The sequence below is a fragment of the Polaromonas sp. CG_9.7 genome (genome assembly GCF_015752205.1).
Taxonomy (GTDB): domain Bacteria; phylum Pseudomonadota; class Gammaproteobacteria; order Burkholderiales; family Burkholderiaceae_C; genus Polaromonas.
The window spans coordinates 1-111601 of sequence record NZ_JADOVG010000008.1 but is presented as its reverse complement, the minus strand read 5'-3'; the positions used below and the strand labels follow the sequence as shown (position 1 = coordinate 111601).

Genomic DNA, 111601 nt, shown 5'->3' with positions numbered 1-111601 from the left:
CGACTGAAAAAGCCGGCAGCATTCCGCGGGTGATGAAGCCCGCTGACACCAGAAAATTCGCTTCCGACCAGTACCAGGTGTATGAACGCCTGGGCCGCGAACTCCAGATTGAATTGAAATAAAAGGCCGATACATGAACACCGCTTCCCGCAACCGTGGCTGTGATGCCCTGATCCAGTCGCTCAAGACAGCCGGCGTGCGCCGAATCTTCACGCTTTCGGGCAACCACATCATGCCGATTTACGACGCCGCGTTCAATTCGGGAATCGAGCTCATCCACACGCGCCACGAAGCCAGCGCCGTGCACATGGCCGATGCCTATGCGCGCATCACCGGCGAGGTGGGCGTGGCGCTGGTCACCGGAGGCCCCGGCCATGGCAATGCGGTGTCTGCGCTGTACACCGCGCAGATGGCCGAATCGCCGGTCGTTTTGCTGTCTGGCCATGCGCCGAACAACCAGCATGGACTGGGCGCTTTTCAGGAAATGCGCCAGGCCGAGATGGCGGTGCCGGTGACAAAGGCCGCCTGGACATGCGCCGGGCCGGACCAGCTCGCCGGCGACATTGCCAGGGCGATCCGTATTGCGCGATCGGGCAGGCCCGGGCCGGTGAACCTGAACCTGCCCACGGACGCGCTCGATGACCTGGCCGAGGCACCGGCGCTGGTGGCCGATGCCTTCGAGCCCGAAACCATGGCGTTGGACTGGGCCACCGCCAGCGACCTGATGCAGCGCCTGTCCCAAGCCAAGCGTCCCATGATCCTTGCCGGCCCGGCCTGCATGACCCGCCCGGGCCGCGCGATGCTGGCTGCACTGGAAGCGGCCAGCGGTGTGCCGGTGATCGGCATGGAAAGCCCACGCGGCATCGCCGATGCCAGCCTGGGTGCTTTTGCACAGATGCTGGCGCAGGCCGACTGCGTGCTGCTGGTCGGAAAAAGGGTGGACTTCACGCTTAAATTCGGCAAGGCTCCGGCCTTGTCGGCACAAACCATCGTGCATCAGGTGGATGCCGAACCGGCCGAAATCGAACGCACACGCAACGCGCTCGGCGAGCGTCTGCACGTCACAGCGCTGGCCGATGCTTTCTCGTCGCTGTCGGCATTGACGCAGGCGGCTTCCAGCGGCGCCCCGTACGCATGGCTCGCCGACGTGCGCGGGGCGGTCGCCTACCGTCCGCCTGAATGGGACAGCGTGACATCGGAACTGACCGGCAAGCTTCATCCCGTGCAAATGCTCAGGCCGCTGCAAGCGCTGCTCGACAGCCATCCCGAATCGGTGCTGGTGTGCGATGGCGGTGAAATAGGACAGTGGGCGATGGCTTGCCTGAACGCGCCGCACCGGGTCAACAACGGCGTGGCGGGCTCGATCGGCTCGGGTCTTGCGTATGCCCTGGCCGCGCGTTGCGCGCAGCCGCAAGCGCCGGTGGTGGCGGTGATGGGGGACGGCACGGTCGGATTTCATATCGCTGAATACGACACGGCCATGCGCTACGGACTGCCTTTTGTGTCGGTGGTTGGCAACGATGCGCGCTGGAATGCCGAATACCAGATCCAGTTGCGCGACTACGGTGCGGACCGGCTGGTGGGCTGCGAGCTTCGTCCGATGCGCTATGACGCTGTCGTGCAGGCATTCGGCGGTCATGGCGAACTGGTGACCGAGCCGCAGGCGATGGCGTCGGCTGTACAGCGTGCCCAGGCCAGCGGCCTGCCGGCCTGCCTGAACGTGATGATCGAGGGAGTGCCTGCGCCGCAGATCAAGTATTGAAGGGGCCATGTGTGTCAAGCAATGGCGTTTTACCCCGACAGCAGCAGGTTTGTGCGCCTGTGTTGTGATGCCCTCAGACGGCTGGCTGCAGCGACAATGCTGGCGCTCACGGCGCCCGCCTGCCAACGCAAGGCCGTGAGCGCGTGACCGACCTGCCCTGGCTTACGCTGCTGAGCGCCGCGCTGATCGTGACGGTTGCGTACACCGTGTACGGCCTGACCGGATTCGGCGCGGCGATCATTGCCATTCCGCTGCTGGCGCATTTCTTTCCCTTGCGCTTTGCCGTGCCGATGATGCTGGTGTTTGATCTTTTTGCCGGCTTGTTGCTGGGCCTGAAGAACCGCAAATACCTGGACCGAGGCGAATTGCTGCGCTTGCTGCCTTTTTTGCTGATCGGCATGGTGGTGGGTGTGACCTTGCTGGTACGGGTGAGCGAACGCTGGCTGCTGATGGTGCTGGGCATCTTTGTGCTCACTTACGCCAGCTGGAGCCTGCTGCGCAAGGCGGTGACTGCACCCATTTCGTCCCGGTGGGCCGTGCCCGCCGGAATGGTGGGTGGCGCGTTCACGGCGCTGTATGGCACGGGCGGGCCGGTTTACATGATCTACCTGGCGCGGCGCCTGCCCGACAAAACCGTGATGCGCGCGACCATTGGCGTGCTGATCTTCGGCACCGCCCTGATCCGGCTGGTGCTTTTCACCGGAAGCGGGTTTTACCGTCAGGACGGACTGCTGCCGCTGGCGTTTGCGTTGCTGCCGTGTGCGATTCTGGGTTATCTGGCGGGCAGCCATCTGCATGCGCGCATGCCTGCGGAACGCGTCATTCAGGCGGTGTGGGTGCTGTTGATCGCCGGCAGTACCAGCCTGCTGTGGCGCGGCCTGACCATGCCATGAGATCGGGATTTGCCGGGATGGAATATTTTGCAGCGGCTGAATGCCCGCTGGCTTCAACCCTGTTTGCCTGATGTCGCCGGCCCGGTGGACTGGCGCACCACCAGCGCCACGTCGATTTTGGTACTGCGCTGGACCGACTCTCCGCGTATTGCGGCCACCAGACGGTCGGCCGCTGTGCTCCACATGGCTTGCGTGGGAACCCGCACGGTGGTCAGTGCGGGCTGCAGGTGCCGCGCCATCTCCAGGTCATCAAAACCCACGATGGACAGGTCGTGCGGCACCTGCAAGCCCAGGCTGGCCGCTTCCAGCATGGCGCCAAAGGCCAGCACGTCGTTGCCGCAGATCACCGCCGTGGGTGCTGGCTGGTGCGCCATCAGCTGGCGCAGCCCGTCTCGTGCATCGGCCAGCGCGTAGGCTCGTTCCACCAGGCGCCCGGCTGGCAAATCCAGCCCGGCCGCCTGCAATGACCGACGCACGCCTTCGACCCGCTGCAATGCACGGTCATTGTCGAGCGTCACGCCGGCCAGCATGGCGATGTGGCGATGACCCAGATCGATCAGGTATTGCGTTGCCTGGGCCATGGCGGCAACATTGTCAAAGCCGACACTGATATGTTGGTTGTCCGGTGCATGGACCATCACATGGACACAGGGCAGGCTGCGTTGATCCATGAAGCGCAGCAGGTCGGGATGCTGGCTGAATCCGCACAGCACCAGCGCATCAGCCCCCCGGGTAACCAGGTTGATGGCCTGGCGCATTTCACTGGTTTTGTCATAACCGCTGGTGGCAATCAATAACTGGATGTCCGACTGCGCCAGGCGGCGCTGGAGCGAATCAATCGCAGTGGCAAAGATGGCATTGTCCACGGTCGGAAACACGGCGCCGACCGTGCCGGAACGCCGCAGCATCAGCGCACGCGCACCGGCATGTGGCACATAGCCCAGCTGTGCCACAGCTGCAGTGACTTTCTTTCGCAAGGATTCGCTAACCGACTCGGGCCGGTTCAGGACGCGTGACACCGTCGCGGTCGATACGCTTGCCAGGCGGGCGACATCGTCAATGGTGGGGTGGCTATTTTCAGGCGTAGTCATAGGATTTAAATGTACGCGCTTACAGCTTTAATTTGACTTGTCAGTGACCGGGTTTACTCTAATAAATGAACGGTCACACCTTATTGACAGCCAATGGTCGAGCGTCGAATAATGAAAGCGCTTACAAATCAATTCTGGAGAGTTTGGTGACATCTGCGAAAACCGTTCAGCCCTTGGCCGCCAGCCCTTCCATTGAGAAGGGCCCCCTACTTTTTTCGTGGAGCCGAGGGTTGTTGCGTGTACTGCTGACCCTGGGCATTCTGGTTTTGATTTGGTGGGGACTGACCGATGGCTCGGGCCTGATTTCTCGCATGCGGTTTCCAGCCCCGGCTGAAACCCTGGCCGCCTGGAAACAGATTGTGTTCGAGGGCTATAGCAGTGCACGCTGGCACGAGCATGTGCTGCGCAGCGTGCGGCTCGTCACGATGGGTTTTGTGGTGGCATCTACCCTGGGCGTGGTGCTGGGGCTGGCTATGGGCGCCAGCCGCACGGTGGAGGCGCTGGCCAACCCGGCTTTCCTGTTTTTGCGCCCGATTCCGCCACTGGCCTGGATTCCGCTGGCCATCGTGTGGCTTGGATTGGGCGATGCCGCAAAGGTGATGGTGATTTTCGTGGCCGCCTTTGTGCCTTCGGTTATCAACACTTTCAGCGGCGTGCGCCAGATTGAGCGTCCGCTGCTGGAGGCCAGTGCCATGCTGAATATCACCGGTTGGCGCTACTGGAAAGAGGTGCTGATTCCCGGGGCGATGCCCAGCATTTTCACCGGGCTGCGACTGTCATTGCAGGCGTCGTGGACGACTCTGGTGGCGGCTGAACTGGTGGGTGCCATCGCGGGACTGGGGCAAATCCTGAACCAGGGCGCGCAGGACATTTACCCGCCCATGATCCTGGTCGGAATGATGAGCGTGGCCCTGACCGGCTGGCTGATGACGCTGGGCCTGGGCTGGCTGGAGAAAAAAGTGATGCCATGGAGGAACACGTAAATGCTGCAATCCCCTTTGCCCGCAGGCCGCTTCTGGGCCCTGAGTCTGGCGGGCGCCACCGGATTTTTCTTGCTCTGGTCCGCCATGGCCTTGTCGGGATTGGTGCCGCGCACTTTTTTGCCCGCGCCGTGGGAAATCTTCTCGCGCCTGATCGAGTTGACGCATGAGCCGTTTGCGGGCTACACGCTGCAAATGCATCTGCTGTCCAGCCTGAAACGATTTGCCATGGGTTTCATTCTGGCGGTGTGTGTCGGCATCCCGCTGGGATTGCTGATGGCCTGGTTTCGCTGGGTGGACAAGATTGTCGGGCCTTTGTTTGAAGCTGTGCGATTTGTCGCGCCGATTGCCTGGGTGCCTTTTGCCGCACTGTGGTTTGGCACCGGCATTGGCGGGCCAATCCTGATCATTTTCATGGGGGCACTGCCGCCGGTACTGATCAACACCTACCGCGGCGCCAAATATGTGGACCGCAAATACATCGAAGCTTCCAGCATGCTGGGCGCAGGACCCTGGCGCGGCATCACGCAGGTAATGCTTCCTGCAGCCGTTCCATCCATTGTGTCTGGCCTGCGCATCTCTGCCGGTCTAGCCTGGCAATCGCTGGTGGGTGCGGAACTGATTGTGGCGTCCAGCGGGGTCGGTTACCTGATGGTCAAGGGGCAGGCTGGCTTGTCTACCGCCACGGTGATGAGCGGCATGATCGCCATCGGCCTGGTGGGACTGGTCATTGATGTGCTGCTGCAGCGTCTGCAGAAGACGATTGAAACCCGTCGTGGACTGTAAACACGGCCTTAAAAAACTTTAGCCCAGGAAACCTATGGCCATCATTCATTTCAACAACGTGGAGCGCACCTTTCACCAGGGCAACCAGGACTTTGTTGCGCTCAAGGGCGTCAACCTGGAGGTCGGCGACCGCGAGTTTGTCGCCATCGTCGGGCCGTCGGGCTGCGGTAAAACTACTTGCATGCGCATGGCGGCAGGACTTGAACACCCCACGGGCGGCCATGTGATGGTGGACAACGAAGTGGTCACTCGCCCCGGTCCAGACCGTGCGGTGGTGTTCCAGCAATTTGCGCTTTTCCCCTGGAAAACCGTCTGGGACAACATCGAGTTCGGTTTGCATTCGCTGGGTATCGCGGCGCCCGAAAGGAAAAAACGCATCGAGCAATACATCGATCTGATGGGATTGAAGGGCTACGAAAAGGCTTTTCCGCATCAGCTCTCGGGTGGCATGCAGCAGCGGGTGGCGATTGCCCGAGCCTATGTGCTGGACCCCAAGGTGTTGCTGATGGATGAGCCCTTTGGCGCGCTTGATGCCCAGACGCGCGTGGTGATGCAGGAAGAACTGGTACGCCTGGCACGCAAGCATCCGCGCACCGTGCTGTTTATCACCCATGCGGTGGAAGAGGCGGTTTACCTGGCCGACCGCGTCGTGGTGATGTCGCGCCGGCCGGGCACGATCCGGGAAATCATCGACATCAAATCCATTCGTGAAGCCGAGGGTTGGGACGCCCTGCCGCGCATTGAGGACGTCATGGACCAGCCCACTTTTGTTCACCTTCGCACCCAGATATGGAAATTGCTCCGCGACCAGCATGAAGCGGCAATCCATTGATACCGGCACCGGATTTTTGTACTTATAACTTCAGGAGATTCCCATGAAAACTTTTTTGCGCAACACCTTGCTGGGCACCCTTGTCGCCAGCGCCACGCTGTGCGCCCAAGCGCAGGCACCACTCACCGAAATCAAGGTCAGCTACCAGCCGGCGTTGTACTGGTCCTTGCCGTTTTTTGTTGCCGCAGAGAAGAACTGGTGGGCTGAAGTGGGGCTCAAGCCGGTGTTCAGCATCTTCCCGGCCGGTGTACCGCAGATGGCTGCTGCTGCGGCCAAGTCATGGGATGTGGGCGGAACAGGTTCTGTGCCGGCTGTGCTGGGCCACATGCGCTTCGGCATTAAAACCATTGGCCTGACCAATGACGAATCGGACGCCAACACCCTGATGGTCAGCAAGGAAATGGCCGATCAGTTCTCCAAGAATCCGGCATTGATCAAAGGCCAGACGATTTTGCTCACCAGCAATTCAACCGGAGATTTTGCCGTTCAGGCGTGCCTGAAAAAGTACGGGCTGACCAAGCAGGACGTGATGATCAAGAACATGGGCCAGTCCGAAATCATCTCGGCGCTGGCTTCGGGCGGCGCCAACCTGGCCGGACTCTGGGCGCCCAACACCTATTCGGTGGAAGAAAAGGCTGGCGCTGTACAACTTTGCTCGGGCAAGGATGGCGGCGCCATTGTGCCGGGTGCGCTGGTGGCACGCAGTGAGTACGCCGAGCAGAATCCCGAGGAAGTTGCGAAATTTCTCGCCGTTTACCTGCGCGCCTGGTCGTGGATGAATGCCAACCGGCCAGAAGCGTTGGTCATGATGCGCAAATTCTATGAACAGGGCGGCGTCAATGTCTCCGACGCTTCGCTGCAAAAAGAGTTTGCCAAGCGACCGACCTTCAGCCTGGAGCAGCAGCTTGCCCATATGGACCGCAGCCGGGGTACGTCCGACATGGACAGCTGGTTTGGGCAAATTGCCACCTTCATGCGCGGCACCGGCGCGATCAACACCACACCGCCGGGCACTGACTACATCACCGATGTCTATATGAAGCGTGTCAACACAAACCCCAAATTGCGCGAGTTTGCCAACCGCAGCCAGTAAGTCACCCAAAGCACCTTCATGCGTGTCATGGAGGTGCTTTTTAAAGCCTGAATTTGTAAGCGCTTTCAAATGAGGTTGACGGCGTTTTTGTTTGATTGAATTTTTATTGACCGCCCTAAGGAGATTGAAATGACTGTGACCTACCTGAAAAAAGCCGACAAGACGCCGGAAACAGAAACAGCCAGTGCCCAGCAAGTTGTAACCACCATGCTTGGCGAGATTGGTGTCAACGGCGAGTCGGCGGTGCGCGCCTATGCCAAAAAGCTCGACCAGTGGGAGGGCGAGATCGTGGTGAGCCGCGCCGAAATCGAGCGGCGCAGCGCCGAGGTGCCTGACCAGGTGCGGCGGGACATTGATTTTGCGATCAAGCAGGTGAGCGACTTTGCGCTGGCGCAGCGCCGTTCGCTGAATGAATTTTCGGTGGGTCTGCATCCGGGCGTGACCGCCGGGCAACGGGTATTGCCGGTCAATGTGGCCGGTTGTTACGCGCCTGCCGGGCGTTATGCGCACATCGCCTCTGCCTATATGGGCGTGGCCACGGCCAAGGCGGCAGGGGTGAAAACCATCATCGCCTGCTCGGGGCCGTTTCGTGGGGGTCCGATGCATCCGTACCTGTTGTACGCCTTCGACCGGGCCGGTGCCGATGTCATCATGACGCTGGGCGGCGTGCAGGCCATCGCCACGATGGCCTATGGCCTTTTCACGGGTCAGCCTGCAGATGTCATTGTCGGACCCGGTAACAAATTCGTTGCCGAAGCCAAACGCACCCTGTTTGGCAAGGTCGGCATCGACGTGTTCGCCGGTCCGTCAGAGGTCGGCGTCATTGCAGACGACAGCGCTGACGCGGCCATCGTTGCCAGTGACCTGGTCGGCCAGGCCGAACATGGCCATGAGTCACCGGCCTGGCTGTTCACCACTTCCCGGGCACTGGCCGAGCAGGTGATGCAACGGGTGCCCGAGTTGATTGACAAACTGCCGCCTACAGCGCGTGACGCCGCCGGCAGCGCCTGGCGCGATTACGGCGAAGTGATCTTGTGCGACACCCGCGAGGAGGTGGCAGAAGTGTCAGACCGATACGCCAGCGAACACCTGGAAGTGCATGCCCGCGATCTTGACTGGTGGCTGGACAACCTGACCTCCTACGGCTCGCTGTTCCTTGGCGAGGAAACCACGGTGGCCTTTGGTGACAAGGCCAGCGGCCCCAACCATGTGCTGCCGACCAAGGGCGCGGCGCGCTACTCAGGCGGCCTGTCTGTTCACAAGTTCATGAAAACCCTGACGTGGCAGCGCATGACACGCGAGGGCGCCCGCAACATTGGCGAAGTCACTGCGCGCATTTCACGCCTGGAAGGCATGGAGGCCCATGCCCGAACGGCGGACGACCGGCTGGCCAAATACTTTCCCGGTACTGCGTTCGACCTGGGCGAGCCGGTGTCGGTATGAGCATTGCGCAACTGTTCGACCTGTCGGGCCGGCGGGCGCTAATAACGGGCGGCAATTCCGGCATCGGCGAAGCCATGGCCCGTGCGCTGGGACTGGCGGGCGCGCAGGTGCTGCTGGTGGCGCGCCGCCAGCCTGAACTCGACGCTGCCGCCGCACGCCTGCGGGCCGAAGGAATCACTGCCACCACCCTGGCGGCGGATCTGGCCGATGCCGCCGCGCTCCAGGAGGTTGCGGTTGCAGCCGAATCGTTGCTGGGCGGCGTTGACATCCTCGTCAACGCCGCCGGCATCAACCTGCGTCAGCCTTTTCTGGAAGTCACTCCAGAAAGCTGGGCAATACAGCTGGCGCTGCATCTTTCCGCACCGTTTTTTCTGACGCAGGCGCTGGCGCCCGGCATGAAGGACCGCCGCTGGGGCCGCGTTATCAATATCGCTTCGCTTCAAAGCTGGCGTGCTTTTGCCAACAGCGCGCCGTATGGCGCCGGCAAGGGCGGCGTGGTGCAGCTGACACGCGCCATCGCCCAGGCATGGTCGCCGCACGGCATCACCTGCAATGCCATCGGTCCGGGATTTTTTCCGACTGCGCTGACGGCCGCTGTGTTTGACAACCCGGAGCTGGCTGAGCGTAATGCCGCGCAAACCTGTATCGGGCGCAACGGAGAACTGACCGACCTGCATGGCGCAACCGTGTTTTTGGCCAGTGAGGCCAGCGCCTATATCACCGGGCAGACGCTGATGGTCGATGGCGGCTTCACTGCGCGTTGAAAAACTGAAATAGGAGTTATTTGATGAAAGCGCTGGTCTACACCCAACCCAATGAACTGCAACTGCAGGAACTCCCACGACCCGAACTGGCCGATGGTGAAGTGGTGCTCAAAATTGATGCGGTCGGCATCTGTGGCTCCGACATGCATGCGTGGCATGGCCACGACCCCCGGCGCAAACCGGGACTGGTGCTGGGCCACGAGTTTGTCGGCACGGTGGTTGAATCGGCGGCAGTTGGTTTTAAGCCAGGCACGCGATTTACCGGCAATCCGCTGATTACCTGTGGTGTCTGCGACTACTGCGTGCAGGGCCGCAACAACCTGTGTTCCAACCGCACCATGGTGGGCATGACCCGGCCCGGTGCTTATGCCGAGTACATGAGCATTCCGGCCGCCTCCCTCATCGCCATGCCGCAAGACATGTCCGATGTGGCAGCTGCGTTGACCGAACCAGCGGCCACGGCCTGGCACGCCGTCAACCTGTCGCTGCGCGTGCTGCCGCGACCGGTGCATGAATGCCGCGTGCTGGTGATCGGCGGCGGCGCCATCGGCATGCTGGCCGCCTTGCTGCTCAAGCACCTGGGCGTCGTCCGGCTTACCCTGAGCGAGCCCAATTCCCTGCGGCGTGAGGCTGTGCAAACCCATGTCGGCTGTGAAACCCTGGACCCGCGCCAACAGACACCCGCTGAAAATCAGTACGACTATGTGCTCGACGCGGTGGGCGCCAAGGTGACGCGCCAGCAGGCCTTTGTCGCCATCCGGCCCGGTGGCGTGGTCATGCATGTGGGCCTGCAGGACTGGGCCAGCGAAATCGACATGCGCAAGCTGACATTGTCTGAAATCACGCTGCTGGGCACCTACACCTACACCACCGCCGACTTGCGCGCCACGGTGACCGCCCTGCATGCGGGCGTGTTCGGAGACCTCGCCTGGGTTGAGGAACGGCCCATGGCGCAGGGGCAGCGCACCTTTCAGGACCTTGATGAAGGCCGCACTGCATCGGCCAAGATCGTTTTGCGACCCTGAGAGGCAACGGCCGCCCCTGGCTGTCCGGGGGACTGCACCAAGCTACTTGCCGGCTGCAGGCCACTGCGCCTTCAATTCGGCGCAGTAGTCGGTTTCGGGCAATGCCGGCGTCGGCCAGACGCCGTCAAAAGCGTCAAGCCTGTCGGTGGCCGCACCATCGCCCGCGCGCAGTTGCAGTGATTTGGCCTTCACGTCGGCCCGCAGGTGTTGCGGCACGCCCAGGGCGCGGTCGGCATGGCCGTTGCCGGTCAGCAGCACCACGGTTTTGCCAGGCAGCAGCAACTGGTGAAGGGTAGCGGCCATGGTGATGTCCTTGGCAATCTGGATGCGCGTCATCGGCGTGATCTGGCTCTCGGGCAGCAAGTTGCAGTGGCCGAGACGGATGGCTTGCTGCTGCGCCTTCAGCGCCGGGCCGGGAAGCTGTCCATCCAGCTTGCTGTCATTCATGCTGGACGGCATCTGGTCGCGCGGCAGGTTGGCGCCAAGCACCGGCACGCCTGCGCGCACCGCGGTCATCACCGCAGGCCCGTAGGCGCTCCACGGCCAGGACTTGTCGTCCCATTTCAATGCCCTGCGCGCCTGCTCTTCGGTCGAACTCGGTTTGAGCTTCGCGGTGCTGACACCGACCTCGGACATTTCCAGCGCCACGGCGGCCAGCAGACCGCGGCTCGCCAGGCTGGAGACGATTTGCTGCTCAATTTCATGGTGTGCCGGCGCATCATGCTGCTCGCCGACGATCAGCACATCGGCGGGCAGCAAGGCCTCCAGCCGGGTCGCTGTCTGGGCAGCCGCACGGCTGCCGGTCTGTTCAAGGATGGGCAGTTCGGGTCGACCGGCACAACCCGCTGTCATCAACGCGGAGGAAGCGGCCAGAAGTACGGCGAAATGGACGGGTGTAAAGAGTCTGGAAGTAAGCAGCATGGCCGAATACTAAAGCCTTGACTGGTGCGCTGCTGCGCGGTTGGCATCTGGCGGTCTTTTTGTCCGGGACCGTCACGGACTTCACGGTGCTCTCGCTGCGGATGGACTCACCCAGTGGTCAGTGCAGGGAAACCGGCGTGTTTGCCAGGCCGCTGTAGCCTTCCAGCGTGTCCTCAACCTCTTCTTGCGTGGGCGTTTGCTTTTCCCAACCGCTCAGGCGCTGCTGGAACATCTCTGCCCAGGAACCGTCTAGGTAAACCTGCTTGCCGGAGCGCTTGTCCACGATTTCATAGCCGTGGCGGGCCAGTTGGGGCACGGCCGGCCGGGGTGCCGAGTCTTCGGGCGCATTCGCGTGAATCTGTACCACCACAAATGATTCCGAGTCGTAAAGCAGTTGCATTGAAATATCCTTTGTCCGCAGATGGCCACGATTGCCGCAACTTCAAGAGGGCGCGGTAGGGCAAGGCTCTCAGGGACGGGTCAGATCGCTCAGTTCCTGATCGACAAAATCGCCGTTCGCCTGGGTGATCCTGCTGCGCACCGGCAGGTAGTCCAGCGCCGGTGCAAACCAGATTTCAACCTTCTGGTCGTAGTCGCGCCGGGGCTGGCGTGACAGCTTGACGGTCGCCGTTTCACCGAAAGGCAGCGCGAGCAATTCCGGGCCTTCGACCACAAAGGTCCAGTTGTCCGCAGCGCGCGGCCCGACGGTGAGGGTTGAAATGGTCGAGCCTGCCGGAAAGCCCGACGGGTTGCCCGCCAGCATGCCGCCAAGCTGCAAGAACACGCTGACCCGGTCCTGTGCGCCCTGGACCCACGGCACCGTGGGCGTGTTGGCGCTGAAGCTGATCTGGCCCTTGTCGGGCTCGAAATGGGCCGCCACCTCGGTGCGCGACTTGTCGGAAAAGCGCGTGGGCGCCAGCCCTTGGGCGCTGATCTGGCCGGTGCTGCTTAGGGTGCGCGAGCCGATGAACAATGCCTTGACGGTCATGCGCGCGTTGTAGCTGCCGCCGGCGTTTTCCCAGAGCAGTTCGCCTTGCGCATGGTAGGTCAGGCCCTTGGCGCTGCCGGTCATGCGGTAGTCAAGCCGGGCGCTGGTCGCCAGCGCCATGGCGGTGACCGGCGTCTGGGTGGCTGGTGGCGGCGGCGGTGGCGGTGGCAGTGGCGGTGGCAGTGGCAGTGGCGGTGATGGCGCTGCCGCGTCACTGTCGGGCGGCGTCGGGGTGGCTGCCGTGGCGCTGCTGGCGGGACCTTCGCGTGCGGGTGCGGCTTCTGGCAACTCAGTGGATGGGGCAGCGCCTTGCGTCTCTGGCGGGGTTGGCGCTTCATCGACGCTGGCCGGAAGCGGGTCACGTGATGCTATTGAATCAATAGCTGATTGCGTATACTGGTCCTGCGCAAGAGGCATTTTTTTCTTGAAAATCGGCTTTTTGACAGACGTGACGATTGGTTTGGGTGGCGTGGGCGCAGGAGGCGTGGCCTGGACGGGGGGCGGACTGGCGGCCGCTGGCGGCAGGGCAATGCTGCGGGTGGTCATCACCGCCACGCTGCGGGACGTCGGCTCTTGCGACGGTCCGAAGCGGGACGGCCGGGTTTGCAGCACCAGCGCATGGGCAGCCAGCACCCCGGCGGCCAGCAGGCCCAAGGTGCGCCAGGGCGGCGCTGCATGGCGCGGCACAATCTGGTCTGTTGCCGGTATGTCGGAAGTCAGCCTGTCAGGACACATCACCCGACCATTCATTTATTCTGGAAATCATGAAACTCGCTACCTACAAGGACGCCTCGCGCGACGGCCAGCTGGTCGTGGTGTCGCGCGACCTGTCAACCGCTCATTATGCGACCGGCATCGCCAACCGGCTCCAGCAGGTGCTGGACGACTGGCGCTTCATGGCGCCGCAACTGCAGGACCTGTATGAACTGCTGAACAGCGGGAAGGCGCGGCATGCGTTTGCGTTTGATCCGGCGCGCTGCATGGCGCCACTGCCGCGCGCCTACCAGTGGGTCAGCGGCCCGGCGTACGCCAGCCATATCGAACGCTTGGGAGGCCTGCCGGCGGCCGATCTGCCCGCGGGGCTGTACGCCGAGCCGCTGCTGCGCCAGGGCCGCAGCGACGGCTTCATCGGTCCGCGCGATGACGTGGTGCTGGCCAGCGAAGCGGGTGGCATCGACTTTGAAGCGCAACTGGCCGTCATCACCGGGGACGTGCCGATGGGCGCCAGCCCCGAACAGGCGCTGGCCGGCATTCGCCTGCTGATGCTGGGCAGTGACATCTGCCTGCGCAGCCTGGGCGTGCTGCAGGGTCGGCCCATGACTGCCTTTGGCCCGGTGGCCGTCACGCCTGACGAGGCCGGCGACGCCTGGCGCCAGGGGCGGCTCGGCCTGGGCCTGCAAACCACCTGGAACGGCCGCAAGGTCGGCCTGTGCGACGCCGGCGAGGGCATGACGTTTCATTTCGGCCAATTGTTGTCGCACCTGTGCAAAACGCGGCCGGTGAGCGCCGGAAGCATCGTCGGCGCCGGCCCGGTCAGCCACGCGGATTGGCGACAGGGCTACAACTGCATCGCCGAAAAGCGCGCCGTTGAAACAGCCGACACCGGCCAGCCCACCACCCGTTTCATGCAGTTCGGCGACACCCTGCGCATTGAGGTCAAGGGCAAAAACGGGCAGTCGCTGTTCGGCGCGATCGAGCAGGAAATCACGCCGCCGGCTTGACGTGTTGCGAGCCTAAATGCCAGCCCGAGCGCAGGCCGGCACGCGCCTCAAGCCGCGTAAAGCGTGTCCAGCGACCGCAGGCCCTTGATCTCGATCGGATTGCCGCACAGGTCGCAAAAAAACATCGTCCACTGCTCGCCCGGCTGGCCTTCAAAGCGCACCTGCGGCGCCAGCAAGAACGTCGTGCCTGCCGCCTGCAGACGCCCGGCCAGCGCCTGCCAGTCGGGCAGCGCCAGCACCACGCCAAAGTGCGGCATGGGAACCAGGTGCTCGCCGACATGGCCGGTGCTTGCGGTTTTGAAAGGCGCGCCCAGGTGCAGCGACAACTGGTGGCCGAAGAAGTCAAAGTCCACCCAGGTGGCGGTTGATCGACCCTCCGCGCAGCCCAGCACGTCGCCATAAAAGCGGCGCGCCTCGTCCAGGTCGGTGACATTGAAGGCAAGGTGAAACAGGCTTTTCATGGCCCAAGCTTAGCAGCCAGGCCCATCACCATGAATCACGGCGCTGAGGATGGCGCTCTCGTCGGGCACGACCTCAAGAATGGCTTGAAACGCTATCAAACCAGAAGCGCATCAAGAAGAGCTCATCAGCAATAAAAAACGATTTTGGCTTTAAGTTTCGCAGTGCCGCCGACGCCACGCCAACGGCAGGGAATTTCCAACAAACGCATCCAAAAAACCGGTTGACGAGATGTTCCCACGCTGCACAATCAGGTCGTGTGCCGGGGTTCCCTTTCCCTTTGCGCCCACAGGGCTGCCGGAGCCTGACCTGACAAACGCAACACTGCAATAACCGCCAAGGAGACACTTCAATGAGCAATGCAAACACCCCGCCCTTTCCCGACTTTGGCAAATTGGTCCCAGGCTTTGATTTTCTGCAAAACCTGACCAAGCAAGCTGCCGGCAGCACGACGCAGGCCATGCCGCAGTTGCCCAACCTTGGGAACTGGATTGCACCCACGCTCAATGTCGAGGAACTGGACAAGCGCGTGCAGGAACTGAAGGCGGTGCAATTCTGGCTCGACCAGAATGCGGCAGCGCTCAAGGCCACCATCCAGGCGCTGGAACTGCAAAAAATGACGCTGGCCACCCTCAAGGGCATGAACTTCAACATGGGGGAGGTGGCCAATGCCTTCAAGCTCAAGGTCGGCGACAGCCCGCTGGCCGGCACGCCGCGCACGGCCGACAAACCCAAGGGCTTTGCCGGGCTTGAGATTCCCCCTTCAGCCTTTCAGGCCAGCAAGGAAAAAGCAGACACCGGCCCGGACGCCAGCGCAAAATCCCCGGACTCCGCGCCCGAGTCCAGCGACGCGCCAGCGACCGGCATGGCTGACCCGATGCAGTGGTGGGGCGCGTTGACCCAGCAGTTCCAGGCCATTGCCGCCGAGGCCATGAAGGAAGTGGCCAAGACCACCGCCATCGATCCGACCAAAAATATGGCCGCTGACATGGCCAAGGACTCGTTCAAAACCGCTGCCGACATGGCCAAGAACATGGCCGAGACCGCGACCAAGACCATGGCTGGCGGCTGGCCCAAGGCTGGCGCTGTGAAACAAACAGCCGCAGCGCCCGCAAGGAAAACGGCCGCGAAAACCGGCGCGGGCAAGTCAGCTGCCGTCAAGTCACCAGCAGCCAAAGCAGCGCCCAAAGCCAAAGCCAAGGCGCCGGCACGCAAGACGACGCGCTGACGTGTCCCGGCTGAACGTCGGCAGGGGGCAGCGGCCTTGGTTCTTGCGCACATCAAGCCCTGCCGGGGAACCCTGCTTTCGGCAGGGTTGCGCCTGATGTGCCACATTCAGATCAGAATTCACTTTTAACGGCTAACGGCGTTCCTGCTTTATGAAACTTTTCCCCTACGGCCACGCCACTCATCCGCAATGGAACATGGCGGCCGCCCTGGTGCTCGCGCAACTGCGTGGCTACCTGGCGCTACCAGCCTATGCTTCCTCGCCGACATTGGCGCTGCTCTACATCACTGACCACTATGCGGGCCAGGCTCAGGAAATCCTTGACCATCTGAGCGCCGAACTTCCCTTCATCACCGACTGGAGTGGCACCGTGGGCGTCGGCATTGCGTCGAACAACGTCGAATATTTCGATGAACCGGCCATGGCCGTGATGCTGTGCGAACTGCCACACGACCACTACCGCGTGTTTTCCGGCGTGTCACCGCTGCCGTCAGCGAATTCGGGTGTTTTCACCGCGCACACTGCGCTGGTGCATGCCGATGCGGCCACGCCCGACGTGGCCGAACTGATTGCCGAGATGGCCGAGCGCACCGAAAGCGGCTATGTGTTCGGCGGCCTGGCATCGAGCCGGAGCCGCACGGTGCAGTTTGCGCTCAGCGGCCATGGCAACCTGAAAGGCCAAGGCGCGGCTTGCGGCGTGTTCAGTGGCGGTTTGAGCGGCGTGGCGTTTGCGCGTGACGCATCGGGCAGCATGGGCCTGATGTCACGCGTGACCCAGGGTTGCCGGCCGGTGTCAAACACCTATCAAATCACCGCCTGCGATGCCAACGTCGTGATCGAACTTGATGGCCGGCCGGCGCTTGAAGTGCTGCTGGCTGACCTGGGCGTGTCGCTGGAGCAACCCCGCGAGGCGCTGGCCAAGGTCCGCACCACGCTGGTCGGCCTGAGCCATGACGTGGACTTGCCGAACGATGTCACCCGGCAGCGTTCGGGCCAGTTTGGCGCCGAGGTCGTGGTGCGCCACCTCATCGGGCTCGACCCGACGCGCAAGGGCATCGCGATTGCCGATGTGGCCAGCGTCGGCATGAAGCTGGCTTTTTGCGAACGCAATGCCGAGGCCGCGCGCGCTGACCTGGTGCGCATCTGCGCCGAAATCCGCGAAGAACTGGAGCCCGAAGAACTGACACTGGAAGTGGCGACGGCGCTGAACCTGCCCGAGGCCCAGTCGGCACCACACCCGGCCCGGCGCATTGCCGGCGCCATCTATGTCAGCTGTTCGGGCCGTGGCGGGCCGCATTTCGGCGCGCCCAGCGCCGAGCTTCAAATCGTGCGGCGCGCTCTGGGCGACGTACCGCTGGTCGGCTTCTTTGCCGGCGGCGAGATCGCCCGCAACCACCTGTATGGTTATACCGGCGTGCTGACGGTGTTCACGGCCGCGGGATAAGCCCCGGTGCAGTTTCCTCGGCGCATCGGCAAAGCGCATGCGCCATGGCCTGTATTTCAAAGGAAGGGATGGCCAAGCCATGCTTGCCGCGCTTTGCCAGCGTAAAAAACAAGGCAGAATTCCGCTCAACCACGCGTTGTGCAGACCGGGCCGACTTGCCCCATGGTCAGGCCTGACCAATGCCAATTTTCTGAAGATCCCCAAACCAAGGCCCCGACATGCGCGTTGACCCCGCCCTCACGGCGATGCCGGCCGCACCGGCGGTGCCGGTCTGCGCCCGCGAAGCGCGCCCGAACCAGTTCGCCCTGTTACGCCAGCGCCGCTTTGCGCCGTTTTTCTGGACCCAGTTCTCGGGCGCGGCAAACGACAACTTGTTCAAGTTCGCCTTCACCGTGATGGTCACCTACCAGTTGAGCGTCGGCTGGCTGCCGCCTTCGCTGGCCGGGCTGGTGATTGGTGCGCTCTTCATCCTGCCTTTTTTGCTGTTCTCGGCGACCAGCGGCCAGCTGACCGACAAGTTTGAAAAAACCCGCATCATGCGCTTCGTCAAAAATCTCGAAGTGGTGATCATGGCCATTGCCGCCGCAGGCTTCATGAGCGACAACATGCGTGTTCAGGTGCCGTTGCTGCTGGGCTGTACGTTTCTGATGGGGCTGCATTCGACGCTGTTCGGCCCGGTCAAGTTCGCCTATTTGCCGCAAGTGTTAGCCGAGCGCGAACTGACTGGCGGCAACGGCATGGTCGAGATGGGAACATTTGTCGCCATCCTGCTCGGCAACCTCGCCGGCGGGCTGCTGGTGGCGCTGCCGGGTGTCGGGCCTCACTATGTCGCTGTGTCGTGCGTGGTGCTGGCGCTGGCGGGCCGGGCGGTGGCGCAGTTCATCCCGAAGGCGCCGGCGACCGATCCGGGCTTGAGAATCAACTGGAACCCGGTGACGGAAACCTGGCGCAACCTCACGCTGGCACACGGCAACATCGTGGTCTTTCGCTCCATGCTGGGCATCAGCTGGATGTGGTTTTTCGGCGCGGTGTTTTTGAGCCAGTTCCCGAGCCTGGCCAAGGAAGTGCTGCATGGCGACGAGCATGTGGCGTCGCTCCTGCTGGTGGTGTTTTCCATCGGCATCGCCACCGGTTCGCTGCTGTGCGAGGTGCTGAGCCGCCGCCATGTCGAAATCGGCCTGGTGCCGCTCGGGGCCATCGGCATGAGCGTGTTCGCGGTGGACTTTTACTTTGCCACGCGCGGCTTGCCGCCATCAAGCCTCATGGGCTTGGGCGCGTTCATCACCCAGCCGGCGCACTGGCGCGTGATGGCCGACCTGGCACTGCTCAGCCTGTTTGCCGGCCTGTACAGCGTGCCGATGTATGCGCTGATCCAACTGCGCAGCCAGCCGACGCACCGCGCGCGCATCATTGCCGCCAACAATATCTTGAATGCGCTGTTCATGATCGTGAGCGCCGTGCTGGCCGGCGCGCTGCTCAATGCAAATTTCAGCATTCCGCAGATTTTCCTGTTCACCGGTCTGGCCAATGCGCTGGTGGCGTTCTACATCTTCATGCTGGTGCCCGAGTATTTGCTGCGTTTTTTAGCGTTCATGGTGTCGCGCTGCATTTACCGCTTCAAGATCAGCGGCGACGAGAACCTGCCGGCGCGCGGCGCGGCTGTGCTGGTCTGCAACCATGTCAGTTTCATTGACCCGGTGCTGCTGATGGCCGCCAGTTCGCGGCCGGTTTACTTTCTGATGGATCACCAGATTTTCCGGCTGCGCTTGCTAGGCTGGCTGTTCCGGCTGGCCAAGGCCATTCCGGTGGCGCCGCATGCCCAAGACCCCGACGCTTACGAGGCCGCGTTTGAAGCGGCAGCGCAGGTGCTGCGCAATGGCGATTTGCTGGCGATTTTCCCCGAAGGCGGTCTGACACCGGATGGCGAACTCCAGCCGTTCAAGGGTGGCATCATGAAGATCCTGGAAAACGCCGGGCGCGACGGCCTGCGGGTGCCCGTGGTCCCGATGGCCTTGACAAACCTGTGGGGTTCCTTTTTCAGTCGGGCCGAGCGGGTTAACGGCCAGCAGGTGGCGGTGGCGCGGCCTTTTCGGCGCGGCCTGTTCAGCCGCGTCGGGCTGAACGTGGCGCCAGCCTTGGCGAGCGCCGAGGTCCAGCCTGACGTGTTGCGTGTGCGGGTGGCGGCGCTGATGAAGGCTTGAAAATACCGTTGCAGGCGACCCATCAATTTTGAAGGGGAACTCAGGCGTTTGCGACAGCCGGTCAAGGGCAAGCACCAAACCGCCACCGTGCTTTAAATTCCCAATTCTGTGAAGGCCCTTTGGATGGACCGCAGCGGTTCGGGCAATTGGCCGTCGCTCCCATTCCTTGATCAGAAGCCCAGGAAAGAAAAGCACCATGACCCCGGTTAGCCACCAGCGCTTGCATTGGACGACGTAATGGCCCTTGAGCAGCCAGCACAACCCTTCGATCCGGTTGCCTGAGGCCATCGCCTGGCGCGCGAAAGTTACCTTGAATTGCGCCACCAGCCGCAACAGGGAACGGCTTTGCCGAGCGCTCAAGCAGCCCGAAAGCGCGCGCGCCTGCATGCGTTGCATGAAAGGCTGCATGACCGTCGTTTGCTGGCTTGCCGTAAGACAGCCCTCGGTTTCAAGACGATAGGCGACCAAGGGCGTTCGCGCCAGGGCGATGGGCGAATGCTCGCCCAAGCGAAACCACAAGTCCAGGTCTTCGCCACACGACTCACCCACCGGAAAACAGGGCTGCATTTTTTGCAGCTGCGCAGTGTTGACGGTCACCGCACTGGTAAAAAAAGCAAGGGCCCGTCATCAACCGGCTGGGTCAATCGGTGATGAGTTCCACATCGGGGCAGTTTTTTATGGCTGGCCAGCACGGCGGCCATGAGCCCTCGGCATGCGCCAAGGGCACGAAGTCGAGAGCACCGACTCGACTGTGGTGATGATGCAAGGGGCCTTGTTGTAAAGCGGAAGGATGACTGAAGATTTCACGACGGCCCCTGAAGAAATACAGCAGCACTCTTCTTTAAATGTTGCCTGATTTACGAGTTGAATTGACTAACTTCTTATCAATTGTGTTGATTAACAATTTCATGAACAGTAGGTCAAATGGCCCATGCGGGGCAATTTCCAAATAAAAAAGGTGAGTTTGACCACAGCATAAAAAACGCAACTTATGTCTTTATATAGCGTAATCGAAGGAGGCTTTAAATTCAAAAAGGCAGTCAGTCGGGTGCTTAAGCAGCTCTCCAATCAATACCGCAAAGTCATCTGAGACAGCCATAAATCGATTTCGCATCGTATCGTTTCAAACGTTATTCATTATTAATTTTGTATTTGAACTTGATTGGATATTGTGCGAGGGAATCCAGCGCCTACGAATCGGTTTGTGTGAACGGCATGACTCCAGGCTGATAAAAGGCAGCTTGTGTGCCAAGGCAACGCGACGATACTTTTAATCCGTCTCTGCTTACGCCAGGCACTGGCTGAACGCTTGAATCAGGCTGCTACATGATCGATAGTTAAAAATGCATGCTGAGAAAGCGCAAAAGCCTGGTTTCATCATAAATTTCGTATTCGCTCAGATCCTTCCAGCCTATTCATATTCTTTTTTGTCATGGCGGACATGGTCCCGGAACCAGGCAACAGAGGAGGCAGGAAACAACAGTGTTTTCTGTGATTGAGCATCAACCTGAAAAGCGACCTTGGTTGCTGGCAAATTTCACGGCTCGATTAGGTGACCTAAAACGGAGTTTCCCATGAGCAAGACGCTGCGATTGGCCGAAAAATGGAGGCAGCGCGGCCTGTGGGGGGCGCTGGTTTTCGCCAGCACGGCGCTGCGCAACAGCATCAAGGCCGCATACGTTGCCCATGGTGACGCCGACGATTCGCTGGAGCAGGCGCTGAATGCCGACTGGCGCCGGGTGGAGTTGCGTTCGTTTTTTTGTACTGGCTCGCGCTTACGCTGAGGCTGCTGGAGGTGGCCGACTGTCTGTTCGCCAAAAAAGCGCCAGAGCACCAGGTGGCCGTTCGTCTGGGCTTCATTTCCTTTGCGCCGTTTGCCTTTTCTGTCGAACTGGTGCCTTAGCTGCCGAGCTAAGGCGGTTATGTGCGCTATATGGTCGGCCGGCAGGCCATCGTTGCGGCATCGGCCTGTTCGACCACTGCGGTGTCTGCTCAACCCGCAAGAGCGCATTTGCAAAGTTCTGCCATGCCAGCGGCGCCAGTGGCTAGCAGCGCGAAGCTGCACCACCAGAAGCAGGCCCGGTGGCGGCGACGGGTAGCGCAAGGTTTTAACGGCAATGCAAGAGCCGGTCAGAGAATTTTTGCGCTGTTTGCGAAAATTTTGTCATTTCCAGCAACGAAAGCCGCCACCCCTTTGGGGCGCCGTACCCTGGGTCAAAAATCCTGGACTTCCGCCTTCGTGGAAATGACGGCAAGTTTTCCGGTCAGGGTGAAACCGCTCTGACGCCCATCCTGCAGGCGGTCAGGAAAAAGGTCTTGTCTGCTTGAAATCAAGCATCGCAATGGCCGCTGCCAAATTGCAAGTACCTCGTTCAATCTTTTCACAGGTCAGTCTGGCATAGCCCAGAAGATTGCAGCGCGTCAATCGGGTGTTGGCCATAACGGGAATTCACCGTCATCGTCATCTTCGTTGATCCATGCATTGCGGCGCTGTGCCCACTGCAACAGTGGTGATCTGCGATATTCATGGTCCTGCAGTCCAACTTGAATCGGCTTTCAGCAGGTGCGGCTTTGCATGCTGTGCCGATTTTCTTTCCAAATGACTGCACAAGTAAAATGACATAAAAGGAGAAATGCATGGTTGACCTGACCAGGGCCCCGGACGGCTTGCCTGCTCCAACAGACGATGGTGCTGCCCACCATTTGATTGGAATGCGTTTGCCGCCCGGACTTTCCTTAGCGGCCACCAATGGCAAGCCCATTGACTTTGCGCCTTACAAAGATTTTTTGGTGATCTATTGCTACCCGATGACGGGGCAGCCCGATGTTCCGTTGCCGGATGGTTGGGATCAAATTCCAGGTGCAAGAGGCTGCACTCCGCAAAGCTGTTCGTTCAGGGATCACTATCAAGAATTAAAGGCTCTCAAGGCAGACGTGCTGGGCTTGAGTGTCCAAACCACTGAGTACCAAAAGGAAATGGCGCAAAGGTTGCATCTGCCGTTTCCCGTGGTCAGCGATGTGAATTTGGAGTTTCAGAAAGCCTTGAGTCTGCCTACTTTTGTTGCGGCTGGAATGACTTTGCTCAAACGGTTAACCATCATCGCCAAAAATGGCAATATCGTTGCCGTTCACTACCCGATTTTCCCAAGTGACAGTGATCCCGCCTGGGTGATTGAATATCTAGAGAACCATCAACGTTAAAGCGTGGAGGCCGGCTTCTGCTCAAACTGAACCCTCCCGGGTTTGGGCAAGCTGCAGCCGTCCTGGCTGCATGCAGCTAATTTTAAGAAAAACAGCTCCTTTCGCAGGTGACGGCTGTACATGCAGCTACAAAATAGACAGCGAATCGCGTCTAGACGGGCCGGCCGAAGAAGGGATAGGCCGGGTCGTTGTAGCCGGGGCTGGACGAGTGGCCGGGCACCACCAGCGAATTGACCAGGGCCTCATCGTCCGCGTCCAGCACCAGGTCCAGCGCGCCGTACACGTCTTCCAGGTGCGCTAAAGTGCGCGGGCCGACGATGACCGCGCTGATGAGGGGATTTGCCAGCACCCAGGCGGCGGCGAATTGGCCGGCGACCAGGCCTTTGGCTTCACAGTGCACCTTGATCTGCTGGGCTATGACCAGCGACTCCTCGCGGAACTCGGTTTCCATAATGCGCTTGTCGCCGCTGCCCGCACGTGTGCCTTCGGCGGGCGGCTGGCCGGGCGGGTATTTGCCGGTCAGCACGCCGCGCGCCAGCGGGCTGTAGGGCACCACGCCCAGTCCGTAATGGCCGCAGGCCGGCAGGATTTCCACTTCCGGCGCCCGGTTGAGCAAGTTGTAATACGGCTGGCAGACGACGGGCGGCGGCACGCCGGCTTTCTCGCACAGGCGAAACACTTCGGCAATGCGCCAGCCGCGAAAGTTCGACAGGCCAAAACTGCGGATCTTGCCCGCACTGATCAGGTCGCCGAGCGCGCGGACCGCTTCGTCCAGGTTCTCGTCATGGAAGTCGCGGTGCAAATAAAGAATGTCGAGGTAATCGGTTTGCAGCCGCGCCAGGATGGCGTCAGTTTCCTGAATCAGCCAGCGGCGCGAATAGTGGCTTTCATTTGGCGCAGCGCTCACCGCATTGCCCAGCTTGCTGGCCAACACCCAGTGGTCGCGCTGGCCCTTGAGCCACTGGCCGACCTCGCGTTCCGACTGGCCGTGGTTGTAGACATCGGCGGTGTCGATGAAGTTGATGCCGTGCGCTTTGGCCGATGCCATGATGTTCGCTGCTTCTTCAACCGGGGTTTGCTGGCCAAACATCATCGTGCCCAGGCACAGGGCGGACACCTTCAGGTTGCTTGTTCCAAGGCGGCGGTAATGCATGGCTGGACTCCTTGAGTAGGGAAACAGATGTGGTGATGAACGGTGATAGTTGCAGCTGCAAAGCCTCAGGGCAGCGGCTCGACCAGATATTCCTTGGCGTACCAATAGGTTTCGGGCGTCTTCAGGGCCGCCATGAAACCGTCGTTTTCGTCCTGGCGCGAACGCAAATCCCAGCGCTCGTCAATGATGCGGCAGGCGGTGCAAGGCTTTTGCCCGATGCGCCGCTGCACCAGCACGTAGCGGCTGTTCTTGAACAGCCCTTCGACATCGGCGTAATCGACCGGCTGGGCGGCGAAATACTCGACGATTTTCGCCCCGGGAATGATGAATTCGTAGCGCTCGAAATTGCCGTTGAAATTGCTCGGCACCTGTACTGCCTGGCCCTGCAGGCGCGCGTTGGTTTCAGGCTTGAAACGGCCCAGTTCGCCATTGAACGGATTTGTCACCCAGGCCAGCGCAAACAGCACGCTGAAGGCCGACAGTGCGACCAGCGGGCGGCTCCAGGCCTTCTTGAAAATGCCTGCCAGACAGGCCAGCGTCGCGCCTGACACGAACACCCAGAACAGCGGCGAGTAAATCCATGGGTCTTGCGTTGCCTGCACCGCGCCGTAGCCGATCAGGCCCATCGCCAGCAGGCCGATCATGCAGACCGCCAGCGTCAGGCTGAACCAGATGCGGCCGATGCGGTGCCAGTACAGCGCCATCACCACGGCCAGCGCAGGCATGGCGGGAATCAGGTAACGCGTCGAGCGCTGGGTCGGCAGCATGAACACCAGCGCCAGCGCCAGCAGCCAGAGCCACATGATTTTTTCAGCATCGCTGATGGTTTGCGCTGTGCCCCGGCGTTGCCGGTAGCTGCGCCAAGCGGCAACAAAGCAGCCGATCGACAGCGGCAACAGGAACAGGGCGTTGGAGAAATAGCCGGTCAGGATCACCAGAATCCCTCCGCCGCCGAAAGCGCTCTTGAAGTAGCCCTTGGAGGCGTTCATCTTGCCGGCGTTCTCGCCGACGACAAACTCACGCCACACTTCGCCTGGCAACGGGTCGAGGGCAAACCACAGGCCGAAAATGCCCAGCCCGAGTGTGCAAATCACCGCCACCTTGACGCCGTCGCTGACGATGCCGGCCCGGAAAATATGCCAAGGCATGACACGCGCGCCCACCGCCTGGTAGCACAGCGCCAATCCAAAACCGACCGGCACCACCATCACGAAGGACTTGTACAGGCAGCCGATACCGACCGCGATGCCGGCAATCAGCGGAAATTTCCAGCTTGACGCCAGCAGGCTGGCGGGCGACCAGGCCAGGGCAAAGAAAACGCCGAACAGCCAGAAGGTTTCGGGCGCGCTGGTCAGGTAGGGCCTGCCGTAGCGGTAGGTGGTGAAGAGCGACAGGTAAACGAGTGCGGCAATGGCGCCCATGGTCAACGCGTGGCGGCTTCGCTGCACGGCTGTGACAGCCGTGCTGGCAGCGTTTGCATCCGGCACATTCTGGGCGTTGCGAACCGTCTTCCAGGTCAGCAGCGCCACCATCAGCGTGATGCCCCAGGTGTAGGCGATGCTGGGCAGGCGCAGGTTGAGCAGCGTCCAGTTGTCACCCCAGCCGCCGGCAACCATGGCCTGCCAGAACAGCAATGGCGGTTTGGTGTTGCGCATGAAGTCCCACGCGCTTTGCAGCGGCAGCCAGTGGCCACTGGCGGCGGTCAGGCGCGCGATGTTGGCATAGACCAGTTCGTCGCCGTTGCGCGGAATATGGTCGCCGCCCAGCCCGAACAGGTAGGCCAGCGCCACCAGCAGCGCCAGGCCGATCCACACCCGGTGGACCGGAAAACCCGGGCGTTCTGCGGGTGCTTGCGTTGTGTCAGGGCTTGTCATGGACTTCAATGTGGTGCGTGGACTTGCGTTGCCGGCGAAACGTCAGTTTGTCGTTGGCAACAAAATTGACCACGCTGGCCAGCACGATGGCAATTACGTTGGCAAACAGGTAATGCAGGTGCTGCGCCAGCCATTTGGTCAGCAGCGACTGGATGAGAATGGACAGGGCCGCGGCCATCACGTACTTGGCGAACAGCCGCAGTGCCGGCTGTGACGTGTTGCGCGTCCGGTCACGCCAGGTCAGGCGGCGGTTCCAGTAAAAATTGCTGACCGTGGCAACGGTGATGGCCAGCGCAATCGAGTAATTCAGCCGTGTGTGAAAGTCGTCAATGCCGTTCAGGAAATGCTCCTGCGCCAAATAGAGCACGACGATGTTGATGACCGTGCCGCTGCCACCGACCAGGCCGAACTTGATGAAGCGCCAGCGCAGCATCAGCTGGAAACGCGGCGGCAGCAGGCTGACCAGCATTTCGGCGAAGGTTCTGAGTCGTGACATCGGGTTTTGCCAGTCAAGGGGCCGCCAGGCATTCGCGTGCCTTGGCCAGCACGGCGGCGGGTGCTATCACCTTCAGGCACTGGTTGTCGCCATCGCAGTAGGACGTGCGGTGGTTATAAGCGGTCAGGCAGGGCGAGCATGGCCACTGGCTGTAAAAGGAGTAACAGCGAGGCGTGAGCGGGGCGTAAAGGCCTGGCGTTTCGGGGCCAAACAGCATCAGCGTCCAGATCGGCGTCAGCGCGGTGAACTGGCCCGGGCCGCCGTCGTTGGTGACCAGCAGCCGCGCCACATGGAACAGCGCCAGCAATTCGGAAATTGAGCGCGTGTAGCCGGTCAGGTCGATGATGGCGCCCCCACGTTCGTTCACTTCGTGTAACTCTCTGCCCCCCGAGGGGGCCGTTGCGCCTGCGGTCTGGCGAAGCCAGTCCCGCGGCCCTTGCTGGAATGGGGAGTGCGCTAGATCATTCCCTTCGCCACCCATATCGGCTGTGGCTCGAACTTGGGCCACCAGCTGCCGGGCAAGTTCCTGGTCGTCTTTCAGGCCAATCACTGCCACGGCGCAGCCGTCGGCCACCAGGCCTTCGCACAGTGCGGTGTACGACGCCAGCGGCCAGGCGCGAATCGGCAAGATGCCGCCGCCCGGATAGACCAGCACCAGCGGCTTGCCGGCAATCGCCGGGAAATCCTGCGCCAGCCGGGTTTGAATGCCCTGGACCAGCGCGCCATCGAGCTGCACATGGGGCGGCGGCCTGGGGCTGGCCACGACGGCCAGTTTGGACTTGGGCACGGCGGTTGAGTCAACCGCCCGTGCCAGCGTCAGGAACTGCGCGCTGATGTGGTGATACGGGTTGTAGGGCACCGGCCGGTTGATGTGCGAACCCCGGTACAGACCTTCTTGCGTATGGCGGTGAAACCCCACCCGCACGGCCGCGCCGCTGGCATACGACAGCAGGCTGCTGATGCGCGAAAACAGTTCGCAGTCAATCGCCACATCGACATTGGCGCGGCGCAATGCCTTGATGGCTTGCCACAGGCTGGACAGCAATGACGTCAATGAACGGTCATCGACCGTGTGCACGTTCGCCGGGTCCATCACCTGCATCAGGTCGAGAATCTCGCGGTTCTTGGCGAACAGCAGCGCATGCAGCGGCGCGTCAGGGTAGCGCGCCTTCAGCCGCGCAAACATGTCGTTGGCCAGCACCAGACTGCCCATTTCCGACAGCAAAATCACCACGATGGCGCGCGGCGGCTGGTCTGTGGCCGGTGCCGGCATGAAGCGGCGCTTCAGCGCATCCACGCCAGACACTGCCGCGCACAGCGGAATGCCGGCCCAGCGGTCAATGAATCGCTGCAGGTCGATGTTCACGATTCAGACCCCGCGCTGCCGGTCGGCCTTGAACTGCCGCACGAACTCGCCAAAGCGCCCGGCGTCCAGCGCGTCGCGCACTTCCTGCATCAGGTTCAGGTAGTAATGCAGGTTGTGGATGCTCGACAGCATAGGGCCGAGCATTTCGCCGCACCGGTCCAGGTGGTGCATGTAGGCGCGGGAAAATCCGCCCGACGTGGTGCCGTCAGGCATCGTTTTGCCCTTGCAGGTGTAGCAACTGCAGGTGCTGTCCACCGGCGCTTCTTCGTTTTTGTAGCGCGCGTTGCGGATTTTCAGGTCGCCAAACCGCGTGAACATGTGGCCGTTGCGCGCATTGCGCGTCGGCATCACGCAGTCGAACATGTCAACGCCAGCGGCCACGCCGTCGACCAGGTCTTCCGGCGTGCCGACGCCCATCAGGTAGCGCGGCTTGTCCGCTGGCAGGCGATGCGGGGTGTGCGCCATGATGCGCAGCATTTCTTCCTTGGGCTCGCCGACGCTGACGCCGCCCACTGCATAACCGGGAAAGTCCATCTCGACCAGCGCATCGAGCGACTCCTGGCGCAGGTTCTCGAACATGCCGCCCTGCACGATGCCAAACAATGCGTTCGGGTTTTCAAGCTTGTCGAATTCAGCCTCGCAGCGCCTGGCCCAGCGCCGGCTCAGTTCCATCGAACTGCGCGCTTCGCTTTCGGTGGTGATGTGGCCCTTGGTGTCGTACGGCGTGCATTCGTCGAACTGCATCACGATGTCGCTGTTGAGCAGCGTCTGGATCTGCATCGAGATTTCGGGTGTCAGGAACAGCTTGTCGCCGTTGACCGGGGAAGCAAACTTCACGCCTTCTTCCGAAATCTTGCGCATTTCGCCCAGCGACCAGACCTGGAAACCGCCGCTGTCGGTCAGGATGGGCTTGTGCCAGTTCTCGAACTTGTGCAGCCCGCCGAACTGCTTGACGACATCGAGCCCCGGACGCATCCAGAGGTGAAAGGTGTTGCCCAGGATGATCTGCGCGCCCATCTCAATCAGCGACTGTGGCATCACGCCCTTGACGGTGCCGTAGGTGCCGACGGGCATGAAGATTGGGGTCTGCACCACGCCGTGGTTCAGGGTCAGGGTGCCGCGCCGGGCATGGCCTTCGGTGGTGAGGAGTTCGAACTGAAGCATTGGATAGATAAAAAAAGTTAAAGCGCCGTGGCCGTCAAGGCTGGTCCTTGGCAAAAAATTTCACGCCCGGTAGCCCCTTAAAGTGCGCTTCCTGGGTCCAGAACTGGGCGCCACGAGTTTGCGCCGTGGCATAGATTAGGCTGTCGGCCATCGGCAGCCCATTGGCAGCGGCATTGAGCGCCAGGTTCAAGGTTATATCCACCACCTGGCCTTCGCGCATCAGCGCTGCGGCCTGGTTCGCATGCGCCAGGCCAAACTCGCGCAATGCGACCTTGTATACCTCATAAATGGTGATGACCGGAACGACGAGCGCGGTCGTGTTGCCGATGACCTCGGCATAAAGTTCGGCGCGGGGTGAATTGCTGAAATATTCCAGCCAGCACGACGAATCGAGAACGACCGGCGCAACCCGTGCCGCTTTGTTGACCGCCATGCGGCTCAGAACCGCTCGGGTTCGGTGGGCACGTCGGTGCTGGACAGGCCAGACAGCAGGCCCCGGCAGTCCGAGGCCGACTTGACCGGCACCAGTTGGATCACACCATTAACCTCGAACACGCTCATGCGGGTGCCGGGCTTGATGCCGCCGGCTTCACGGATTTCACGCGGAATGACAACTTGGTACTTGGGCGAGACAATGACGGTCTGGTTTTGCATATCGATGATTTTATCGTACAACGGACAAGGAGTCGATATCGTAGGTGTTGCAGGGAGTACGCTCCAGCAGCATGGCGTCGCCATAGCTGAAGAAGCGGTAGCGCTGTTCGATTGCATGCCGGTACAGCCCCATGATGTGTTCATAACCCGAAAACGCGCTGACCAGCATCATCAAGGTGCTTTTGGGCAGGTGGAAGTTGGTCAGCAGCACATCGACGACCTGGAACTCGAAACCCGGCGTGATGAAGATATTGGTGTCGTCGCAATCCGGGCCGAACCTGGCGGCGGATTCGAGCGCCCGCACCGTCGTCGTGCCCACCGCCACCACGCGTCCGCCACGCGCCTTGCAGGCGGCAATCGCCTCGTGCGTAGCCTGCGGCACCTCGAAGCGTTCGAAGTGCATGACGTGGTCCGCGATCTGCTCGGCCTTGACCGGCTGGAAGGTACCCGCACCGACATGCAGCGTGACGCTGGCGCGGGCAATGCCGCGCGCCTCCAGCTTTTCCAGCATGGCCTCATCGAAATGCAGCGCAGCGGTCGGCGCGGCCACGGCGCCAGGGTTTTTGGCAAAGACGGTCTGGTAACGCTGCTCGTCATCCGCCGAATCGGTGTGGGTGATGTAGGGCGGCAGCGGCACATGACCGAATTGCGCCATCAGCGCATACGGGTCGCTGCTGAACCGCAAACGGTACAGCGGCCCGTGCGCCTCGGGCCAGCGGCCCAGCAGCGTCGCGGTGAAGCCGCCATCCATCTGCAGCACCGCGCCGGGCAGGGGCTTTTTGCTGACCTTCATGTGCGCCGCCACCTCATGGCCGGCGTCAGAATGGGGCGAGAGCACCCGCTCGATCAGCAGTTCCAGCTTGCCGCCACTGGCCTTTTGTCCGAACAGCCGCGCCTTGACCACCTTGGTGTCGTTGAACACCAGCAGGTCGCCAGGCAGCAGCAACCCGGGCAGGTCGGCAAAGCGGCGGTCGGCGACAGTGCCGCCCCGGCCGTCGAGCAGGCGCGACGCGCTGCGCTCGGCAGCCGGGTGCTGGGCAATTAATTCGTCGGGGAGTGTGAAATCAAAGTCACTGAGGCTGAAATTCTTCTTCATGGAGGCACAATTGTCCCATGACGCAACCGGCTGCTCCCGCCCCTGAAAAGGCCCCGAAAACCGCTGTGCTTGCGGCCGCTGCGGCGGGCCGGCCTGCCGCCAAAGTGCAAGCCAAGTCGCCAGCGCAAAAAGCCCTGGACAAGCTCGGCCTGCGCCGCGACATCGACCTGGCCCTGCACCTGCCGCTGCGCTACGAGGACGAAACCCGCATCGTGCGACTTGTGGATGCCCGTGACGGCGAAGTGGTGCAGTTTGAAGGCGAGGTCGTGCACAGCGAAATATTGATCCGCTCGCGTCGGCAGTTGCTGGTCACGGTCGATGACGGCAGCGACACCTGCGTGCTGCGCTTTCTCAATTTTTATCCATCGCACCAGAAAACGCTCAGCGTAGGCGCCCGGGTGCGGGTGCGGGGCGAGCTGCGTGGCGGCTTTCTGGGCCGCGAGATGATGCATCCGCACTTCAAGCTGGCCGGTGGCGAACTGCCGGGTGCGCTGACACCCGTGTACCCGACCTCGGCCGGGTTGCCGCAGGTGTATTTGCGCAAGGCGGTGCTCGGCGGGCTGGCGCGTGCCGACCTGCAGGAAACGATTCCCACGGAGTTTTTAAGTAAAAACATGCCTTTGCGCTTGTCCAGCCTGCGTGAGGCGCTACAGTTTTTGCATCATCCCACGCCGGATGCGGCGCTGCAGACGCTGGAAGACCGCAGCCATCCGGCCTGGCAGCGGCTGAAGGCCGAGGAACTGCTGGCGCAGCAAATCTCCCAGTTGCAGGCCCGGCGCGTGCGGGCTGCCATGCGCGCGCCAGCCCTGAATGGCTTGGCGATGCGCGGCACCCACTGCACGCTGCAGGCGCAGTTGCTGGAACGCCTGCCGTTTCGCCTGACCGGCGCGCAGCAGCGGGTCGGCCTGGAGATCGAGGCCGACCTCAAAAAGCGCATTCCCATGCATCGCCTGCTGCAGGGCGACGTGGGTTCGGGCAAGACCGTGGTGGCGGCGCTCGCGGCGGCCCGCTGCATCGACGCCGGCTGGCAGTGCGCGCTGATGGCGCCGACCGAAATCCTGGCCGAGCAGCATTTCAGCAAGCTCATCAGCTGGCTCGAACCCTTGGGCATCACCATCGCCCGGCTCAGCGGCAGCCAAAAACCCAAGGAGCGCCGGCAGATGCTGGCGCTGATTGAAAGCGGCGCGGCCGGGCTGGTTGTCGGCACCCATGCGGTGATTCAGGACAAGGTGGTGTTCAAGAACCTGGCGCTGGCCATCATCGATGAGCAGCACCGCTTTGGTGTGGCCCAGCGCCTCGCCCTGCGCAGCAAGATGTCGGGCGGCGGGCAAGAGCCGCACCTGTTGATGATGACCGCCACGCCGATTCCACGCACGCTGGCGATGAGTTACTACGCCGACCTCGACGTGTCCACGCTCGACGAGCTGCCGCCCGGCCGCACGCCCATCGTCACCAAGGTGGTCAACGAGGCCCGGCGTGACGAGGTCGTGGCGCGCATCCAGGCGCAGATTGCCGAAGGCCGGCAAATCTACTGGGTCTGTCCGCTGATCGAGGAAAGCGAGTCGATGGACCTGGTCAACGCCACGCAGACGCATGCGGCGCTCAGCGAGGCGCTGCCCGATGTGCTGGTCGGGCTGCTGCATTCGCGCATGCCGCCGGCCGAAAAAAAGGCCGTGATGAGCCTGTTCACCGACGGCGTGATGGCAGTACTGGTCAGCACCACGGTGATCGAGGTCGGCGTCGATGTGCCGAATGCGTCGCTGATGGTGATCGAGCATGCCGAGCGTTTTGGCCTGTCGCAATTGCACCAGTTGCGCGGCCGGGTCGGGCGCGGCGCGGCCGCGTCGGCCTGCGTGCTGCTGTATTCGACCGGCGACGCGCCGCGGCTGGGCGAGGTGGCGCGGGCGCGGCTCAAGGCAATGGTCGAAACCGGTGACGGCTTTGAAATTGCCCGGCGCGACCTGGAAATTCGCGGGCCGGGCGAGTTCCTGGGGGCGCGCCAGTCGGGGGCCGCGATGCTGCGGTTTGCCGATCTGGAAACCGATGCCCTGCTGCTGGCCTGGGCGCGGGAGGTGGCGCCGCTGATGCTGAACCAGCATCCAGATCTGGCCGAGCGGCATGTGCTGCGCTGGCTGGGGGGGAAGGCTGAGTTTTTGAAGGCTTGAGCACTGGGCGCAGCGCGACAAGCGGCACGGGTGTCGATTCTTGAGAACCCATGCAAAAGGGTGTCAATTGACCGGTATTGAACAAGCGCTCAGCCGCCGCTACCATGCCTGCATGAAAACCCTTTTGCGCCTGTTCGCTTCGCTGCACGCCCTGATGGCCTTGCTGTTCATTGGCGCATCACTGGTGCTGATTGCCATTGCTGCAAATTCCGGCTGGCATGCCTTGGCCGGCGGCCTGGACGTTGCGGCGGCGCAGGGCATCATCGAGTCAATCGGGCTGATTGCCGTGGCTGTGGTGGCGCTGCAGATTGCCCAGACCATCGTCGAGGAAGAAGTCATCCGAGAAACCAAGGTCAGCACGCCGACGCGGGTGCGGCGCTATTTGTCGCGGTTTCTGGTGGTCATCGTGGTGGCCATGGCGGTCGAAGGGCTGGTGGCAACCTTCAAGGCCTTGCATGATGACCTGTCGCAACTTCCCTATGCCGCAAGCATACTGGTCTCGGTGGCGTTATTGCTTGCCGGCTGGGGCGTGTTCATCCAGTTCAACCGTTCCGCCGAGGAGCTGGAGCCGGAGGCGATGAAGGAAGCCAAAAGCGAGGACAAAAAGCTCGAATAATCCTTGCGGCCCGGGCAGAAGGCTGAAGGTCTTGCTGCTGGCGCCGAGGCCGGCCGTCAACAGGCTGGCAAGTGCTATTTTTTAGATAGCTGCCAGCGCATGATGCACGTGCGGTGGACGGTTATTTGGCTTGAAAACCAGGGGGTCCGATGTTTTTCAGCGCTTGAGTCGCGCCACACGGATGCTTTTTTTTTGCGCAGGCCCGACGATGAAAGCAGCACAATAGCCCCATGACGCTGACCGAACTCAAATACATCGTGGCCGTGGCCCGTGAAAAGCATTTCGGCCGGGGCGCCGAGGCCTGCCATGTCTCGCAGCCCACGCTCAGCGTGGCAATCAAGAAGCTGGAAGAAGAACTCCAGGTCAAGCTGTTCGAGCGCAGTGCCAACGAGATCACCGTGACGCCGCTGGGCGAGGAAATCGTGCGCCAGGCGCAAAGCGTGCTGGAGCAGGCCGACAGCATCCGCGAGATCGCCCGGCGCGGCAAGGACCCGCTGGCCGGTAGCCTGCGCCTGGGCGTTATCTACACCATCGGCCCCTACCTGCTGCCCGACCTGGTGAGCCAGATCATCGAAAAAACGCCCCAGATGCCTTTGATGCTGCAGGAAAACTTCACCGTCAAGCTGCTGGAAGAACTGCGCACCGGCGAGATCGACTGCGCCATATTGGCCGAGCCGTTTCCCGACACCAACCTGGCGATTGCGCCGCTCTACGACGAACCGTTCATGGCCGCCGTGCCGAGCAGCCACGCGCTGGCCGCGCGCAGCAGCGTGACCGCCGAGGAGCTGAAGAAGCAAACCCTGCTGCTGCTGGGCACCGGCCACTGCTTTCGCGACCATGTGCTGGAGGTGTGTCCCGAGTTCGCGCGCTTTTCCAGCAGCGCCGAGGGCATCAGCAAGAGCTTTGAAGGCTCGTCGCTGGAAACCATCAAGCACATGGTGGCTGCCGGTATGGGCATCACGCTGGTGCCGCGCCTGGGCGTGCCCAAGGCGGCGCTGGCGCTCAGCGGGCAGGACACGTCGGCTGAGCAGCCTTCGTACATTCGCTACCTGCCGTTCGAAGGCCATGTGCCGACGCGGCGCGTGGTGCTCGCCTGGCGCCGCAGTTTTACCCGCTACGAAGCCATTGCCGCGCTGCGCAACGCAATTTATGCGTGCGAACTGCCGGGCGTCATCCGCCTGTCCTGAAAGGGTGCGCATGCGCACGACCTATTGCGCGCATAGACCTTGACTGTTGCAAAGTTAATGTCGATTGCGTATGGTTATCCATCTCCCGTTGACTTCTAAAGGAAAAAAATCATGGCCAAATCTCCCGCAAAAACCATTGTCAGTGCATCTGTTCGAGGCGCGCCGGCCATCAGTATCGGCATCAGCGACAAGGACCGCGCTGCGATTGCGCAGGGCCTGAGCCGCTTGCTGGCGGACACCTACACGCTGTACCTGACGACGCACAATTTCCACTGGAACGTGACCGGGCCGATGTTCAACACGCTGCACACCATGTTCATGACGCAGTACACCGAGCTGTGGAACGCGGTGGACCCGGTGGCAGAACGCATCCGCTCGCTGGGTCATCCGGCGCCGGGCTCGTACGCCCAGTTCAGCAAGCTGGCCACGGTGCCCGACGCGCCCGTCACGCCGCCCAAGGCGCTGGAAATGGTGCGCATTCTGGTGCAAGGCCACGAAGCGGTAGCCCGCACGGCACGCGAGTTGTTTCCCATGGCCGACAAGGCCAGCGACGAGCCAACCGCCGACCTGCTGACCCAGCGCATGACGGTGCATGAGCAAACCGCGTGGATGCTGCGTTCGCTGCTTGAGGAATAACCCGAAACATGAGAGCTGATCGGCACGCCGACGCGCCGCCCCAAGCCAGTACAGCTCCCGCAGCGGGTGCCAGGGCTCCCTCCCCACGCCAGCAGGGGCCGCGCAACCGGCTTGGCCGGGCTGCAGGCGCAGCAGCCCCCTCGGGGGGCCACGCTTTACACGAAGTGAAAAGCGTGGGGGCCTTGTACTTGCAGTTGATTCGCTGGAACCGGCCGGCCGGCTGGCTGCTGCTGCTGTGGCCGACCCTTTCCGCGCTGTGGGTGGCATCGCAGGGCTTTCCGGGCTGGCACCTGATCACCGTGTTCACGCTGGGAACGTTTTTGATGCGCAGCGCAGGCTGCTGTGTCAACGACGTGGCCGACCGCGAGTTTGACCGGCATGTCAAGCGCACGGCGCAGCGGCCGGTGACCACCGGCGCGCTGTCGGTCAAGCAGGCGCTGGCACTGGGCGCCGTGTTGGCGCTGCTGGCGTTTGGCCTGGTGCTCACCACCAATGCCGCCGCGATTGCGTGGTCGTTCGCTGCGCTGGCCGTCACGCTGGCCTACCCGTATGCCAAGCGCTATGTGGCCATGCCGCAGGCGGTGCTGGGCGTGGCGTTCAGCTTCGGCATCCCGATGGCGTTTGCCGCCGTGCAGTCGCAGGTGCCGCCTTTGGCCTGGGTCTTGCTGCTGGGCAACCTGTTCTGGGTGATTGCCTACGACACCGAATACGCCATGGTTGACCGGGACGACGACCTGTTGATTGGCATGAAAACCTCGGCGATCACGCTGGGTCGTTTTGACGTGGCTGGCGTCATGTTCAGTTACCTGATTTTTATATCGATTTGGGCTTTTGCGCTTTATGCGTATGCAAAGTCAGCTATTTTTATCATAGCAATTGGCTTGGCGTTGCTGCAAGCGCTTTGGCACGGCTGGATGATCCGCAAGCGTGAGCGCGACGACTGTTTCAAGGCGTTTCGCCTGAACCACTGGTTGGGTTTCACCGTGTTTGCCGGTATCGCGCTGTCGTACTGGGGCCAATGAGGCTGTGGAGCTGGCCTGGCTGTGGCGCCACTTCACCCGTAAAAAAGCCCGCACAGCGCGGGCTTTTGCCTGATGCCAACTGGCCGGTGCAGCCAGCCATGCGGACTGTTGCAGATCAGGCGGCTTTCGGGGCCATTTTGGCTTTTGCCTTGGTTTTGGCATGCTTGGCCTTGTGCTTGACGACCGCCTTGGTGTGCTTGGCTTTGGCGGCTGGCGTAGCCATGGGGGCAGCAGGCGTCACGGCAGGCGCTGCGGCCGTCTGGGCTGCGGCCGGGGTGGAAATCACAGCCAGAGGCATGGCAAGGAGGGCGGCGCTGGCAAGGATGGACAGGAATTTTTTCATGGGGTACTCCAGGGTATTTGGAAAGTCATTACGTTCGTAGGGCCGGGTCGCCTTTCAGGCGGGCTGGCGACAAAAGCTGCACGTTCGTGAATGTTTAACGTAGCCTTGCGCAGGCCGGTTGACGGGATTTTTACGATTTTTGCAATTGTTTTTGAGGCACCTGGCGCCACAGGCCAGCAGCGCAAAATGCTATGAAAAATATAGCTGAATGTACAGGCGGAAATTGCGCAAACGCCTTATTCCATGCTTGACCTGCTTCAGGCCGCGCCGAATTCATCGCCCATCTCGATGGCGCGTTGCCGTGCCGCCTGCATGGCCTGCATGAATTTTTCCTTGATGCCGCCTTGTTCCATGGCGCTGAGCGCCGCGTGGGTCGTGCCGCCTTTGGAGGTCACGCGGGCGCGCAGCACGTCAGGCGGCTCGGTGGCTTCACGGGCCAATGCCGAAGCGCCGACAAAGGTGCCGACCGCCAGCTGGTGCGCCTGCTCGCGGCTCAGGCCCATGTCGGTACCGGCCTGGACCATCGCTTCGATGAAGTAAAAAACATAGGCCGGGCCGGAGCCGGACAGCGCGGTGACGGCATCGAGTTGTGCTTCCTGCTCCAGCCATAAATAAGCGCCCGTGGTCTGCACCACGCGCTCGACGACGAGCCGGTCTTCAGTGCTGGCGGCAGGGCGGGCAAAGAGGGCGGTCATGCCCTGCCCAATCAGAGCCGGCGTGTTGGGCATGGCGCGCACCACGCGTTCGGTGCCCAGCCAGCCGGCAATGCTGTCGGAGCGGATGCCGGCGGCTACGCTCAGGTGCAGTGCGGATGCGGTATGCGCGCGGCTTTGTTCTGCGGCTTCACGAAAGGTCTGCGGCTTGACGGCCCACACCACCAGCGTTGCACGGTTCAGCGACGGGCCAGGTTTTTCGCTGACTTCAATCTGGAACTGCTGGACCAATTTGGCCCGCTGCTCGGCGAATGGCTCGACCACCTGGATATGACGGGCCGGCAGGCCGCGCTTGAGCAGCCCGCCAATGATGGCGCTGGCCATGTTGCCGCCGCCGATGAAGGCGATGGGGTCGGTGCTGCTGTCGGAGGCGTGGGGCTGCATGCGCATGGTCTCGCTAAAAAATGAGGGCGGCTTTGGAATGAAAGGGTAGAAGCCTGGCCGGGTCCCTGATTGTCGTGCAGCGTCGTTTTGCGCCTTACTGCATCACGGTTTGCCGAACCGCATGCTCCCATTGGGCCATCAGCTCGGCCGCGCGGGTGCTGCTGAGCGTCGGCCAGAAGATGCGCTCCGCTCGCCACAGGCTGGCCAGCTCGTCGGTGTTGCTGTAAACGCCGCTGGACAGCCCCGCCAGCCAGGCGGCGCCCAGGGCCGTGGTTTCGGTCACGACAGGGCGCACCACCGGAATGCCCAGCAGGTCGGCCTGGAACTGCATCAGCAGGTCGTTGATGCAGGCGCCGCCGTCCACGCGCAATTCGGACACCGGTGCTGCTCCGGCGCTGACCGCATCGCGCCCCATGGCCTGCAGCAGCGCCGCGCTCTGAAAGGCGATGCTCTCCAGCGCGGCGCGTGCAATGTGCGCCGCCGTGGTGCCGCGCGTCAGGCCGGTGATGATGCCGCGTGCCTCGGGCTTCCAGTAGGGTGCCCCCAGGCCGGTGAAGGCTGGAACCATCATCACGCCGCCCGAGTCGGGAACGCTTTGCGCCAACGCCTCGACTTCGGCGCTGCTCTTGATGGCGTTCAAACCATCGCGCAGCCATTGCACCACCGCGCCGCCGACAAACACACTGCCTTCCATGGCAAATTCGGTTTGCGCGCTGATTTGCGCCGCGCTGGTGGTCAGCAGGCCGTTGTCCGACAGCTGGAACTGGGTGCCGGTATGCATCAGCAAAAAGCAGCCGGTGCCATAGGTGTTCTTGGCCATGCCGGCCTTGAAGCAGGCCTGGCCAAACGAAGCACTTTGCTGATCCCCGGCGACGCCGCCGATAGAAATGGCATGGCCCAACAGGTCGGGGCTGACCTCGCCAAAGTGCGCACTGGAAGGATGAACGACGGGCATCATGGAAGCCGGAATGTCCAGGGCCTTGAGCAACTCCGGGTCCCATTGATTGGTGTGGATATTGAACAGCATGGTGCGCGCTGCGTTGCTCACATCGGTGGCATGCACCGTGCCCTTGGTCAGGCACCAGATCAACCAACTGTCCACCGTGCCAAACGCCAGCTCTCCGTTCTCGGCCAGTTGCCGTGCACCGCGTACGTTGTCCAGCAACCATTTGAGTTTGGTGCCTGAAAAATAGGCGTCCACCAGCAGACCCGTCTTTTGCCGGATGGTTTCGGCCAGGCCGCTTTCACGCAGGGCGATGCAGGTTGGTTCTGCGCGACGGTCTTGCCAGACGATGGCGTGGTGGATGGGCTGCCCGGTGCGACGATTCCAGACCACGGTGGTTTCACGCTGGTTGGTGATGCCAATGGCGCGCACGTCTTTCGCTTCGATGCCGGCTTTGACCAGCACTTCACGGGCAGTGGCCAATTGGGTGCGCCAGATTTCCTGCGGGTCGTGTTCGACCCAGCCAGGCTGGGGATAGATCTGGTTCAGTTCGCGTTGGGCCTGGGCCACGATATGGCCAGCGGCGTCAAATACGATGCTGCGCGAGCTGGAGGTGCCTTGGTCCAGTGCAAGTAGATAAGTCATGGTGATCGATCCGTAAATGGGCCAAAAAGGCGATGTGTTTCAGGAAGTGACAAGTTCGCAACGCACCTGAGCTTTGTCCAGCAAGGCGGAAAAGGGATCGGGCGGCAGCGCATCGGTGAACAGCCGGTCAATCTGCGACAAATGCCCGACGGCAACCATGGCCGGTCGGTTGAACTTGCTGAAGTCAGCGGCCAGCCAGACTTCGCGCGCGTGGGAGATGATGGTTTGTGACACCTTGACCTCCCGGTAGTCGAAGTCGCGCAGGGAACCGTCGTCTTCAATGCCGGAAATGCCAATGATGGCGATATCGACCTTGAACTGGGAAATGAAATCGGCAGCGGCTTCGCCGACGATGCCCTGATCGCGGCCCCGAACCACGCCACCCACCACAATGACTTCGCATTGAGGGTTGGCGCTCAGGATGATCGCCACATTGAGGTTGTTGGTGATCACCCGCAGCCCGGTGTGGTGCAAAAGGGCACGTGCCACGGCTTCCGTGGTGGTGCCAATGTTCAAAATGAGCGAGCAGTCGTTGGGCACCGCCGATGCAATTGCTTTGGCAATGCGTTTCTTGCCCTGCACGTTCAGGCTTTCGCGTTGCGGATGGGCAATGTTCTCGATCGTGGAGCTTGGAATACGAACTCCGCCGTGAAAACGCGTCAGCAAACCCTCGTCAGCCATGCGCTGAATGTCGCGGCGTACGGTTTGCAGCGTCACGCCAAGGGTGTCAGCCAAAAACTCCACCGTGACAGAGCCGTGGGCCTGAACCACGGCAAGCAGTTTGAGTTGTCTGGGGTTGGGGTTCATTCTTGTATTTTTATGCTGAAGAGGGGCTAATGAAAGGTGAATCCACTTTAAAACGAAGCAAAAGGAATTTATATGGGGTAATTACTGAGTAAAAACGAATCAAAGCGAATAATAATTTGTTGAAGCGAATATTTAATTCGGATTTCTCAATCTCTTCAGTAAAGGTGGCGCGATGCAATTGACTCTTGAGAGCATCAGCAAAAAGGTCGGGCCGCAAACGTGGTTGTACGACATGAGCCTGGCTCCCCTCAGCGGGGCGGTGACCGTGTTGCTGGGGGCAACGCAGTCTGGCAAGACCAGCCTGATGCGCATCATGGCAGGACTCGATGTGCCTTCCAGCGGGCAGGTAAAGGTTGATGGAAAGAGTGTGGTGGGCGTGCCGGTGCGGGACCGCAATGTCGCCATGGTCTACCAGCAGTTCATCAATTACCCGTCGATGAAAGTGCGCGACAACATCGCGTCGCCCCTGAAACTGCGCGGCGACAAGAACATTGACCAACGGGTACGCGAGCTGGCCGAAAAACTCCATATAGAAATGTTTCTCGATCGCCTGCCCGCCGAATTGTCAGGCGGTCAGCAGCAGCGCGTTGCCCTGGCACGTGCGCTGGCAAAGGGTGCGCCGCTGATGCTGCTTGATGAGCCCCTGGTGAACCTGGACTACAAACTGCGTGAGGAGTTGCGCGACGAGTTGACGGACCTTTTCTCGGCAGGCGACTCTACTGTGATTTATGCCACCACCGAGCCGGGCGAAGCGCTGTTGCTGGGGGGCTATACCGCTGTTCTGGATGCGGGTGAGTTGTTGCAGTACGGCCCGACGTCCGAGGTATTCCACCAGCCCAAGTCCCTTCGCGTGGCGCGAGCCTTCAGTGATCCCCCCATGAACCTGATATCCGCCAAGGCAGCGGCCTCTGGCGGCGTTCAACTGGACGCTGGACCGCTGATGCAATTGACCCTGCCGGCAACCCAATCGCAGCAGTTGACCGTTGGCATGCGCGCCGGCTCCCTGCGGGTAAAAGCGGGAGAAGGTGATGTCACCCTCATGGGCAAGGTGGAGCTGGCTGAAATATCGGGATCGGACACCTTTGTCTATCTGAAAACATCGGTGGGCGAGCTTGTGGCGCAGCTCACGGGGGTTCATTATTTCGATTGGGGTGCGCAAGTGCCCCTTTATCTCAATCCGGCACAAGTCTATGTGTTTGATGCCCAGGGGATGCTGCTGCTGTCTCCGGTGCGTGGTGGAGGACGCTGATATGGCCCGCATAGAACTCGACCTGGCGCACGCCTACAAGCCCGATCCCCAGCAGGACAGCGATTACGCGCTGCTGCCGTTGAAGATGACGTTTGAAGATGGTGGCGCCTACGCCTTGCTCGGACCTTCAGGGTGCGGCAAGACCACATTGCTCAATATCATGTCCGGCCTGGTCACCCCGTCCCAGGGGAAGGTGAATTTTGATGGCCGGGATGTGACCAGCGCCACGCCTCAGCAGCGCAACATCGCGCAGGTGTTCCAGTTTCCGGTGATCTACGACACCATGACGGTCGCACAGAACCTGGCTTTTCCTTTGCGCAACCGCAAAATGCCGAAAGATCAAATCAGCAAGCGCGTCGGTGAAATTGCCGAAATGCTGGAAATGAGCGGACAACTCAACCAGCGAGCGTCTGGCCTGTCGGCCGACGCCAAGCAGAAGATTTCGCTGGGACGCGGACTGGTGCGTCCTGACGTGTCGGCCGTCCTGTTCGATGAGCCGCTGACGGTGATTGACCCGCACCTCAAGTGGCAATTGCGTCGCAAACTCAAGCAAATTCACCATGAGCTGAAGTTGACGCTGATCTACGTCACGCACGATCAGGTGGAGGCCTTGACCTTCGCCGATCAAGTGGTGGTCATGACACGAGGCAGAGCGGTTCAGGTGGGCTCGCCGGCGGACCTGTTCGAGCGTCCGAGCCATACCTTTGTAGGGCATTTCATTGGCTCGCCAGGCATGAATTTTCTGCCAGGCGTGTCAGGCCGGAAGGGTATTGATCTGGCGGGTCAAACGCTGGCATTGCCGCCGGGGCGGACTCTGCCTGAAGGGGAGATCAAGGTCGGTATTCGGCCGGAATACGTGTCATTGGCCTCTGCGCATGCGCCCGGCGCTCTGGAAATGAAAGTGGCCCATGTGCAAGACGTCGGAACACACGTGATGTTGAGCGCCACATGCGCTGGCCGCACCGTCAAAGCGCGCCTGTCGTCAGACACCGAACAATTGACGATTGGGGCACCCATCTGGCTGAAGGTGATGGATGAACACACCTGCTTTTACAAGAATGAGGAGATTGTGCAATGAGCACCACCATTAAGCCGGTGAACCAGAAAGCGTGGTTTCTGGTTCTGCCCGTCCTGATTTGCGTTGCCTTTTCGGCCATCCTGCCGTTGATGGTCGTCGTCAACTACTCGGTGCAAGACATCATTTCACTGGACCGACGGGTTTTCGTGGGCACGGAGTGGTTTGCCGCGATCATGCGTGACGAAGAGTTGCATGGCGCGCTGCTGAGGCAGTTGATTTACTCCTTCTCGGTGTTGGCGGTCGAGCTGCCGCTGGGCGTCATGCTGGCCTTGTCGATGCCGGCCACAGGCTGGAAGGCTTCTGCGGTTCTGGTCATCGTCTCGCTTTCCTTGCTGATCCCCTGGAATGTGGTGGGCACGATCTGGCAGATCTTTGGCCGTACAGACATTGGACTCATGGGCGCCGCCCTGCAAGGCCTGGGGATTGACTACAGCTACACAGGCAACGCCACACACGCCTGGCTTACGGTGCTGTTAATGGATGTCTGGCATTGGACGCCACTGGTGGCCTTGTTGGGCTATGCGGGCTTGCGGTCAATCCCGGATGCTTATTACCAGGCTGCCAGCATCGACGGTGCGAGCAAGCTTGATGTTTTTCGCTATGTGCAATTGCCAAAAATGCGCGGTGTGCTGATGATTGCTGTACTGCTGCGCTTCATGGACAGTTTCATGATCTACACCGAACCGTTTGTGCTCACGGGCGGGGGGCCTGGCAACTCGACGACCTTCCTGTCGCAATTTTTGACGCAAAAAGCAGTGGGTCAGTTCGACCTTGGACCTGCTGCCGCTTTCTCATTGATCTACTTCCTGATCATCTTGCTGATGTGTTTTATTTTGTACAACTGGATGCAGCGCGTGGGCACCCAGGAAAAGGAGGGTGGTCATGAATAAGCCTAAGTTTCAAAAGAGGACGCTGTTCCTTATTGCCTACATCGTGTTTGCCTTGCTGCCCATCTACTGGATGGTCAACATGTCGTTCAAGACCAACAATGAAATCGTCGCAGGGTTCTCGCTGTTCCCAGACCAGTTCACCTGGAACAACTACAAAACCATTCTGACGGACCCGGCCTGGTACTCCGGGTACATCAACAGCATGATCTATGTGGCGATCAACACGGTGATTTCGTTGACTGTGGCGCTGCCGGCGGCCTATGCGTTTTCCCGGTACAGCTTCCTGGGCGACAAGCATGTTTTCTTCTGGCTGCTGACCAATCGCATGACCCCGCCTGCCGTATTTTTGCTGCCGTTTTTTCAACTCTACAGCTCAGTCGGTCTGATGGACACCCATTTGGCTGTCGCCTTGGCGCACCTGTTGTTCAACGTGCCTCTGGCGGTCTGGATTCTTGAAGGTTTTATGAGTGGCATCCCAAGGGAAATCGATGAAACGGCCTACATCGACGGCTACTCTTTCCCCCGGTTTTTCATCCGGATCTTTCTGCCCTTGATCAAAGCCGGCGTGGGCGTTGCTGCGTTCTTTTGCTTCATGTTCAGCTGGGTGGAATTGCTGCTGGCGCGCACCCTGACCAGTGTCAATGCGAAACCGATTGCCGCCACGATGACGCGAACCATTTCGGCGTCGGGCATGGACTGGGCTACCTTGGCTGCTGCCGGAGTTCTCACCATCGTGCCGGGCGCGATTGTGATTTGGTTTGTTCGAAATTACATCGCGAAAGGTTTCGCGATGGGCCGCGTCTAACAGGAGGTCGCAATGTACCAATGGATGGCATGGACCACACCCGTGGCCGTATTTTTTATCTGTATCGGGCTGATGCTGGCAGGCATGACGGTTTGGGAAATCAAATCCCCAACAATGTTGCGCAAGGGCTTTTTGCCCATGCAGACCACGCGTGGTGACCGCTTGTTCATCGGCTTGTTGGCGGCTGCTTATACCAACCTGGCTTTTGTCGGCCTGAGCGGCTGGATGGCGGAGTTTTTGCGTTTGGAGACAGACCCCTCCATCTGGATCAGCTTTATTATTTCAATGGGCCTGCTCGCACTCATCATGCGCAAGGGGTAGCCTTTGGCCCCCGCAGCAAGCACTCAAAAGTAAAGCAACGGTTTGTTTAGCCCCTGGAGCCGTTGTTGCCTTCTAAACAGGGGTTCTTTGATTTGAGGAGACTGGCAATGAAATTGAAATATTCCGTGTTGGCTGTGGCCATGGCATGCGCCGCAGCGGGTCCAGGTTGGGCCGACGAAGCGGCGGCTAAAAAATGGATTGACAGTGAATTCCAGCCGTCAACCCTGTCCAAGACACAGCAAGCGACCGAAATGAAGTGGTTCATTGATGCGGCCAAAAAGCTGCAGGCCAAGGGAGTCAAGGAGATTTCTGTTGTTTCCGAAACGCTTACTACGCATGAATACGAGTCCAAAACACTGGCAAAAGCATTTGAAGAAATTACCGGCATCAAAGTCATCCATGACCTGATCGGAGAGGGCGATGTGGTTGAAAAACTGCAAACGTCTATGCAGTCAGGCAAGTCGATTTACGACGGCTGGATCACGGACTCTGACTTGATCGGTACACATTACCGCTACGGCAAGATCATGAATTTGACCGATTACATGGCGGGCAGCGGCAAAGAGTGGACCAATCCTGGACTGGATTTGAAAGATTTCATCGGCACCAGTTTTACAACCGCCCCCGATGGCAAGCTGTACCAGTTGCCTGATCAGCAGTTCGCCAATTTGTACTGGTTTCGCGCCGATTTGTTCGAAAAGCCCGAGTTAAAAGCCAAGTTCAAAGCGAAATATGGCTATGACCTGGGTGTGCCACTGAACTGGAGCGCCTATGAAGACATTGCCGCGTTCTTTACCAACGATGTGAAAAAGATCGACGGCAAAGCCATTTATGGCCATATGGATTACGGCAAGAAGGACCCGTCACTGGGTTGGCGCTTCACCGATGCCTGGCTGTCCATGGCGGGTGCTGCCGATATTGGCATTCCAAACGGCAAACCTGTCGATGAATGGGGCATCCGCGCGTCGGCAGACGGCTGTACGCCGCAGGGCGCCTCCGTCTCGCGTGGTGGTGCAACCAACTCGCCAGCGGCGGTGTTTGCGCTAACCAAGTACGTCGACTGGATGAAGCAATATGCGCCCAAAGAAGCCATGGGCATGACCTTTGGTGAATCAGGTCCGGTACCGGCGCAGGGCGAAATCGCACAGCAAATTTTCTGGTACACCGCCTTCACGGCAGACATGATCAAACCTGGATTGCCGGTGGTGAATGCAGACGGCACGCCAAAGTGGCGCATGGCACCTGGCCCGAATGGGCCTTACTGGAAACAGGGCATGCAAAACGGGTACCAGGACGTCGGCTCCTGGACGTTTTTCAAGAACCATGACGCCAACAAAGTCGCTGCAGCCTGGTTATATGCACAGTTCGTGACCGCAAAGACAACCTCCTTGAAAAAGACGGTGGTCGGCTTGACACCAATTCGCGAGTCGGACATCCGGTCGCAGGCGATGACCGACATGGCGCCGAAATTGGGCGGCCTGGTTGAGTTCTACCGCAGCCCGGCCCGCGTGGCGTGGACACCTACCGGCACGAACGTTCCTGACTATCCAAAACTGGCTCAGCTGTGGTGGAAAAACGTGGCTGTTGCCGTAACAGGTGAAAAAACTCCACAAGCGGCAATGGACAACCTTGCGGAAGAAATGGATTCCATCATGGCGCGCCTGGAGCGGGCAGGCATGGCAAACTGCCCACCCAAGCTAAATCCCAAGAGCAATGCCAATAAATGGCTGAGCGACAAAAACGCACCTTGGAAAAAGCTTGCCAACGAGAAGCCAAAGGGTGAAACCATTGCCTACGACACCCTGCTAACAGCCTGGAAAAACGGCAAAGTCCGCTAGCACGCCGTTTGGCGAAAAACTGAGCGAAAAGGCCGTGCAAGTGTGACTTCCACGGCCTTTTCCACCAGCGACTGAGGGTAGCTCTCGCCTCTGGCTGGCAGCTCTTTGAACTTCAAATCGAATGTCTTTAACTATGTCAACTGATACATCACCCTTACCAACCGTACGGAGGGAGCTTCTTTCCCGGCTCGCCAAGCCGCATCACTACGACATCGCCATCGTGGGAGGCGGCGCCACCGGGTTGGGTGTGGCGCTGGATGCAGCGGCAAGGGGCTTCAGCGTGGTGCTCGTCGAGTCCAATGATTTTGCCAAAGGCACGTCCTCGCGATCTACCAAGCTGGTGCACGGCGGCGTGCGCTATCTGGCGCAGGGCAACGTCACACTGGTGCGTGAAGCTTTGCGGGAACGCACCACGCTGCTGGCGAATGCGCCACATCTGGCGCAGCCGTTGCCGTTTGTGATGCCTTCCTACAAATTCTGGGAAGCGCCCTTCTACGGTATCGGGTTGAAGATCTATGACGCACTGGCTGGCAAGGCGGGGCTGGGTCCGACGGCCTTTCTAAACCGGCGCGAAACCCTGGAGAGCTTGCCCACACTTGAATCCCGAGGACTGAAGGGGGGAGTGCAGTACTGGGACGGCCAGTTTGACGACGCGCGACTGGCGCTGGCATTGGCCCGCACAGCGGCACGTCAGGGCGCTCTGCTGGTCAACTATTGCGCTGTCACCCAATTGATCCACGAAGACGGCAAGGTCACCGGCTTGTGGGTGAAGGACCGTGAAACAGGCCACGTCCATGAACTGCACGCAGGCTGCGTGGTCAATGCCACCGGTGTGTGGGTGGACCGCTTGCGCTTGCAAGATGGTCAGGCGACAGGCCGGGATGCCAAGCCAATGGTCGCACCGAGCCAGGGCGTGCACATCGTGGTGGACCGAGAGTTTCTTCCGACCGACCACGCTTTGTTGATTCCCAAGACCGCTGATGGCCGTGTGCTGTTTGCCGTGCCATGGCTGGGCAAGACCATTCTGGGCACCACCGACACACCGCGCCGCGACTTGGCGCGCGAACCGCTGCCGTTTCGAGAAGAAATCGATTTTATTTTGCGCGAGTCAGCCCGTTACCTGAGCCGCGCGCCAAGCCTGTCTGACATCAAGAGCATCTGGGTCGGCCTGCGACCGCTGGTCAAGCCGGCCGATGACGATGCCGAGCGCACCAAGTCACTGTCGCGTGAGCACACTGTATTGGTCAGCAAAAGTGGTCTGGTCACCGTCACTGGCGGCAAATGGACGACCTACCGCGCCATGGCCGGCGATGTGCTGGAAAAATGCTTTGCTGCGGGATTGCTGCCTACCCGCGCCGGACTGTCGACCGACCATCTGAGGCTGGTCGGGGCGCAAGCCTCCAGCGTGCCGATCAGCAGCGCCCCTGGGTTGCATCTTTACGGCAGTGAGGCCGGCGCACTCCAGGCCATGCGCGGCGCTGACAATGATCTGGGTGGCGGTCTGAGCGAAGCCATGGTGCGCTTTGCGGCGCGCTACGAGTACGCCCGGACGGTGGAAGATGTGCTGGCACGGCGATCCCGCCTGCTGTTTCTGGATGCGGCACTGGCGCGTACCCTGGCGCCGGAAGTGGCCGGGTTGCTCCAGCAGGAGAATGGAATCGACGCACAATTGCCCTCTTTTTTAACGCTGTGCGATCAGTATTTGACAGTGCCTGCTGTTTAAATATTCTTGAAGTTGGTTAAATGCGACAGTAAACCCTGAACCCTGAACCCTGAACCCTGAACCTTGAACCTTGAATGGCGTTGTGGTGTCTGATTGCTATATTTTAAATAGCTGCTTTTCCTTGCTGACATTGCGCGAATAGCTAATTTACTTAATATTATTCATATTGCTCCCGATGCTGGCATGGTTGTTTTGTCACCCGGAGTTCAACGGCATAGATTGGTTAGGCGTCACACACAATTGCCAGGAATATTTTTACAACCACGGTTGACACTGGCTTTTACTTTGGTCATAATCGTGGGCTTCGCTCTAATAGGCGAGGAACTTCTGCCCAGCGGAAGCATTGCAAGTGGTTTGCGATGTGGACGACGGGCCCAAGACTGATTGGCAGGTGGTTTGCATTAAGCAAGCCACCAATGCTGGTGCAAGTTGGGAACCAATTTAAATGATTCAAACGCAATCCAAACTCGATGTTGCTGACAACACGGGTGCCAAGTCCGTGATGTGCATCAAGGTGCTCGGCGGATCCAAGCGCCGGTACGCCAGCGTTGGTGATGTTATCAAGGTCAGTATCAAAGAAGCCGCTCCGCGTGGCCGCGTCAAAAAAGGCGAGGTTTACAGTGCGGTGGTCGTTCGTACTGCCAAGGGCATTCGCCGCGGCGACGGCTCGCTTGTCAAATTCGACGGCAATGCAGCAGTGCTGCTCAATGCCAAGCTCGAGCCTATCGGCACCCGTATCTTTGGACCAGTGACGCGAGAGTTGCGCACTGAAAAGTTCATGAAGATCGTGTCGCTGGCTCCTGAAGTTCTGTAAGGACCCTAGGCAATGAACAAAATTCGTAAAGGCGACGAGATCATCGTGATCACGGGTCGCGACAAGGGCAAGCGCGGCACGATCACGCAGCGCGTCGATGACAGCTATGTGCTGGTGAACGGGATCAACCTGGTGAAAAAACACACCAAGCCCAATCCGCTCAAGGGCACCACAGGTGGCATTGTTGAAAAAAGCATGCCGATTCACCAGTCCAATGTCGCTATTTTCAATGCGGCTTCGGGCAAGGCGGATCGTGTTGGTATCAAGTTGTTGGCTGACGGCAAGAAAACTCGCGTCTTCAAGTCCAGCGGCGAAGAAATTAAGGCTGCATAAACATGGCACGCTTGCAAGATCAATTCCGCGAAAAAATCGCACCAGCCCTGATTGAAAAATTCGGCTACAAGACACCCATGCAGGTGCCGCGCATCACCAAGATCACGCTCAACATGGGTGTGAGCGAGGCGGTTGCCGACAAGAAAGTCATGGACAATGCTGTGGCTGACATGGCCAAGATTGCAGGCCAAAAGCCTGTGGTCACCAAGGCCAAGAAGGCCATCGCGGGTTTCAAGATCCGCGAAGACCTGCCGATTGGCTGCATGGTCACGCTGCGTGGCGTGCAGATGTATGAATTCCTCGACCGTTTCGTGACCGTGGCATTGCCGCGTGTACGTGACTTCCGTGGTATTTCTGGTCGTGCCTTCGATGGCCGCGGCAACTACAACATCGGCGTCAAAGAGCAGATTATTTTCCCTGAAATCGAGTACGACAAGGTCGATGCCTTGCGCGGACTCAATATCAGCATCACCACAACGGCCAAGACCGATGAAGAGTGCAAAGCCCTCCTCACCGCCTTCCGTTTTCCGTTCAAGAACTGAAGGCGCAAGATGGCAAAACAAGCCCTACTGCAACGTGAACTGAAGCGCGACAAGCTCGTCGCCAAGTTTGCCAAGAAGCACGCTGAACTCAAGGCAATCGCCAATGATTTCAAGCGTACCGACGATGAGCGCCATCTGGCCCGTCAGGAATTGCAAAAGTTGCCGCGCAACGCAAATCCGACGCGTCAACGCAACCGCTGTGCCATCACCGGTCGTCCCCGTGGTACGTTCCGTCAATTCGGCCTGGCTCGCGCCAAGATCCGCGAGTTGGCTTTCGCTGGTGATATCCCTGGTATCACCAAGGCTAGCTGGTAAGCAATAGGAGAACCCCAGATGAGTATGAGTGATCCTATCGCCGACATGCTGACACGCATCCGCAATGCACAAATGGTTGAAAAAGCTGTTGTGCTGGTGCCTTCGTCAAAAGTCAAAGTCGCCATTGCACAAGTTTTGAAGGATGAGGGCTACATTGATGGCTTCTCCGTCAAGGCCAACGAAGGCAAGCCCCAGTTGGAAATCGCCCTGAAGTACTACGCAGGCAAGCCCGTGATTGAGCGCATTGAGCGCGTCAGCCGCCCTGGCCTGCGTGTGTACAAAGGCCATGGCGCCATTCCCCAGGTCATGAACGGCTTGGGCGTGGCAATTGTCACAACGCCTCAGGGTGTCATGACTGATCGCAAAGCACGCGCTACCGGCATCGGTGGTGAAGTGTTGTGCTACGTGGCCTAACGGCGGCATTGAGGAGTAACTGAAATGTCTCGTGTAGCAAAAATGCCGGTTTCCATCCCCCAGGGTGTGGACGTCGCAATCAAAGAAAACCAGATCAATGTCAAGGGTGCCTTGGGCTCCCTTGCGCTGACACAAAACGCCCATGTCGTCGTCAAGAGCGAAGACGGCAAGCTGACTTTTGTGCCGGCCAATGATTCTCGTGAAGCCAATGCCATGAGCGGTACGATCCGCCAGCTGGTGAACAACATGGTCGTGGGAGTTACGACCGGTTTTCAGAAAAAGCTGAACCTGGTCGGCGTGGGTTTCAAGGCCCAGGCGCAAGGTGACAAGCTGAACCTCACCGTGGGCTATTCCCACCCTGTGGTCATGGCAATGCCTGCGGGCATCACGGTCACCACCCCGACGCCAACCGAAGTGGTCATCAAGGGTTCTGATCGCCAACGTGTAGGCCAGATTGCAGCCGAAGTGCGTGCAGTCCGTCCTCCCGAGCCCTACAAAGGCAAGGGCATCCGTTATTCGGATGAAAAAATCACAATCAAAGAAACCAAGAAGAAATAAGGAGCTGCATCATGTTGACCAAAAAAGCGCAGCGCCTTCGCCGTTCACGCCAGACGCGTATCCGCATTGCCAATCAAGGCGTTGCCCGTCTGTCCGTAAACCGTACCAATCTGCATATTTACGCCAGTGTTATTTCTGGCGACGGCACCAAAGTTCTGGCGTCCGCTTCCACGGCTGAAGTGGAAGTGCGCAATGAAATTGGCGGCTCAGGCAAGGGTGGAAATGTTGCTGCTGCGCAAGCCATTGGCAAGCGCATTGCTGAAAAAGCAAAAGCAGCGGGTGTAGAAAAAGTGGCGTTCGATCGCGCCGGTTTTGCGTACCATGGCCGCGTCAAAGCGCTGGCTGATGCGGCTCGCGAAGCTGGTTTGCAGTTCTAAGCAGACTGGAATCAAGTATGGCTAAGTTTCAAGCTAAATCGCAAAACGACGCTCCAGACGATGGTCTGAAGGAAAAAATGATCGCGATCAACCGCGTGACCAAAGTAGTGAAGGGTGGCCGTATTCTCGGTTTTGCCGCACTGACCGTGGTCGGTGACGGTGATGGTCGCGTTGGCATGGGTAAAGGCAAGTCGAAAGAAGTGCCGGCAGCCGTGCAAAAAGCCATGGAAGAAGCGCGCCGCAACATGACGAAGGTGTCATTGAAAAACGGTACCTTGCACCACAATGTATTCGGTCACCACGGTGCCGCCAACGTCATGATGGCGCCGGCTCCCAAGGGTACCGGTATCATTGCTGGCGGTCCGATGCGCGCAGTGTTCGAAGTCATGGGTATTACCGATATCGTGGCCAAAAGCCATGGCTCGAGCAACCCGTACAACATGGTGCGCGCCACCATGGACGCACTGAAAAATTCCACCACGGCCTCCGATATCGCGGCCAAGCGTGGCAAATCAGTCGAAGAAATCTTCGGCTAAGGCGGACAGTTAAATGACCCAAGAAACCAAAGTTAAAGTCAAACTGGTTCGCAGCCCGATTGGCACCCAGGAGTCCCATCGCGCCACCGTGCGCGGACTGGGCCTGCGCGGTGTCAACAGCGTCAGCGAATTACAGGACACGCCCGCAGTGCGCGGCATGATCAACAAGATCAGCTATCTGGTCAAAATTATTTGAGGCTTTGAGAGACAGGACTGGCTGCATAGTGGCCAGGTTCTTTCTCCAACGGCTTAAGGACTCATCATGGAATTGAACACAATCAAGCCCAGCGAAGGCGCTAAACATGCTAAACGGCGTGTTGGTCGCGGTATTGGCTCTGGCTTGGGCAAGACAGCTGGTCGTGGCCACAAGGGACAAAAATCCCGTTCTGGCGGTTACCACAAGGTCGGCTTTGAAGGCGGTCAAATGCCTATGCAGCGTCGCTTGCCAAAGCGCGGTTTCAAATCGCATTTGCTGAAATTCAATGCCGAGGTCACTCTCACGGCGCTGGAGCAGCTCGGCTTGGCGGAAGTTGATTTGTTGACGTTGAAGCAGTCGGGTCTTGTCGGCCAGATCGCCAAGAACGTTAAGGTGATCAACACAGGTTCGCTGTCACTTGCTGTCAAGCTCACCGGTATTTCTGCCTCGGCAAGCGCCAAAACCCTGATCGAAGCCGCTGGCGGCTCAATCGCTTAATACTTGACGGAACCAACCAGTGGCAACCAACTCAGCGCAAATTGCAAAAACCGGCAAGTTCGGCGACTTGCGCAACAGGCTTGTGTTTTTGCTGCTGGCGCTGGTCGTGTACCGTGTCGGTGCGCACATTCCGGTTCCAGGAATTGACCCCGGTCAATTGAAAGAACTATTCAAGGGCCAACAGGGTGGAATATTGAACTTGTTCAATATGTTCTCTGGTGGCGCCCTGTCAAGATTTACCGTGTTTGCCTTAGGCATCATGCCGTACATCTCGGCTTCCATCATCATGCAATTGCTCACCTATGTGGTTCCCACATTCGAGCAGATGAAAAAGGAAGGCGAAGCTGGAAGGCGAAAGATCACGCAATACACACGTTATGGAACGCTCGGGCTTGCTCTGTTCCAGTCGATGGGTATAGCCGTGGCGCTTGAAAGCTCTCCTGGTTTGGTATTGGATCCTGGTTTCGGCTTTCGCATGACAGCGGTGTTTAGCCTGACAGCTGGAACTATGTTCCTGATGTGGTTGGGAGAACAAATCACAGAGCGCGGTTTGGGCAATGGCATTTCGATTCTGATTTTTGCAGGCATTGCTGCTGGCTTGCCCAGTGCGTTGGGTGGTTTGCTTGAATTGGTTCGCACCGGTGCAATGAGCATTTTGATCGCGATTGTTATCGTGGCAGTTGTGGTGGCAGTCACCTACTTTGTGGTGTTTGTCGAGCGGGGGCAGCGCAAGATTCTTGTAAACTACGCGCGCCGGCAGGTTGGCAATAAGGTGTATGGTGGGCAGTCGTCGCATCTGCCGCTGAAGCTGAATATGGCGGGCGTGATCCCTCCAATTTTTGCCTCTTCGATTATTCTGTTACCGGCAACGGTGGTGGGCTGGTTCAGCACTGGCGAAAGCATGCGCTGGTTGAGAGACATAGCCAGTACGTTGACGCCAGGGCAACCAATTTATGTGTTGCTATATGCCAGTGCAATTATCTTTTTCTGCTTTTTTTACACGGCCTTGGTGTTTAACAGCCGAGAAACCGCGGATAACCTGAAAAAGAGTGGTGCCTTTATCCCTGGGATTCGTCCCGGCGACCAGACTGCTCGATACATAGACAAAATCTTGGTCCGACTCACACTGGCCGGTGCGGTTTACATCACATTTGTTTGTTTGCTGCCAGAGTTTTTAATTTTGAAGTACAACGTACCGTTTTATTTCGGTGGAACATCGTTGATGATTATTGTTGTAGTCACCATGGATTTCATGGCCCAGGTTCAGAACTACATGATGTCGCAGCAGTACGAGTCGTTGTTGAAAAAGGCGAATTTCAAGACGTGATGTTTTGAATCGTCCTGACGATTCACCGCGAGCACATGATGTGTTTCGTTCCAAGTAAGCACAGAGTAAAAGTTTAGGAGAAGAAAATGAGAGTTTCAGCTTCGGTCAAGAAAATTTGCCGCAACTGCAAGGTCATCCGTCGCAAGGGCGTTGTCCGTGTGATCTGTACAGATCCACGTCACAAACAGCGCCAAGGCTGATTTTTAAGAGATTTAGAGGACGCACATGGCACGTATCGCTGGTATCAACATTCCGCCGCAGAAGCACGCCGAAATCGGCTTGACTGCAATCTTTGGCATCGGCCGCACCCGCGCTCGCAAAATTTGCGAAGCGTGCGAGATCGACTACGCCAAGAAAATCAAAGACTTGACTGATGGCGACCTGGAAAAAATCCGGGACCACATTGCTCAGTTCACCATCGAAGGTGATTTGCGTCGTGAAACCACGATGAATATCAAACGCCTGATGGACATCGGCTGCTACCGAGGTTTCCGTCATCGTCGTGGGTTGCCCATGCGCGGTCAGCGTACCCGGACAAATGCCCGCACTCGCAAGGGTCCGCGCAAGGCCGCCCAGTCTTTGAAGAAATAATTGAGAGATCGTTATGGCAAAATCACCCAATAACAGCGCATCACAGCGCGTACGCAAGAAAGTTCGCAAGAACGTTGCCGATGGCATCGCTCATGTTCACGCATCTTTCAACAATACCATCATCACGATCACTGATCGCCAAGGCAACGCCTTGTCGTGGGCATCGTCAGGTGGACAGGGCTTCAAAGGTTCGCGTAAATCGACACCTTTCGCTGCTCAGGTAGCTTCTGAAGTCGCTGGCCGGGCTGCTATCGAACAAGGTATCAAGAACCTTGATGTTGAAATCAAGGGGCCTGGCCCCGGTCGTGAATCTTCTGTTCGTGCTCTGGGCGCACTTGGTATTCGAATCAATTCGATTGCCGATGTCACCCCAGTTCCACATAACGGCTGCCGTCCTCAAAAACGCCGTCGTATCTAATTTGTGCTGTTTCGCCCGGTCGCTTGCTCAGCAAACGGCCGGGCGTCAGCATTTTCACCAAGCCCACCGCCATCAGAGTTATTAACTGTGGCTCCTGCAGAAATTGCAGCAGATGACAAAAGGATATTCAAGTGGCACGTTACCTCGGCCCCAAGGCCAAACTTTCCCGCCGTGAAGGCACCGACCTTTTCCTGAAGAGTGCCCGTCGCTCTATCAGCGACAAGGCGAAATTCGATTCCAAGCCTGGTCAGCACGGTCGTACCTCCGGTACCCGTACTTCCGACTACGGCCTGCAATTGCGTGAAAAGCAGAAAGTCAAGCGCATGTACGGCGTGCTGGAAAAGCAGTTCCGCCGCTATTTTGAAGAAGCTGACCGTCGCCGTGGCAACACTGGCGCCAACTTGCTGTCGGTATTGGAATCGCGTCTGGACAATGTGGTTTATCGCATGGGCTTTGGCTCGACACGCGCCGAAGCGCGCCAATTGGTTTCCCATAAAGCCATGACGGTCAATGGTCAATCGGTGAACATTCCGTCCTATATGGTTAAGGCCGGCGACGTCATAGCTGTGCGTGACAAGTCCAAAAAACAGACCCGTATTGCCGAGGCGCTCGAACTGGCTAAGCAAGTTGGTCTGCCAGCCTGGGTTGATGTTAATGCTGACAAGGGTGAAGGCACCTTCAAGAAAGTGCCTGACCGTGACGAATTTGCTGCCGATGTCAACGAATCGTTGATCGTCGAGCTGTATTCACGTTAATTTCCGTTCCTGGCGACACGCTTGCCGTGCTGCCAGGTGTGCTTCGCCAGCCTTATCGGTGTAACGAGCCGAGGGTATTGAGAGGAAGACTGCATGCAGACAAATTTGTTAAAACCCAAAACTATTAATGTTGAGCAACTTGGTGCCAACCGTGCCAAGGTGACACTGGAGCCTTTTGAGCGCGGGTATGGCCACACTCTCGGCAACGCCCTGCGTCGTGTGCTGTTGTCTTCCATGGTAGGCCATGCCGCAACCGAGGTGACCATCGCTGGCGTCCTGCATGAGTACTCTTCAATTGACGGTGTCCAAGAAGACGTCGTCAACATTTTGTTGAATCTCAAGGGTGTGGTGTTCAAGCTTCACAACCGCGATGAAGTGACTTTAAGCCTCCGTAAGGACGGCGAAGGTCCAATCACTGCTGCCGATATCCAGACGCCGCATGACGTGGAAATTGTCAACCCTGACCATGTAATCATGAATCTGTCGCATGGCGGCAAGATTGATATGCAAATCAAGGTCGAGAATGGACGCGGTTATGTTCCTGGAAATGTTCGTCGTTATGGTGATGAGTCGCCTAAGTCGATCGGCCGAATTGTGCTTGATGCTTCCTTTTCTCCGGTGAAGCGAGTCAGCTACACCGTTGAAAGTGCTCGCGTTGAGCAGCGTACCGACTTGGACAAGCTGGTTCTGGAAATCGAAACCAACGGTGCTGTTTCTGCAGAAGATGCGGTGCGTGCATCGGCTAAGATTTTGGTCGAACAGCTGGCGGTATTTGCGCAACTTGAAGGCAACGAACTTGGCGCTATCATCAATGATCCTGCACCTCGAAATTCGCAACAGTTTGACCCGATTCTGCTGCGTCCAGTCGATGAGCTGGAGCTCACGGTGCGTTCGGCCAACTGCCTGAAGGCCGAAAATATCTACTATATTGGCGATCTGATCCAGCGCACCGAAAATGAGCTGTTGAAGACGCCTAATCTGGGCCGGAAATCTTTGAACGAGATTAAGGAAGTGCTGGCCTCTCGCGGCCTGACATTAGGAATGCGTCTGGAAAGCTGGCCACCTGCCGGGCTTGACAAACGTTAATTTATTTAAATCTCATCTATTGATGAGAAAGTGCACGGGCAGTACCTGATACGGCTGCTTCGATATTACATAAAGGAAGCACTATGCGACACGGACATGGACTACGTAAACTAAACCGCACCAGCGAGCACCGCCTCGCCATGTTGCGCAACATGATGAACTCGCTGCTCCAGCACGAAGCCATCAAAACGACATTGCCAAAAGCCAAAGAGCTTCGCCGCGTTGTCGAACCCATGATCACTTTGGCAAAAACTCCAACCTTGGCAAACAAGCGCTTGGCATTCGACCGTCTTCGTGATCGTGATATGGTGGTCAAGCTGTTTGCTGAACTGGGCCCACGTTACCAGACCCGTCCAGGCGGTTACACCCGTATTTTGAAGATGGGTTTTCGCGTCGGTGACAATGCCCCTATGGCTTTGGTTGAACTCGTTGATCGCCCTGATGTTTCGGAAGAAATAAAAGCTGAAGCAGCGGCAAAGTAAGCTATAATAACTACATACCGCGCGGTGGAGCAGCCTGGTAGCTCGTTGGGCTCATAACCCAAAGGTCGTAAGTTCAAATCTTGCCCGCGCAACCAAAATATGGTTCTTTTAACCATTTCAAAAAGCCTACCTTGAGTAGGCTTTTTGTTGTCCAGCTTTTATTCCCTTTACTTTTTGCGTTGTTGCCTTTTGATGGTTTTTCGTGATTCATAGTGCTGCATTAACGGCGTTACTGAAATGCCATGAATGATGATGGACGCGACAACCACCGCCAAGGTGATCGACAGGAGGCGTTCGGCAAGCGCCGGCTGAATGTTATGGTTGATGGCATAGAGCAGGTAATACAGCGAACCAATGCCGCGTATGCCAAACCAGCTCATCAAATTGCGTTGTGAGCCACTGACCTGTGTCCCGATCAATCCGCCGTAAACCGCCAGCGGCCGTACCATCAGGAAAAGTACAGGTACAAACCACAGAACGTCACTTTCAAATTCAACGGACGCCAGCAATACACCAACGGCAAGAACAATGGCGACTTCAACAAAGCTTTCCAGCTGGCTGTTAAAGCGCTGAACGGCATTCATCATATTGGTGGGCGCTTCGGCACCTGCCGCGGCTTGCTCTTCAGGACTCAGTTCAAATCCAGCCTTTTGTGTTTCTGCCTGCAACGCGGAGGTGGCAGAAGCCCCTTCGTCGATGCGACGCAATGCCAGTCCGGCCGCAAATACCGCCAGAAAACCGTAGGTGTGGCAAAGCAGTGCGGCGCCGTAAGTGAGTGCAATCAGGCCGAGCGCAATAAATTCATCAGACCGCAAGGCTTCACGATGGCGCATGCGCAAGTAAATAATGGCACGGCCAACCAGTGTTCCAAGCAGATAGCCCAATCCCAGTCCACCCGATATCGCCCAAACCACATCCACCGTCCACCAGCGCCAGGCGGCTTCGCCCAGCTCGTGTACCCCCAGGAGGCCCAGGCCCAGCATGACAAAAGGAAAGGCCGTGCCGTCGTTCAGCCCGCCTTCTCCGGTCAGGCCAAAGCGCAAACGGTCGCGGTCACCACGATTGGACACTTGTACATCCGAAGCCAGTACCGGATCAGTGGGCGCAAGGATGGCGCCCAGCAGTATCGCGGCACCTGGCGAAAGGCCAAGACCATATACGCCGATTGCTGCCACCACCACCACGGTCACGATCATGGACACCGTGGCGAGTTGCAATGGAATTCTCCAGCGCCGGTCACGCAAGGGCAGTTCGAGCTTCATGCCTGCGGTGAACAGCGAGATAAGCACGGCGATTTCTGTTAATCGCTCCAGCATCACCGTATTTTCCAGTGCATCAAGCCGAAGCAAATCCAGCCCCATGGGGCCGACCGCCACACCGACGCCCAGGTAAAGCATGGCTGCATTCAAAGGCAAGCGGGACAGGAAGGAGCTGCCCATGGTCATGACAACCAGCAGCAGGCCAATGATGAGGGCACCCAGCGCAAAGGGGTCCAATTCAAGCATGGTGCGACCACGGTGAGCCAGTTGGCCACCTTGAAGAGAGAGTAATCATCTCTCAAGCTTAAGGTACTCAGCGCTTGCCTACGCTGCAGTGGCTTGCCGGGCTTTAGCGAGTTTTGAGATCCGAGCCCAAGCGAATTTTTATGAAAAAAAGGTCAATTACGCAATACGGTAAATACTTATTTGCTATAAAAAATATAGCTTACAAGGAATTTTCAGGCGCGTTTTTACCAATCAACCAGGCTCAAGCCCACGCTCAGAACATTGCGCCGTTTGTTGTAGTCCAGGAGGCTGTCCCCGTAACCGCTGAACAGTTGTACGTGGTATCGCAGGCCGGTGTAATTCGGCGATGAAGTCGGGGCCATCAACCAGTCCACACGGGTGGACCCGCGCGCTTTACTGCGCAGCGAGTGGCGCAGCGTGACGCCCACGGTGTTTGCCTTGTTGATCTGCCAGCTGCCCGTGAGTTCGGCACGGCCAACGAAATCTTCTATTCCTGGGTTGTTGTCATCGACCGCCGCTTCGTTTATGCGCTTCCAGATGCGGCCTTGCAGACGCAGGCTAGAGTCAGGCCCCAGCTCTTTTTCTGCAGCGCCCATCAAGTAAGTGCGGTTCCAGCTGCGTGACAGCGGATCGGACTGGCCGTTGGACTGGTGCACCAGCCCCAGACCCGAGAGCCGGTAATTCCAGCCGCCGGGCAGCGCAATCTGGTGCGGGTAAACATAAACCAGCTCGGGTTCATGGTCGGTGGTGCGGAACGGCCGCGAAATATTGCCGCTGAACAGCTGCCAATAACTTTGCTGGGTGTAGCCAAACCAGAGCGAATCCTGGTCGTCTCCATCGGCTTCGCCGCTTTTTAGCAAGCCTTTGGCTACTTTGGTGCGCACCGACAGCTGAATCTTGGTTTCGGCATGCTTGTAGTCAGGTGGCGTTCCTGCGCCTATCAGCGGTGGTGAACTGACGCCGCCAGACATGACAACGGCGACCGAAATTGGCCGGTAGCCACGAATCGCAAAGGTGTCGCAATCGGTGCCGCGTTGCAGTTCCCAGAACCTGGACAGCTCGGAATACTGGGTGTTGCGGCAGCCGATAGGCTTGCCGTCTGGCGCTTCGGTATTGAGCGACGGCAGCAGCAGGATTTCAGTTGCCGGCTTGCCGGTGGCCAGGTTGGCCGGTACGGTGGTGAGGGCTGCCGGCGGCGTGTTGGGCGGCAACTGCGAATCAGCCCATTGCTGGTAACAGCTCAGCTGTGCATCGGTGTCGTTCTTGATGGCCTGGCAGACCTGCCAACCGAGGCTGGTGGGTCGGTTGGCCGGCATGTTGACAACCCGTGGTTCCGTCTGCGCTTGCGCCATGCTGCCTGCCAGCAGCCCGGAGGCAAGAAAAATTCGGCTTAAAGAAGAAAGTTGAAGGGACATGGGATGGTTCAGTGAACAGGCTTTAAATCAAACCTGGGGGTGGGGCCAAATTCAGGGTGAGGGCAGTAGTCGGGTCAGCGTGAAAGGAACGTCGGCGCCATCGGGTGCGGCGCTGGCGCTGGTGTCTTTCCAGTGGCCCTGGTAAACCTGGCCGCAGGAACCCGGCTGCATTTCACCGTTCCAGGTGCCGGTGATACTGATCTTGTCAGAGGATTCGTCCAGCAGCAGCATGCCTTCGTCCAAGTCGCCGGCCAGTGCGGCTTCGGAGGTATGCCCTGCAATGGCGGGTGTGCCGGCCGCCTGTCCCAAGTCACGACTGACCGTGCCGGCCAGGCTTTCCGAGAATTCGGCGTGACGTTGGAGCAGCATGGTGGCCCGATCGGGAAGTCCGGCGGGTGGATGGTCGAAACGAACGGCCCAGCGCCCATACAGCTGCTCAGCCTTCATGTTAAGCGCTGCTGAGCATGCCGTTTCAGGCTTGTTATTGGCATTTGCGCATGCTGCTATTGCATTAATTGCTATTAAAAAAATAGCAATTCGAAAAATTCTGGAGTGCATGGGTCGGTGATTGCCTGGTCGGTTTCGTGATGACGGTCAGTTGAAAAAAACGTCGTTTGGTGGCGGCTGCTGTAAATCACGGGCGGGCCATGTTAGCTGAAACCGTATTTTGGAGTTGACACCCTGGCTGAACGCATGCACTCGTGACGCTCGCCAACCCACTGATGCTGGATGGCCCGTCAATTTCAATAATCGCCTGCATTCCGGTGCGCCCGCCTGCCAAGCCTGCTTACCGGGCATCGTAGGCCGCCTTGGAAGCGGCTGCCGCCGCCACACCATCGGCCGCTTTCCTGGCGAATTCGGCGCGCAGGGCCTTGAGTTTTTCGCGCGGGTCTTCCTTGATGGTGGCCTTGTCCAGCGCCATTTCGGCAATGAAGCGGCTCGGCACGCCCGCAATCGTGTCACGGTTTTTCTTGCGTCGGCGCAGCCAGTTCACCGCCAGCGTGCGCTGGGCGCGGGTGATGCCAACGTACATCAGGCGGCGTTCTTCCTGCAGACGCAAGGCGATGCTGTCGGTGTTGATGCCGTCGTCGTCATCGAGCTTGAAGGGCAGCAAGCCTTCGTTGACGCCGGCCAGCACCACATGCGGCCATTCCAGCCCCTTGGAGGCATGCAGCGTGGACAGCGTGACGACGTTCTGGTCGCCCTCGCGTTCGCTGATGGTCGACAGCAGCGCAATCGTCTGCACCACCTCAAGCATGGTCTTGGTGGGTTTTTCGACCGTGGCGCCGGAGGCGTCGTCAATCTGCCCGCCGCAGCGCTGCGCCATCCAGTCGCAAAAATCCATCACATTGCTCCAGCGCGCAGCCGCCACTTTTTCGCTGTCCTCGCCGTCGTAGAGATGCTTTTCGTAATCGATTTCCTTCAACCAGTCGGCCAGGAAAACCCGTGCGTCCTCGGCGCCCACAGTGCGTTTGGCGCGGTATTCGAGGTCGTTCAGGTAACGGCCGAACTCCTGCAGCGAGCCGACCGCCTTGGCTGGCAACACCGAGTCCAGCGAATGGCTGAACAGCGACTCGAACAGGCTGAGCTTGTAGGTGTCGCCAAAGGTGGCCAGCGCGCCCAGCGTGGTGTGGCCGATGCCGCGCTTGGGCGTCTTGATGGCGCGGATGAAGGCCGCGTTATTGTCGTTGTTGACCATCAACACCATCCAGCTGCACAGGTCCTTGATTTCCGCGCGGTCAAAAAAGCTTTGTCCGCCCGACACCTTGTACGGAATGCTCGCCTTGCGAAAGGCCTTTTCAAATGGCTTGGCCATGTGGTTGGCCCGGTACAGCACGCAAAAGTCTTTCCATTCGCGGTACTGCTGGCCTTCGGTTTGCAGGCTGCCTTCGGCGCGCAGGCTCTGGATTCGCGCCACCACGCGCTCGGCTTCGTGTTCTTCGCTGTCGCAATCAACCACCCGCACCGGCTCGCCTTCGCCGAGTTCGCTGAACAGCGTCTTGGGAAACAGCTTGGGGTTCGGGCCGATGACGTTGTTGGCGGCGCGCAATATCGCGCTGGTCGAGCGGTAGTTCTGCTCCAGCTTGACGACTTTCAGCGTCGGGAAATCCTGCGGCAGTTTTTTCAGGTTGTCCAGCGTCGCGCCGCGCCAGCCGTAGATCGACTGGTCGTCGTCACCCACCGCCGTGAAGCGGCCGCGCGCGCCGACCAGCAGTTTGAGCACCTCGTATTGCGTGGCGTTGGTGTCCTGGTATTCATCGACCAGCACATGGCCAAGCGCCGCCTGCCACTTGCTGCGCACTTCTTCGTGCTGCTGCAGCAGTTTCAGCGGCAGGCCGATCAGGTCGTCGAAATCGACACTCTGGTAGGCAGCCAGCCTTTCTTCGTAGTTGGCCATGACGCGCGCCACCAGCCGTTCCTCGTCGCTGCTGGCCTGCGCTTCGGCCTGCGCGGCGTTCAGTCCGGCGCTTTTCCAGGCGCTGATGGTCCACTGCCACTGGCGCGCCGTGGCCACATCGGTGCTGCCTCCGGCGTCTTTCAAAATGCTGGTCACGTCATCGCTGTCAAGGATGGAAAACTGCGGCTTCAGGCCCAGCGCCGCGCCGTCTTGCCGCAGCATGCGCACGCCCAGCGCGTGAAAGGTGCAGATCAGCACGCCCTTGGCCGGCTTGCCGATCAGGCTCTTGGCGCGCTCGCGCATTTCAGCGGCGGCCTTGTTGGTGAAGGTGATGGCGGCAATCTGCTCGGGCCGCATGCCGGTCTGGATCAACCGGCCGATCTTGTGCGTGATGACGCGCGTCTTGCCCGAACCGGCACCGGCCAGCACCAGGCAGGGGCCGTGCATATAGTTGACGGCTTCCTGCTGGGCAAGGTTCAGGCCGTGGGCGATGGCGGGGGTGGGCGGGAGTAAGGACATGCGGGCAGATACCGAAGAGGGGCGCAAAAAGCGCGCTGAATTCAAGGTGCCAAAGGCAGCGGCCATCATAGCCACTCGCGGCGAATGACCCTCGCAGGCGTGCTGATCGCCGTGCTTGATGGGCTCTGGCACAGGTGCGGAGCGTCGGCCTGATGGCGGTCAGTGCAGGCCGGCGGCGTACAGACTGGACGGTTTCAACTTCAGCGCGGCGCGGTGCTTTTCAATCGCCGCGTGCGCCCAGCCACAGCAGGCGCGGCGAGCAGGGTGGGCGGCGACACGTACAGCGCAGGCGCAGTCACTGCCGCACCACCCGCGCCGCCACCGGGCCTTTGCGCTTGGTGGCCCGGACGGCCGCAAAGTCGGCCATGACTTGCCGATTCACCTGATCGACGCTCACCCGCGCCGCCGGCAAGGCCGGTGCGCTTGGCGTCTTACTGTTCTCTTTTAAACTCAATACAGTTATGGGTGCAGATTCTGCGGGGGGCAGCGTCGAAAGTTTCGGGGGTAGCCCATCGAAATCTGCGGAGGGCGGTGCAAATCCTGCGCAGGTTGGGGCTACGGCGATGGCATCAAGCGCAGCGTGGTTTGCAGGCGCACAAGGAAAAATCTGCCACGCCGGGGCCGCGCAGGGCAGGTGGCCGCAGCCCGTCCACGCAATCGCATAGCGCATAGCGCGGCCCGTTCGACGCAGCCGGGCAACGATAATGCCCGCGCGCTCCAGCGCCCTGATGTGTTTTTGCACCATGCGTACGCCCATGCCGCACAGCCGCGTCACGCGGGCCAACGTTCTGTATCGGTCCAGGCTTGCCAGGCTGTCTTTGGAAGGTGCCTCCGGCGGCCTGGCAGGGGTCTGATTGAAAAATCCCACAACCACAAACCCTCAAACAGTTTCAGTTTCAATGCTCGGGGAAATTACAGAACGAATGTTGCACTACCTGAATCTGCCTCGCAACCCGTGCGCCCTGACGCGCTCGGCACACACACCGCGAGGCGAGGCTCGCCGCATCATTTCCATGAGCTACGCCAATGAAGGCGAAATTGCCAGACACGCCCAAATCCTGGGTGGACTCCGACGATGCCCCCAAACTGGACGAGGCGTTTTTTTGCCACGCCACACCTTTGATTGACGACAAGCCGGCGTCTCGCGCGCAGTACGCCAAAGCGGTGCGCCATGGACGTCCCGTGGGCAGCATCGGGTTCAGGCCCTTCTGAACGGCCTGAACAATTGATTTCTTAAGCCTTTCAGGCCTCTGGCGCACGCTGCACCTGCGCAAGCAGCTATAAATTCAGTAGCAATTCATCCGGCAGTCAAAAAACCGCACGCTCAGGCGTTCGCAGCCCGCTGGCGGGGAATGGCGTAGGTGCCGACGACATGGGCCACGGGGTCGTCGCTGCCTTCGGAGTACAGGCTGACTTCGCCGACCGCCAGCAATTTGCCCACGCGCATGAGTTTGCACACGCCGATGATGGCGCGGTCGGCTGACGGTTTGCGCAGAAAGTTGATGCTCAGGCTGCTGGTGACGGCCAGCGGAACGATGCCGATTTCGCCCAGGATGGCGACATACAGCGCCACATCGGCGACCGCCATCAGCACCGGCCCGGCCACGGTGCCGCCGGGACGCAGTTCATGAATGCCAATCGGGTGCCGGATGGTGGCGGATTGGTTGCCTACCGCCTCCACGGAGCATTTGGTCTGGGGGAATTCTTGCGCCAGGAATTGAGCGATTTCTGAGTGGGTGACCATGGTTTCCTTGGATTTCTGGGGGTTTTTGTTTTTCGGCAAAGAGTGAAGCGTAGCGCCGCGCCGGTATGCCGTGACCGGAAAACCCCGGGCGGGCACAACATGGCAGCGCAAGGCAAGTTGAAAATGCTACGAAAAATATAGCTGTCGGCGTATGCAGGATGTGCGCAAAAGGCACTTTTGGCCTGAAAACAGCAACTACTCAGCTTGCCAGTGAACCATGACACCGAGTCCGTATGACCCCGTCGCGCCATGGGGAACGGTGGGGACGGAGGGCCAGCGGGCGGGCGTGCTGCCAAAAATCGCCATCTGGGAGCCCTCACCGTTTCCATCTCCCAGAGGGAGAGGGCGCAAGAAGGTCACGTTCGATACGCTCAGCAGTTACTGAAAACCGGCGGCTTGTTCGGCTTGCCAGCGCATCTGGCCTGCAACAATACGCCCGTGCTCAATATTCTTGCCGTCACCTTTCCCTTCTTTGCGCTGGTGTTGTGCGGCTATGTCGCCACGCGGCGGGCGCTGCTGCCGCAAGCCGCCATTCCGGGGCTCAACACCTTCGTGCTGTATTTCGCGCTGCCGTGCATGCTGTACCGCTTTGGCGCCAGCACGCCGATTGCGCAGTTGCTCGATTTCAGCCTGGGCGCGGTTTATTTGTTGTGCGCGCTGCTAATGGTGGGGCTGACCATCGCCCTGACGCGCAAAGGACCGATCGGCTGGAACGATGCTTCATTCGGCGCGCTGGTCGCCGCTTTTCCCAACACCGGCTTCATGGGCGTGCCGCTGCTGGTGGCGCTGCTCGGCGCGCAGGCGGCCGGTCCGGCGATTATTACCATCGCCATCGACATGCTGGTCACCTCGTCACTGTGCATTGCGCTGTCGCGGCTGGATGGCGCGGACGAGCATGGTGCGGCACGGGCCGCCAGGCTGGCGCTGCGGGGCGTGGTGGTCAACCCCCTGCCGTGGTCAATTGCGCTGGGCGCGCTGGCATCATCCGCCGGTTTTGCACTGCCCAAACCGATCATGGGAACCGTCAGCCTGCTGGCCGATGCGGCTTCGCCGGTCGCGTTGTTCACCATTGGCGCGGTTCTGGCGCGCTCCCAAATGAATAGCACGTTACGCATGCCCGCCGTGCGCTATGTGCCTGTAGCGCTTATAAAGCTGGTGGTTCACCCCTTGCTGGTCGGCGGCGTGGGCTTGGGCGCCATGGCGTTGGGTATGCCGCTGGAGCGCTCTAGCCTGACCGTGCTGGTGCTGGTGGCGGCCCTGCCCAGCGCCAGCAACGTGGCCATGCTGGCCGAACGCTTTGGCGCTGACAACGGGCGCATTGCGCGCATCATTTTGCTGTCAACGGTGCTGGCGTTTTTTACCTTTTCAGCGGCCGTGGCCCTGCTGGTGTGAGCCGGCTTACTGCAGCATTTCAAGCAGGGCACGCGCCACGACCTTGGTGGCGCGGCGCAGGTCTTCGAGCACCAGATGCTCGTCTGAACGCTTGGCGTTGCTTTCAAACACGGTGCGCGGACCGGCGCCATAGATGGCTGATGGCACACCGGCCGCGCCGAACAAGCGCACATCGGTGTACAGCGGCGTGCCGCATGTCGGAACCGGCTCGCCCATCACCTGCTCGCCGTGCTTTTGCAGCGCTTGCACCAGTTCGGCATTGCGTGTGTCAGGCTTCCATGCCTCGGCCATCAGCAGGCGCTTGATGTCGACCGTGATGCCGGGCAGGGTGGCGGCGGCCTCGGCAATCACGCGGCGCACGGTGGCTTCGACTTCAGCCGGGCTCTCCTCGGGAATCATGCGGCGGTCCAGCTTGATGACGACCTTGCCGGGCACCACGTTGGTGTTCGTGCCGCCTTCGATGCGGCCGACATTAAGGTAAGGGTGCTCGATGCCCTCGAAGCCTGAGGTGACCGACTGGTACAGCTGGTTTTGCCGGTACAGCGCGTTGAGGATGGCCGTGGCGCCCTGCAGCGCGTCAATGCCGGTGTGCGGAATGGCGGCATGCGCCATCTTGCCGTGCACCGTGACCTCCATTTGCAGGCAGCCGTTGTGGGCCGTGATGACTTCGTAGGCAAAGCCGGCGGCAATCAGGAAGTCGGGTTGCGTCAGCTTGTTGCGCAGCAACCAGCCCGGGCCGAGTTCGCCGCCAAATTCCTCGTCGTAGGTGAACAGCAGCTCGACGCCGCCCTTGAGCGGCAGGCCCAGCGCCTCGAGGGCGCGAACCGCAAAGGTGTAGGTGGCAAAGTCGCTTTTGCTGACCGCCGCGGCGCGGCCGTAGAGCTTGCCATCGACGATTTCAGCGCCATACGGGTCGTGCGTCCAGCCGTCGCCAGGCGGCACCACGTCGCCATGCGCGTTCAGCGCGATGGTTCGGCCTTCGCCATATTGGCGCCGAACGACCAGGTTGGTGATCGACTCCATGCCGTAGTCCCTGACCTCCTGGGCCGGGACCGGATGCTTTTCAACTACAAAGCCGAAACTCTGGAGCAGCTCGGCGGTGCGCTCGGCGTGCGGTGCATTGTTGCCGGGCGGCGTGTCGGTGGGCACGCGCACCAGTTGCTGCAGGAACTGCACTTCTTCGTCAAAGTGCGCGTCGATCCAGGCGTCAAGCGCGGTGTCGTGGTGGGTGTGGTTCATGGTCATTCGGTGGCAAGTTGTTCAAGCAGGTTCTGGAAGGCGCGCACGCACAGTTCGGTGTCGTCGTTGGTGATGGATTCCAGCGGGTTGTGGCTGATGCCGGCGTTCAGGCCGCGCACAAACAGCATCGCCTGCGGCATGATTTCGTGCAACTTCATGGCGTCGTGGCCGGCGCCGCTGGGCATGCGGAACACCGGCAGGCCCAGCGTCTCGACGGCGCGTTCCCAGCGCTCCTGCCATTCGGGCGCGCTGGGGGCCGCAGCGGCGCGCATGGTCTCTTCCAGCGTGTAGTGCACGCCGCGCCGCTCGCAGATGTCTTTGAGCGCGTGGCAAATGTCGGCGGCGCAGGCGTCGCGCACCTCATTGGTGGTTGCGCGGATGTCCAGGCTGAATTTGCAGCGGCCCGGCACGACGTTGATCGAGCCGCTGGGCACTTCCAGCATGCCGACGGTCGCCACCAGGTGCGGCACGCTGGCGCCGCGCTTTTCGACATACAGCGCCAGTTCGGCAGCGGCGGTGGCCGCATCCCGGCGCCGGTCCATGGGTGTGGTGCCGGCATGGCTGGCCATGCCGATGATTTCGCCCACATAGCGCACACTGCCGTTGATCGAGGTCACGATGCCCAGCGGCAAATCGATTTCATTCAGAACCGGGCCTTGCTCGATGTGCACCTCGACAAAGCCGAGGTAATGGGCCGGGTCGCGCTGCAGCTTGGCAATGTCGTCAATGCACAGGCCGGCATGCGCCATCGCTTCGCGCATGGTGATGCCGTCGGCGTCCTTTTGTTCCAGCCAGGCCATGTTGAAGTGGCCGGTCAGTGCGCCCGAGCCAAGAAATGTCGCTTTGTAGCGCTGGCCTTCCTCTTCTGCAAAACCGACGACTTCGAAACCGAACGGCAGGCGGCGCCCTTGGCGGTGCAGCTCGCGCACGCAGGCCATGGGTGCCAGGATGCCCAGGCGGCCGTCGTACTTGCCGCCATTGCGCACCGTGTCGTAGTGCGAGCCGGTCAGCAGCCGTTTGGACTTGGGGTCGCTGCCGTGGTAAATGCCCACCACGTTGCCGACCGCGTCAATCGACACGTCGTCAAAGCCGCAGTCTTCGCGCATCCAGTGGGCCAGGCGCTGGGCACAGGCCCGGTGCGCATCGGTCAGGTAGGTCACCGTCAGCTCGCCGCGCTCGGCATAGCCGGGGTCGCTGTGGATGCTCAGGCGCTCGTGCCAGTCCCAGACGCTATTGCCAATCTCCGGCGAATGGCCAAATTTGTCGTTCAAGCGGATTTCGGCAATGCGGTGGATGTTGCGCAGGCACTCTGCCAGTTCAAAGTCGGGGTGGTTTTCCAGCCGGCGGGCAAAGGTCGCGATGATCTCGGCTTTGGGCAGGCCCAGGCCGCGTGGACCGCGCACCGCCAGGGTGAACGGGAAGCCGAATCGGGCGTTGTAGTCGGTATTGAGCTGCTGGATTTGCGCGAATTCTTCGGGCGTGCAGTCGGTCAGGCCGGCCTTGCCCTGCTCGTTGGTTGACTCGGCTGTCAGCGTTTGGCTGACCATGGCCTTGCCGGCCAGTTCGGGGTGTGCGCGAACCAGTGCAAGCTGGGGCGCGCGTCCGGCGTGGCGCACCACCTGGACCAGCGCCAGCTTGAGCTGGTCCAGGTTGAGGAAAGGACGCTCGGCCCAGGCTTGCTCTGCGATCCAGGGGGAGTGTTCGTAAGTGCCTTCGAGCAGCTGGACGAATTCGGCTTGCGAGGCGGCGTTGAGTTGATTCAAGGTGATCATTGGGCGGGCCAGACGAAGGCCGTGTCAGGGTTAAAGGGATGCGCCGCTTTCCAGTGGCGCGCGATGTCGATGCGCCGCGCCACCCAGACGCGGTCGTGCTGCCCGATGTGGTCGAGAAAGCGTTGCAATGCCCGCATCCGGCCCGGGCGGCCCAGGATGCGGCAGTGCATGCCAATGCTCAGCATGGCGGGCCGCTCGTCGCCTTCGGCATAGAGCACGTCAAAGCTGTCGCGCAGGTAGGTGAAGAAATCATCGCCCTGCGAAAACCCCTGCGGCAGCGCAAAGCGCATGTCGTTGGTGTCCAGCGTGTAGGGCACCACCAGCTGCGGCGCCAGCGTGCCGTCGGTTTTTTCCACCTGCAGCCAGAACGGCAGGTCGTCGCCGTAGTAGTCGCTGTCGTATTCAAAGCCGCCGAAGTCGGCCACCAGGCGGCGTGTGCGCGGGCTGTCGCGGCCGGTGTACCAGCCCCGTGGCCGCGTGCCGGTCAGGCGCTCGATGGCGGCCATGCCTTGCGCCATGTGTTCGCGCTCGACGCTTTCGTCAATGCCTTGGTAGTTGATCCAGCGCCAGCCGTGGCAGGCGATTTCATGGCCGAGTTCGCAAAAAGCCGCTGTCACCTCGGGGCAGCGCTCCAGCGCCATGCCAATGCCAAACACGGTCAGCGGCAAGCCGCGCTTTTCAAACTCGCGCAGCAAGCGCCACACGCCGGCGCGCGCGCCGTATTCGTAGATGCCTTCTATGCTCAAGTGGCGCTCGGGGTAGGCCGGCGGGCTGGCCATTTCGGACAGGAACTGCTCGCTGCCGGCGTCGCCGTGCAGCACCGAGTTTTCGCCGCCTTCCTCGAAGTTCAGCACGAACTGCAGCGCAATGCGGGCACGGCCGGGCCAGTTGGCATGCGGCGGGTTGCGGCCGTAGCCTTTCAGATCACGCGGGTAGCCGCGAAGGAGGGGGGTGTCAACATTCATGCGAGAGTCCGTCAAAAGGGCCGAAGTGCGTCGGCAAGGTCGGTGGAATTGGGGTTGAGCCGAAGGTTGCGTTCGACATTGGCAATGTGGTGCTCCATCAGCCGGATCGCCGTACGGGCATCGCGCTTTTCGAGCGCATCCACGATATGCACGTGCTCGTCCTGGGAATGCACGGCCGAATGGGCTGACTGGTACATCAGCGAGATCAGGGACGAGCGGCTGAGCAGATCGGCCAGCAACTGGGCCAGCACCTCGTTGCCCAGCAGGCGCGCGAGCAGCACGTGAAAGTCTGCCAGCAACCGCGTGCGGCCCGGAACATCAGTGCGCCTGACGGCTTCTTGCTCGTCACGCAGGTGCGCCCGGAGTTGCACGATGTGCGCATCGGTGATTTGCGCGCAGAGCTGGCGCACCATCGCGGATTCGACCATGGCGCGCACTTCAAACACCTGGCGGGCCTCTTCGATGCTGGGCATGGCGACGGATGCGCCGCGCGCCGGCTCCAGCACGACCAAATGCTCGCGGCTGAGCTGGTTCAAGGCCTGACGCACGATGGTGCGTGAGACATCAAAAATGTCAGCGATCTTTTGCTCGGTGAGCTTGGTGCCCGGCATCAGCCGGCGCTCAACGATGGCGGCGGTGATCGACTCCACAATGCGTTGTGTCGAGCCCGGTGGCGCCGCCTGTTCCCTGGCCCCGACAACCTGAAGATGGTTAAGTTGTTTCATGAATGTTTGTGATCAGGTGTTCATTTTGATTTTCAAAGTGTATACAATTTATTTCAGTAAAACAAGTTTCCATCATGTTCAGACTCTGAGGTTTGGGATGCATGTCAGTTTCATTGTGTTTTAAAAAGGAGAATTTTTATGGGTCATCTCAGTACCCACGTGCTCGATACCATGAACGGTTGCCCCGCTGCCGGCATGAAGGTGACATTGCAGCGCGTCAAAGGCGAAAGCTTCGAAACCCTCAAAACCCTCACCCTGAATGCCGATGGCCGCAACGAGGGCGGGCCGCTGCTGGACGCCGGCAGCATGGCTGTCGGGCGTTATCGGCTGCTGTTCGAGGTCGCTGCTTACTTCCGTGCCCGTGGCGCCGTGCTGCCCGAGCCGGCATTTGTCGATGTGGTGCCGATTGACTTTGGCATCGCCGATGCGCAAGGCCATTACCACGTGCCCTTGCTGGTCACACCCTGGACCTATTCGACTTACCGGGGCTCTTGAGCGTTGGCTGGTTGGCCGGGTTCTTGCATGATGTTCAGCAATGTAAAATTTTTACACGATAACGGGAAAACCCTGTGAATCCGTGCTGTGAAAACTGTATACATTAATTCCACGTCGCCGCGGAGCCCGAGTCCGCCAGCCCATTTAAGGCTGGTTTGCCCGGTTGCGATGTCCACTCCTTAGAGAGCCCGCAGTGGTAAGGGGAAAGCGCAGCGCATGGCGGCTGTGCATTCCTTGAATTGCGAGCGTGCAAATGGATACCGCATACCTTCTCGACTGGGCCAACCTGCTGCTGCGCTGGGCCCACGTCATCACGGCGATTTCATGGATCGGCTCGTCGTTTTACTTCGTCTTTCTCGACAGCAGCCTGACCCAACCCGAAGACCCTGAACTGGTCAAAAAAGGCGTGGACGGCGAACTCTGGGCCGTGCACGGCGGGGGTTTTTACCACCCGCAAAAATACCTGGTCGCGCCCCGGCAGATGCCGCAAAACCTGCACTGGTTCTACTGGGAGAGTTACTCCACCTGGCTGACCGGCTTTGCGCTGTTCACGGTGCTCTACCTGTTCAACGCGGCCACCTTCCTGGTCGATAAAAGCGTTTACGACTGGTCTGCCGGCGCGGCCATTGGTGCCTCGCTGGGCTTTCTGGTGGTCTTCTGGTTTGTCTATGACACCATCTGCCGCACGCTGGGGCGCAAGAAAAACGGTGATCTGATCGTGGGCGTCTGCATTCTTGCCTTTGTCATGTTCGCTGCCTGGCTGGCCTGTCAGCTGTTCGCCGGGCGGGCGGCCTTTTTGCTGGTCGGCGCCATGCTGGCCACCGCCATGAGCGCCAATGTGTTTGTCTGGATCATTCCCGGCCAGCGCAAGGTGGTGGCCCAGCTCAAGGCCGGCCTGCCGGTTGACCCGGTGTATGGCTGGCGTGCCAAGCAGCGCAGCGTGCACAACACCTATTTCACGCTGCCGGTGCTGATTGCCATGCTGTCCAACCATTACGGCTGGCTGTATTCGGCCAAGGGCAACTGGCTGGTGCTGGTGGCCCTGATGCTGGCCGGTGCCCTGATCCGCCACAGCTTCGTGGCCCGCCACAAGGCCGGTGTGCAGGGCAAGCGTGCGCCTTGGGAGTATGCGGGCCTGGGCGTGGCCCTGCTGGTCGGGCTGGTGGTGTGGATGGCGCCACCGCCGCCATCGGCCGCTGCCATCGCGGCGGCGGGCAAGCCGGTCAATTTTGCTGAAGTCAAGATGGTTATCGACCAGCGCTGCGTGCTGTGCCACAACGCGCAGCTGCAAAGCAAGGGCGTGGCCCTGCACACCCCCGAACTCATCAAGCAGCATGCCCAGGCGCTGTACCAGCAGGCGGTCGTGCTCAAGATCATGCCGATGAACAACGCCACGCAGATCACCGATGACGAACGCGCCGTGCTCAAGCGCTGGTTTGAAGCGGGCGCGCCGGTCAACTAGACCGGCCGGCGCACCGCATCCGGCACTGCGCACCAGGCAGGCATCGCCCCGGCCCGTGGCGTGAACGGGCTTTTTTCCCCGCACCCAAAACGACCCCCAAGGAGACAAGCATGACCCCTGCGACCGTGCATCCGGTAGATGAAAAGCTGCCCATCGGAAAACTCACCGCGCTGGGCCTGCAGCACGTGATGGTGATGTACGCCGGCGCCATCGCCGTGCCGCTGATCGTCGGCCGCGCGCTGAAGCTCTCGCCCGATCAGGTGGCCCTCTTGATCTCGGCCGACCTGTTCGCCTGCGGCATCGTGACGCTAATCCAGTCGCTCGGCTTTGGCCGCTACTTCGGCATCCGACTGCCGGTGATGATGGGCGTGACGTTTGCGGCCGTCGGGCCGATGGTGGCCTTCGCCAATGCCATGCCCGGTGTCGAGGGGGCGCGCGCCATCTTTGGCGCCATCATCGGCGCGGGCGTGCTGTCGATGCTCATCGCGCCCCTGATCAGCCGGCTGCTGCGCTTTTTTCCGCCGGTGGTCACCGGCACCATCATTGCCATCATCGGCATCAGCCTGATGCGGGTCGGCGTGGGCTGGGCCGTGGGCGGGCCGGCGCAACTGGCGCAAACGGTCGATGTGCCCAAGCTGGTGGCCATGGTCGACAGCGCCAAGGCCGCGGCAAGCGCAGCTGCAGCGGCTGCTCCGGCAGGCGCGGCGCTGCCGGCCATGAAGCTGCCCGGGCCGATCCCGATGCTCGACAACCTGGCCTACGGCGCGCTGGACAACCTGGCAATTGCCGCCTTTGTGCTGGTGGTCATCTTGCTGCTGGTCAAGTTCATGCGCGGCTTTGTGGCCAACATTTCGGTACTGCTGGGCATGGCTGCCGGCTGCGTGCTGGCCATCTCGCTGGGCAAGATGAACTTCGACAAGGTCGGCAAGGCGCACTGGTTTGACGTGGTCACGCCGTTTGCCTTTGGCCCGCCAACCTTTGACATCGTGATGATCCTGACCATGACGCTGGTCATGGTCGTGGTGATGATCGAGTCGGTCGGCATGTTCCTGGCGCTGTCGGACCTGACGGGCAAGAAGATCAGCCAGGCCGAGATGGCCGCCGGCCTGCGCACCGACGGACTGGGCACGCTGATCGGCGGCATTTTCAACACCTTTCCGTACACCAGCTTTTCGCAAAACGTCGGCCTGGTCGGCGTCACCGGTGTGAAGAGCCGCTGGGTCTGCGTGGCCGGCGGCGTCATCATGATCATCCTGGGCATGCTGCCCAAGATGGCGGCTTTCGTCGAGTCGATTCCGATCTTCGTGCTGGGCGGCGCCGGGCTGGTGATGTTCGGCATGGTCGCGGCCACCGGCATCCGCATCCTGTCCACGGTGGATTACAAGGGCAACCGCAACAACCTCTACATCGTCGCGCTGGCCATCGGGTTCGGTTTGATTCCGCTGGTCGCGCCGCGCTGGATGCAGCAGATGGCGCACAGCCTGCACCCGCTGCTTGAATCGGGCATCTTGCTGACCGCCGTGTCGGCGGTGCTGCTGAACCTGTTCTTCAACGGCGCCAAGGCCGACGTGGGCAGTTCCATCGAGGCGGCCAAACTGGCCGAGGCGCATTGAGGCACCCGCTGCCCTTTTTCCGTTGCTTTCCCTTTTTTCGTCCTTCCTTCCTGCTCATTGCTTCAAGCCACACCATAATGAAACCACTCCTGCGATCGCTCTCCCTGGCCTGCCTGGCCGCCACGGCATTTGGCGCCCAGGCGCAAAGCTCGGTCACCCTGTTCGGCCTGGTTGACATGAGCATTGGCTCAAGCAAGGCACCGGGTGGGCTGCGCCAGACCGGCGTGGACAGCGGCAAGCTGACCACCAGTTACTTCGGCATGCGGGGCGCCGAGGATCTGGGCGGCGGCCTGTCCGCCGTGTTCAGGCTTGAGAGTTTTTTGCAAGCCGACACGGGCGCTTCGGGCCGCTTTCCTGGCGACACGCTGTTTTCGCGCAGCGCATCGGTGGGCTTGTCGAGTAAAAGCCTGGGCACCTTCACGCTGGGGCGCAACACCACGCCTCTGTTTATTTCCACCATATCGTTTAATCCCTTTGGCGACTCTTACGGCTATGCGCCCAGCGTCCGCCACTACTTCACCAGCGGCACGGTCACCGGCGACTCGGCCTGGAACAACTCGGCGCTTTACACCAGCCCTGAGTTTGGCGGCTTCAGGTTCGGTTTGATCGGCGCAGTGGCTGCGCCCAAGACGAGTGGTGCGGGTTCGAGCAATGGCACGAACTGGGGCGCCAACGTCGGCTATGCCGGCGGCCCGTTGTCTGCCGCGCTGGTCTACCAGTCGGCCAGAAAAGACGAAACCAGGCCCGTGCCGGCGGCAGTGCAGGCCGACACGCGGACCTGGCAGCTCAATGGCGCTTACGACTTCACGGTCGCCAAGGCCTTCGCGCAGTACGGCGAAGTCAAGAACACGACGATCGCCAATACATACCGCATCGCCGAACTCGGCGCCCGGGTGCCGGTCGGTGCGGGCGCCGTGCTGGCGGCATGGGGACGCGTGGCACCCAAGACAGGACCTGACCGCAACACGGTTTCCCTTGGTTACGACTACAGCCTGTCCAGGCGCACCGATATCTACGCCGTTGCGATGCGCGACAAGGTCGAGAACCTGTCGAATGGCAGCAGCTACTCGGTGGGTGTGCGCCACCGGTTCTGACGGGCCGTCGAAGCCGTTTGGAGGGACTGTATGCTATTAATTAAATAGCATTAAGTGCATGCTAGATAAGCGGAAAAGACCTGAAAAGCATAAAAATTAAGCTGCTCAGCTACTTCAAAGTGCGTCACATCGCCTGACGCCACCAGTCGCCCGCCAGCGCTTGCTGCAAAAATCCGCTGAAGCTCGTCACCTTCAGCGGCACCAGCTTGGGCGAGGGAAACACGGCATGCACTTCCTGCTCGGGCAGCCCGTGGTCGGCCAGCACCGGCAAGACCGCACCATCGGCCAACGACTCGCGTGCGACGTACCAGGGCAGCACGGCCAGCCCCATGCCGGCGCGCGTGGCCGCCAGCACTGCCGACAGGTTGTTCGAGCGCAGCAGGCCTTTTACCGGTACCGACAGTTTCTGGCCCGCCGGGCTGACCAGGCTCCAGCGGTCGTCGCCCTGCACGCTGCTGTACACCACGCAGTCGTGCGCGGCCAGGTCGGCCGCGCTGCCCGGCGAGCCGCGCGCCAGCAAATAGGACGGCGCCGCCACCATCAGCCACGGATTGGTGCCCAGGTAGCGCGCGCCCAGTGTCGAGTCGGCCATCGGCCCCATCCGGATGGCCAGGTCAACGCCTTGCTCGACCAGGTTCACGTAGCGGTCGTCAAAGCTCAAGTCCAGCGTGATGTCGGGGTGCTGCTGCCTGTAGCGCAGCACCAGCGGGGTCAGCACGCGCCGGCCAAATGCCACCGAGGTGCTGATGCGCAGGTGGCCGCCGACCTTGCTTTGCAGCAGCGTGGCCAGGTTGTCGGCTTCCTCGATCTCGCGGGCAATCAATTTGCATTTTTCGTAGTAGAGCGTGCCCACCTCGGTCAGCGTCACGCCGCGTGTCGAGCGGTGCAGCAGCCGCGCGCCCAGGCGCTGCTCCATCGCGGCCACCGCCTTGGTGGCCGTGGGCTGGGTGATGCCGGTCTCTGCGGCAGCCTTGCTGAAGCTGCCGGTCTCGACGACGCGGATAAAAAGTGCAATGCCGGTGACGCGATCCATGGCGTTGACTGTAAACCCGCTTTGCCTATTTATTCCACATTGGAATAGGTCTTATCGATGCAATGGGATTCACAGCCGAACACGTCAAAGGAATGATGGAGCCATCTCAACAAGGAGCAAGCAATGGCAAAAATGAAGGCCGCAATGGCCGCCGTTCTGGTGATGGAAAAAGAAGGCGTGACGCAGGCCTTCGGCGTGCCGGGCGCGGCCATCAACCCGCTGTATGCGGCCATGCGCGAGCGCCAGTCGATCGCCCATATCCTGGCGCGGCATGTCGAAGGCGCCTCGCACATGGCCGAGGGCTACACCCGCGCCAAGGCCGGCAACATCGGCGTGTGCATCGGCACCTCCGGCCCCGGCGGCACCGACATGGTCACTGGCCTGTACTCGGCCAGCGCCGACAGCAGCCCGATCCTGTGCATCACCGGGCAGGCGCCGCGCGCCCGGCTGTACAAGGAAGACTTCCAGGCGGTCGACATCGAAAGCATTTCCAAGCCGCTGACCAAATGGTCCTACATCGTGCGCGAACCCGGCCAGCTGCCCCGCGCCTTCCAGCAGGCCTTTCACCTGATGCGCTCGGGCCGGCCCGGCCCGGTGCTGCTCGACTTGCCGTTCGACGTGCAAATGGCCGAGATCGAGTTCGACATCGACACCTACGAGCCGCTGCCGGTGTACAAGCCGTTTGCCACGCGCAAGCAGATCGACAAGGCGCTGGACATGCTGGCTGCTGCCGAGCGGCCCTTGATCGTCGCCGGCGGCGGCATCATCAATGCCGATGCGTCTGACTTGCTGGTCGAGTTTGCCGAGCTGACCGGCGTGCCGGTGATTCCGACGCTGATGGGCTGGGGCACGATACCCGACGACCATCCGCTGATGGCCGGCATGGTCGGCCTGCAGACCAGCCACCGCTACGGCAATGCGACGATGCTGGCCAGCGACTTTGTGCTGGGCATCGGCAACCGCTGGGCCAACCGCCACACCGGCTCGACCGAGGTGTACTGCAAGGGCCGCACCTTCGTGCATGTGGACATCGAGCCGACGCAGATCGGCCGCGTCTTCACGCCCGAGCTGGGCATCGTCTCGGACGCCAAGGCGGCCCTGCAGCTGTTCGTCGAGGTCGCCCGGGAACGCAAAGCAGCGGGCCAGATGGCCAGCCGCGCCGACTGGGCCGCCCGCTGCGCCGAACGCAAGCGGCTGATGCACCGCAAGACCCATTACGACAACATTCCGATCAAGCCGCAGCGCGTGTACGAGGAAATGAACAAGGTCTTCCCGCGCGACACGGTGTATGTCAGCAACATCGGCCTGAGCCAGATTGCGGCCGGCCAGTTCCTGAACATCTTCGGCCCGCGCCAGTGGATCAACTGCGGCCAGGCCGGCCCGCTGGGCTGGTCGATGCCGGCAGCGCTTGGCGTGGTGGCGGCCGACCCGACGCGCACGGTGGTGGCCATCACCGGCGACTACGACTTCCAGTTCCTGCTCGAAGAGCTCGCCGTCGGCGCGCAGTTCAAGCTGCCCTATGTGCATGTGCTGGTCAACAACTCCTACCTGGGCTTGATCCGCCAGAGCCAGCGCGGCTTTGACATGGACTTTTGCGTGCAGCTGGCGTTTGACAACATCAATGTGCCCGACTCGGACGACAAGCTGCGCAGCTACGGCGTGGACCATGTGGCCGTGGTCGAAGGCCTGGGCTGCAAGGCGCTGCGCGTCAAGGACCCGGCCCACATCGAGGCAGCGCTGCGGCAGGCGCGGGTGATGGCCGCCGAGCACCGGGTGCCGGTGGTGGTCGAGATCATCCTGGAGAAAGTCACCAACATCGCCATGGGCACCGAGATCAACAACGTCAACGAGTTCGAGGACATCGACTGCCGCCATCCCGAAGGGCTCAAGGGCCTGGAATTGGCCGGCTTGCTTGAATAGTCGCGGTGCCACCCCGCACACCCATAACTTCAAGGAAACAGACATGCCGCGTTTTGCTGCCAACCTCACCATGCTCTTCACGGAAGTGCCGTTTCTGGAACGCTTTGACAAAGCTGCCCAAGCAGGCTTCAAAGCCGTGGAATTTTTGTTTCCGTATGCCTGGCCGGCCGAAGAAATCCGCCAGCGCCTGGAGGCCCATCACTTGACACTGGTGTTGCACAACCTGCCCGCCGGTGACTGGGAAGCCGGCGAGCGCGGCATCGCCTGCCTGCCTGAGCGGGTGGCGGAATTCCGCGAAGGCGTGGCCAAGGCCATCCTCTACGCCCAGGCGCTGGGCGTGAAGCAGCTCAATTGCCTGGTCGGCAAGGCCCCGGCCGGCGTTGCCGACGACGTGCTGCGCCAGACGGTGGTCGAGAACCTGCGCTTTGCCGCCGCAGAATTGAAGAAGGCCGGCCTGCGCCTGTTGATCGAGCCGGTCAACACCTTCGACATCCCGGGCTTCTACCTGTGCCGCACGGCGCAGGCGGTGGCGATCCTGGAAGAGGTCGGCGCCGACAACGCCTTTGTTCAGTACGACATTTACCACGCCCAGCGCATGGAGGGCGAGCTGGCCGCGACGATGCACACGCATTTGCCGCGCATCGGCCACATCCAGCTGGCCGACAACCCGGGGCGCCACGAGCCGGGCACGGGCGAGATCAACTACGCCTTCCTGTTCGCGCACCTGGACCGCATCGGCTACGACGGCTGGATCGGCTGCGAATACAAGCCCGCCACCACCACCGAGGCGGGTCTGGACTGGCGCCAGCGGCTGGCGCTGTAAGCCCCTGAATAGTTTAAAAAACCAGGAAAACTCCTCATGACTTCACACCCCCTGAAAATCGGTTTCGTCGGCCTGGGCATCATGGGCGCGCCCATGGCCAGCCAACTGATCCAGGCCGGCCACCAGCTGTTTGTCTACACACGCGGCAAAACGCCGGGATCGATCGCCAGCAGCAGCGCCACCCAGTGCCTGAGCGCGCGCGGCGTGGCCGAGAGGGCTGACGTCATCATCCTGATGGTGCCCGACACGCCCGATGTGGAGGCTGCGCTGTTCTCCGAAAAAGGCATCGCCGCCGGGCTGACAGCCGGCAAGGTGGTGGTGGACATGAGCTCCATCTCGCCCATTGCCACCAAGACGTTTGCCCAAAAAATCAACGTGCTGGGCTGCGACTACCTCGACGCCCCGGTGTCGGGCGGCGAAGTCGGCGCCAGGAACGCCACGCTGTCGATCATGGTCGGCGGCCCGGAAGCGACGTTCGAGCGCATCAAGCCGCTGTTCGAGCTGATGGGCAAGAACATCACGCTCGTCGGCGGCAACGGCGACGGCCAGACCGCCAAGGTGGCCAACCAGATCATCGTCGCGCTGAACATCGAGGCGGTGGCCGAGGCGCTGCTGTTTGCGGCCAAGGCGGGTGCCGACCCGGCGCGGGTGCGCCAGGCGCTGATGGGCGGATTTGCTTCCTCGAAAATTCTGGAAGTGCATGGCGAGCGCATGGTCAAGCGCACCTTCGATCCGGGCTTTCGCATCGAGCTGCACCATAAGGATTTGAACCTGGCGCTGTCCAGTGCCCGCGCGCTGGGGGTGGCCCTGCCCAACACCGCGATGGCGCAAGAGCTGTTCAATTCCTGCGTCGCCCATGGCGGCAAGGCCTGGGACCATTCGGCCATGGTCAGGGCGCTGGAGATGATGGCCAATTTCGAGATCGGCCAGAAAGCGGCTTGAGCTTTGCGGGAAGGGTGACGACGCAGGTTGATGTTTTACTCATGAATTGATAGCTGAAAACGCAATGCATTCGTGCGCAATCGGTATTTTTCATTAAAAAAATTATCGTGAGCCGGTTGGCGCCGCAGGCGAGGCAAAGCCACAGCCCCTGGTCAGCCTTTTCCCGGCGCCTGCGGCATCGGCCCGGCGCGCTTATGCTGGCAGGCCTGCACCGGGCCGGGCGCCCGGCCATCCACCGTACCGGAGTTTTATCGACATGCGTTACAACCCCCTGGGCCGCACCGGCCTTTTCGTTTCCGAACTGTGCCTGGGCACCATGACCTTTGGTGGCTCAGAAGGCATGTGGCGCCAGATCGGCGCGCTGCAACAAAACGACGCTGAAGCGCTGATTGGCCAGGCGGTCGATGCCGGAATCAATTTCATCGACACCGCTGATGTGTATTCGGAAGGTGTCTCCGAAGAGATCACCGGCCAGGCGCTGAAAAACCTCAAGATTCCGCGTGACAACGTGGTGGTGGCGACCAAGGTGTTTGGCCAGACCGGCGAAGGGCCGAATGGCCGGGGTCTCACCCGCAGCCACATCCTCGACGGCGTCAAGGCCAGCCTCAAGCGTCTGCAGCTCGACCACATCGACCTCTACCAGGTTCACGGCTTCGACCCTGCGACGCCGATGGATGAAACCCTGCGCGCCCTGGACCAGCTGGTGCGCCACGGCCATGTGCGCTACATCGGCGTGTCCAACTGGGCCGCCTGGCAGATCATGAAGGCGCTGGGCATATCGGAGCGCCTGGGGCTGGCACGCTTTGAATCGCTGCAGGCGTATTACAGCGTGGCCGGACGCGACCTGGAGCGCGAACTCGTCCCGATGCTCAAAAGCGAAGGCGTCGGGCTGATGGTCTGGAGCCCGCTGGCGGGCGGTTTTTTAAGCGGCAAGTACAGCCGCGATTCGCCGGGCCAGCAAGGCCAGGCCGAGGAAGGCAGCCGCCGCATCGCCTTTGACTTTCCGCCGGTCAACAAGGCCAAGGCCTGGGACTGCATCGACGCCATGCGTCCGATCGCCGAAGCCAAAGGCGTGTCGGTGGCCCGCGTGGCGCTGGCCTGGCTGCTGCACCAGCCGCAGGTCACCAGCGTCATCGTCGGCGCCAAGCGGCCCGAGCAGCTGGCCGACAACCTTGCTGCCACCGATGTGATGCTTGGCCCGGACGAGTTGCGCCTGATAGGCGATGCCAGCGCGCTGGCGGCCGAGTACCCCGGGTGGATGCTGGAGCGCCAGGGCGAATACCGGCGCAAGCAGATGATGTCAGCGCTGCAAGAAAATACCTGAGCGCTGCGCGGAGCCGAAGGCGGTTCTTTTGGACCGACTGTCAATTCCGTTTGTGGCGGGTGGTCAGGGCGGCGGCAATGCCTTGCCCCACATGCGCTGCCACAGCCAGGGCAGCGCCGTGGCCAGGTCGGGTCGCTGGCTTTCCAGCGTCGGTGCGGTGCCGCCCGCTGCCAGGTCAGCGGGCTTGCCCAGGTTGAAATTGAAGGTGTAGGCCGGTTCCTGGCCCATGCGCAGGTCCGTCACAAACAGGTTGCCGCCGGACTCCGAAAGGCGGTAAAACCCGTGGCTGAAGTCTGCCATGCGGGCGACCGATGGTTCCTGGCCATAGCGCTCCATGAGCGCTGCGCCCCGGTCATGCGCGCTCCAGCGGATGCGCGGTGAATCGTCCAGCAGCGAATAATGGCCTTCGAAATACTGCGTGGGCGTGGTCGCCACCAGCCGCCAGAGCAGCGTGTTGAACGGCGCGGGCGTGACCAGCAGCCCGCTGGCGGCAATGCCTTCGGCCTGAAGCGAAGTGCGCGCGACCTGCGTGGCCTGCTGCTGCGCCCCGATGCTCCAGCCCAGATACAGCGTGCTCACCACCAGGCCGGCCATGTTCCCGCGCAGGCCGCGCCGGCTTTTCAGGCGCAAGGCCGCCACCACGCCGACGATCAGCGGCACGGTGTAAAGCGGGTCGATGATGAAAATGCTGCCTACTGCAAACGGATAGTCGCTGAAGGGCTGGAGCAACTGCGTGCCATACACCGTCAGGGTGTCGAGCAGCGGATGCGTGAACAGCGCCAGCCACAGCGCCAGACACCAGCGCCTGAACAATGCCGTCTCGCCGTGCAGCCGGCTGACACCCCAGGCCAGCAGCGGCGCTGCCAGCGTCAAAAACAGCAGCGAGTGGCTTTCGGCGCGGTGGCGCGTCATGTTCAAAACAGCATTGCCCTGGTCGATAAAGGCGTCCAGGTCGGGCAAGGTGCCGGCCACGGCACCCCAGAGCGCAGCCTTCCAGACGGCAGTGCGCCGCCCCATGACGGCGACACTCAAGGCCGAACCGAGTGCTATTTGAGTCAGTGAATCCATGGCGCGCAGCTTAGCGCACGCGTGCCAAGCCCGCCCGGCAGCCCGCCGCATGGGCGGTGTCGGGGCGGGACTTCAGGCCTGCACGATGATCGGAAAGTGCGCCCTCAAGCCATCGGCCCCGGGCACAAAGGGCACGGTCAGCGCGGCACGATCTTGCGCATTCAGCCGCCGCCAGAGAAAGTCCCGTTCATTGCCCGCGTCGTCTGCCACATAGAGTTGTGTGGTCAGCAGTTCGCGCCGCTCCAGCCGCACCTTGACATGGATATGCGGCGTGCGCCCGCTGTACGCTGCCGGACGCAGCGTTCGAAAGCGGTAACGCCCGTCGCTGTCTACCGTCACGCGGCCAAAGCCCTGGAACGCCGGGTCGGCCCGGCCGCCGTCGCCGGGGTGGTGGTAGTGGCCTGCCTGGTCGCACTGCCAGATTTCCACCATTGCGCCGGATACCGGCCTGCCCGCCGTGTCCAGCACTGTGCCTTCCACCCAGGCCGCCTGGCCGCGCGAGTAGCTGGCTTTTCCGTTGCGCAGCAGGTCAAAGTCGGTGTCAGCGGGCAGTGCCACCGGGTAGAACGGTCCTTCGGTCTGGCCCGGCGTCGGCTGCAACTGGCGACTCTGCGCCAAGCCAAAGCCGGTGGGCGCCATCGCCGCCGCCAGAGCGGCGGCACCCGTGACGATCAAGGTTCGGCGATTTCCCGACGGATGGGCATCGCGCGCGGTAAGGGGGCGGGGCATGACGGTTTCCCTTCGGTGGTCAGAGCTGTCATTCAACTGCCGGCACTTGGTCTGCTCAGCCAGGCAACTTGTTGAAATTCGGAGTTTTTCCAGATGTGTGCACGCTTGTGACCCAGAGTTTCACACGAAGCGCAATGCCCCACAATACTTTATGTCAGGTCCGATACAAGCCCGCAAGCCGTTTGAGCCCTGCCTGTGCATCCGTAGGTTGCGCAACACAGCAACCAAGGAAACCGCGTGAGTATTGCAGGCAGCGAACTGATTCAACTGACAGGCGAGGTACATGCACCCGCCGGCGGCCAGCTTGCATCGAGCGCTTCAGCCCAGGGCGACTCAGCGTTTCGACTGCTGGCAGATGCCTTGCCCCAGATAGTCTGGATGATGCAGCCTGACGGCCAGCACACCTATTTCAACCAGCGCTGGCTCGACTATTCCGGCGTGTCCCTGCAAGACAGTCTGGTCCACGGGTGGAGCCGGTCCATCCATCCTGATGATTGCGCGCCGGTCGCTGCTCAATGGACCCAGGCGCTTGTCAGCCACGAAGCCTTCGAGGCGGAGTGCCGGCTGCGCCGGGTTGACGGCATCTACCGCTGGATGCTCGGCCGCGCGGTCCCGCAGCGCGACGCGGCCGGCCGTCCCGTCGGCTGGGTGGGCACACTGACCGATATTGACGACCTCAGGCAGCACGCCGAGTTGCTGGACAAAAATCTCTACATGGGCCGGGTTGCCGGCAGGGTGGCGCGCCTGGGCGGATGGACCATTGACCTGCCGGAGCGCACGCTGACCTGGTCGGACGAGAACTGCCTGATCCACGATGTCGCACCGGGCTACACGCCCACGCTGGACGAGGGCATCGGTTACTTTTTCCCCGAGCATCAGCTGCTGGTGACACGCCATGTGAAAAACTGTGCTGAAAACGGCATTCCCTATGAATTTGTATTGCCCAAGCGCACGGCCACGGGTCGGCGCATCTGGGTGCGTTCGATGGGCGAAGCGGTACGCGATGCCAGCGGAACAATCGTTCGCCTTCAGGGCGCGTTCCAGGACATTTCGCAGCAAAAGGAGGCCGAGGCGCGCGCGCTTTCCCTGGAGGCGCAGCTCACCGCCACACTGGAAAGCATCACCGATGGCTTTTGCCTGCTCGACAAGGACTGGAAGGTCACCTTTTTCAATGGCCAGGCCGAGCGCATGCTTCAACGCCGGCGCGAAGATATCTTGGGAAAAATCCTATGGCAGGAGTTTCCCGAATCCCTGGGCACATGCACGGAGCGCGAATGCCGCCTGGCCCTGCAGAATCAGCGTACAACGCGCTTCGAAGCCTTTTACGCGCCGCTGAACCTGTTCATCCGGTTTCACGTCTACCCCACCCAGGACGGGCTGGCGATTTATTTTCAGGACATCACCCAGCAGCGCGCAGAACAGTCGCAACTGCGGCTGCTGCAGACGGCGGTGTCGCGCCTGAACGACATCGTCATCATCACCGAAGCCGTCCCTTTGGAAAAAGGCGGCCGGCGCATCGTGTTTGTCAACGACGCCTTCGAGCGCCAGACTGGCTACAGCAACGCTGAAATGCACGGCCATGCCTCCGGGCTGCTGTGGGGGACCGACACCCAGCGGCCCGAGATGGACCGCATTCGCGCCGCCATGGCCCGGTGGGAGCCGGTCCGCGCCGAAATCATCATCTGCACCAAGGACGGCAGCGAGCGCTGGCTGGAAACCGACATCACGCCCATTGCCGACAAGTCCGGCAAGTTCACCCATTGGGTGGCGGTCGGGCGCGACATCACCGAGCGCCGGCAGCAGCAGCAAGAAATCCTCAGCCTGAACACCGGGCTCGAAGCGCGGGTGCTGCTGCGCACCTTCGAGCTGGAGCGGGCAAACCACGAACTCGAATCCTTTGCTTATTCGGTCTCGCATGACCTGCGCACGCCCCTGAGCAGCATCCATGCCTTCAGCCAGCTGGTGGTGAAAATCGATGGCGACCAGGTAAGCGCCAAAGGCCGGCATTACCTGGAGCGTATCGGGGTGGGCGTCAAGCACATGGGCGATCTGATTGAAGGCTTGCTGACCCTGGCCCAGCTATCGCGCAAACCGATCGAGTCAGCGCATGTCGATCTTTCGGAAATTGCCCGGCGCATCGGACGCGACCACCACGAGCGGGAGCCAGGGCGCCAGGCAGCGCTGCAAATTCAGGACGGCCTGAGCGCGCAGGGCGACGCAAGATTGCTGTCGGTTGTTTTTGAAAACCTGCTGGGCAACGCCTGGAAGTTCACATCCCGGGAACCACTGGCACGCATCGAAGTCGGCGGCGTGCCGGATTTCGACGGCAACCTCGTCTTTTTTGTCAAAGACAACGGCGCGGGATTCGACATGGCTTTCGCCCCCAAGCTGTTCGGTACCTTCGAGCGCTTGCATTCGCCGGAGGAATTCCCGGGAACGGGCATTGGTCTGGCCACCGTCAAACGCATCATTGAGCGCCACGAAGGCCGTGTGTGGGCCGAAAGCACGTTGAACGAAGGGGCGGCGTTCTTTTTTACGCTGGGACCAGGGCGAGTGCCGAACGCATGAAGGTTGCCCTGTGCGGCTACCCCCGCCATGAGCAGTGGTGTCGGCCATCAGATCAGGGGGATGTTCTCGTGCTGGGCGACCATTTCCAGTGCGCGCTCGAAAAGCGCGCGGGCAGAGCCTGAAATGGCATGCAGATGGGCATGCAGATGTGCGTCTTCCTCGTTCTTGTTCAGGCACTCCTGGCTGTACTGCTCAAAGCTTGCCAGTTGGGCGATCAGCTCGGCGACGTGCCTGGGGCACTCGCACAGCATATTGCTTGAAATGCCTGCCACCCGCGACAGCGTGTCGTCGGAGTATTTGCGGGGCGGAATCAGCGGGTCGCTGTGAATGACGCCCAGGCTTTTGGCCGTGTCGACCAGCAGCACCGAACTGATCAGGTCCGACAACTCAAAGTCCGAGACTGGCCCGCGCCGTACCAGCGTGCCGGCTGCCCGCATCGATTGCACCACCGCTTCCTGCGCAAAGCCATAGATCACCAGCGTATGCGCCACGCCTTGGTTCAGGGCCAGTTCCTGGATTTGGCTGCGAACACTGTCGTGCAGGGTGTTGACCCTGACCAGCAGGATCTGGGGTGGTTCCCGAAAACCGGCAGTGTCTGCCTGCGCCAAGTCGGTAAAACTGTCGCTCACCCGCAGGCGGCTGCCCAAAAAGGGCCGCATGAACTTTCCGGACGTCACGCGGTTGGCAAGCCCGGCGCCAATCACTGCCAGTGACACCGTGCCGGCCGCCTGCCCTGGGGCTTCAGGCGGGGCAATCGGCGCTTCTTGCGACTGCTGCAGCTTTTCCAGTGCCGTCACCTGCAACGGTGCAATCGTGCTGATGGCATGTCCCTGACGGCTGAGTTGTTTCAGCAGGCTTGCCTTGTGCACATCCATCTGGCTGTAGAGCCGGTGCTTGCCCGTGGTTTTCGACGGTGAAAAGGCATGGTGCCTGACTTCCCAGATGCGAAGGGTGGAAACGGGAATGCCCGTCGCTTTTGCAACTGCACCAATGCGAAAAAGCGTGTTGATCAGTTCTATATCGTTTTGAGTAGGTTTTTGCATAGGTATTGCGTAGATTTAACTGTTTATAACTTAAAAATTCGATTTGTTTCTGTTGTTTTCTAATAATTTTGTTTTATTTGTATAGATTTGGCGTTAAGCTAGTCGCTAATATCTACTCAAAACCGAAAGATTCATCATGCTGATTCCCAAAAGAACGCGGGTTGCCGTCGAATCACTGGTCTATATTGCTGCCAAAGGGGCGCGCCAGCCGATTCCTGCCCGGGAAGTGGCGCAGGCCCTGAGCGTGTCGCTGGCTGGACTGGAAAGCATTTTGCGGGTACTGCGCGAACACCGCTTAGTCAGCTCGTTTAAAGGCCCAGGAGGCGGTTACCAAGTGGAGGGCGATCTGAAAAAATTCACGGTTTTGGACGTGGTGAAGTTTTTCGAAACTTCCCCGCCCAAGGCCAGCAGCGCGTCTGCCTGCGACGATTTTGCCGTTGACTTCCATGAAGCCTGCAAAAAAGCCTTTAATTCAGAAAATCTGCACGACCTGGTGAGTGCCGCAACCTCCAGTGACCTCGCGCTTCCCGTAGCCAAGCCGCGCTTTGCCTTCAGGCCGTTGCCGTTGCCAGTCTGCCCGCGTGGCCCGAACTCGGTATTCCAGCTGCATTCGTGCGACTTTGCCATGCGCAAAAGCGCCGCCTGAGGGGTATATCCCGGTGGGCCTTTGCGGAGCAAAGCGCGGCCATGCCATACCCAGCCCCTCGCTCCGCTGACTTGTTTTTTACCAAAGGACGCGGCCCATGCTGACGCACCTCAGCGACCTGATCGTCGCAGCCAATGTAGGCATCATGCTGTTTTTCACCGTGGCGGTGGCGCCCACCATTTTTGTCGTGCTGCCCCAGGAATGGGCGAGCGCTTACGTGCGATCGTTTTTCCCCAAGTACTATTTGTTTCTGGGTCTGAGCACAGCCGGCGCTGCGGCACTGGCCGGCGTGGCACTGGTGCAGGGCAGCCTGGTTGCGGTGGCGCTTGTCTTTTTCCTGAGCCGTTTCTGGCTGACGCCGCTGGTGAACCGGGCTCGCGACAACCACCAAGGCCGGCTTTTCAAACAGCTGCACACCCTGAGCGTGGTGCTCAACATGCTGCAACTGGCGGTGCTGGTCTGGATTCTGGTCAAAAGTATGGGTGCGGCATGACCCTGCCCACCCCGCCCGAGGGCAATCAGCCCTTGCCTTGCGAGTCGCTCACGGTGTTGTTCGACGGCGCTTGCCCCCTGTGCCGGCGTGAAGTCGGCGTTTATCAATCGCTCAAACCCGCGCGACCGGTGGCCTGGACGGACGTCAGCAAGGCATCGGTCCCGCTCGCGCCTGATGACCGTGCCCGTTACCTGGCGCGCTTTCATGTGCGCCGGGAAGACGGGTCCTTGCTGAGCGGAGCGGCCGCGTTTGTGGCGCTTTGGCAGGTCATGCCGGGCTGGCGCTGGCTGGCGCGTCTGGCCGCACTGCCCGGTGTGACCCCGATTCTTGAGCAGCTGTACCGTGGATTTTTGCGCATCCGGCCCGGTATCCAGTGGCTGGCGCGGGCCTGCGACACATCGCATCTGCCGGCGGGTTTGGTGGCCGACCTGCGTTCCAACCATGCTGGCGAAACCGGCGCTGTCTGGATTTACCGGGGCATGCTGTGCGTGACGCGCGACAAAACCGTGCGGACGTTTGCCAAAAACCACCTGCACACCGAGTTGCAGCACCTCCAGAAAATGTCAGCCCTGCTGCCGCCGCTGCGCCGCAGCTGGTTGCTGGTGGCCTGGCGCATGGCCGGCTTCGTCACGGGCGCCCTGCCGGCTGTCTTTGGGCGCCGGGCGGTATTTGCCACGGTGGCCTCCGTCGAGACGTTTGTCGTGCAGCACTACGCGCATCAAATTGAGGCCCTCACGGCGCAAGCCGGGCACGCCGCCCTGCGGCAGACCCTGGTCGACTGTCAGCGCGATGAAGCCGCCCACCGCATCGAAGCCGAGGCGCATCTCACACATCCCCCCGGTGCACTGCTGGCTGGCTGGTGCAGGGCCGTTGGCCGGGGTTCTGCGCTGGCCGTGACGCTGGCGCGCAGGGTTTGACCTTGGCACGCGCATCGGCATGACCCGAAGAAACTCGCCCAATGACTTCAAGGTGGCCGACGACCTGAGCCGGCTGTCGGAAATCGTGGTCGACAAGCGCAATAGCAAGCGCGCACAAGCCAAGGCCGGGCGCCGCAACCGCCACTATCAAAAGCAGTTTCTGGACAGTGCCGTCAAAACCGGCCTGTATCGCCAAACCAGCGACTAGCGCCGTGCCGGGAGCCTGCGTTAAATCGCCAGCGGGTCCACATCAATCGCCCAGCGCACCAGGCTTTTGAATTCAGCCTGCCGGCGCGTTTCGAACAGCACCGGCTGCCACGCGGCCAGAAACCCCTGCAGCGCCTTGCGCGACGGGCTTTCGACCAGCATCTGGGCGCGTTCGACATTGGCGACGCGCTGGATGGTCATCGGCACGGCCGGGTAGGGCGTGACGTGTTCGTGGCCGGGCAACTGCTGCGCCTGGGCCGCCTGCGCAGCGGCATTCAGGAAGCCCTGGGCGACATCCTGCGTCTTCGCGTCCGCCCGTATGAGCGCTGAAAAACCGAAGGGCGCCAGTCCGGCAGCCTGCCGCTCTTCCAGTTCGCGGGTGGCAAAGGCCGGGTAGTCGTGCCGCTTCAGCGCTTCAAACAGCGGGTGGTCAGGGTGAAAGGTCTGCACCCACATCTCGCTGGCGGCGCTGTGCCGGGCATCGCGGCCGGCGCGGCCCGCTGCCTGCATCATCAAACTGAACAAGCGCTCGGGCGCGCGAAAGTCGCTGGAAAACAGCGCGCTGTCGGTGTTGACGGCGGCCACCAGCGTGATGTGCCTGAAGTCGTGGCCCTTGGCAATCATCTGCGTGCCGACCAGCACATCGACCTCGCCGGCATGCACGCGGGCCAGCTGCGATTCGAGCGAGCCCTTGAGCCGCGTGCTGTCGGCGTCGATGCGGGCAATGCGCACCGGCTCGCCGTCGGGCCGGGTCACGCTGGCCAGCAATTCGGCCAGGTGTTCTTCCAGCCGTTCGGTGCCGCGCCCGACCGGCGCAATGTCGATGTTGCCGCAGCTCGGGCAGGCGTGCGGCACGCGCTCGGTGAAGCCGCAGTGGTGGCAGCGCAGCGTGCGGTCGATCTTGTGGAACACGCGGTAGGCGCTGCAGTGCGGGCAGTCGCTTTTCCAGTCGCAGTCGAGGCAGGCCAGCACTGGTGCATAGCCGCGCCGGTTCAGGAAAATCATCGACTGTTCGCCGCGTGCCACCCGCTGGCAGATAGCCGCCAGCAGCGGCGGGGCGATGACACAGTGCCGGGGCTGGTGGTTCATGTCCACCCGCCGGACGGTGGGCAAGCCATTGTTTGCCAGGTTGACCGCTTCGCCCGATGGCTGGCCAGCGCCAATTCGTTCTTCCATATCGAGGCGCTGGTAACGGCCCGCAATCGTCGCCTGCCAGCTTTCCAGCGACGGCGTGGCTGAACCGAGCAACACCCTGCATGTCCTGGTCCCCACGCTTGCCACTTCGTGTGCTGCGCTGCCCTCCGAGGAGGGCGCTGCGCCGGTGGCCGGGCAAAGCCGGTTCTCCGGCCCCTGCTGGTGCAGATCGCCTGTGGCCGTTTCTACCACCGGTCCAGCGCTGACCACTTCTTGTCTGGCGATGGTTTCCAGCCGGGCGCGGTACACCGCCAAATCGCGGGCCGAATAGCGTGCGCCTTCCTGCTGCTTGTAGCTCGGGTCGTGTTCTTCATCGACAACGATCAGGCGCAGGTTCGGCATCGAGGCAAACACCGCCATGCGCGTGCCCAGCACCAGCCGCGCCTGGCCCGAATGCGCGGCCAGCCAGCCCTTGAGCCGCTGGGCCGGCGTGAGCCCGCTGTGCATCGGCACGACGCGTTCGCGGCCCAGATGGGCAAAACGCGCTTCAAACCGGGCTTGCAGCTGCGGCGTGAGGTTGATCTCGGGCACCATCACCAGCACCTGCGCGGTGGGGTCTTGCGCCAGCACTTGGGCAGCAGCGCGCAGGTAAACCTCGGTCTTGCCGCTGCCTGTGGCGCCAAACAGCAATGTGGGCCGCTGCTTTGCGCTGGTTTCAGCATCAAATTGGGCTATGGCGCATGCCTGCTGTGCGCTAAGTGCTATTAATTCGGTAGTATCAGGCCGGCTTTCGACTTGACTTTCCGGCCGCTTGAGCCGGCGCGCCAGTTGCACGCTGGTCAGGTCGCGCAACTGCGGCGGCAGCGCTGCCAGCGCCACTTCGCCCAGCGAGCGCTGGTAATAGCCGGCGGTGAAGGCCACCAGCTTGCGCCAGGTGACCGGCAGCGGGTCCAGCCCGTCGAGCGCGCCGGCAATGTCGCGGATGGTTTCTTCTGCCATGTCGCCGCAGTCCGGCAGCACGTCCCACACCACGCCCAGCACCTCGCGCCGGCCAAAGGGAACGCGCACCAGCGTGCCGGCAACCAGCGGCACGGCGCTGCGGTAGGTCAGTGGTCCGGCGATGGCGCTGTGCGCCGGCGTGGCCACGACGATCTCCAGCCAGTGGCTCATAGCCAGTGCCCTGAAGTGCGGGCGTTGGCAGCAACTCGACCATGGAAATCGCTAAGTCGTTGATTTTTCACTGTTTTGAAGTTGTCCAGATTTTCTGTGGATAACTTTGTTGATAGCTTGTTGCAAGCCGCCGCAGAGCCTTGTAAATCAAGGCTTTCCTTAAATTGCCCGGCAAAAAGGCAATTTAAATTTTCTATATAAATCAACAACTTATGAATGCTATGAGTTTGATAGTACAGTGCCCTGCCAAAGCTGGACCTTGAAAAGCTGTACCACAGGATTTGTGCATAAGTCTTGGGATACATGCTATTTTTTTGTGGTAAAGGGCGCGGGCAGTCCCTTTTTCAGCCCGTTCGCCAGGCTTTCAGCCCTGGCTGGCGCGCAGTCTTCGCGATTGCGAATGCACCGCACGAACCAGCACGTCGACGTTTTCTGGTGGTGTGAACTGGCTGATGCCGTGGCCGAGGTTGAAAATCTGCGCCGGTCCGGTTTGCGTCAAATCGGTGTGCGGCGCGCCGAAGCTGCCCAGCACGGCGGCCACTTCGGCTTCGATCTGTGCCGGGTTGGCAAACAGCACGTTCGGGTCGAGGTTGCCCTGCAGCGCTTTGGCGTTCGGTCCGTTTTCACCGACCAGCGCCCGCGCCCGCGCCAGGTTCACGGTCCAGTCCAGGCCCAGCACTTCGCAGTCGAGTTGCTTCATGGCTTCAAGCCACTGGCCGCCGCCCTTGGTGAACACCAGGCGCGGAATGACAACGCCGTTGTGCTCGCGCTTGAGCTGCGCCAGCACGCGCGCGGTGTACGCCAGGCTGAAGGTGTGAAAAGCCGCATCGGCCAGCACCCCGCCCCAGCTGTCAAAAATCATCACCGCCTGCGCGCCTGCCTCGATTTGCGCATTCAGGTACTGTGCGACCGAATCGGCGTTGATCGCCAGCATCTTGTGCATCAGGTCGGGGCGCTGGTACAGCATGGTCTTGACCAGCCGGTAGTCGCTGGAGCCGGCGCCCTCGACCATGTAGCAGGCCAGGGTCCAGGGGCTGCCCGAAAAGCCGATCAGCGGCACCCGGCCGTTCAGCGCCTTGCGGATCGACGTGACGGCGTCGAACACATAGCGCAGCTTGTTCATGTCGGGCACTTCAAGCTTGTTGACCGCCGCTTCGTCGCGGACCGGCGTGGCGAACTTCGGGCCTTCGCCGAGCTGGAACGACAGGCCCAGGCCCATCGCGTCGGGCACCGTCAGGATGTCGCTGAACAAAATGGCGGCATCCAGCGGGAAGCGCTCCAGCGGCTGCAGCGTGACTTCGGTGGCGTAGTCGGTGTTGGTCGCCAGCCCCATGAAGCTGCCGGCTTTTGCGCGGGTTGCCTTGTATTCCGGCAGGTAGCGGCCCGCCTGGCGCATCAGCCAGACCGGGGTGTGGGGAGTCGCCTGACGCAGGCAGGCACGCAGAAAAGTGTCGTTTTGAAGGGGTGCAAACATCGGGGGATTGTCTCAGGTGTCGGGTTGATGGGGCTGGCTGAGTGGCTGGTTCAGATTTACGGTGGCGTGAAGAATTGGTTTTTTCCCGCAAAGCAAGCGCATCATGCAAATAAGTGACCAAGAATATTTTCGCAGCTGCATCGCCCGCGAGCGCCACCTGGGGCGGCTGCTCGGCCATCAGCACATCGAGGAATGCCATGAAAGCGCCGGAACGCTCTGGGCGGGCAACCAGGCGCTACCAAAGTGGACGCGCGACTGGCGCGCCTGCGGCCCCTTGATGTCCGAGCATGGCCTGGGCATCCGCTACGCCCACGGGCCGGGGCCGGACGGCGTGGCGCGCATCGGCAGCACCACGGTGCATTTCGCCGACCCCCGACGCGTGACCGGGCGGTGATGTACGGCATCGTCAAGGAACTGATCTTCCTGCTGGGGCATGGCAACAAGCTCGCCCGGCCGCTCCCAGGCTTCGTAGACGTAGCAACGTAGCCACGGCGGAACCGATGCGAAGGCCGGCATTTCGATGAAATGGCTGGCTACCACCATGCTGTCGATGCAGAGGTTTCCAGTTCTGCCTTGCATGAGGCAAAAGCCGGACACTTCCAGGTTTTAACGCACAACGCTGTGGTCAATTGATTTTTATTCCTGCATAGACCCCCTGTGTAACCGGAAATTCAGCCGGATTTGACGATAACAGTCAGTTTCTGGGATCCCCCTAGCTGTAAACGCGACTTCGTCGCACCGCGCGCGCGCTTCACCGGCTCAAAAATTCACAGGAGATTTCTTAGCTGAATCAACTGCTGCAATCACCGCAGAAAGGCCCTCTGTGACTACAAACTTTCCCCTGCGAAAACCTGGCTGGCGCGCCGCGTTGGCAAGCGTGCTGGCAGCCTTTTGGCTGACCGCGTGTGGTGGGGGCGACTCTGCGCCCGTAGCCACCGCGCTGGCAACTTCCTCATCCTCGGGGCAGGCTGCCGCGCAACTGCCGGTCGCAGGACAGGCACCGACGGCTGTTCCTGCACAGATGATTGCTCCAGCGCAGGGACAAGTTCAAGAGCCGGCGACAGCGCCCGGCGGCGCGGAATTCAGGGTCAACACGACAATGCTGGGGATAGATCAAAATTCCAGCATCGCCCGGCTAAAGAGTGGCGGCCATGTGGTTGCATGGATTTCCAATACAGAACTGTTCCCCGGCGTAGTCGTGCCACCAAGCGCGCGGGGTGTGTGCACGCAGCGCTACGGCGTCGATGGACAAGCGCTTGGCCAGGAGACCTGCATTGCGCCGGATGCGGTGTTCGTGAACAAACCGGCGCTTGCCGCACTGGAGGACGGGGGCTATTTGCTGGTGTGGCCGGTACGCCAAGCCAATGGCGGCGGCGAGGACCACAACCTCCTTGCGCAGCGCTTCGATGCCAATGGCATTGCGGTTCGCGCCGTGCAGCAAATCAACAGCATCACCTTGAGCAGCAAGCTTTTCTCCAGCGTTGCCGCGGCAGGTTTGGCTGACGGGGGCTATGTAGTGACCTGGAGAGCGCCGCGCACCGCCGATACAAGCCTGGACATCTATGCGCGGCGCTTTGACGCTCAGGGCGTGGCCTGCCCGTGCGGTGCTGAAAAGCGGGTGAACACCTTTACCGACTTGCTCGACCTGGCCTTTCGCACCACAGCGGTTGCAGCGCTGGCCGATGGAGGATATTTGGTCACCTGGGACAGCTCCGGGCCAAGCGGCTTGGCGGGCTCCGCCATTTATACACAGCGTTATGGCGCCAATAATTCACCCATTGGTTCGCCTACCCTGATCACGCCAGACGCATTTGGCGATCAGCTCGGTGCCAGCTTTCCCGCCGTTTCTGGCTTGGCGGGCGGCGGGTATGCCGTGACTTATGTCCTGGCCCTGCGCGAGACGGATCCCGTGATCGCGGTTCAGTCTTTCCACGCCGATGGCTCTGCACTGGCCGCTCCCAGCTTGGTAAATCCCGTGCTCGGGCCACGGCCCACCTGTACGAGACAAGGAAGATTTTTTCCATGCCCACGTCCCGTGGCCTCTCCAGCGGTGGCCGCACTTGACGACGGCGGATTTGTGGTTGCCTGGTCTGAAGGATCAAGCCCTGGTCCTACTCCTGCCATTTTCGTCTCCGAGTCCCAGGCCCGACGCTACGGCGCTGACGGTGCGCCCGCTGGCGCCCCGGGCAGGGTCGCAGCAAGTGGTGTCCGGCCCGCCGTGAGTGCGACATCGCTGGGCGGATTCGTAGTTGTGTTTTCCCAAGTGCGTTTTGGGGGTAGCAGCAACGACGGAATTTTTGCGCGCTATTTCGACGCCCAGGCCTTTCGCGGCAGTGCGGCGCCTTGATCCAGGCGCTTTGCCTGGCCCAGGCGTTGATAGCGCTTGGCGGCCCGGCCGCCATTGCTTCATTATTAATAGCTTGAAACGACCGCTGCTATTGCGCAAGAGCGCTTAAACGCTTGCAGTCGCGTCAGGATGCCTGAGCAGCAGGCGCTCCAGCGCATTGAGCGTGTCGTAGGACTCGGCAAAGTCGGCAAACAGCGCGGCATTGTCGGGTGCGGCCGCCTGGCCCTGCCAGCCCGCGCGAAACTGGTCAAAAATCTCGCCAAAGCTTTTTTCCCCGTCGATCAGGCGCAGGATGTTCGCGCCGTACTTGCCCGGGTTGACGGTGACCGAAACGCCCGAATGCTGGTGCGTGAGCCGGAAGGGCTGACCCTTGTTGCTGCCAAACACCTGCGCCGCGATGTCGCCGGTCAGCGGCTCATGGTAGAAAAATGGAATGTAGGCGGCGTCGCCGTAGGGCGCGGTGCAGGCCGCGTCCGGCGTCAGGTAAAGCGAATGGGTGATGAGGTTGCCGATCATCAACTCGGCCATCTCGTACTGCTGGCGCCGGGGCAGGCGGCGCAATTCGGCGGCCATGGCGGGCGGCTTGCTGCCCAGCACCATGTGCGGCAGATAAGGCGAGCGGCCGCGCTGCACGTCGCTGAAGTTCAGGTGCTTGCCATGCTGCCCTTCCAGCCAGTCGAACAACTCGCCCACGCTGTAGGCGCGGTCCTGTGAATGCAGCAGCAAATCGTAGATGCCGGCGTCGCCAGCCTTGTGGTCATTGAACAGCGATTCGCTGGCCTTGAACCAGTTGCTGGCCGGCAGGCTGCCCAGCAGGTCACGGGTATTGGCAATCTTGTGCGGGTCATCGGCTTCCTGGCCGGTGCCATCCCGGTTGACCATGCGCATCAGCGCCTGCATCTGGTAGACCCCCGTGCGGCCGGTGGTGCCGTAGACCATCAAGCCGATGGCCCCGCCGGGCTTGAGCGCGCTCAGCAGCACCCGCAGGCCCAGGTCGGGATCGGCCAGGTGGTGCAGCACGCCGCTGCAGTTGATGTAGTCGAACTTGCCCAGGCCCAGCGCCGGCAGGCTCAGCAGCGAGTAATGCACCCAGGTGATATTGGTGAGGCCGCGAATTTTCGCCCGCTCCTGCGCCAGCACGATGCTGGCGTGGCTCATGTCGAGGTGCACGATCTCGGCATCCGTGCCGCGCAGCTGCTCGGCCAGGAAGATCGTCGCGTCGCCCGTGCCGCCGCCGGCCACCAGCGCCCGGAAACCGTTGCTGAACGACTGTTTGCCGGCAAAGCAGTAGTGGTTGATCATCGGCAGGTCTTCCAGCCAGGTCATCACCAGGCGCGTTTTGTCGTCCTGCGGATTGCAGGGCGGATAAGGCATGGCTTCGTACTGGCTTTTGACCTTGGGCAGGTGGTTCTGGGGCATGGGTGTGTTGAAGGAGTTGGGGGCTGGAAATATGCTTATTGTCGGCGCGCCGGCTGGCTGGTGGCGGCAAGGCGGTTGGCGGCCATTGCGCTTGCTTTTTGCAAGCTGGCAAAGCTGCCACCTGTGGCTGAATTCACGACATGCAGGGATTTTTCCTTTGCGGGGTTGGCGGGGCAACGTGATTCAGCCCTACCATCGGGAACAGTGAATCCACCGCGTTTGTCCGGGAATCAGCCTGAACCTGTGGTCAAGCAGTTGCTGCAAATTGCGGGGTTTTCTGCTATTTTTAATGTAGCTAACTATTGAGCAGCGAAAAAGGTAAATGGCAGTTTTTGTAGTTAAAGCTGCCACGTTATGCCGCAGTACCCTGCGGTATACATCACGTTAAAGGGCACATGCGCAAGAAGCCAACCACGATCGCGGATGAATTCTGGTACCGGGGTGCATTGGGCTTACTTGGCGCACTTCTCGGTGGCTTCGCCGGAGTGCTGTTTGCCCTTCCGCTGATGTACTTCGCTGTGGTGTCCACCTCCCTCGCTAAGGCAGTCCTTGCGGGATCACTGGCCGGAGCAATCGTTGGAGCACTTGCGCCAAGTACGCTGATATATGGAGTGCAGGCGTTCATGTACTTCGTGCTTGGTTTCTTTGGTGCTATGGCGGGTGGGATCGGCTTCGATCCGCCTACACCTAGTCCCAAATGGTTGTGGGCGGCATTCGCCTTTGGCTTCGCCTATTTCGCCGCCTTGGTAATCCTGTGAGAATGCCCTTTAGCATGTCGGCCAACACGGAACCACAACTGCAGGAGGCGGCTTCGCCGCAAGGGTTGTGGTCCGGTTGCCTCCAACGTTAGGCGTCAAATTTAGGTCGGATCTCCAACCCGAAGCATTTAGGAACTCCAATGCACTCGACCCCAGAAGACAATCGTCGCAACGCGATGGCGTTCTACGACATGATGTTCAATGAATGTAAGCCACGTGAGGCGGTCGAGCAGTACGTTGGCGCGACCTACACGCAGCACAATCCGCACGTCGCTGACGGCAAGAACTTCTTCATCGAGTACTTCGAGAAAATGGCGCGCGAATATCCTGGCAAGAACGTCAGCTTCAAACGTTCAATAGCCGAAGGTAACTTCGTCGTACTCCACTGCCATCAGGTTTGGCCGACCGATACGAACAAGGACTGGGCAGGCATCGACATCTTCCGCTTCGATGAATTAGGGAAGATCGTTGAGCATTGGGACGTTCTGCAGGTCGTACCAGCCGAGGCCCAACACAGCAATGGCATGTTTTAGCCAAGCGTCAAAAACTCCTCGAACTTGTGTGTCCGTTGACGCCTAACCCTTCCATCGAGGGGGTGCCCAAAAGGCTGCGCCTTTTGGGCACCCCTCATGTCAAACGTTAGGCGTCGCAGAACCAGACTAATCGTCCTCCAGCATCCATGAAACTCCGCACAGCCCTGCTTCTTATTGCCTCTCACGTCACCGTTGCGGCTATCGGTTTTGCGGGTGGGATTTTCACCTTGCCCATACTGACCGCCCCCGCAGCGCCCACAACTGCCGAGTTGAAAGCGGCCACGGCGCAAGCTCAATTCAGTGGTCATTTCAAACGAGACTTGAAGGACAGCGATGCGCTGCACTGGGGTGAGGGAATCGTGTCCGTATCGGCAAATGCCGTCTCACTGGCGGGAAAGCTGTCCCCGGGCCCGGACTATAAGCTCTACCTGTCGCCAGAGTTTGTCGAGACCGAAGCGGATTTCAAACGACTTAAGGCGCGTATGGTCCGAGTCGGAGATGTCAAGACCTTCGAAAATTTCGTGGTGCCTATTCCGGCAGGTATTGAGCCCGCCAATTACTCGACCGTCATCGTGTGGTGCGAGACTTTCAGTCAGTTCATCTCGGCTGCAAAGTACAGGTAGTGGCCTGGCATCCTGCTGTTGGCGCCCGCTTAGCTCGAACATTAAAAAACTGACATCCCCCTCACCGCACCGGCAAGAACTGCAAAAACGTCCCGCCGACAAAGTTCTGCACATAGCTGATCACCGCGCGGCGGTATTTTTCGGTTGCCACCTCGGCCAGCAGGTCGAGCCGGCCGATGATCTTACCGAATTCGCGCTCGAAGCTCAGGTTGCGCTCCAGGCCGGAGATGTCGTCGGCCAGCAGCAGCGGCTGGCCTGCGGCGTTGCGCCGGCTTGACAGCAGCCAGACGGCAATCTCGACGTTGCGCGCGGCGTTGTAAACATGCTGGTTGTCCAGGCTGTCCACCAGGTACAGGCGTGTCCGGCCGCCATGCGCGGTCACCAGCATGTCGGCGCTGGCCGCCACAAAGGCCGCCACCCGGTCACCGGCAAAGTCAGGGTGCAGCGCCAGCGACAGCGCGGCAATGTCGCGCTTGCCCTGCAGTTCGGGCCACGGCTCCGGGCTTTCCAGCGACAGGCGAAGCTGCGCCATGGCGGCCTCGCGGCTGGGCACGCCGGTTTTTTTCCATTCGGACGGATTGCGCCGGTACAGCTTGTCGGCAATGCGCAGCATGCTGTCCAGGTTGTCGCGCATGGCCAGTGTGGCCATGCGGTTCACGTCCGACTGGGCCAGTTCCGTCGGCCGCATGGGCGCCACAAGGGTTTCGCCGCGCTCAATGGGCGCCGGGCCGGCGCAGCCCGCCAGCGCCAGCATCAGCGTGGCGGGCAGCACGGCCAGAAAATGCGCAGCGCGGCACGGCGCCACCCTGCGCGCCCGGTCAGCCGGGCTCAGGGAGACGGCCTTTCAGGCGGCGCCTGGGGGTCCAGCAGGCCGCTGGACAGCAGCACCCGGTGGTCAATCTTGATGCAATGGTCTTGCACCACCATCAGGCCGGCAGCCTCGGCCGTGGCGGCGGCTTGGGCATTTGCCACACCAAGCTGCATCCATACCGCGCGCGCGCCGATGGCGATGGCATCGGCGACCACGGGCGGAATGTCTTCACTGTTCCTGAAGCAGTTCACCAGATCGATTTTTTCGTGCAGTGCTGCTTCCCGCAGCGTGGCATAGGCCTTTTCGCCGAGCACTTCGGTGGCGTTCGGGTTGATCGGAATGATGCGGTAGCCGGCGGCCTGCATGTAGCGCGACACGTCAAAACTGGCCCGGTGCGGCTTGGGTGACAGGCCGACGACGGCAATGGTGCGGCAGTCATTGAGGAGGTGCGCAATGCGTTCGGGGGCACGGGACTTCATGGATGGGCTCCTGGTTGCTGGGGCGTGCCGGGCTTTTAAGGGGGGCTGGACAGGCAGGAATTGATCAAAGTCTGGCCAACTCCGCCCGAACATCGCTCACGGACAAGATTTCAGACAATACCACCGGCGCGCGGCCGGGCTTGTAAAGAACGTAAACCGGCACGCCGCTGCGGCCAAGTTCTGCCAGTGCAGCGGTCACGGCCGGGTCGCGGCGCGTCCAGTCGGCACGCAGAAGGGCGACATTTTTGGCGTCCATATCGGCCATCACGTCGGCGTTGGCCAGCGTGGTCTTCTTGTTGTACTGGCAGGTCACGCACCAGGCGGCGGTGAAATCGACAAACACGCTTTGGCCCTGCGCCGTCAGCTGCTCGACGCGGCCGGGTTGCCAGTCTTGCCAGCGCGCGGATGCAGCCGCCAAAGGCGTGCCGACCGGCTTGACGATGTTCGGGCCGATGGCCCACAGGCCGGCCGCGACCAGCGCGACTGAAAACGCGGCGATGGCGTGGCGCGCCGTGCCGCGCAGGGTGAACGACCAGACGGCCAGCGCCATCAGCACCAGCAGCGCCAGCAGCGCGCCTGCGCCGTCGATGCCGCTTTGCTGGCCCAGCACCCACACCAGCCAGGCCACGGTGGCAAACATCGGAAAGGCCATCAGTTGCTTGAACGTCACCATCCACGCGCCGGGGCGGGGCAGCACGCGGGCCACGGCCGGCACCGCGCTGGCCGCCAGGTAGGGCAGCGCCATGCCGATGCCAATGGCGCCAAACACCGCCAGCGCCTGCACCGCCGGCAGGCCGACGGCATACCCCAGCGACGCGCCCATGAACGGCGCGGTGCAGGGCGAGGCAATCGCCGTGGCCATCACGCCCGACAAAAATGAATTCACGCCGGGATTTTTGGCCTGCAAATTAACGACACGGCTGGGCAGGATGCTGCCAAAGTCAAACACACCCGCCAGGTTCAGCCCCAGCAGCGTGAACAGCGCCGCCAAGCCGGCCACCACCGCCGGGCTTTGCAGCTGAAAGCCCCAGCCCAGTTGCTCGCCTGCCGCCCGCAGGCCCAGCAGCAGCGCGCCCAGCGCCAGGAACGACAGCACCACGCCGGCGGTGTAGGCCAGGCCGCCGCTCAGGCGCCGCGCCTGGTTTTTTTCGTTCACAAAGCCGACCATCTTGATGGCCAGCACCGGAAATACGCAGGGCATCAGGTTCAGGATCAGCCCGCCCAGCAGTGCTCCCAGCAAGGCCAACAGCAGGCCCGGCGAAGCCTTGCCTGCGCCCGGCGCCGCAGCCGGGGCCGCCGCATTGGCCCTGAGCGCCGCCTGCAAGGCTGGCGACAACCCGACCGGCGCCGCCACCGCAGGCCATTCGCCGGTCACCGGTGCCTCAATGCGGTAAGCCGCGTCGTTGTACGCCACCACCAGCGGCATGTTCAGCGGGCTTGCCGTGCGCTGGCCCGAGATGGGCAGTTGCGCTGTCCAGAGCGCGCCTTGCCACGCCTGTTCCCAGGCGCCGGCCGGCTCGATCACGCTGCCGGTTTCCGGAAACAGCGCCAGCGTCTGGCCCTGCAGCGCGGCGGGCAGGCCGGCGAGCGACACTTTAAGCACCTTGCCGCTGACTTCCAGTTGGCTGCCGCCGGTGGGCAGATCCCGGGGCGCGGCGTCGAAAGCCGCCTGAAAGGCCATGCTGCTCGCCGCCGTCGAGCCCCTGGCGGGCAGGCTCAGGCTGAATTCGCCCTCTTGCGGAATGCATTCCTTGCGGCAGATCAGCCAGCTGGCCTTCAGCTTCACGTCAAGCTGCGACGCATTGAAACCGGGCGCGATGGTCAGCGGCACCGGCAGCAGCACGGTGTTTTCGTAGCCATAGTTCGCCAATGTGCCAATGAGAATTTTTTTAGGGGTTGGCCAGGCGATGTCGCCTGCCGTGATGCCCGCTGGCAGTTGCCATTCCAGCAGGGTCGGCAGGCCCGAGTCGCCGGAATTTTTCCAGTAGGTGTGCCACTCGGGCTGGTGCGCCAGTTGCAGGCCCAGCCACACCGGTTTGCCCGCCTCAACGCCCTCGGGCGCCCAGGCCAGCAGTTCGGCGCGTACCTGTTCGGTGGTGACCACCGGGCTGCCCAGCGCCGGCTTTATCAAGCCATATTGGGCATTTGCGCTTACTGGTAATGCGCAAGCAGCTATCAAAAAAATAGCAGATAGGAGGCGGTTCAAATTCATGGTGAGGGTCTGACAGGCGGCGTAGTCGTTAGTTCCGGGGGCAGGCCCGGCAAGCCCGATTGTGCGTCAGCCGCCGCGTTGCCTTATGCCGAGCCCGGCTGTACCAGGGGCGGGACAAACACCGCTGGCAGCTTTTTCGGCGCCCGGATGCGCAACTGCTTGTTGACGTTCTCGCGCCCGAACACCACCTCGATGTCCGCCACCGCCACGCCAAACAGCGGCGCCAGAAAGCGCACCATGTGGTCTGTCGCCTTGCCGCCCCTGGGCTTGGCCGTCACGCTGACCTTGAGCTGCGTGCCCTTGGGTTTGCCAATGGCGTCTTGGCTGGCGCTGGGCTTGCCCAGGATGTTGACCACCAGCACATCGCCGTCCCAGGCAAAGAAGGCGTCGCCGGTGGCATTGCGGATTGGGCCCCGGCTCATGCGGATGAATTTCCTGGCCGCACCCTCATCGTTGCACCCAGCCCCCGCACACCGGAAAGACCTGCCCGACAAAACAATTGGCGTGTTCACCGCAAAGGTAAGCCGCAAACTCGGCATCTTCCGTTGCGCCCACCAGTCGACCCAGCGGGACTTCTCGCTTCAACCGTTCCTGGAATCGAGGGTTGGCCTGCACTTCCGAGGGAAAGTAGGTGGGGTTGTCGACGAAGTTCTGCGCAATGGCATTGACCTGAACATTGTGGCTGGCCACTTCAACACCGACCGCCTGAACGTAAGCCAGTTGCGCGCCGCGCGCCGCGCTGTAGGTGGACGTTCGCTTCATGCCACGCAGTGCCGAGGCGCTGCCCATGACAAGAATCTTGCCGGCGCGCCGTTTGATCATTGCGGGCAACACGGCCCTGAACAAGCGAGGCAGCGGATTCACGAGTGCTGCAAATGTGTCGAGCCACTCTTCATCCAGCACATCCGTCACAGCGGTTGTCGGGGCGGGAACGGCAAGATTGACGACCAGCACATCGATGTGGCCGGCGGCGGCGACCACGCGGGCAGGCGAGTCCGGGCTCAGCAGGGTGTCCGTGCTTTCAATGACTGTTGCACCGTGCTCGGCAAACACCCTGCACAGCACCGGACCCATGAATACATCCGCGTTGGTGACGAGCACCCGTTTGCCCATCAGGCTCATGTCCGGCATAGTTTCTCCTTGGGAAGGGGCAGAAATTTCGTATCGTACTGTGATGCCAAAGACGGATCGGCTGCCCGATGCCCTGTTGGGCACTTTTTTTTCAATGCCCGCTCCCCAACCGCTGCGTGAATTCGCCTGGCTAAATTGTGTTTTGGCTATCGGTGCATGGCAGCCGTGCAGCCCCACTTCACATGATTTTCCTGCAGCCTTTCGCAGACAAAAAACCAGTGCCCTCGACGGTGTTCCTGGCTTCGATAGCCTCAAGTCGGCGCTGCATGGGAAATCATTAGATGCTATTAATTTGATAGTTGATTATGCTTGCGCAGCATGCGCTAAAGCTGGTTTTGCTCAAACAATTAGAGCCATGCCGATTCTACTCTTTGGTCGCCAGCATCGCGTTTCAAGCCTTTTCAGTCAAAGCACCCAGCATAGACCAGCGGGCGCCTTGACCGCCAACGCGAAAGAACCGCCACATCACCTCCAAGGTGGGAATGCTTGTCACTGCAGCGGTTAGCGAAAGGGTTGCGACTAGATGTAAAAAAGTAGAGGTCGGCACAGAAATTTAGGCATGCTGAGGCCGCGTCATCAACTGATGCTCGGGAACAACTCTCGTCAGCCTTTCCTTGATTTGACAACCTTATTGGCTTGCTTAGGAGCATGTGATGAACAAAACAGTTTTAGCGGCTTCGCTCGCTTTGGCCCTTATGGTTAATGTGGTCGGCAAGACAGCCCATGCCCAGCAATCAGTGACTTCTGCAACGGGCCAAGGCATGTCCAGCGTGAATGTTTCGACTGAGCGCGCGACGCTCGTACCGCAGCCACCTACGCGGGTCAATACCACGACTGCTGATTACCAGGATTTGAAGACTTCCAGTGCGCTCGCTGATGGCGGCTACTTGTTGGTGTGGGACACCACCACCATGAATCCGGCACAGGATGGATCGCGCTTTTTCCTCCAGCGATTCGACAGCGAAGGCAACAGGGTAGGCGGTGAAACCCGACTGCAGCTCACTGTTCAAGATGGCTCCATTGCCGTGCTAAATAACGGCGACATCGTCGTCGCGTACAAGGGTGCACGGGATGCGCAGGGCAAAGCAATCACCTCGCCTAACGCCGCGTCTGGTGCGTTTATTCAGAAGTTCAATGCCAGCGGCGCTCAAATCATGCCGGAAACCGCTGTAGTGGCAACCTTCGGAACTTCTACCACCTATGGCTTTGTAACGATCGTGCCATTGGCAAACGGGGGCTTCGTCGTCAGCTGGACATCGCGAGACGAGTCCTCAGGCACCGTAAGGAACAGTTTTTCCGCTCAGAGTTATGACAGTTCGGGCCAACGCAGCGGCAGCCCTGTCGTGCTGTCAGCCGACAGCTTTCCCCCTTCGAGGCCCATCGATTACGAGATTCAGGCGTCTCCGGATGGCGGCTACCTGGTTTACAAACGCATGATTGACACGGCGAACTCCTCAGGATGCTTCGGTGCTATGAGTGAGCCAACGATTACGTCAGTCTCTTATTACGACAAGAACCTGGTTCCCAAGCAAATACTCGCGCCGACGCACTGCGGTATTTTGATACCGCTGCAAGGCGATCAGTACATGATGTTCGGCGCCAATGCCACGGGGCCCTACAGTCAATTGATTGATGGCAATGGCAGTTTGGTCGGTCCGCAAAAACCGATAGCAGCCAGAAGTGATTTCAGAAGCCCGGAGCTTACGATCTTCACCGCAAGGACCGTGCTGGTCGATGGGAGCTATTTGTTGTTCTGGTACTCAGGTGCGAGCGGCAACAAGGGTCAAAGGTACACCAGCAAGGGCGACCCGATTGGGGATGTCTTTACCATTGCCGCGTCGCCCAAGAACATCTTGCCACTGACTGGCGGCAGCGTCATATTGGCTTGGTCTGCATCCAATGAGATCGCCAATAATCTGCTCGATGTCTATATGCAGCGCTTAAACAAGCCCGAGGCGGCTGGCTGCGCAGCGTCGGCTGCCTGGGTCAGGGGCCAGCAGTATGCCGCCGGCGCCCGCGTTACCTATAGCGATGGCCTCACCTACGTCGCCAAGTTCGCCAATCCGGGTTACAACCCCACCATAAGCACCTTCTTCTGGGCCCCGGTTGCTTGCTGCACCAAGCCGGCTGCCTGGGTCATGGGCCAGCAGTACGCGGCCGGCGCCCTCGTCTCCTACGCCGATGGCCTGTCCTATGTCGCCAAGCTCGCCAACCCGGGCTACGACCCCACCATCAGCACCTTCTTCTGGGCTCCTGTTGCCTGCACCAAGCCGGCTGCCTGGGTCTCTGGCCAGCAGTACGCCGCCGGCGCCCTCGCCACCTACTCCAATGGCCTGACCTATGTCGCCAAGTTCGACAACCCGGGCTACGACCCCACCATCAGCACCTTCTTCTGGACCCTTGTGGGCTACTGATCCGCTTGCTTGCTGAAGTTTCATAGCCGCGCGCCTTGTGCGTGGGGCAGCGCGGTGCATGCTGGAGCGGGCGCGCCATGAAAATCATGCCAGATGAAAGCAACCGCGCCCAGCCGGTCGGCATTTCTTGCAGCGGTGCCGGATGTGTGGTGACCGAGCGCTTTAGCCACCGCCCCTTCCAGACGCGCTGTCTGTTCCTGCACTGATCATTCGGGCCGGACGACACTGGCTCCGACCATGGCCCCGACTGGGCCATGCTTCAGCTTGACGCCGGCGCGCGGTTAATCATCAAACGCTTGAAGCAGACGAAGACCATTGGCCCCGGACAGGGACCCGGCGCACCCTCGACGAGGCAAACGCCGGCGAAGGGGCTGTGCCGTCAAACACCGACCTCTTTGAAAAGACGGCGAATCGACGGATTTTGAATGCCAATGACAGCACAACAGGTATTTTTGACTGCCTGGGAGGTCGGCATAAATCCAGAAGTCGATATGCGAATCAGATTTCCTTGTGGATCTGACCGTAGGCAAGCATCGCAAACAAACCGGTTCCACCCAATATGTTGCCGATCAGAATCGGAAGAATATGACTTGCAAACGCAGTGAGGATATTCATCTCGCCGATCAGCACCAGATTGAAAATTTCGTTTGATCCTGCGACGACGTGGGTAAAGCCACCCGCTGCAATAAGCCAGGTAAACAGCATGATGACGACAACTTCGGAGCCTTTTGCCGAAGGCAGCATCCACACCAATGCGGCAATGAAAAACCCCGCCGGAATGCCCCTGGACAGCGAAGTAGCCGGCGACAGTTCTGCGACGTGACGCGATATTTCGAGAATCGAGGAAAGGATTTCGTCTGGCAGGATATTGCCATGAACAGCAAGTGCCGCCGTGAAAAACGTGCCAAAGATGTTTGCCGCAAACACGATCGCCCACAGCCGCGCAGTGCTGTAAAACCGATTCCGGTTTGGACTGGCCAGGACTGGAAGCACGACAGTGATGGTGTTTTCAGTGAACAGCTGGAGCCTGCACATGATCACCAGCACAAACCCCAATGTGTAGCCCAAACTTTCGATGACCGAAAGATAGGGGGATTCCGCCGCCACTGCGGTGCGGATGATGCCTTCGGCCAGAACAGAGGTCGAAATTCCGATCCCCGCTGCCACACCTGACCACCAAAGCGACGTTTTGGGACGGCGCAATTCTTCTTCGCCTTCACGCAGAATGATGGAATAAACGGTCAGCGCCGACAGCTTGCCGTTGTCGGCGACGACTTCACGTTCTTCCTGGGTCAGCGATTTTTCTATCTCTGTTGGCGACTTTTCACTCGCTTCCCGCTCCGCCACTTTCTTGCGGGTGTCATCGGTTCGCTCCTTGGCATCCGAAGACGCATCAGACAGTGAATGGCGATCTTCACTTTCGTCGACCATGCTGCGTCCTTTTTGTGCAAGACTTTGACCAACTTATTGGTGGTCATTGTCGATTCTGTATTCGCGAATTCGCCATTGCCCATGCTGCATGAAAAAAAACAGGGACGCCAGGTCTGATTCGAACGTCTTCGTTCTTGCTGGCATCCAAAAACTGGCATGTCAACATCGACAATTCGCGCACAAACACCGAACAGCTTGGCAATGCCCTGAGCCTTGGCCAATAAGCTGGATCTAACAAACAAACGGGCCAGGTTCGGCTCAGGCACCACATCCATGATTTGTTGCCACGGTGTTCCGATGTGCAAAACCAACTGCAACAGCAAAGTCTCGTCCGTTCGCTGGGGATCATCGCAAAGTCGTTTGCCTGCAATGTTGCAACTTTGTTATCCACTCTCGTTTGGTTAGCCCCTTGAAATGAGCTGGGCTGACAGTCGCCTGGCCTCGGAATTGCTGGAATTTTCAGCCATGGCGTTGACAGGTTTGATGAACTGGAGCATCAGGTTTGACGCTGCAACAAGCAACCAGTGCAGCTGGATATCGCAACGCTTGAGCAGACTTTTGCCAAAAGTTACCTCTGCCTCGAGCGCCCTCACAGCAGTTGTGATTCGTCATTGAAAAAAGCGTGTGCAACATGCGACCATGCGCCTCGTGAGAGCCGATCCCGCAGATCGGACGCCGGCATGGCCAGAAGGCTGTATGGTCATGCCGACCAGTGCGGGCGAGAGCGTGCGACCGGCGCCACCGATTCAACGCTCAGGGCGCGACGACACCAGGCTTTGCCTGCACTTCGGTGGCGCCAGTGTCCGCGATCGCCAGTTGTTTGCCGTGGATGGTCATATCGCTGATGAAGTGAAACCGATCGCCATCACCAGCAGCACCGGCAAGTGCGAGGTCGGTGCCCGCGCCCTGGACGATGAAGCGCCAGGCCCAGCTTTTGCAACCGACCAGACAGCGGCGATATGTGCAGGCCAGCTGTGACAGCAGTCACCGCACCACGTGCATTCCGTTGCGCTGACGCAGTAGCCTTGGGTTACCCGGTTGATCAGGCCGGCGCGTTCCGTTTCGCTCAACAACGCGTGGCCACGCGTTTGCGCCCAGATCGAAAGTGTTCCGGTGGTGTCGCACGGCGGGTCGACGATGGTGCGCAGCGCTGGAATGCGCGCCGGTGTCACGCGACCACTCGCCGAACTGTTCATCGAGCGGCTGCAGCAGCGAGCCGCAATCCGGAGGGTCAACCAGGTCATCGATCACTCACAGCGATGCCTAGCCCAGGCCCGAATGCTGCAGAAGTGGGTCTTCGGGGCCGTGCATCCGGTGCTTCAGCCGGCCCCAGGTCGCTCGGAAGACGTGTTCCGTCGGCATTGCCGGCGCGGTGTAGCCGCTAAGCGCCATCAGTTCGGGAAGGTTCACGGCATTCTTTGCATCGTTGATTTAGGCGGGTCCGGCACAGGGCTATTTCGCCTGCTGTTGAACCGTTCCGGCAAAGCCCTTCCTGCTGCAGAGCTCGATAATGCCGCCATGCCTTCCCTTCCAGTCACCGACTCCTCCGCCATTGTCCTGGCCACCCTGAACGCCAAGTACATCCACGCCTCGCTCGGCCTGCGTTGCCTGCTTGCCAATATGGACCTGCATGGCGGTGCCGGCCTGCGCGAGCGCACGCAACTTCGCGAATTCACCATTGGGCAGCGGCCGGTGCAGATCGTCGAAAGCCTGCTGGCGCTCAATCCGCAAATCATCGGTCTGGGCATCTATATCTGGAACGTGGTCGAAACCACGCAGGTCGTGCGCCTGCTGAAAACCCTGCGGCCCGACATCAAGATCGTGCTGGGCGGGCCGGAGGTCAGCTTTGAAACCGGCGAACAGGAAATTTGCCGGCTGGCCGACCATGTCATCACCGGCTGGGGCGACGTGAGTTTCCCCAAGCTGTGCCGCGCGTTGCTGGATGGCCCGAAGCCGTTGATGAAAGTCGTCATCGGCGAACAGCCGGCGCTGGAAGCACTGGCCTTGCCCTACAACGAGTACACGGCAGAAGACCTGGCCAAGCGCCTGCTCTACGTCGAAGCGTCACGCGGCTGCCCGTTCAAGTGCGAGTTTTGCCTGAGTTCGCTCGACAAGACGGCCTGGGCGTTTGAGCTGGACCGCTTCATGGCCGAGATGGACACGCTGTTTCAGCGCGGCGCGCGCAACTTCAAGTTCGTGGACCGCACCTTCAATTTGAAGGTCGATTTTTCGGTGCTCATCTTGCAGTTCTTTTTGGACCGTATGGCGCCTGACTTGTTCGTGCATTTTGAAGTCGTGCCTGACAGCCTGCCGGACCGGCTGAAAGCGCTGATCGTGCAGTTTCCGGCGGGGTCGCTGCAGTTTGAAGTCGGCATCCAGAGCTTCAACCCCGAGGTGCAGCAGCGCATTTCACGCAAGCAGGACAACGCCAAGACCGCCGACAACCTGCGCTGGCTGGTGGGCGAAAGCCAGGCGCATGTGCATGCTGACCTGATTTTTGGCTTGCCGGGCGAAACGCTGCAGAGCTTTGCCGACGGCTTTGACAGGCTCTATGAACTCGCCCCGCATGAAATCCAGTTCGGCATCCTGAAGCGCTTGCGTGGCACGCCCATCACGCGGCACACGGCAGGCTTTGCGATGGCCTATGACCCGCAAACGCCGTACACGATTTTGCAAACCTCGACGATTGACTTTGCGACGATGCAGCGCATCCAGCGGTTTGCGCGCTACTGGGAAATGGTTGCGAATTCGGGCCGGTTTTCTGCGGCGCTGCGTTTGTTGCTGCGCAATGACGCGGATTCCGCGGGCTCGGCATTCGGTCATTTCCTGGCTTTCAGCGACTGGCTCTGGCGCACCACCGCCAAGACGCATGAGTTTGCGCTGGAAAAACTGGTGGACGTGCTGTTTGACCACCTGACCGTGGTTCGCGGACTGGCCGTTGATGACGTGCAGGCGGCGCTGCTGCTGGACTATCGCGCCAGCGGTGCGCGCGGCCGGCCGCAATGCCTGGCCGATTCGCTGGCTGCCGAACGCAGCACCTTGCCGGCGGGCGCTGCCAAGCCCCGGTCCGAGCGGCAGGGCCGGCATGTCAGCCAGCAAACCCACCGCGACGCGATTCAAAAAGCGGCTGCGGCGGCGTGAACTGGATTTTTCATCGCTGACCATCGCATGTCGAAAAAACATGCGTTTGGCGATGCATGCACACCCGAGTTGCCGGTGTCGCTGAAAATGCAGCCATGAACACTGCAATGCCCCCCTTTGCTGATCTGCCGCGCTATTGGGCAGACCTGAAAACGACTGACTTTTTGCGTCTCGACCTGGACCGCTGCATCGCCGTGCTGCCGGTGGCTGCCATTGAGCAGCACGGTCCACACCTGCCGATCAATGTCGATACCACGCTGGTCGAAGGCGTTGTCGCCAGCGCGCTGCCGCACTTGCCTGCCAGCCTGCCGGTGCTGTTTTTACCGACGCAGTCGATTGGCTTCAGCCCCGAGCACACGCGCTTTGCCGGCACGCTCACGTTGAAGGCGGAAACCGTGATCCGGCTTTGGACCGAGGTGGCCGAGTCTGTGGCCGCCACCGGTGTCAGGAAAATCGTGCTGCTCAATTCGCATGGCGGCAATGTCGGGCTGCTCGATGTGGTGGCGCGCGACCTGCGCACGCGCTTGGGAATGCTGGTGTACAGCGTCAATTCATTCAACCTGCCGCTGGTCGATGAACGGGGCGACTCGGTGGCCGCGCAGTTCAGCGCGCACGAGCACCGCTTTGGCATTCATGCCGGCGAGATCGAAACCTCAATGATGCTGGCACTCCAGCCGGGGCAGGTCGACATGGCAAAAGCACAGGATTTCCATTCCACCTCGCAGGACCGCGCAGAGCGCTTCAGCATTCTGGGCGATGGCCGCAGCGCCAAGCTGGGCTGGCAGATGCAAGACTACAACCCGCACGGCGCGGTCGGCAATGCGGCTGCCGCCACAGCCGAAAAAGGTCAGGCGCTGCTGTCCGCCATGGGCCGCAGCCTGGCGCAACTGCTGATTGAAATCGACCAATTACCGCCCGACACGCTGCGCAACACGACGGCGAGCTGACAAAGATGGCCGCAAAAGGCAAACCCCCAGGCAACGGGTAAGTCACATGGGGGTTTGTACCGCAGGCCTGGCCGGTAAGCTGGCTGGGGTGTGAAACAAGTATCCGCCAACAGCCGCCGAAGGATTTGCCTGATTTGCTGCTGAATTTTTGAAATACAGAAAAATATTCTGCAAGATGGAAAATTTAAGCTAGTAGACAGTCAACCTGATTCGTTGTCTGCGTGCGGATAGACCCAAGCCATTTTTTGGCGTGCCTTGCTTAAGTTGAATTGCCAGCGTATTGG

Annotated in this window: 111 protein-coding genes, 1 tRNA gene and 2 pseudogenes (1 of these 114 cut by a window edge); 71 read left to right on the top strand and 43 right to left on the bottom strand. The window is 60.7% G+C overall.

Annotation, left to right across the window (positions count from 1 at the left end):
• From IWX87_RS10140 to IWX87_RS10130, 3 genes are all read left to right on the top strand, one after another.
• Positions 1–122: the end of a tripartite tricarboxylate transporter substrate binding protein gene (locus IWX87_RS10140; protein ID WP_196863403.1), read on the top strand. 865 nt of this gene lie to the left of the window's left edge; 122 of the gene's 987 nt are visible here — the last part of the coding sequence; its start codon lies off the left edge, out of view; it ends in the stop codon at positions 120–122.
• 11 nt (positions 123–133) lie between these two features.
• On the top strand, positions 134–1762 hold the full coding sequence (locus IWX87_RS10135; RefSeq protein ID WP_196863402.1) for a thiamine pyrophosphate-binding protein: 1629 nt from the start codon (positions 134–136) through the stop codon (positions 1760–1762).
• A gap of 143 nt (positions 1763–1905) precedes the next feature.
• The gene (locus IWX87_RS10130) at positions 1906–2655 is read left to right on the top strand and encodes a sulfite exporter TauE/SafE family protein (protein ID WP_280757224.1); all 750 of its coding nucleotides are present in this window, start codon (positions 1906–1908) and stop codon (positions 2653–2655) included.
• 53 nt (positions 2656–2708) lie between these two features.
• Here the strand turns inward: IWX87_RS10130 and IWX87_RS10125 are convergent, their stop codons facing one another.
• Positions 2709–3746, bottom strand: coding sequence for a LacI family DNA-binding transcriptional regulator (locus IWX87_RS10125; protein WP_196863401.1), 1038 nt, complete (start codon positions 3744–3746; stop codon positions 2709–2711).
• Positions 3747–3892: 146 nt separating this feature from the next.
• On the opposite strand from IWX87_RS10125, the gene IWX87_RS10120 reads away from it, so the two are divergent.
• From IWX87_RS10120 to IWX87_RS10090, 7 genes are all read left to right on the top strand, one after another.
• Positions 3893–4729: an ABC transporter permease gene (locus tag IWX87_RS10120; RefSeq protein WP_280757222.1), complete on the top strand. Its 837-nt coding sequence runs from the start codon at positions 3893–3895 to the stop codon at positions 4727–4729.
• Complete coding sequence (locus IWX87_RS10115) at positions 4730–5512, top strand: ABC transporter permease (RefSeq protein WP_196863399.1); 783 nt, start codon at positions 4730–4732, stop codon at positions 5510–5512. It abuts the gene before it with no gap.
• Positions 5513–5546: 34 nt separating this feature from the next.
• Complete coding sequence (locus tag IWX87_RS10110; protein WP_196863398.1) at positions 5547–6344, top strand: ABC transporter ATP-binding protein; 798 nt, start codon at positions 5547–5549, stop codon at positions 6342–6344.
• 43 nt (positions 6345–6387) lie between these two features.
• The gene (locus IWX87_RS10105) at positions 6388–7437 is read left to right on the top strand and encodes an ABC transporter substrate-binding protein (protein WP_196863397.1); all 1050 of its coding nucleotides are present in this window, start codon (positions 6388–6390) and stop codon (positions 7435–7437) included.
• Between the two features lie 129 nt (positions 7438–7566).
• A complete protein-coding gene (hisD, locus tag IWX87_RS10100; protein ID WP_196863396.1) occupies positions 7567–8880 on the top strand; it encodes a histidinol dehydrogenase in 1314 nt (437 codons plus the stop codon).
• Entirely contained in the window at positions 8877–9644 is a 768-nt protein-coding gene (locus tag IWX87_RS10095; RefSeq protein ID WP_196863395.1) for an SDR family NAD(P)-dependent oxidoreductase, read from the top strand. The genes hisD and IWX87_RS10095 overlap by 4 nt, the downstream gene beginning before the upstream one ends.
• Positions 9645–9667: 23 nt before the next feature.
• On the top strand, positions 9668–10669 hold the full coding sequence (locus IWX87_RS10090) for a galactitol-1-phosphate 5-dehydrogenase (RefSeq protein WP_196863394.1): 1002 nt from the start codon (positions 9668–9670) through the stop codon (positions 10667–10669).
• A 42-nt stretch (positions 10670–10711) separates the two neighbouring features.
• Here IWX87_RS10090 and IWX87_RS10085 read toward each other — a convergent pair whose 3' ends face one another.
• The 3 genes from IWX87_RS10085 to IWX87_RS10075 all read right to left on the bottom strand — a co-directional run bounded on the left by IWX87_RS10085 (position 10712) and on the right by IWX87_RS10075 (position 13313).
• Positions 10712–11590 carry a ChaN family lipoprotein gene (locus IWX87_RS10085; RefSeq protein ID WP_196863393.1) on the bottom strand — a complete coding sequence of 293 codons (879 nt, stop codon included), beginning with the start codon at positions 11588–11590 and terminating at the stop codon, positions 10712–10714.
• Between the two features lie 118 nt (positions 11591–11708).
• Positions 11709–11990, bottom strand: coding sequence for a DUF3567 domain-containing protein (locus IWX87_RS10080; RefSeq protein WP_196863392.1), 282 nt, complete (start codon positions 11988–11990; stop codon positions 11709–11711).
• Between the two features lie 69 nt (positions 11991–12059).
• A complete protein-coding gene (locus IWX87_RS10075) occupies positions 12060–13313 on the bottom strand; it encodes a DUF3108 domain-containing protein (RefSeq protein WP_196863391.1) in 1254 nt (417 codons plus the stop codon).
• A 29-nt stretch (positions 13314–13342) separates the two neighbouring features.
• Here IWX87_RS10075 and IWX87_RS10070 point away from each other — a divergent pair, with 29 nt between their 5' ends.
• A complete protein-coding gene (locus tag IWX87_RS10070) occupies positions 13343–14299 on the top strand; it encodes a fumarylacetoacetate hydrolase family protein (RefSeq protein ID WP_196863390.1) in 957 nt (318 codons plus the stop codon).
• Between the two features lie 47 nt (positions 14300–14346).
• Here the strand turns inward: IWX87_RS10070 and IWX87_RS10065 are convergent, their stop codons facing one another.
• Complete coding sequence (locus tag IWX87_RS10065) at positions 14347–14760, bottom strand: VOC family protein (protein WP_196863389.1); 414 nt, start codon at positions 14758–14760, stop codon at positions 14347–14349.
• A 350-nt stretch (positions 14761–15110) separates the two neighbouring features.
• On the opposite strand from IWX87_RS10065, the gene IWX87_RS10060 reads away from it, so the two are divergent.
• The 4 genes and pseudogenes from IWX87_RS10060 to IWX87_RS19650 all read left to right on the top strand — a co-directional run.
• Positions 15111–15986, top strand: a complete 876-nt coding sequence (locus IWX87_RS10060; protein WP_196863388.1) for a PhaM family polyhydroxyalkanoate granule multifunctional regulatory protein — start codon at positions 15111–15113, stop codon at positions 15984–15986.
• A 151-nt stretch (positions 15987–16137) separates the two neighbouring features.
• A complete protein-coding gene (locus IWX87_RS10055; protein ID WP_196863387.1) occupies positions 16138–17430 on the top strand; it encodes an FIST N-terminal domain-containing protein in 1293 nt (430 codons plus the stop codon).
• A 245-nt stretch (positions 17431–17675) separates the two neighbouring features.
• On the top strand, positions 17676–19631 hold the full coding sequence (locus tag IWX87_RS10050) for an MFS transporter (protein ID WP_231374729.1): 1956 nt from the start codon (positions 17676–17678) through the stop codon (positions 19629–19631).
• A 1718-nt stretch (positions 19632–21349) separates the two neighbouring features.
• A pseudogene (locus IWX87_RS19650) lies at positions 21350–21680 on the top strand (serine endopeptidase); the annotation flags it as partial.
• A gap of 359 nt (positions 21681–22039) precedes the next feature.
• Here IWX87_RS19650 and IWX87_RS19645 read toward each other — a convergent pair.
• Positions 22040–22151: pseudogene (locus IWX87_RS19645) on the bottom strand (PLP-dependent aminotransferase family protein); the annotation flags it as partial.
• 117 nt (positions 22152–22268) lie between these two features.
• Here IWX87_RS19645 and IWX87_RS10040 point away from each other — a divergent pair.
• Positions 22269–22832: a peroxiredoxin gene (locus tag IWX87_RS10040; RefSeq protein WP_196863384.1), complete on the top strand. Its 564-nt coding sequence runs from the start codon at positions 22269–22271 to the stop codon at positions 22830–22832.
• Between the two features lie 151 nt (positions 22833–22983).
• Here the strand turns inward: IWX87_RS10040 and IWX87_RS10035 are convergent, their stop codons facing one another.
• The 8 genes from IWX87_RS10035 to queA all read right to left on the bottom strand — a co-directional run bounded on the left by IWX87_RS10035 (position 22984) and on the right by queA (position 30635).
• The gene (locus IWX87_RS10035) at positions 22984–23985 is read right to left on the bottom strand and encodes an aldo/keto reductase (RefSeq protein WP_196863383.1); all 1002 of its coding nucleotides are present in this window, start codon (positions 23983–23985) and stop codon (positions 22984–22986) included.
• Between the two features lie 65 nt (positions 23986–24050).
• Positions 24051–25859 carry a glycosyltransferase family 39 protein gene (locus IWX87_RS10030; RefSeq protein WP_196863382.1) on the bottom strand — a complete coding sequence of 603 codons (1809 nt, stop codon included), beginning with the start codon at positions 25857–25859 and terminating at the stop codon, positions 24051–24053.
• Positions 25846–26355 carry a GtrA family protein gene (locus IWX87_RS10025; RefSeq protein WP_196863381.1) on the bottom strand — a complete coding sequence of 170 codons (510 nt, stop codon included), beginning with the start codon at positions 26353–26355 and terminating at the stop codon, positions 25846–25848. Before IWX87_RS10025 ends, IWX87_RS10030 begins: the two co-directional genes overlap by 14 nt.
• Before the next feature lie 13 nt (positions 26356–26368).
• A complete protein-coding gene (locus tag IWX87_RS19640) occupies positions 26369–27721 on the bottom strand; it encodes a glycosyltransferase family 9 protein (protein WP_370583853.1) in 1353 nt (450 codons plus the stop codon).
• A 3-nt stretch (positions 27722–27724) separates the two neighbouring features.
• A complete protein-coding gene (gene tgt / locus IWX87_RS10010; protein WP_196863380.1) occupies positions 27725–28885 on the bottom strand; it encodes a tRNA guanosine(34) transglycosylase Tgt in 1161 nt (386 codons plus the stop codon).
• 34 nt (positions 28886–28919) lie between these two features.
• The gene (locus tag IWX87_RS10005; protein ID WP_196863379.1) at positions 28920–29318 is read right to left on the bottom strand and encodes a type II toxin-antitoxin system VapC family toxin; all 399 of its coding nucleotides are present in this window, start codon (positions 29316–29318) and stop codon (positions 28920–28922) included.
• A 5-nt stretch (positions 29319–29323) separates the two neighbouring features.
• Entirely contained in the window at positions 29324–29539 is a 216-nt protein-coding gene (locus IWX87_RS10000; protein ID WP_196863378.1) for an AbrB/MazE/SpoVT family DNA-binding domain-containing protein, read from the bottom strand.
• A gap of 10 nt (positions 29540–29549) precedes the next feature.
• Positions 29550–30635 (bottom strand): tRNA preQ1(34) S-adenosylmethionine ribosyltransferase-isomerase QueA, encoded by a 1086-nt coding sequence (gene queA / locus IWX87_RS09995; protein ID WP_196863377.1) that lies wholly within the window; start codon positions 30633–30635, stop codon positions 29550–29552.
• Positions 30636–30652: 17 nt separating this feature from the next.
• Here queA and recG point away from each other — a divergent pair, with 17 nt between their 5' ends.
• From recG to ubiA, 5 genes are all read left to right on the top strand, one after another.
• Positions 30653–32800 (top strand): ATP-dependent DNA helicase RecG, encoded by a 2148-nt coding sequence (gene recG / locus IWX87_RS09990; RefSeq protein ID WP_196863376.1) that lies wholly within the window; start codon positions 30653–30655, stop codon positions 32798–32800.
• Positions 32801–32912: 112 nt separating this feature from the next.
• Positions 32913–33416 carry a hypothetical protein gene (locus tag IWX87_RS09985; protein ID WP_196863375.1) on the top strand — a complete coding sequence of 168 codons (504 nt, stop codon included), beginning with the start codon at positions 32913–32915 and terminating at the stop codon, positions 33414–33416.
• 230 nt (positions 33417–33646) lie between these two features.
• On the top strand, positions 33647–34603 hold the full coding sequence (locus tag IWX87_RS09980; RefSeq protein ID WP_196863374.1) for a LysR substrate-binding domain-containing protein: 957 nt from the start codon (positions 33647–33649) through the stop codon (positions 34601–34603).
• A gap of 111 nt (positions 34604–34714) precedes the next feature.
• Positions 34715–35239 carry a Dps family protein gene (locus IWX87_RS09975; protein ID WP_196863373.1) on the top strand — a complete coding sequence of 175 codons (525 nt, stop codon included), beginning with the start codon at positions 34715–34717 and terminating at the stop codon, positions 35237–35239.
• A gap of 164 nt (positions 35240–35403) precedes the next feature.
• Positions 35404–36261 carry a 4-hydroxybenzoate octaprenyltransferase gene (gene ubiA / locus IWX87_RS09970; protein WP_370583860.1) on the top strand — a complete coding sequence of 286 codons (858 nt, stop codon included), beginning with the start codon at positions 35404–35406 and terminating at the stop codon, positions 36259–36261.
• A 115-nt stretch (positions 36262–36376) separates the two neighbouring features.
• On the opposite strand, the gene IWX87_RS09965 is transcribed toward ubiA, so the two are convergent.
• The 4 genes from IWX87_RS09965 to IWX87_RS09950 form a co-directional block, all read right to left on the bottom strand.
• On the bottom strand, positions 36377–36604 hold the full coding sequence (locus IWX87_RS09965) for a hypothetical protein (RefSeq protein ID WP_196863371.1): 228 nt from the start codon (positions 36602–36604) through the stop codon (positions 36377–36379).
• A 257-nt stretch (positions 36605–36861) separates the two neighbouring features.
• A complete protein-coding gene (gene proC / locus IWX87_RS09960; RefSeq protein WP_196863370.1) occupies positions 36862–37701 on the bottom strand; it encodes a pyrroline-5-carboxylate reductase in 840 nt (279 codons plus the stop codon).
• 94 nt (positions 37702–37795) lie between these two features.
• A complete protein-coding gene (glpK, locus tag IWX87_RS09955; protein ID WP_196863369.1) occupies positions 37796–39289 on the bottom strand; it encodes a glycerol kinase GlpK in 1494 nt (497 codons plus the stop codon).
• Between the two features lie 39 nt (positions 39290–39328).
• Positions 39329–40096: a DeoR/GlpR family DNA-binding transcription regulator gene (locus IWX87_RS09950; protein ID WP_196863368.1), complete on the bottom strand. Its 768-nt coding sequence runs from the start codon at positions 40094–40096 to the stop codon at positions 39329–39331.
• A gap of 172 nt (positions 40097–40268) precedes the next feature.
• On the opposite strand from IWX87_RS09950, the gene IWX87_RS09945 reads away from it, so the two are divergent.
• The 25 genes from IWX87_RS09945 to IWX87_RS09825 all read left to right on the top strand — a co-directional run bounded on the left by IWX87_RS09945 (position 40269) and on the right by IWX87_RS09825 (position 57337).
• Positions 40269–41345, top strand: coding sequence for an ABC transporter ATP-binding protein (locus IWX87_RS09945; RefSeq protein ID WP_196863367.1), 1077 nt, complete (start codon positions 40269–40271; stop codon positions 41343–41345).
• A gap of 1 nt (position 41346) precedes the next feature.
• A complete protein-coding gene (locus IWX87_RS09940) occupies positions 41347–42423 on the top strand; it encodes an ABC transporter ATP-binding protein (RefSeq protein WP_196863366.1) in 1077 nt (358 codons plus the stop codon).
• On the top strand, positions 42420–43313 hold the full coding sequence (locus tag IWX87_RS09935; protein ID WP_196863365.1) for a carbohydrate ABC transporter permease: 894 nt from the start codon (positions 42420–42422) through the stop codon (positions 43311–43313). Before IWX87_RS09940 ends, IWX87_RS09935 begins: the two co-directional genes overlap by 4 nt.
• A complete protein-coding gene (locus IWX87_RS09930) occupies positions 43306–44118 on the top strand; it encodes a carbohydrate ABC transporter permease (RefSeq protein WP_196863364.1) in 813 nt (270 codons plus the stop codon). Before IWX87_RS09935 ends, IWX87_RS09930 begins: the two co-directional genes overlap by 8 nt.
• Positions 44119–44130: 12 nt before the next feature.
• Entirely contained in the window at positions 44131–44439 is a 309-nt protein-coding gene (locus IWX87_RS09925; RefSeq protein ID WP_196863363.1) for a DUF2160 domain-containing protein, read from the top strand.
• A 107-nt stretch (positions 44440–44546) separates the two neighbouring features.
• Complete coding sequence (locus tag IWX87_RS09920) at positions 44547–46277, top strand: ABC transporter substrate-binding protein (protein ID WP_196863362.1); 1731 nt, start codon at positions 44547–44549, stop codon at positions 46275–46277.
• Between the two features lie 133 nt (positions 46278–46410).
• Positions 46411–48000: a glycerol-3-phosphate dehydrogenase/oxidase gene (locus IWX87_RS09915; RefSeq protein ID WP_196863361.1), complete on the top strand. Its 1590-nt coding sequence runs from the start codon at positions 46411–46413 to the stop codon at positions 47998–48000.
• Between the two features lie 445 nt (positions 48001–48445).
• Positions 48446–48814, top strand: a complete 369-nt coding sequence (gene rplN, locus IWX87_RS09910; protein WP_007869247.1) for a 50S ribosomal protein L14 — start codon at positions 48446–48448, stop codon at positions 48812–48814.
• A 12-nt stretch (positions 48815–48826) separates the two neighbouring features.
• The gene (gene rplX, locus IWX87_RS09905) at positions 48827–49147 is read left to right on the top strand and encodes a 50S ribosomal protein L24 (RefSeq protein ID WP_196863360.1); all 321 of its coding nucleotides are present in this window, start codon (positions 48827–48829) and stop codon (positions 49145–49147) included.
• Between the two features lie 2 nt (positions 49148–49149).
• Complete coding sequence (rplE, locus tag IWX87_RS09900) at positions 49150–49689, top strand: 50S ribosomal protein L5 (protein ID WP_196863359.1); 540 nt, start codon at positions 49150–49152, stop codon at positions 49687–49689.
• 9 nt (positions 49690–49698) lie between these two features.
• Positions 49699–50004 (top strand): 30S ribosomal protein S14, encoded by a 306-nt coding sequence (gene rpsN / locus IWX87_RS09895; protein WP_036806703.1) that lies wholly within the window; start codon positions 49699–49701, stop codon positions 50002–50004.
• 18 nt (positions 50005–50022) lie between these two features.
• On the top strand, positions 50023–50418 hold the full coding sequence (rpsH, locus tag IWX87_RS09890) for a 30S ribosomal protein S8 (protein WP_196863358.1): 396 nt from the start codon (positions 50023–50025) through the stop codon (positions 50416–50418).
• Positions 50419–50442: 24 nt separating this feature from the next.
• Positions 50443–50976 carry a 50S ribosomal protein L6 gene (rplF, locus tag IWX87_RS09885; protein WP_196863357.1) on the top strand — a complete coding sequence of 178 codons (534 nt, stop codon included), beginning with the start codon at positions 50443–50445 and terminating at the stop codon, positions 50974–50976.
• A gap of 11 nt (positions 50977–50987) precedes the next feature.
• Complete coding sequence (gene rplR, locus IWX87_RS09880) at positions 50988–51353, top strand: 50S ribosomal protein L18 (protein WP_196863356.1); 366 nt, start codon at positions 50988–50990, stop codon at positions 51351–51353.
• Positions 51354–51370: 17 nt separating this feature from the next.
• Positions 51371–51889: a 30S ribosomal protein S5 gene (rpsE, locus tag IWX87_RS09875; protein WP_011799766.1), complete on the top strand. Its 519-nt coding sequence runs from the start codon at positions 51371–51373 to the stop codon at positions 51887–51889.
• A gap of 13 nt (positions 51890–51902) precedes the next feature.
• A complete protein-coding gene (rpmD, locus tag IWX87_RS09870; RefSeq protein WP_029526393.1) occupies positions 51903–52085 on the top strand; it encodes a 50S ribosomal protein L30 in 183 nt (60 codons plus the stop codon).
• A 66-nt stretch (positions 52086–52151) separates the two neighbouring features.
• The gene (gene rplO, locus IWX87_RS09865) at positions 52152–52583 is read left to right on the top strand and encodes a 50S ribosomal protein L15 (RefSeq protein ID WP_029526392.1); all 432 of its coding nucleotides are present in this window, start codon (positions 52152–52154) and stop codon (positions 52581–52583) included.
• A 19-nt stretch (positions 52584–52602) separates the two neighbouring features.
• Positions 52603–53910: a preprotein translocase subunit SecY gene (gene secY, locus IWX87_RS09860; protein ID WP_196863355.1), complete on the top strand. Its 1308-nt coding sequence runs from the start codon at positions 52603–52605 to the stop codon at positions 53908–53910.
• An 86-nt stretch (positions 53911–53996) separates the two neighbouring features.
• Positions 53997–54110, top strand: a complete 114-nt coding sequence (gene rpmJ, locus IWX87_RS09855; RefSeq protein ID WP_028820150.1) for a 50S ribosomal protein L36 — start codon at positions 53997–53999, stop codon at positions 54108–54110.
• A 25-nt stretch (positions 54111–54135) separates the two neighbouring features.
• Positions 54136–54501, top strand: a complete 366-nt coding sequence (gene rpsM / locus IWX87_RS09850; protein WP_029526390.1) for a 30S ribosomal protein S13 — start codon at positions 54136–54138, stop codon at positions 54499–54501.
• A gap of 13 nt (positions 54502–54514) precedes the next feature.
• Positions 54515–54919 carry a 30S ribosomal protein S11 gene (gene rpsK / locus IWX87_RS09845; RefSeq protein ID WP_036806693.1) on the top strand — a complete coding sequence of 135 codons (405 nt, stop codon included), beginning with the start codon at positions 54515–54517 and terminating at the stop codon, positions 54917–54919.
• Between the two features lie 131 nt (positions 54920–55050).
• Positions 55051–55674 (top strand): 30S ribosomal protein S4, encoded by a 624-nt coding sequence (gene rpsD, locus IWX87_RS09840; protein WP_036806691.1) that lies wholly within the window; start codon positions 55051–55053, stop codon positions 55672–55674.
• Positions 55675–55767: 93 nt separating this feature from the next.
• Positions 55768–56760, top strand: a complete 993-nt coding sequence (gene rpoA, locus IWX87_RS09835; RefSeq protein ID WP_196863354.1) for a DNA-directed RNA polymerase subunit alpha — start codon at positions 55768–55770, stop codon at positions 56758–56760.
• Positions 56761–56843: 83 nt separating this feature from the next.
• A complete protein-coding gene (gene rplQ / locus IWX87_RS09830; RefSeq protein WP_196863353.1) occupies positions 56844–57242 on the top strand; it encodes a 50S ribosomal protein L17 in 399 nt (132 codons plus the stop codon).
• Positions 57243–57260: 18 nt separating this feature from the next.
• Positions 57261–57337: transfer RNA gene (locus IWX87_RS09825), tRNA-Met, on the top strand.
• Between the two features lie 72 nt (positions 57338–57409).
• Here the strand turns inward: IWX87_RS09825 and IWX87_RS09820 are convergent.
• The 5 genes from IWX87_RS09820 to IWX87_RS09800 all read right to left on the bottom strand — a co-directional run bounded on the left by IWX87_RS09820 (position 57410) and on the right by IWX87_RS09800 (position 63947).
• Positions 57410–58747, bottom strand: a complete 1338-nt coding sequence (locus IWX87_RS09820; RefSeq protein ID WP_196863352.1) for a sodium:proton antiporter — start codon at positions 58745–58747, stop codon at positions 57410–57412.
• Positions 58748–58971: 224 nt separating this feature from the next.
• Entirely contained in the window at positions 58972–60162 is a 1191-nt protein-coding gene (locus IWX87_RS09815) for a phospholipase A (RefSeq protein WP_196863351.1), read from the bottom strand.
• Between the two features lie 51 nt (positions 60163–60213).
• Positions 60214–60609: a hypothetical protein gene (locus IWX87_RS09810; RefSeq protein WP_196863350.1), complete on the bottom strand. Its 396-nt coding sequence runs from the start codon at positions 60607–60609 to the stop codon at positions 60214–60216.
• 340 nt (positions 60610–60949) lie between these two features.
• Positions 60950–63052 carry a UvrD-helicase domain-containing protein gene (locus IWX87_RS09805; RefSeq protein ID WP_196863481.1) on the bottom strand — a complete coding sequence of 701 codons (2103 nt, stop codon included), beginning with the start codon at positions 63050–63052 and terminating at the stop codon, positions 60950–60952.
• A 322-nt stretch (positions 63053–63374) separates the two neighbouring features.
• The gene (locus IWX87_RS09800) at positions 63375–63947 is read right to left on the bottom strand and encodes a hypothetical protein (protein ID WP_196863349.1); all 573 of its coding nucleotides are present in this window, start codon (positions 63945–63947) and stop codon (positions 63375–63377) included.
• A gap of 158 nt (positions 63948–64105) precedes the next feature.
• On the opposite strand from IWX87_RS09800, the gene IWX87_RS09795 reads away from it, so the two are divergent.
• The gene (locus IWX87_RS09795) at positions 64106–64291 is read left to right on the top strand and encodes a hypothetical protein (protein ID WP_196863348.1); all 186 of its coding nucleotides are present in this window, start codon (positions 64106–64108) and stop codon (positions 64289–64291) included.
• 112 nt (positions 64292–64403) lie between these two features.
• Here IWX87_RS09795 and IWX87_RS09790 read toward each other — a convergent pair whose 3' ends face one another.
• Positions 64404–64823: a PaaI family thioesterase gene (locus IWX87_RS09790; protein ID WP_196863347.1), complete on the bottom strand. Its 420-nt coding sequence runs from the start codon at positions 64821–64823 to the stop codon at positions 64404–64406.
• A 438-nt stretch (positions 64824–65261) separates the two neighbouring features.
• Here IWX87_RS09790 and IWX87_RS09785 point away from each other — a divergent pair, with 438 nt between their 5' ends.
• Positions 65262–66215 (top strand): AEC family transporter, encoded by a 954-nt coding sequence (locus tag IWX87_RS09785; protein ID WP_196863346.1) that lies wholly within the window; start codon positions 65262–65264, stop codon positions 66213–66215.
• A 6-nt stretch (positions 66216–66221) separates the two neighbouring features.
• Here IWX87_RS09785 and IWX87_RS09780 read toward each other — a convergent pair whose 3' ends face one another.
• Genes IWX87_RS09780 through IWX87_RS09765 form a run of 4 tightly spaced genes read right to left on the bottom strand, consistent with a single transcriptional unit; the run spans position 66222 to position 70916 of the window.
• A complete protein-coding gene (locus IWX87_RS09780; protein ID WP_196863345.1) occupies positions 66222–67454 on the bottom strand; it encodes an ArgE/DapE family deacylase in 1233 nt (410 codons plus the stop codon).
• A 2-nt stretch (positions 67455–67456) separates the two neighbouring features.
• On the bottom strand, positions 67457–69226 hold the full coding sequence (gene uraD, locus IWX87_RS09775; protein ID WP_196863344.1) for a 2-oxo-4-hydroxy-4-carboxy-5-ureidoimidazoline decarboxylase: 1770 nt from the start codon (positions 69224–69226) through the stop codon (positions 67457–67459).
• On the bottom strand, positions 69223–70191 hold the full coding sequence (gene puuE, locus IWX87_RS09770; RefSeq protein ID WP_196863343.1) for an allantoinase PuuE: 969 nt from the start codon (positions 70189–70191) through the stop codon (positions 69223–69225). Before puuE ends, uraD begins: the two co-directional genes overlap by 4 nt.
• A gap of 11 nt (positions 70192–70202) precedes the next feature.
• Positions 70203–70916 carry a GntR family transcriptional regulator gene (locus IWX87_RS09765; protein ID WP_196863342.1) on the bottom strand — a complete coding sequence of 238 codons (714 nt, stop codon included), beginning with the start codon at positions 70914–70916 and terminating at the stop codon, positions 70203–70205.
• Positions 70917–71054: 138 nt separating this feature from the next.
• On the opposite strand from IWX87_RS09765, the gene uraH reads away from it, so the two are divergent.
• The 4 genes from uraH (at position 71055) to IWX87_RS09745 (ending at position 75580) form a co-directional block, all read left to right on the top strand.
• Complete coding sequence (gene uraH, locus IWX87_RS09760; RefSeq protein ID WP_196863341.1) at positions 71055–71411, top strand: hydroxyisourate hydrolase; 357 nt, start codon at positions 71055–71057, stop codon at positions 71409–71411.
• A 253-nt stretch (positions 71412–71664) separates the two neighbouring features.
• Positions 71665–72873, top strand: a complete 1209-nt coding sequence (locus IWX87_RS09755) for a urate hydroxylase PuuD (protein ID WP_196863340.1) — start codon at positions 71665–71667, stop codon at positions 72871–72873.
• A gap of 110 nt (positions 72874–72983) precedes the next feature.
• Positions 72984–74486 carry a nucleobase:cation symporter-2 family protein gene (locus tag IWX87_RS09750; protein ID WP_196863339.1) on the top strand — a complete coding sequence of 501 codons (1503 nt, stop codon included), beginning with the start codon at positions 72984–72986 and terminating at the stop codon, positions 74484–74486.
• A 77-nt stretch (positions 74487–74563) separates the two neighbouring features.
• Positions 74564–75580: a porin gene (locus tag IWX87_RS09745; RefSeq protein WP_196863338.1), complete on the top strand. Its 1017-nt coding sequence runs from the start codon at positions 74564–74566 to the stop codon at positions 75578–75580.
• A 124-nt stretch (positions 75581–75704) separates the two neighbouring features.
• Here IWX87_RS09745 and IWX87_RS09740 read toward each other — a convergent pair whose 3' ends face one another.
• Positions 75705–76613: a LysR family transcriptional regulator gene (locus tag IWX87_RS09740; protein ID WP_196863337.1), complete on the bottom strand. Its 909-nt coding sequence runs from the start codon at positions 76611–76613 to the stop codon at positions 75705–75707.
• A 123-nt stretch (positions 76614–76736) separates the two neighbouring features.
• On the opposite strand from IWX87_RS09740, the gene gcl reads away from it, so the two are divergent.
• The 4 genes from gcl (at position 76737) to IWX87_RS09720 (ending at position 81622) form a co-directional block, all read left to right on the top strand.
• Positions 76737–78533 carry a glyoxylate carboligase gene (gene gcl / locus IWX87_RS09735; RefSeq protein ID WP_196863336.1) on the top strand — a complete coding sequence of 599 codons (1797 nt, stop codon included), beginning with the start codon at positions 76737–76739 and terminating at the stop codon, positions 78531–78533.
• 43 nt (positions 78534–78576) lie between these two features.
• Positions 78577–79356 carry a hydroxypyruvate isomerase gene (gene hyi, locus IWX87_RS09730; RefSeq protein WP_196863335.1) on the top strand — a complete coding sequence of 260 codons (780 nt, stop codon included), beginning with the start codon at positions 78577–78579 and terminating at the stop codon, positions 79354–79356.
• A gap of 36 nt (positions 79357–79392) precedes the next feature.
• Positions 79393–80298, top strand: coding sequence for a 2-hydroxy-3-oxopropionate reductase (gene glxR, locus IWX87_RS09725; RefSeq protein WP_196863334.1), 906 nt, complete (start codon positions 79393–79395; stop codon positions 80296–80298).
• A gap of 256 nt (positions 80299–80554) precedes the next feature.
• Entirely contained in the window at positions 80555–81622 is a 1068-nt protein-coding gene (locus IWX87_RS09720; protein ID WP_196863333.1) for an aldo/keto reductase, read from the top strand.
• Positions 81623–81685: 63 nt separating this feature from the next.
• Here IWX87_RS09720 and IWX87_RS09715 read toward each other — a convergent pair whose 3' ends face one another.
• Complete coding sequence (locus IWX87_RS09715) at positions 81686–82690, bottom strand: metal-dependent hydrolase (protein ID WP_196863332.1); 1005 nt, start codon at positions 82688–82690, stop codon at positions 81686–81688.
• Positions 82691–82762: 72 nt separating this feature from the next.
• Positions 82763–83329: a protocatechuate 3,4-dioxygenase gene (locus IWX87_RS09710; RefSeq protein ID WP_196863480.1), complete on the bottom strand. Its 567-nt coding sequence runs from the start codon at positions 83327–83329 to the stop codon at positions 82763–82765.
• Positions 83330–83656: 327 nt separating this feature from the next.
• Here IWX87_RS09710 and IWX87_RS09705 point away from each other — a divergent pair, with 327 nt between their 5' ends.
• Entirely contained in the window at positions 83657–85987 is a 2331-nt protein-coding gene (locus tag IWX87_RS09705) for a PAS domain S-box protein (RefSeq protein WP_280757195.1), read from the top strand.
• Positions 85988–86034: 47 nt separating this feature from the next.
• Here IWX87_RS09705 and IWX87_RS09700 read toward each other — a convergent pair whose 3' ends face one another.
• Positions 86035–87030: a MerR family transcriptional regulator gene (locus IWX87_RS09700; RefSeq protein WP_196863331.1), complete on the bottom strand. Its 996-nt coding sequence runs from the start codon at positions 87028–87030 to the stop codon at positions 86035–86037.
• Between the two features lie 136 nt (positions 87031–87166).
• Between IWX87_RS09700 and IWX87_RS09695 the strand changes: the two genes are divergently transcribed.
• The 4 genes from IWX87_RS09695 to IWX87_RS09675 all read left to right on the top strand — a co-directional run bounded on the left by IWX87_RS09695 (position 87167) and on the right by IWX87_RS09675 (position 89294).
• The gene (locus IWX87_RS09695; protein WP_196863330.1) at positions 87167–87676 is read left to right on the top strand and encodes an Rrf2 family transcriptional regulator; all 510 of its coding nucleotides are present in this window, start codon (positions 87167–87169) and stop codon (positions 87674–87676) included.
• Between the two features lie 97 nt (positions 87677–87773).
• Positions 87774–88169, top strand: a complete 396-nt coding sequence (locus IWX87_RS09690) for a DUF4149 domain-containing protein (protein WP_196863329.1) — start codon at positions 87774–87776, stop codon at positions 88167–88169.
• Positions 88166–89086, top strand: a complete 921-nt coding sequence (locus tag IWX87_RS19635; protein WP_231374720.1) for a demethoxyubiquinone hydroxylase family protein — start codon at positions 88166–88168, stop codon at positions 89084–89086. Before IWX87_RS09690 ends, IWX87_RS19635 begins: the two co-directional genes overlap by 4 nt.
• A gap of 19 nt (positions 89087–89105) precedes the next feature.
• Positions 89106–89294 (top strand): hypothetical protein, encoded by a 189-nt coding sequence (locus tag IWX87_RS09675; protein ID WP_196863328.1) that lies wholly within the window; start codon positions 89106–89108, stop codon positions 89292–89294.
• Positions 89295–89314: 20 nt separating this feature from the next.
• Here the strand turns inward: IWX87_RS09675 and priA are convergent, their stop codons facing one another.
• Genes priA through hemE form a run of 3 tightly spaced genes read right to left on the bottom strand, consistent with a single transcriptional unit; the run spans position 89315 to position 93071 of the window.
• The gene (gene priA, locus IWX87_RS09670; RefSeq protein WP_196863327.1) at positions 89315–91597 is read right to left on the bottom strand and encodes a primosomal protein N'; all 2283 of its coding nucleotides are present in this window, start codon (positions 91595–91597) and stop codon (positions 89315–89317) included.
• Complete coding sequence (locus IWX87_RS09665) at positions 91594–91902, bottom strand: hypothetical protein (protein WP_196863326.1); 309 nt, start codon at positions 91900–91902, stop codon at positions 91594–91596. The genes priA and IWX87_RS09665 overlap by 4 nt, the downstream gene beginning before the upstream one ends.
• Before the next feature lie 59 nt (positions 91903–91961).
• Complete coding sequence (hemE, locus tag IWX87_RS09660) at positions 91962–93071, bottom strand: uroporphyrinogen decarboxylase (protein WP_196863325.1); 1110 nt, start codon at positions 93069–93071, stop codon at positions 91962–91964.
• A 103-nt stretch (positions 93072–93174) separates the two neighbouring features.
• Here hemE and IWX87_RS09655 point away from each other — a divergent pair, with 103 nt between their 5' ends.
• Together IWX87_RS09655 and IWX87_RS09650 are read left to right on the top strand one after the other, a co-directional pair.
• Positions 93175–93465 (top strand): aminoacyl-tRNA synthetase, encoded by a 291-nt coding sequence (locus IWX87_RS09655; RefSeq protein ID WP_231374721.1) that lies wholly within the window; start codon positions 93175–93177, stop codon positions 93463–93465.
• Positions 93466–93894: 429 nt separating this feature from the next.
• Positions 93895–95418, top strand: a complete 1524-nt coding sequence (locus tag IWX87_RS09650) for a hypothetical protein (RefSeq protein ID WP_196863324.1) — start codon at positions 93895–93897, stop codon at positions 95416–95418.
• 105 nt (positions 95419–95523) lie between these two features.
• Here the strand turns inward: IWX87_RS09650 and IWX87_RS09645 are convergent, their stop codons facing one another.
• Positions 95524–96837 carry a class I SAM-dependent methyltransferase gene (locus IWX87_RS09645; protein WP_196863323.1) on the bottom strand — a complete coding sequence of 438 codons (1314 nt, stop codon included), beginning with the start codon at positions 96835–96837 and terminating at the stop codon, positions 95524–95526.
• Positions 96838–97232: 395 nt separating this feature from the next.
• On the opposite strand from IWX87_RS09645, the gene IWX87_RS09640 reads away from it, so the two are divergent.
• The 3 genes from IWX87_RS09640 to IWX87_RS09630 all read left to right on the top strand — a co-directional run bounded on the left by IWX87_RS09640 (position 97233) and on the right by IWX87_RS09630 (position 98751).
• The gene (locus IWX87_RS09640) at positions 97233–97595 is read left to right on the top strand and encodes a hypothetical protein (protein WP_196863322.1); all 363 of its coding nucleotides are present in this window, start codon (positions 97233–97235) and stop codon (positions 97593–97595) included.
• Positions 97596–97735: 140 nt separating this feature from the next.
• Entirely contained in the window at positions 97736–98128 is a 393-nt protein-coding gene (locus tag IWX87_RS09635) for an ester cyclase (RefSeq protein WP_196863321.1), read from the top strand.
• Positions 98129–98274: 146 nt separating this feature from the next.
• Positions 98275–98751: a DM13 domain-containing protein gene (locus tag IWX87_RS09630; RefSeq protein WP_196863320.1), complete on the top strand. Its 477-nt coding sequence runs from the start codon at positions 98275–98277 to the stop codon at positions 98749–98751.
• 61 nt (positions 98752–98812) lie between these two features.
• On the opposite strand, the gene IWX87_RS09625 is transcribed toward IWX87_RS09630, so the two are convergent.
• The 5 genes from IWX87_RS09625 to IWX87_RS09605 form a co-directional block, all read right to left on the bottom strand.
• Positions 98813–99505 (bottom strand): hypothetical protein, encoded by a 693-nt coding sequence (locus tag IWX87_RS09625; protein WP_196863477.1) that lies wholly within the window; start codon positions 99503–99505, stop codon positions 98813–98815.
• A gap of 74 nt (positions 99506–99579) precedes the next feature.
• A complete protein-coding gene (locus IWX87_RS09620) occupies positions 99580–100041 on the bottom strand; it encodes a CoA-binding protein (RefSeq protein WP_196863319.1) in 462 nt (153 codons plus the stop codon).
• 64 nt (positions 100042–100105) lie between these two features.
• Positions 100106–102253 carry a protein-disulfide reductase DsbD gene (locus tag IWX87_RS09615; protein ID WP_196863318.1) on the bottom strand — a complete coding sequence of 716 codons (2148 nt, stop codon included), beginning with the start codon at positions 102251–102253 and terminating at the stop codon, positions 100106–100108.
• 83 nt (positions 102254–102336) lie between these two features.
• The gene (locus tag IWX87_RS09610) at positions 102337–102675 is read right to left on the bottom strand and encodes a DUF167 family protein (protein ID WP_196863317.1); all 339 of its coding nucleotides are present in this window, start codon (positions 102673–102675) and stop codon (positions 102337–102339) included.
• 25 nt (positions 102676–102700) lie between these two features.
• Positions 102701–103384: an SDR family oxidoreductase gene (locus tag IWX87_RS09605; RefSeq protein WP_196863316.1), complete on the bottom strand. Its 684-nt coding sequence runs from the start codon at positions 103382–103384 to the stop codon at positions 102701–102703.
• On the opposite strand from IWX87_RS09605, the gene IWX87_RS09600 reads away from it, so the two are divergent.
• The 3 genes from IWX87_RS09600 (at position 103374) to IWX87_RS19890 (ending at position 106004) form a co-directional block, all read left to right on the top strand.
• On the top strand, positions 103374–103889 hold the full coding sequence (locus IWX87_RS09600; RefSeq protein WP_196863315.1) for a hypothetical protein: 516 nt from the start codon (positions 103374–103376) through the stop codon (positions 103887–103889). The two genes, IWX87_RS09605 and IWX87_RS09600, sit on opposite strands and share 11 nt — an antisense overlap.
• Before the next feature lie 148 nt (positions 103890–104037).
• Positions 104038–105798, top strand: a complete 1761-nt coding sequence (locus tag IWX87_RS09595; RefSeq protein ID WP_196863314.1) for a hypothetical protein — start codon at positions 104038–104040, stop codon at positions 105796–105798.
• Between the two features lie 77 nt (positions 105799–105875).
• Positions 105876–106004, top strand: coding sequence for a hypothetical protein (locus IWX87_RS19890; RefSeq protein WP_255532170.1), 129 nt, complete (start codon positions 105876–105878; stop codon positions 106002–106004).
• A gap of 292 nt (positions 106005–106296) precedes the next feature.
• On the opposite strand, the gene IWX87_RS09590 is transcribed toward IWX87_RS19890, so the two are convergent.
• On the bottom strand, positions 106297–107229 hold the full coding sequence (locus tag IWX87_RS09590) for a formate/nitrite transporter family protein (protein ID WP_196863313.1): 933 nt from the start codon (positions 107227–107229) through the stop codon (positions 106297–106299).
• Positions 107230–108062: 833 nt separating this feature from the next.
• Positions 108063–108473, bottom strand: a complete 411-nt coding sequence (locus tag IWX87_RS09585; protein WP_196863312.1) for a hypothetical protein — start codon at positions 108471–108473, stop codon at positions 108063–108065.
• 274 nt (positions 108474–108747) lie between these two features.
• Between IWX87_RS09585 and IWX87_RS09580 the strand changes: the two genes are divergently transcribed.
• Positions 108748–110370 carry a B12-binding domain-containing radical SAM protein gene (locus IWX87_RS09580; protein WP_196863311.1) on the top strand — a complete coding sequence of 541 codons (1623 nt, stop codon included), beginning with the start codon at positions 108748–108750 and terminating at the stop codon, positions 110368–110370.
• Positions 110371–110465: 95 nt separating this feature from the next.
• Complete coding sequence (locus tag IWX87_RS09575; RefSeq protein WP_231374722.1) at positions 110466–111317, top strand: creatininase family protein; 852 nt, start codon at positions 110466–110468, stop codon at positions 111315–111317.
• Positions 111318–111601: the final 284 nt, after the last annotated feature.

Coding starts and splice junctions, on each gene's coding strand:
- IWX87_RS09765 (WP_196863342.1), bottom strand. CDS start 70,916: ATGAAACAACTTAACCATCTTCAGGTTGTCGGGGCCAGGGAACAGGCG.
- IWX87_RS09600 (WP_196863315.1), top strand. CDS start 103,374: ATGTCCGGCATAGTTTCTCCTTGGGAAGGGGCAGAAATTTCGTATCGT.
- IWX87_RS09755 (WP_196863340.1), top strand. CDS start 71,665: ATGGATACCGCATACCTTCTCGACTGGGCCAACCTGCTGCTGCGCTGG.
- IWX87_RS09610 (WP_196863317.1), bottom strand. CDS start 102,675: ATGAGCCGGGGCCCAATCCGCAATGCCACCGGCGACGCCTTCTTTGCC.
- IWX87_RS09620 (WP_196863319.1), bottom strand. CDS start 100,041: ATGAAGTCCCGTGCCCCCGAACGCATTGCGCACCTCCTCAATGACTGC.
- hyi (WP_196863335.1), top strand. CDS start 78,577: ATGCCGCGTTTTGCTGCCAACCTCACCATGCTCTTCACGGAAGTGCCG.
- IWX87_RS10060 (WP_196863388.1), top strand. CDS start 15,111: ATGAGCAATGCAAACACCCCGCCCTTTCCCGACTTTGGCAAATTGGTC.
- IWX87_RS09935 (WP_196863365.1), top strand. CDS start 42,420: ATGAGCACCACCATTAAGCCGGTGAACCAGAAAGCGTGGTTTCTGGTT.
- IWX87_RS10135 (WP_196863402.1), top strand. CDS start 134: ATGAACACCGCTTCCCGCAACCGTGGCTGTGATGCCCTGATCCAGTCG.
- IWX87_RS10125 (WP_196863401.1), bottom strand. CDS start 3,746: ATGACTACGCCTGAAAATAGCCACCCCACCATTGACGATGTCGCCCGC.
- IWX87_RS10035 (WP_196863383.1), bottom strand. CDS start 23,985: ATGCATTACCGCCGCCTTGGAACAAGCAACCTGAAGGTGTCCGCCCTG.
- rpsK (WP_036806693.1), top strand. CDS start 54,515: ATGGCAAAATCACCCAATAACAGCGCATCACAGCGCGTACGCAAGAAA.
- IWX87_RS09615 (WP_196863318.1), bottom strand. CDS start 102,253: ATGAATTTGAACCGCCTCCTATCTGCTATTTTTTTGATAGCTGCTTGC.
- uraH (WP_196863341.1), top strand. CDS start 71,055: ATGGGTCATCTCAGTACCCACGTGCTCGATACCATGAACGGTTGCCCC.
- IWX87_RS09945 (WP_196863367.1), top strand. CDS start 40,269: ATGCAATTGACTCTTGAGAGCATCAGCAAAAAGGTCGGGCCGCAAACG.
- IWX87_RS10025 (WP_196863381.1), bottom strand. CDS start 26,355: ATGTCACGACTCAGAACCTTCGCCGAAATGCTGGTCAGCCTGCTGCCG.
- IWX87_RS09700 (WP_196863331.1), bottom strand. CDS start 87,030: ATGCAAAAACCTACTCAAAACGATATAGAACTGATCAACACGCTTTTT.
- IWX87_RS09925 (WP_196863363.1), top strand. CDS start 44,131: ATGTACCAATGGATGGCATGGACCACACCCGTGGCCGTATTTTTTATC.
- IWX87_RS09915 (WP_196863361.1), top strand. CDS start 46,411: ATGTCAACTGATACATCACCCTTACCAACCGTACGGAGGGAGCTTCTT.
- rplE (WP_196863359.1), top strand. CDS start 49,150: ATGGCACGCTTGCAAGATCAATTCCGCGAAAAAATCGCACCAGCCCTG.
- priA (WP_196863327.1), bottom strand. CDS start 91,597: ATGAGCCACTGGCTGGAGATCGTCGTGGCCACGCCGGCGCACAGCGCC.
- tgt (WP_196863380.1), bottom strand. CDS start 28,885: ATGCTTCAGTTCGAACTCCTCACCACCGAAGGCCATGCCCGGCGCGGC.
- hisD (WP_196863396.1), top strand. CDS start 7,567: ATGACTGTGACCTACCTGAAAAAAGCCGACAAGACGCCGGAAACAGAA.
- IWX87_RS19635 (WP_231374720.1), top strand. CDS start 88,166: ATGACCCTGCCCACCCCGCCCGAGGGCAATCAGCCCTTGCCTTGCGAG.
- IWX87_RS10050 (WP_231374729.1), top strand. CDS start 17,676: ATGCCGGCCGCACCGGCGGTGCCGGTCTGCGCCCGCGAAGCGCGCCCG.
- IWX87_RS09930 (WP_196863364.1), top strand. CDS start 43,306: ATGAATAAGCCTAAGTTTCAAAAGAGGACGCTGTTCCTTATTGCCTAC.
- rpoA (WP_196863354.1), top strand. CDS start 55,768: ATGCAGACAAATTTGTTAAAACCCAAAACTATTAATGTTGAGCAACTT.
- IWX87_RS09635 (WP_196863321.1), top strand. CDS start 97,736: ATGCACTCGACCCCAGAAGACAATCGTCGCAACGCGATGGCGTTCTAC.
- IWX87_RS10070 (WP_196863390.1), top strand. CDS start 13,343: ATGAAACTCGCTACCTACAAGGACGCCTCGCGCGACGGCCAGCTGGTC.
- IWX87_RS10095 (WP_196863395.1), top strand. CDS start 8,877: ATGAGCATTGCGCAACTGTTCGACCTGTCGGGCCGGCGGGCGCTAATA.
- proC (WP_196863370.1), bottom strand. CDS start 37,701: ATGCAGCCCCACGCCTCCGACAGCAGCACCGACCCCATCGCCTTCATC.
- rpsE (WP_011799766.1), top strand. CDS start 51,371: ATGGCTAAGTTTCAAGCTAAATCGCAAAACGACGCTCCAGACGATGGT.
- IWX87_RS09665 (WP_196863326.1), bottom strand. CDS start 91,902: ATGTATCCCAAGACTTATGCACAAATCCTGTGGTACAGCTTTTCAAGG.
- IWX87_RS09575 (WP_231374722.1), top strand. CDS start 110,466: ATGAACACTGCAATGCCCCCCTTTGCTGATCTGCCGCGCTATTGGGCA.
- IWX87_RS10090 (WP_196863394.1), top strand. CDS start 9,668: ATGAAAGCGCTGGTCTACACCCAACCCAATGAACTGCAACTGCAGGAA.
- IWX87_RS10085 (WP_196863393.1), bottom strand. CDS start 11,590: ATGCTGCTTACTTCCAGACTCTTTACACCCGTCCATTTCGCCGTACTT.
- IWX87_RS10000 (WP_196863378.1), bottom strand. CDS start 29,539: ATGCAAAACCAGACCGTCATTGTCTCGCCCAAGTACCAAGTTGTCATT.
- IWX87_RS10005 (WP_196863379.1), bottom strand. CDS start 29,318: ATGGCGGTCAACAAAGCGGCACGGGTTGCGCCGGTCGTTCTCGATTCG.
- IWX87_RS09975 (WP_196863373.1), top strand. CDS start 34,715: ATGGCCAAATCTCCCGCAAAAACCATTGTCAGTGCATCTGTTCGAGGC.
- rplR (WP_196863356.1), top strand. CDS start 50,988: ATGTTGACCAAAAAAGCGCAGCGCCTTCGCCGTTCACGCCAGACGCGT.
- rpmD (WP_029526393.1), top strand. CDS start 51,903: ATGACCCAAGAAACCAAAGTTAAAGTCAAACTGGTTCGCAGCCCGATT.
- IWX87_RS09645 (WP_196863323.1), bottom strand. CDS start 96,837: ATGCCCCAGAACCACCTGCCCAAGGTCAAAAGCCAGTACGAAGCCATG.
- IWX87_RS10115 (WP_196863399.1), top strand. CDS start 4,730: ATGCTGCAATCCCCTTTGCCCGCAGGCCGCTTCTGGGCCCTGAGTCTG.
- puuE (WP_196863343.1), bottom strand. CDS start 70,191: ATGAATGTTGACACCCCCCTCCTTCGCGGCTACCCGCGTGATCTGAAA.
- IWX87_RS09780 (WP_196863345.1), bottom strand. CDS start 67,454: ATGAACCACACCCACCACGACACCGCGCTTGACGCCTGGATCGACGCG.
- rplQ (WP_196863353.1), top strand. CDS start 56,844: ATGCGACACGGACATGGACTACGTAAACTAAACCGCACCAGCGAGCAC.
- IWX87_RS10065 (WP_196863389.1), bottom strand. CDS start 14,760: ATGAAAAGCCTGTTTCACCTTGCCTTCAATGTCACCGACCTGGACGAG.
- glxR (WP_196863334.1), top strand. CDS start 79,393: ATGACTTCACACCCCCTGAAAATCGGTTTCGTCGGCCTGGGCATCATG.
- hemE (WP_196863325.1), bottom strand. CDS start 93,071: ATGTTTGCACCCCTTCAAAACGACACTTTTCTGCGTGCCTGCCTGCGT.
- IWX87_RS09595 (WP_196863314.1), top strand. CDS start 104,038: ATGAACAAAACAGTTTTAGCGGCTTCGCTCGCTTTGGCCCTTATGGTT.
- rpsM (WP_029526390.1), top strand. CDS start 54,136: ATGGCACGTATCGCTGGTATCAACATTCCGCCGCAGAAGCACGCCGAA.
- rpmJ (WP_028820150.1), top strand. CDS start 53,997: ATGAGAGTTTCAGCTTCGGTCAAGAAAATTTGCCGCAACTGCAAGGTC.
- IWX87_RS09815 (WP_196863351.1), bottom strand. CDS start 60,162: ATGTCCCTTCAACTTTCTTCTTTAAGCCGAATTTTTCTTGCCTCCGGG.
- IWX87_RS09820 (WP_196863352.1), bottom strand. CDS start 58,747: ATGCTTGAATTGGACCCCTTTGCGCTGGGTGCCCTCATCATTGGCCTG.
- rplF (WP_196863357.1), top strand. CDS start 50,443: ATGTCTCGTGTAGCAAAAATGCCGGTTTCCATCCCCCAGGGTGTGGAC.
- gcl (WP_196863336.1), top strand. CDS start 76,737: ATGGCAAAAATGAAGGCCGCAATGGCCGCCGTTCTGGTGATGGAAAAA.
- IWX87_RS09690 (WP_196863329.1), top strand. CDS start 87,774: ATGCTGACGCACCTCAGCGACCTGATCGTCGCAGCCAATGTAGGCATC.
- IWX87_RS09795 (WP_196863348.1), top strand. CDS start 64,106: ATGAAGGCGAAATTGCCAGACACGCCCAAATCCTGGGTGGACTCCGAC.
- IWX87_RS09695 (WP_196863330.1), top strand. CDS start 87,167: ATGCTGATTCCCAAAAGAACGCGGGTTGCCGTCGAATCACTGGTCTAT.
- rplX (WP_196863360.1), top strand. CDS start 48,827: ATGAACAAAATTCGTAAAGGCGACGAGATCATCGTGATCACGGGTCGC.
- IWX87_RS09965 (WP_196863371.1), bottom strand. CDS start 36,604: ATGAAAAAATTCCTGTCCATCCTTGCCAGCGCCGCCCTCCTTGCCATG.
- IWX87_RS10080 (WP_196863392.1), bottom strand. CDS start 11,990: ATGCAACTGCTTTACGACTCGGAATCATTTGTGGTGGTACAGATTCAC.
- IWX87_RS10055 (WP_196863387.1), top strand. CDS start 16,138: ATGAAACTTTTCCCCTACGGCCACGCCACTCATCCGCAATGGAACATG.
- rpsN (WP_036806703.1), top strand. CDS start 49,699: ATGGCAAAACAAGCCCTACTGCAACGTGAACTGAAGCGCGACAAGCTC.
- IWX87_RS09810 (WP_196863350.1), bottom strand. CDS start 60,609: ATGAAGGCTGAGCAGCTGTATGGGCGCTGGGCCGTTCGTTTCGACCAT.
- IWX87_RS09605 (WP_196863316.1), bottom strand. CDS start 103,384: ATGCCGGACATGAGCCTGATGGGCAAACGGGTGCTCGTCACCAACGCG.
- IWX87_RS09950 (WP_196863368.1), bottom strand. CDS start 40,096: ATGAACCCCAACCCCAGACAACTCAAACTGCTTGCCGTGGTTCAGGCC.
- IWX87_RS10030 (WP_196863382.1), bottom strand. CDS start 25,859: ATGACAAGCCCTGACACAACGCAAGCACCCGCAGAACGCCCGGGTTTT.
- recG (WP_196863376.1), top strand. CDS start 30,653: ATGACGCAACCGGCTGCTCCCGCCCCTGAAAAGGCCCCGAAAACCGCT.
- IWX87_RS10040 (WP_196863384.1), top strand. CDS start 22,269: ATGGTTGACCTGACCAGGGCCCCGGACGGCTTGCCTGCTCCAACAGAC.
- IWX87_RS09985 (WP_196863375.1), top strand. CDS start 32,913: ATGAAAACCCTTTTGCGCCTGTTCGCTTCGCTGCACGCCCTGATGGCC.
- IWX87_RS09640 (WP_196863322.1), top strand. CDS start 97,233: ATGCGCAAGAAGCCAACCACGATCGCGGATGAATTCTGGTACCGGGGT.
- IWX87_RS09675 (WP_196863328.1), top strand. CDS start 89,106: ATGACCCGAAGAAACTCGCCCAATGACTTCAAGGTGGCCGACGACCTG.
- glpK (WP_196863369.1), bottom strand. CDS start 39,289: ATGACTTATCTACTTGCACTGGACCAAGGCACCTCCAGCTCGCGCAGC.
- IWX87_RS09590 (WP_196863313.1), bottom strand. CDS start 107,229: ATGGTCGACGAAAGTGAAGATCGCCATTCACTGTCTGATGCGTCTTCG.
- IWX87_RS09740 (WP_196863337.1), bottom strand. CDS start 76,613: ATGGATCGCGTCACCGGCATTGCACTTTTTATCCGCGTCGTCGAGACC.
- IWX87_RS09750 (WP_196863339.1), top strand. CDS start 72,984: ATGACCCCTGCGACCGTGCATCCGGTAGATGAAAAGCTGCCCATCGGA.
- IWX87_RS09720 (WP_196863333.1), top strand. CDS start 80,555: ATGCGTTACAACCCCCTGGGCCGCACCGGCCTTTTCGTTTCCGAACTG.
- IWX87_RS09790 (WP_196863347.1), bottom strand. CDS start 64,823: ATGGTCACCCACTCAGAAATCGCTCAATTCCTGGCGCAAGAATTCCCC.
- IWX87_RS10075 (WP_196863391.1), bottom strand. CDS start 13,313: ATGTGTCCTGACAGGCTGACTTCCGACATACCGGCAACAGACCAGATT.
- IWX87_RS09715 (WP_196863332.1), bottom strand. CDS start 82,690: ATGGATTCACTGACTCAAATAGCACTCGGTTCGGCCTTGAGTGTCGCC.
- IWX87_RS09655 (WP_231374721.1), top strand. CDS start 93,175: ATGCAAATAAGTGACCAAGAATATTTTCGCAGCTGCATCGCCCGCGAG.
- IWX87_RS10105 (WP_196863397.1), top strand. CDS start 6,388: ATGAAAACTTTTTTGCGCAACACCTTGCTGGGCACCCTTGTCGCCAGC.
- queA (WP_196863377.1), bottom strand. CDS start 30,635: ATGAAGAAGAATTTCAGCCTCAGTGACTTTGATTTCACACTCCCCGAC.
- IWX87_RS10110 (WP_196863398.1), top strand. CDS start 5,547: ATGGCCATCATTCATTTCAACAACGTGGAGCGCACCTTTCACCAGGGC.
- IWX87_RS09585 (WP_196863312.1), bottom strand. CDS start 108,473: ATGACCTGGTTGACCCTCCGGATTGCGGCTCGCTGCTGCAGCCGCTCG.
- IWX87_RS09625 (WP_196863477.1), bottom strand. CDS start 99,505: ATGCTGGCGCTGGCGGGCTGCGCCGGCCCGGCGCCCATTGAGCGCGGC.
- uraD (WP_196863344.1), bottom strand. CDS start 69,226: ATGATCACCTTGAATCAACTCAACGCCGCCTCGCAAGCCGAATTCGTC.
- IWX87_RS09630 (WP_196863320.1), top strand. CDS start 98,275: ATGAAACTCCGCACAGCCCTGCTTCTTATTGCCTCTCACGTCACCGTT.
- IWX87_RS09980 (WP_196863374.1), top strand. CDS start 33,647: ATGACGCTGACCGAACTCAAATACATCGTGGCCGTGGCCCGTGAAAAG.
- IWX87_RS09745 (WP_196863338.1), top strand. CDS start 74,564: ATGAAACCACTCCTGCGATCGCTCTCCCTGGCCTGCCTGGCCGCCACG.
- rpsH (WP_196863358.1), top strand. CDS start 50,023: ATGAGTATGAGTGATCCTATCGCCGACATGCTGACACGCATCCGCAAT.
- rplN (WP_007869247.1), top strand. CDS start 48,446: ATGATTCAAACGCAATCCAAACTCGATGTTGCTGACAACACGGGTGCC.
- IWX87_RS09920 (WP_196863362.1), top strand. CDS start 44,547: ATGAAATTGAAATATTCCGTGTTGGCTGTGGCCATGGCATGCGCCGCA.
- IWX87_RS09710 (WP_196863480.1), bottom strand. CDS start 83,329: ATGGCGCCCACCGGCTTTGGCTTGGCGCAGAGTCGCCAGTTGCAGCCG.
- IWX87_RS09580 (WP_196863311.1), top strand. CDS start 108,748: ATGCCTTCCCTTCCAGTCACCGACTCCTCCGCCATTGTCCTGGCCACC.
- IWX87_RS09940 (WP_196863366.1), top strand. CDS start 41,347: ATGGCCCGCATAGAACTCGACCTGGCGCACGCCTACAAGCCCGATCCC.
- IWX87_RS19890 (WP_255532170.1), top strand. CDS start 105,876: ATGAAAATCATGCCAGATGAAAGCAACCGCGCCCAGCCGGTCGGCATT.
- rplO (WP_029526392.1), top strand. CDS start 52,152: ATGGAATTGAACACAATCAAGCCCAGCGAAGGCGCTAAACATGCTAAA.